Source organism: Streptococcus sp. DTU_2020_1000888_1_SI_GRL_NUU_041A, from assembly GCF_032387735.1.
Classification (GTDB): domain Bacteria; phylum Bacillota; class Bacilli; order Lactobacillales; family Streptococcaceae; genus Streptococcus; species Streptococcus sanguinis.
In genome coordinates this window covers 1,902,741-2,018,083 of record NZ_CP135591.1, presented here as the reverse complement: position 1 = coordinate 2,018,083, position 115,343 = coordinate 1,902,741, and the positions used below count along the sequence as shown (strand labels likewise).

The window sequence follows — 115,343 nt, the reverse complement described above, 5'->3', positions numbered from 1 at the left end:
GTGATTTGGTTTTTGCCAATGAACCAATCGTGCAGGTGGAAGGTCCACTGGCTCAGTGTCAGCTGGTTGAGACTGCTCTGCTCAATATCGTTAATTTTCAGACCCTGATTGCTACCAAGGCAGCCCGTATACGCTCTGTCATCGAAGATGAACCTCTGATGGAGTTCGGTACGCGCCGGGCCCAGGAAATGGATGCTGCTATTTGGGGGACTAGGGCAGCGGTGATTGGCGGAGCGAACGGTACCAGTAATGTCCGGGCTGGCAAGCTCTTTGATATTCCAGTCTTGGGAACGCATGCCCATGCTCTCGTTCAAGTCTATGGAAATGATTATGATGCCTTTAAAGCTTATGCTGAGACTCATCATAACTGTGTTTTCTTAGTAGATACCTATGATACATTGCGTTTGGGTGTTCCGGCAGCCATTCGGGTGGCGCGTGAGCTAGGAGACAAGATTAAGTTTCTGGGTGTCCGTATTGATTCGGGAGACCTTGCCTATATTTCTAAGAAAGTTCGGCAGCAATTAGATGAAGCTGGCTTCCCTGATGCTAAGATTTATGCGTCCAATGATCTGGACGAAAATACCATTCTCAACTTGAAAATGCAAAAAGCCAAGATTGATGTCTGGGGTGTGGGAACCAAGCTCATTACGGCCTATGACCAGCCGGCTTTAGGAGCAGTTTATAAGATTGTTGCTATTGAAGATGAGACTGGAGAATTACGCAATACCATCAAGTTGTCCAATAATGCTGAAAAGGTTTCGACCCCAGGCAAGAAACAGGTTTGGCGCATTACCAGTCGCGAAAAAGAGAAGTCTGAGGGAGACTACATTACCTATGACGGCCTTGATGTCAATGGCTTGGAAGAGCTGGAAATGTTCCATCCGACCTATACCTATATCAATAAAACGGTCAAAAATTTTGATGCCGTACCGCTTTTGGTGGAGATTTTCCAAGAAGGGAATTTGGTCTATGCTCAGCCGACCTTAACTGAAATTCAAGCCTATGCCCGTAAGGAATTTGATAAACTTTGGGACGAGTACAAGCGGGTTCTCAATCCACAAGATTATCCAGTTGACCTGGCTAGAGATATTTGGCAGGATAAGATGGACTTGATTGACCAGATGCGCAAGAAAGCCTACCAGACAGGAGCAGAAAAATGAGTCTACAAGAAGAAATCATCGCTCAATTGGGCGTCAAACCAGTGATTGATCCGGAGGAAGAAATCCGCAAGTCGGTGGATTTTCTCAAGGCCTATCTGAAGAAGCACCCTTTTTTGAAAAGTTATGTTCTGGGAATTTCTGGTGGTCAGGACTCAACCTTGGCTGGCCGCTTAGCTCAGCTGGCTGTAGAGGAAATGCGGGCTGAGACTGGGGATGATAGCTACCGCTTTATTGCCGTTCGTCTGCCTTACGGTGTTCAGGCAGATGAAGATGATGCGCAAAAGGCTCTGGCTTTTATCCAGCCTGATGTCAGTCTGACAGTCAATATCAAGGAATCAGCTGATGCCATGACAAGGGCTGTAGAGGCAACGGGTGCCAAAGTCACTGATTTTAACAAGGGTAATATCAAGGCCCGCAGCCGTATGATTGCCCAGTATGCTTTGGCTGGTTCATACAGTGGGGCTGTTATTGGGACCGATCACGCAGCAGAAAATGTCACGGCCTTTTTCACTAAGTTTGGGGATGGCGGAGCAGATATCTTACCGCTTTACCGTCTCAATAAACGTCAAGGCAAGCAGCTTTTGGCCGCCTTGGGAGCTGATCCGGCCCTCTATGAAAAGGTGCCGACGGCTGACTTGGAAGAAGAAAAGCCTGGGATTGCGGATGAAGTCGCTCTGGGCGTGACCTATAATGAAATTGACGACTACCTCGAAGGCAAGTCCGTCTCAGCCCAAGCTCAAGAAACTATCGAATCTTGGTGGCATAAAGGCCAGCATAAACGGCATTTGCCGATTACGATTTTTGACGAATTTTGGAAGTGAAAATCTCTATCGAAACTTTTTAGTTTGAGCTAAGAAACGAGGAAGCTATGAAAAAGATAGGTACAGAGTCCATTGAAACCAAACGTCTTTTACTAAGACCTTTTCTGGAATCGGATGCTCAAGCTATGTATGACAACTGGGCTTGTCGTCCGGATAATTTGCTGCACGTGACCTGGGATGCTCACGAGAGTCCTGAAGTCACCCGACAGTCTATTGCTCACTGGGTTGAGAATTATCAAAACATGAATTTTTACAAGTGGGCCATCTGCCTGAAAGAAAATCCTGAACATGTGCTTGGTGATATCAGTGTGGTGGACATGGATGAGGCAGTCAATGCTTGCGAAGTCGGTTATATTTTAAGTAAAGACTATTGGGGGCAGGGGCTGATGACAGAAGCTTTGAAAGCTGTTTTGAACTATCTCTTGCAAGACGCAGGATTCAATCGTGTCACAGCAAGATTTGTAACAGCCAATGCAGCTTCTGGGCGTGTCATGGCTAAAGCTGGAATGAGCTACGAAGGTACTTTCCGTCAGGCTGTATTTCATAAAGGACAAGTCAAAGATTTTTCCGTCTATGGAATCCTAACATCCGATTTAGAAAAAGGCTAGGACTCTTTTGCCCAGCCTTTTTACTTGCGCTCTTTTTTTAAAGTTCTATAATAGATGTATAATGACAAGGAGGATTCTATGAAGTCGTTAGAACAAGATTTTACAGATAAGTTGTATGCTGCTTATGAGGCCAATCCCAAGTTTGCAGCAATTGAAAATGCCATCAGCCACAATGGCCTTTTGGCTTCCTTAGAGAAGCGAAGCGCTGCTGTGGAAAACACACCTGTCTTTTCACTGGACCTCACTAAGGACAAGGTTAGCGACCAGAAAGCTTCTGGACGCTGTTGGATGTTTGCAGCTCTTAATACCTTCCGCCACAAGATGATTGCTGGTTTCCAACTGGAGGATTTTGAGCTATCTCAAGCCCATACCTTCTTTTGGGATAAATATGAAAAATCCAACTGGTTCTTGGAGCAGGTGATTGCGACAGCTGACCAAGAATTGACCAGCCGTAAGGTCAAGTTTCTCTTAGATACGCCACAGCAGGATGGCGGTCAATGGGATATGGTCGTGGCGCTTTTTGAGAAATACGGCGTCGTGCCTAAGTCGGTCTATCCGGAGTCAATTTCTTCCAGTAACAGCCGTGAGCTCAATCAAATTCTCAATAAGCTCTTGCGTCAAGATGCACAGATTTTGCGAGAATTAGCAGCGGACGGGGTAGAATCGTCAGAACTTCAGGCCAAGAAAGAAGAATTCTTACAGGAAGTCTTTAACTTCCTAGCTATGAACTTAGGCTTGCCGCCTCGCCAGTTTGACTTTTCTTATCGCGATAAGGACAATCATTTCCACAGCGAGAGCGGATTGACACCTCTGACTTTTTATCAAAAATATGTCGATCTCAAGCTAGCTGACTATGTCTCTATCATCAATGCACCGACTGCTGACAAGCCTTATGGATGGTCCTATACAGTTGAGATGTTGGGCAATGTCGTTGGAAGTAAGCCGGTTCGTTATTTGAATGTTGAAATGAACCGACTAAAAGAGCTGGCTATTGCTCAAATGCAGGCTGGTGAGACCGTTTGGTTTGGCTCGGATGTTGGTCAGTCTAGCAATCGTAAGGCTGGTGTTATGGCTGAGGGGATGCACGATTTCACTGCCAGCATGGATATTCGACTAACTCAGGATAAGGCTGGCCGCTTGGACTATAGCGAAAGCCTCATGACCCACGCTATGGTCTTGACAGGGGTGGACTTGGATGAAAATGGCAAGGCTAAGAAATGGAAGGTCGAAAACTCCTGGGGCGAAAAGGTTGGTAACAAGGGCTATTTCGTAGCCTCTGACGCTTGGATGGACGAGTATACCTATCAAATCGTCGTCCGTAAAGAGTTTCTGACAGCCGCAGAATTAGCAGCATATGAAGCAGAGCCACTTGTGCTAGCTCCCTGGGATCCCATGGGTGCTTTGGCAAAGTAAGCTTTGATGAGAGAATAAGAAAAGAGTAAGAATTTTTCATTCTTACTCTTTTAGTTTGTATTTTAATCTTCGTCACTCTAGACATCTCCACCATTACCGGAAGATGAGTCGCTGTGGTTAGAAGAGCTATTGTTTGAATCACCAGAATGCTCACTAGCAGCTGATGTGTCAGAGCTAGCTTCTGTACTGTAACTGCTATAGCTAGAAGAGTTATAGTATTGCTGGTTATTGTAGTAACGGTTATAGCCGGTACCACTGTTGAGATAGACATAAGAGCCACTGCGGTAGAGACCATCTGGCATTTCCCAATCCTCTGAAGCAGAGCCATCTTGAGCTAGGTAAAGCATCATTTCGCGGTAGACATCTGTTGCAACCTTAACCCCGTCATCAAGGATTGGTGTCAGACGGTTTGAGTAGCCAGTCCAAACGGCCATTGAATACTTAGGCGTGTAACCAACGAAGAGCTCGTCTGGTGTGACAATGCTAGAGTAGTAGTAAGGCTTGGTCAGCTTGGCTAATTCATCATCAGCATAGTTGGAGGTTCCGGTCTTACCGGCTTGATAAACACCTGAAATTGCAGCGTTTGTACCTGTACCAGACTGCAAGACTGTTTTCATCATGTCGGTCATCATGTAGGCTGTCGTTTCCTTCATAGCCTTGGAACCATTATTGGAGAAAGTCTTCTCCGTTCCGTCACTGAAGACGATGCGATTGACATACTGAGGCTTGTAGTAAGTACCACCATTGGCAAAGGCTGCATAGGCAGCAGCCATTTTTTCACTGCTGGCTCCGTATTCGTTGCCGGATTTGCTGGTATTACTTGAAATGGCATTAACATAGAACATTTCAGGATAGTTAATTCCAATACGATTTAGGAACTTGAGGGACTCGTCCAGACCAACGGCTTCCAGTGTTTTCACAGCAGGAACGTTACGGGATTCCTGAATCGCGTATTGAATCGTCATCCCGCCATAGTATTTCTTATCCCAGTTGTAAACTGGTGTGCTGGAATACGGGAAGTTATATGGAGCATCTGTGATAGGAGCAGCAGTTGAAGTATAGACTTCATTTTCAAGAGCTGGAGCATAATCAGTGATTGGTTTCATACTTGAACCGAAGTCACGATTGGTTTCAACAGCTTGGTTGGTACCAAAGGATACGTTGGTAGACTGGTGACGGGCACCGAGCTGGGCAATGACTTTACCAGTTTGGACATCCATAACTGTGGAGGCAACCTGCATTTCATCATCTGGATAAGCTACATAGTCTTCAGTATTGTAAATATCCCAGAGTTTCTGTTGAGCCTCTGTGTTGACGTTTGTATAGACTTCCATACCAGTTGTCAGGACATTGTAACCAGTTTCTTCTTCAACCTGTTCAATTGCTTCTTTGATATAGTTATCCATGTAAGCTGGGTAGCTAGTAGAAGCTTTCAAACTTTGAAGTCCGTCGGTTACAGGGGTATTCTTGGCTTGCTCATACTGTTCATCTGTGATGTACTTGAGATCATGCATCTCACGAAGTACCAGATTACGGCGGTTGGTTGCAGCCTCTGGATGGGTGTAAGGGTCGTATTGGTTAGGTGCTTGAGGCATACCTGCCAGCAGAGCCGTTTGGTGTAAGCTTAAATCTTTTAGGTCCTTGCCATAGTAGCTTCGGGCTGCTGTCTGCATACCGTAGTTACTGTTAGACATGTAGACTTTATTGACATAATAGGTCAAGATTTGCTGCTTGGTCGCTTTACGCTCAAGCTGAGCGGCCAGCCATGCTTCTTGGATTTTACGTGAAAGAGTCGCATCCGAAGAAGAGGTTGAGAAATAGGACAGCTTAATCAATTGCTGGGTTAGAGTTGATCCCCCTTGGCGACCCCCGCGGATGTTGCTAACAAGGGCACCTGCAATCCGAATAAAGTCTACCCCGCGGTGGTTGAAGAAGCGATGGTCTTCAATGGCGACAATGGCGTTGACCAAATCCGTAGGAATTTCACTTGTTTCAGCATTGACCCGCTTTTCAGCGCCTAGGTCCGCAATCAAATTGTTATTGCTGTCAAAAATCTTACTGGATGTGGTCGCGATGAGATCTTTTTCAGAAAGCTTAGGAGCCTTGACCGCATAGTAGGTAAATACCAAACAGCCAATCACGAATCCAATCATAAGCAGGGTTATAAGTGCACTTGCAAGATATTTCAAAGCCTGCATAAGAGTTTGTTTATTCATTTATAATACCACCTAGTAGTTTTTGTTCGATAATTTCAAGATAAGGGATGCTGGGAAGCTGTTGCATTTCAATCGGATAACCATGCTCTTGGATGTAAGTTAAGGGCATGGACTTCCCTCCCTTGTCGATCTTGTAAAACTCAATTAAATAAGAAGCGGGAAGTAGGTAAGTCTCCCTTAAGCTGGAAAAATGCAGTAAGACAAAACAGATGCCCTTTTGCTCAAGGACTGCCTCCATATGTTCAATCTGATGCGAATGAAAATTTTTCATGGGCATCGATTTTTTCTGTCGGGTTTCCTTGGCTTCAAAGTCAATATAATGGCCCTTGTAGACACCAGAATAGTCTGTTGTGGAAGCTTGCCGAAAGTAAGCCTCTACAATCTTGGCTCGGCTACGGTGCGGATAATCAACCTTGACAATCTGAATGGGGGTAGGCTTTTTATGGATGACAGCGAGTCCTCTGCTTAGATAGTAGTTGTTGGATTCGTTGATCATCTTTTCAAAAGACATCCCACGATTGGCAAAGTTAACAATGCCGGGAACAGGCCTGTTGATACTGCTTTTTGCCTTTAGCTTATGCGGATAGTTGACCATAAAACTCCTTATTGGTACAATAGCATCACTCTATTATACCACAAAAAACTTTTTTAAGGGAGAATAAATGACCAGTCTATTAATAACAGGCTACAAAGCCTTTGAAATCGGCATTTCGACGGAAAAAGATATGAGAATAAAAATTATAAAAGAAGCCGCTAAGAGGGACTTAATCCGTTTTTTGGAAGACGGAGTGGATTGGCTGGTTTTTATGGGAAATCTGGGCTTTGAATCTTGGGTTTTGGAGCTGGCCAACGACCTGAAAAAGGACTATGAATTTCAGACGGCAACCATCTTTCTCTTTGAGAATCAAGGTGAAAATTGGAACGAAGCTAATCAAGCAAAATTAGCTGCTTTTAAGCAAGCCGATTTCGTCAAGTATGCTTATCCGACCTATCAAAATCCTAGTCAGTTTCGTGATTACAATCAATTCGTCATTCAAAATACAGATGGAGCCTACTTGTTTTACGATGAAGAACAGGAGACAAAACTGAAATATCTTTACCAAGAAATGAAAAAACAAGAACAATATTTTATCAAAAAATTAACATTTGATGACCTGAATGAAGTGGCCGAAAATTTTTCGGGAAATTAGATGATAAATCTTGATTTTTATTAGGCATTTTGTTTATAATTGAATATGACAAACTAGATTGGAGAGAGAAGATGGCAAGTATTATTTTTACAGCAAAAGATATTTTTGATCAGGATTTTAAACGCGAAGTACGCGGTTATAGTAAGTCCGAAGTGGATGAGTTTTTGGATGATATTATCAAGGATTATGAGACTTATGCAGCCTTGGTAAAGGAGCTGCGTGAGGAAAATCGCCGTCTCAAGGAAGAGTTGGCTGCGAAGCCGGTTGAAAAAGCACCGGTTCAGCCGACTCAGCCTGTCCAATCAACACAAGCGACTCAGTCGACTGTGGAAAGCTTCCCTCAGATGACTTCTGCGACTAACTTTGATATCTTGAAACGCTTGAACCGCCTCGAAAAGGAAGTATTCGGGAAACAAATTCTGGATCGTGAATAATGGTTCTTTTTAGAACAGTGCAATTTTTGGATAATCGCGTGGAAATTTTAGATTTTCATGAGGAAAGTCCATGCTAGCACTGGCTGTGATGCCGGTAGTGTTTGTGCTAGGCGAAGAAATAAGCCTAGGGACGGATTTTTCCGTTACGGCGACTGAAAGGGCTAAGTCTTTGGATATGTCTGATTAGGTCTGAAAGTGCCACAGTGACGTAGTTCTTCTGGAAACAGAAGAAGTGGAACGCGGTAAACCCCTCAAGCTAGCAACCCAAACTTTGGTCGGGGCATGGAGTGCGTGGAATCGAACATAGCACTCTGACTGGAAACAGTAGACAGATGATTATCGAAGGAAATGGTACCTAGTCATTTCCGGAACAAAACATGGCTTACAGAAAATTGCATATAGGCTGAGGCTGGGACGTCAAGTCCTGTCCTCTTTAAATTTTATAATAGAATAGCAAGAGAGTGGCTGAGCGCTCTATTCTCTGCCAAGTTCAACTAACTGTTGCTTCATTTGTCTGATGGATATTTCAAGGAATGAGCTAGCTGATAAATGGCAGCGAAACCTTCTCAGCCCAAAATTTAAAAAGGGAGAGTGAGGAAAATCGATGTGACGAAATCACGATTTTTGTCTCACTCCCTTTGTTTGTATAGATTAGAATCCATTTAAAAAGCCAAGATGAAAGAAAAATTTAATTTAATTGCGACCGCAGCGGCAGGGCTAGAAGCTGTCGTCGGCCGTCAAATCAGAGAGTTGGGACTTGATTGTCAGGTCGAAAATGGCCGGGTTCGCTTCGAGGGTGATGTCAGTACTATTATTCAAACCAATCTCTGGCTGCGCGCGGCCGATCGGATTAAGATTGTAGTTGGCAGTTTTCCAGCTAAGACTTTTGAAGAGCTCTTTCAGGGAGTTTTTGCTCTGGATTGGGAGAATTATCTACCGCTGGGAGCTAAATTTCCTATTGCCAAGGCCAAATGTGTCAAGTCAAAACTTCACAATGAGCCTAGCGTTCAGGCTATTTCTAAAAAGGCAGTTGTCAAGAAGCTGCAGAAGCATTATGCACGTCCGGAAGGGGTGCCCCTGCAGGAAAATGGAGCTGAGTTTAGGATAGAGGTTTCTATTCTAAAAGATGTAGCGACGGTCATGATTGATACGACAGGATCCAGCCTCTTCAAACGTGGTTATCGGGCCGATAAAGGTGGTGCACCGATCAAGGAAAATATGGCAGCGGCCATTTTACTCCTGTCCAACTGGTATCCAGATAAGCCTTTGATAGACCCGACTTGCGGCTCTGGTACTTTTTGTATCGAGGCAGCCATGATTGGGATGAAGATAGCGCCGGGACTCCATCGTTCCTTTGCCTTTGAAGACTGGAATTGGGTGGATAAAGACCTGGTAGCTCAGGCTCGCTCGACTGCACTCAGTCAGATTGATCAGACCATCCAGCTGGATATTTCTGGATCGGATATCGATGGTCGCATGGTAGAGCTAGCTCGAAAAAACGCTGAGCAAGCAGGAGTAGCAGAGCAGATTCGCTTTAAGCAGATGCGTTTGCAGGATTTGCATACAGATAAGACCAATGGTGTTATTATCTCTAATCCGCCATACGGGGAACGCCTCCTAGATGATGAGGCTGTGACTCGGCTTTATCAGGAGATGGGAGAAACCTTTGCTCCGCTCAAAACCTGGAGCAAGTTTATCCTGACTAGCGATGAAGCTTTTGAAAGCAAATATGGCAGTCAGGCCGATAAAAAACGCAAACTTTATAATGGTACTTTAAAAGTTGATTTATATCAGTATTTTGGCCAGCGGGTCAAACGTCAGTTAGATTAGAAAGGATTTGCCGTGACGAAAGAAGAAAACTACTCACCGGAAGAAGAAAAGAAAGAGTCGGTCCTTGATTTTGAAGAGGCCAAGGAAATGACAGTCGGACAAGCTACTCGTAAGAAAGAGGAGCTGGAAGCCGGTGTGAATGAAAGCGACAATGTGCTGGATAAGTATATCAAGCAGCACCGTCAGGAAATCGAAGCAGGAAAATTTGAAACTCAGAAAATCAGAAAGCTGCAGGAGCAGGAAGCTGCTCAAGCTGAGCAAGCCTCTTCTGATTTGACCGACTTCATCAAAGAAAGACGGCAAGAGGTTGAAAGTGAACAGGAGATTCCAACAGCTCAGTTGACAGCCACTGAGACTGCAAGTGAGCCAGAAGCAGTTCCAACCCCCTTAACCCCCTTAGGATCTCGCAGTCAACGCTCAGAGCAGGAAGATGCGGTTCCTGCTGCTCCCGTTCAAAAGACATCTTACGGTCCTATTCCAGAACCACTTGATGAGAAGGAATTACAGGTTCCTAAGACACCTTTCTACAAGAAAAAAGCTTTCCTTTATCCAGTTTTAGGACTTTTAGGGATTGCTGTAGCGGGCACAGGGCTTTACTTTGCTCTGGGGCATAATTGGGGTCATAAGACCGTTACAAGCTCTAGCTCTTCAACATCGCAGTCCAGTAAAAAGAGCTCGTCTTCCTCTAGCTCTGATAATACTGCCAAGGATTTGAAGTCCTTTAATGATGAGTATGCTGCATTCTTCACAGATAGCAATCAGACAGCTGTCAAAAACAGTAAATTTGGCGACTTGGAAAAATTAAAAACCTTACTTGAAAAACTAAAAGGCAGCAAAGACTATGATGCAGCCAAGAGCAAGTATGATTCCCTAGTGAAACAAATTTCGGCTATCCAAAGTGTCAATTCGCAGTTTGACGGTGGAGCGATCACTGACGGTGTCTTGAACAAGGAAGCCAAGGCTAATACAAATGCGACTTTCTCAGATGTATCAAGTGGCAATGCTAAGCTAGATGAAGTTCTAAAGGCAGCAATTGCCCAAGGACGCGGCCAACAGGTTCCAACACCGGCTCCTGCTACTGATCAAGGAGGTACAGGTGCAGGTACAAGTGGCGGTTCAAGCTCGTCTGCTTCTGGTTCAGGAGCTTCCAGCTCTTACTCTGGCTATGGTCTTCCTAGCAACGGAGTAAATCTGCAGAGAGACCTCAGTCGTGTCCCTTATAACCAAGCGGCTATTGATGACGTCAACAATCCGGCTTGGACGTTCAATCCTGGCGTTCTGGAGAAGATTTTGCAAACTTCTCGTGAGCGCGGCTATATTTCTGGTGATAACTATATCCTGGAACGCGTCAATATTATTAAAGGAAACGGCTACTATAACCTCTTCAAGCCAGACGGTACCTACCTCTTCAGTATCAACTGTAAGACTGGCTACTTCGTCGGAAATGGACCAGGTCATGCTGACTCGCTTGATTTCTAGTCATCTTTGAACATTTCTTCAGCAGCTGACTTTCTAGTTTGTTGATGGATTTCATTATACATGCACAAAAAAAGTTCTCAATTTCGAGAACTTTTTATTGTTTTAAATCACATGGCGTTCAAAGGCATCATCTGAGATTCCTTGGCTGAGAATAAGTTTAGCCCATTCTTTGGCTGAGAAGAGGCTGTGATCCTTGTAGTTTCCGCAGGATTCAATGGTTGTTCCAGGGACATCTTCCCAACTAGTTGACTCAGCGATTTCTTCCAGACAGGATTTGATGACCTGAGCAATCTGGCTGGAGCTGTGTTGCCCCCACATAATCATATGAAAACCAGTGCGGCAGCCAAAAGGTGAGCAGTCAATCATACCATCAATGCGCTTGCGAATCAGCATGGCCAGCAAATGCTCAATGGTATGCAGGCCAGCAGTTGGGATTGAATCTTCATTAGGCTGAACCAGACGGATATCAAAATTGGAAATGATATCGCCTTTAGGGCCAGTTTCCTCTCCGATGAGGCGAACGTAAGGCGCTTTGACGATGGTGTGATCCAGCTCAAAGCTTTCAACGACAACTTCTTTAGACATGGTTTCTCCTTTACAATGTAGCGAGTGCGAGAAGGTTTTTCTAGTGATATCAAGCCATAGGTTTGTCTTGTTAGCGAAGAAAAAGCCTGTCTCATATGCATCTTTTCTTCTCTGATTATAGCATAAAAATTTTTTATTTGGGAATAAAGTTTGCATCTTAAAGGAATGAAAAATTTGAACAATCTTGCTTATCTCTTGAAAAAAGTTTTGGTGCTCAGGCTTCTACAAACTTTGAAGATTTAGTCGGTAAAAATTGGACAAAAGCTTTCTTGTTTTTCAAAAAATAGGTTTGTGAATTTTTTAGATTTGTGATAGAATAGTATGGAATTTTGAATTCAACAATTAAATAGATTTGGAGTAAAAACATGGACCTATTTCCTATAATTATGTCTGTTTTTGCTGCCATCATTGGTTTAGTGATTGGATATGTAAGTGTCTCGGCTAAGATGAAATCATCTAAAGAAGCTGCGGAGCTTACTCTTTTAAATGCTGAACAAGAAGCAACCAATTTACGCGGACAAGCTGAACGTGAAGCTGATTTGATTGTCAAAGAAGCTAAGCGGGAAACAAGTTCGCTTAAAAAAGAAGCACTTTTGGAGGCAAAAGAAGAAGCCAGAAAATATCGTGAACAAGTTGATGCAGAATTTAAGTCTGAACGTCAAGAGTTAAAACAAATCGAAAGCCGCTTGACAGAGCGCGCTTCTACTCTTGACCGCAAAGACGATAATTTAAGCAACAAAGAAAAGGCTTTGGAGCAAAAAGAACAAAGTCTCTCAGATAAATCTAAACACATTGATGCGCGTGAAGAACAAGTAGCGGAACTTGAAAAGCAGAAGGCAGCAGAGCTGGAGCGAGTTGCTTCGCTATCGCAGACAGAAGCGCGTGATATTATTTTGACGCAGACCGAAGACAAGCTTTCTAAAGAGATTGCGACTAGGATTCGGGATGCGGAGCAAGATATCAAAGAGCGGTCTGACAAGGTTGCGAAGAATATCTTGGTCCAAGCTATGCAGCGTATTGCCGGTGATTATGTCGCTGAGCAAACCAACTCAACGGTGCATCTGCCAGATGACAGTATGAAGGGCCGGATTATTGGCCGTGAAGGTCGTAATATCCGGACTTTTGAAAGTCTGACTGGTATTGATGTCATAATTGACGATACGCCTGAAGTAGTCACTCTCTCAGGTTTTGATCCGATTCGTCGCGAAATTGCTCGTATGACCATGGAAGCACTCTTGAAAGACGGTCGTATTCACCCAGCCCGCATCGAGGAGTTGGTTGAGAAGAACCGTCTGGAAATTGACAATCGCATCCGTGAGTACGGAGAGGCCGCAGCTTATGAAATCGGAGCTCCTAACCTGCATCCTGATTTGATGAAAATCATGGGGCGCTTGCAGTTCCGAACTTCTTATGGTCAGAACGTCCTTCGGCACTCTATTGAGGTTGCCAAGCTTTCCGGCATTATTGCTGCTGAGCTAGGTGAAAATGCTAATTTAGCTCGCCGTGCTGGATTCCTCCATGATATTGGCAAGTCTATTGACCGTGAGGTTGAGGGAAGCCACGTGGAAATCGGGACAGAACTGGCTCGGAAGTACAAGGAGCATCCAGTTGTTGTTAATACCATTGCCAGCCACCACGGAGATGTGGAAGCAGAAAGTGTCATTGCTGTTATCGTAGCTGCAGCAGACGCTCTCAGTGCTGCTCGTCCAGGTGCCCGCAGTGAATCTCTGGAAAGCTATATCAAGCGTCTCCAAGATTTGGAAGAAATCGCTAATAGCTTCAAGGGTGTCAAGAATAGCTTTGCTTTACAAGCTGGCCGTGAAATCCGGATTATGGTTCAGCCGGACAAGATTAAGGATGACAAGATTACGATTTTGGCTCACGATGTTCGTGAAAAGATCGAAAACAACTTGGAATATCCGGGCAATATCAAGGTAACGGTTATCCGTGAGATGCGGGCCGTTGACTACGCAAAATAAAGAAGAAATGCAGTCTGGTAACAGATTGCTTTTTTCTTGAATTTTCTGCTGGTCTATTTGGATTTCCGTATGATTGCTTGCTTATTTTTCTATTTTCTCAAAACTATAGACACATACATTTCTTCCTATCCTCTTGAAATATCAGTCTAATTTTGTTACACTAGATAGAAAGACTGTGAAGGAGACATGATGACGGAACGAGGCTTACTAATCGTCTTTTCTGGCCCCTCTGGTGTAGGAAAAGGGACTGTTAGACGAGAAATTTTTGAAAGCACTGATAACCAATTCCAGTACTCGGTATCCATGACGACTCGTCCTCAGCGTCCAGGTGAAGTGGATGGAGTTGACTATTTCTTCCGCACTCGCGAGGAGTTTGAAGAGCTGATTCGCCAGGGCCAGATGCTGGAGTATGCAGAGTATGTAGGAAACTACTACGGGACGCCTCTGACTTATGTCAATGAAACGCTGGATAAAGGTATTGATGTCTTCCTAGAGATTGAGGTTCAGGGGGCTTTACAAGTCAAGAAAAAAGTTCCAGATGCCGTCTTTATTTTTTTGACTCCTCCAGACTTAGAAGAACTTAAAGACCGCTTGGTCGGACGTGGGACAGACAGTGCGGAGATTATCGCCCAGCGCATTGAAAAGGCCAAAGAAGAAATTGCCCTCATGCGCGAGTATGATTATGCCATTGTCAATGATCAGGTGCCGCTAGCTGCCGACCGTGTCAAGCGCGTGATTGAAGCAGAGCATTTCCGAGTAGACCGTGTTATCGGCCGTTATCAAGACATGCTTCCAAAAAACGAAACGATTATTCGATAGAAAGTTAGAAATTAGGTAGAAAATTATGATGTTAAAACCGTCTATTGACACATTGCTGGACAAGGTTCCGTCAAAATATTCCTTGGTTATTTTAGAAGCTAAGCGCGCTCATGAGCTTGAAGCCGGGGCTCCCGCTACGCAGGAATTCAAGTCTGTCAAATCCACTCTTCGTGCTTTGGAAGAAATTGAATCCGGCAATGTCGTTATCCATCCAGATCCAGAAGGCAAGCGTGAGGCAGTTCGCCGTCGGGCAGAAGAAGAGCGCCTGCGTAAAGAAGAAGAAGAACGCAAGATTAAAGAGCAAATCGCTAAAGAAAAAGAAGAAGGTGAGAAGATTTAAGGTTGGGGATGCTCAATCTTATTTTTTCTGTAATGATGTTTAGGAAAGTGGGGTGAGAATATGAAGGTGGCAAAGATTATTGTGGATGTTCCTCTGATGCAGACGGACAAGCCCTATAGCTATGCTATTCCAGAAGAGTTTGCAGGGATGCTGGAGGCTGGCATGCGGGTCCATGTCCCTTTTGGGCAGGGAAATCGCCTGATTCAGGGAATTGTGGTCGGCTTTGATGAGACAGGAGACCAAGATGAGCTGAAGGAGATTGCGGAGGTCCTTGATTTCAGTCCCGTGCTGAATCAGGAACAGCTCTGGCTGGCGGATGAGCTGCGCAAGTCAGTCTTTTCCTATAAGATTAGCCTTTTAAAGGCCATGCTGCCTAGTCTTCTCAACTCCAGCTATGATAAACTACTCTATCCGACGGAGCTGCTGAATGATGAGGAACGCTCAGCTATCTTTGGTCAGGAGCTCAGTCTTCGCTTTTCTGATTTGGACAAGAAAAGTCAGGCCAAGCTGATGCGACTGACCCAGACTGGCCGCATTCGACTGGAGTATCAGGCGACGGACAAGAAGCATATTAAAACTGAGAAATGGTATCGGGTCAATCATACCGCTCTGCAAAATCATGACCTTCCCCGACAAGCAAAGAAAAAACAAGCATTAAAAGAAGTCTTGTTGGAGCAGCAGGACAGCCAGCTCTTGGCTGATTTACGAGAAAAGTTTTCGCGCGATATTATTAATTACTTTATCAAAGAAAATCTAATTAACATAGAAGATAGAGAAATCAGCCGTTCTGCTGCTTATTTCCAAAAGGAGCGGCAGCAGCAAAACCTGACCTTAAATGATGAACAAGCCGCAGCGGTTGCGGCAATCACTCAGAAAATTGGTCAGAGTCATTCTCAGCCAGTCCTCTTAGAAGGGGTTACTGGCAGCGGGAAGACCGAAGTTTACCTACAGGTCATCGCGGAGGCACTGGCCCAAGGCAAGACCGCTATCATGCTGGTTCCAGAAATTTCTCTGACTCCGCAGGTTACTGATCGCTTTATCTCTAGATTTGGCGACCAAGTTGCAATTTTGCATTCAGGCCTGTCTGACGGTGAGAAATATGATGAGTGGCGCAAAGTGGAGCGAGGAGCTGCCCAGGTCGTTGTCGGCGCGCGTTCAGCTATTTTTGCTCCGCTGACAAATATTGGAGCCATCATCATTGATGAAGAGCATGAGTCCTCCTACAAGCAGGATTCTAATCCTCGCTATCATGCTAGAGAGGTGGCTCTCCTGCGAGCTCAGTATAATCAAGCTGTCTTAGTGTTAGGTTCGGCAACTCCGAGCTTGGAGAGCCGTGCCCGAGCAAGCCGTGGAGTCTATGATTTTCAGCTGCTCAGCAAGCGTGCAAATCCGCTGGCGCAGATTCCTCAAGTGGAAGTGGTGGATTTTCGAGATTATATCGGGCAGCATGAGGCCAGTAATTTCACCCCAGTCCTGCTAGAGGCTATTCAAGATCGTCTGGATAAGGGAGAGCAGACGGTTCTCATGCTTAATAGGCGGGGGTATTCCAGCTTTGTCATGTGTCGGGAATGCGGGACCGTTGATAGCTGTCCTAACTGTGATATTTCTCTGACCCTGCATATGGACACCAAGACCATGAACTGTCACTACTGTGGTTTTGCTAAGAATATTCCTCAGAGTTGTCCTAACTGTGCCAGCCGCAGCATTCGCTATTATGGTACTGGGACGCAGAAAGCTTATGATGAGTTGATTCAGCTCTTTCCACAGGCTCGCATTTTGCGGATGGATGTAGATACGACCCGTAAGAAAGGCAGTCATGAAGCCATTTTAGAAAGCTTTGGTCAGGGGCAGGCAGATATTCTCTTAGGCACCCAGATGATTGCCAAGGGATTGGATTTTCCAAATGTGACGCTAGTTGGCGTTCTCAATGCGGATACTGCTCTTAATCTACCGGACTTTCGCTCTTCAGAGCGAACTTTCCAGCTGCTGACTCAGGTGGCGGGCCGTGCTGGTCGGGCTGAAAAGGCTGGTCAGGTCTTTATCCAGTCCTACAATCCTCATCATTATGCCATTGAGTTTGCTAAGCAACAGGATTACGAGGGCTTTTATGCTTATGAAATGGGAATCCGCCGGCAGCTAGGCTATCCGCCTTATTACTTTACAGTCGGTCTAACCCTGTCGCACAAGGATGAAGAGACAGCAGTGCGAAAAGCTTATGAAGTTATGGATATTCTGCGAAGCGGTCTGTCAGAAAAAGTGCAAATCCTGGGTCCAACGCCGAAGCCGATTGCCCGCACCCACAATCTCTATCATTATCAGATTTTGCTCAAATATCGCTTTGAGGACAAGCTACAGGCGACGCTAAATCAAGTCTTGGACTGGACACAGAATCGGGACAATAAAGATTTACGCCTGACAATTGATAATGAGCCACAAAATTTTATGTGAAGCATTTTAGTCGAGATTAAGGTTGTTGTAGGCGACTTCTGATATAATAAGGGAAGGAACAAAAAAGGAATCAATAGTTGAAAATGATGAAAATAATATTTATGGGAACTCCGGACTTCTCAGCGACTGTCCTAAAAGGCCTGCTGGACAGCGGTCAATACGAAGTGTTAGCAGTAGTAACGCAGCCGGACCGTGCCGTCGGCCGTAAAAGAGAGATTCGCATGACTCCAGTAAAAGAATTGGCCTTGGAATACGGGCTGCAAGTTTATCAACCGGAAAAGCTGGCTCAAAGCTCGGATTTAGAGGAGTTGATGAACTTAGAAGCAGATGGTATTGTCACAGCTGCTTTTGGGCAGTTTTTACCTAGCCGCTTACTGGACAGTGTTGACTTTGCGGTGAATGTTCATGCTTCTTTGCTGCCTAAATACCGAGGTGGTGCGCCCATTCACTATGCTCTGATCAATGGCGATGAGCAAGCGGGTGTTACGATTATGGAAATGGTCAAGGAGATGGATGCTGGAGACATGATAGCCAGCAAGGCGACGCCGATTGAAGAGACAGATAATGTCGGAACTCTCTTTGAAAAATTGGCGATTATTGGTCGAGATCTGTTATTGGATGTGCTGCCAGCTTATAGGGCAGGGCAGATTATTCCTCAGCCACAGGATCCTAGCCAGGTCACTTTCTCTCCGAATATCAGCCCAGAAGAAGAGCGGATAGACTGGAGCAAAACAAACCGACAAATTTTCAATCAAATTCGTGGCATGTATCCTTGGCCAGTAGCTCATACCTTGCTGCAGGGACAACGCTTTAAGATTTATGAAGCAGATATGGTAGCTGGCAGCGGTCAGCCGGGACAGATATTGTCTATTAGTAAAAAGGAACTGGTGGTCGCAGCTGGTCAGGGAGCTCTCTCGCTGAAGACAGTTCAGCCTGCTGGTAAGCCCAAGATGGCTATCGTTGATTTTTTGAATGGACTGGGACGCAGCCTGTCCCTAGGAGATACTTTTGGAAAGTAAGCAAAAAACGCCCCGGTGTCAGGCCTTGGAAATTTTGGAAGAAGTTTTTGAAGAAGGAGCCTATTCCAATATCGCCTTAAACCGAGCTCTGAGTCAAAGTCCGCTGAGTCAAGCAGATAAAGGTCTGGTAACAGAGCTGGTTTACGGCACAGTTGCTCGGAAAATCACTCTGGAATGGTATCTATCACATCTGATTGAGGATAGGAACAAATTAGATAACTGGCTCTACATTCTGCTTATGCTTAGTCTGTACCAGATGCTCTATCTAGATAAAATCCCTCAGCATGCAACTGTTCATGAGGCTGTTGAAATTGCGAAAATCCGTAAGCGTGGCAGCGAAAAATTTGTCAATGCCTTGTTACGTAGGATTGAGCGTGAGGGTGTGTCTGATTTTGAAACAATCAAGCGCAAAAACAAGCGCTATTCGATTCAGTATTCTCTGCCGGTCTGGCTGGTCAAAGACCTGATAGAAGAGTATGGCGAAGAAAGAGCTCTAGCTATCTTTGCCAGTCTCTTTGTTCGTAGTAAGGCCAGCATTCGCGTGACGGATATGTCGCGCAAGGCAGAGTTTCGTCAGCTTTTAGGGGCTGAGGACTCGCTCTTATCTCCGTCAGCCTTGGTTAAGAGACAGGGGCATTTTGCTGGGCATCAGCTCTTTGAAAGCGGAGCGATTACGATTCAGGATGAGTCTAGCCAGCTTGTGGCGCCAACTCTAGCCATAGAAGGAGAGGAGCAGATTCTGGATGCTTGCAGTGCACCAGGCGGCAAGACTGTTCACATGGCTTCCTATCTGACGAGCGGCCACATTACGGCCTTGGACCTCTACGATCATAAGTTAGAGCTCGTAGAAGAAAATGCAGAAAGACTGGGCTTGGCAGATAAAATCACCACTAAAAAGCTAGACGCGACCAAGGTGTTTGAGACTTTTGGATCAGATGCTTTCGATAAAATCCTGGTGGACGCTCCTTGCTCTGGTATTGGCTTAATTCGCCGCAAACCAGATATAAAATATAATAAAGAAAATGCAGATTTTGAGAATTTACAAAAAATTCAGCTGGATATACTAGACAGCGTTTGTCAAAGTCTACGTAAAGGTGGTATAATAGCTTATAGTACTTGCACGATTATGGCTAAAGAGAATTTTGAGGTTGTCGAGAAATTTCTGGCCAGTCATCCGAACTTTGAGCAAGTCTTATTAGACCATGAAAGAAAAGATATCGTTAAAGACGGCTGTATCTTGATTACGCCGGAATTATATGAAAGCGACGGATTTTTTATCAGTCAATTTAGGAAGATATCGGAATAAGAGGAGGAAACTGACAGTATGGAAATTTCATTATTAACAGATGTTGGTCAAAAGCGTACAAATAACCAAGATTATGCCAATCTTTTTGTGAACCGGGCGGGCAAGACCCTTATCATCTTGGCAGATGGTATGGGCGGTCACAGAGCTGGAAACATTGCCAGCGAAATGGCTGTGACAGACTTAGGAGCTGCCTGGGTTGATACACAGATTGATTCGGTGAATCAGGTGCGTGAATGGTTTGCGGAGCACTTGGAAGAGGAAAATCAGCGCATTCATCAATTTGGTCAAGATGAAGAATACAAGGGCATGGGCACGACTTTGGAAGCCTTGGCTATCATTGATAATCAAGCCATCTATGCCCATATCGGTGATTCTCGTATTGGCTTGATTCGCGGTGATGAATACCGCCAGCTGACCAATGACCACTCGCTTGTTAATGCTTTGTTGAAAGCTGGACAGATCACTCCAGAAGAAGCAGAGCGTCATCCGCAGAAGAATATCATTACCCAGTCTATTGGTCAAAAAGACGAAGTACAGCCTGACTATGGCATGATTACCTTGGAAGATGGTGACTACCTCCTGCTTAACAGTGACGGTCTGACCAATATGATTTCAGACAGTGAAATTTGTGACATTGTCACCAGCGACATCAGCCTGTCTGAAAAAACACAAACCTTAATTCGCTTTGCCAACAATGCTGGAGGACTGGATAACATCACAGTTGCTCTGGTTCGCTTTGACAAGGAGGATAAGGCATGATTCAAATCGGCAAAATCTTTGCCGGGCGATATAAAATCATCAAGCAGATTGGCCGTGGAGGCATGGCAGATGTCTATCTGGCCAAGGACTTGATTTTGGATGGTGAGGAAGTTGCGGTAAAGGTTCTTAGAACCAATTACCAGACAGATCCTATCGCTGTCGCGCGTTTCCAGCGGGAAGCTAAGGCGATGGCTGATTTGGACCATCCGCACATCGTTCGGATCACTGATATTGGAGAAGAAGACGGCCAGCAGTATCTGGCTATGGAATACGTGGCAGGTCTTGACCTCAAGCGCTATATCAAAGAGAATTCTCCGATTTCAAATGAAGAAGCAGTCAGAATCATGGGACAAATCTTGCTGGCGATGCGCTTGGCGCATACACGCGGTATTGTCCATCGTGACCTGAAACCACAAAATGTCCTCTTGACCCCAGATGGCAATGCAAAGGTAACAGACTTTGGGATTGCGGTGGCCTTTGCAGAGACAAGTTTGACTCAGACTAACTCTATGCTGGGCTCGGTTCATTATCTATCGCCTGAGCAGGCACGTGGCTCTAAAGCAACTGTTCAGAGTGATATTTATGCGATGGGGATTATTTTTTATGAAATGCTGACTGGTCATATCCCTTATGATGGGGATAGTGCCGTTACGATTGCCCTGCAGCATTTCCAAAAGCCGCTGCCATCCATCATTTCTGAAAATCCTAATGTGCCTCAGGCCTTGGAAAATGTGGTCATTAAGGCAACAGCCAAAAAACTGACGGATCGCTATCAGTCGGTTGCAGAGATGTATGTTGACTTGTCTAGCAGCTTATCCTACGAGCGCCGCAATGAAAAGAAATTAGTCTTTGATGATGTTGCGAAAGCAGACACCAAGACCTTGCCAAAAATCTCACCTGTACCTCAGCCAGCAGTTCCACCTGTTAAGCCAACTCCGGCTAAAACGGAAGTGGATGAAGTTAAGGAAGAGACAGCTGATGCGGTTAAGAAAGTTCCAAAGAAACGTCGTTTGAGAACGCGTTACAAAGTACTTTTCTTTGCAGTCTTATTGGTTTTGGCTGCCTTTGTCGTCCTTCTCTATAACAGCCCGTCTAATACTAGCGTGCCAGATGTTTCTGGTCAGACTGTGGCAGAGGCTCGCTCCGCTATTGAAGCTAAGAAGCTGGTTGTCGGAGAGGAAAAGGAAGAATACAGCGACAATGTCGAATCTGGTAAAGTCATTAAAACTGATCCACAGGCTAATAGTCAGCGCCGCGAAGGTAGCAAGATTGACCTGATTATTTCCAAGGGACCCAAGACCTTTGTAATGGAAGATTATGTCGGTCAAGCAAAATCAGCCGTGGTTGAAAATCTGAAAACAAACTATAATGTTTCTGAGAAATTGATTGAAATTGTTGAGGAGGAATCGGACGAGTACGAGCCAGGTCAGGTGATTCGTCAGTCACCGGCAGCTGGTTCGACCTATGATTTGACTTCTAATCATAAGATTAAGCTGACAGTGGCCAAAGAAGTAACTAGTGTGTCCATGCCTGACTTTGGCAGCATGCAGTACACCTACGCCAATGCTCGTTCTTACTTGATCCAAATGGGAATTTCTTCTTCTCGAATTGAGCGAGTTGTTGACCGTTCGGTCACTTCGACTCAGGCAGACTTGGTAACTTCCCAGTCACCAGCGGCAGGTCAGACAATTGACCTCAAATCTAATGAAAAAATCACTCTTTACGTGACAGAAGCAACGACACCATCATCATCTAGCTCGTCATCATCATCTAGCAGCTCAAAGAGCAGTTCATCGTCCGATGATGAAAGTCATTCTAGTAGCTCTAGTTCTTCCGACCATTGATGAAGCTAGGCCATCCTTTTAAGCTTTCTGCTTGAAAGGATGGTTTTTTCTTTGTTGCTGGACAAATTTCCCCATTTCATGCCTTGGACGGAGGTTTTTTGGTTTAATTTTGTTAAAATAGGAAGGTAGAGAAAGGAAAAGGCTATGTGGAAGGTTCAATTATTTGTCTTTGTTGAAACAGTCTTACTATCCATGGCATTGGTGACCATGTTGGCAGCTGATTTTTCACGTGTTGTCATTATTTTGGTCCTTTTTTTGCTGCTGCTCTATTATTACTTCGGCAAGCAAAAAGGGAATTTTCTGCTGGTCGCTTCCATGATTATGCTGTTTTTCATTATTATGCTCAATCCCTATGTCATTGCTGCCCTTTTATTCGCGCTGGTTTATGGGATGATTGTGGCCTACCCTTATATCTATAAGGAAAATCAAGAAACCCATCTCGTTTACGAAGAAGATGTGGAAATTCAGAGTGAAAAGAATCGCTGGTTGGGGGACCTGCAGCATTTTTCTAAGGACAGCTGTCAATTCCACGACATCAATCTCTTGCGCATTGTTGGGAAAGACACCATTCATTTGGAAGACGTGATTTTAGTCAACCATGATAACGTCATTGTCATTCGAAAAGGTTTTGGTGATACCAAGATTATTGTGCCGCTGGATGTGGAAATTCAGCTGCAAATCAATACTCTTTACGGGGAGCTGAATTTTCTACATCATCCATCCCGCAAGCTGCGCAATGAAACTATTTCGCTGACGACACCAGACTATAAACGGGCCAATAAGACAGTGAAGATTGTCCTCGTCAGCTTCCTAGGAAATGTGGAGGTTGTCAGAAAGTGAAGAAATCTAATTATTTTCTCATTCTCCTCTATACTTTCTTTGTCTTATTTATCATCTTCCATTATATTTTCAATATTTTTGATTTCACTTGGCAGGAGCTCTTTAATGATTTGGAGCTGTTGCAGTCTTTTGTGTTCTTTGTTGTAATTATCGGTTTATCACTGACTATTCTGATTGTGATAGCGGCTCGCTTGATACAGTATCTGTCGGTAGCCCATGTGCAAAAAAATCTTCGGCATTTGCTGGATGGACGGAGGCTGGAGCCGACAGACCAACCCGAGTTGGATAGCTCTCTGCATCAGCTCGAGAGAAGGCTGCACCGTCTGACAGAGAATCTCCAGAAGTCTGAAAATCAATCCCTGCAGACAGAAGAAAAAATTATCGAAAAAGAACGGCGGCGGATTGCGCGTGATTTGCACGATACTGTCAGTCAGGAATTATTTGCAGCTAATATGATTCTTTCAGGAGTAGCTGGAAATGTAGAACAGCTTGATGGAGAAAAACTGCAAAAGCAGCTCAAGGGGATTGCAGATATTCTGGACACAGCCCAGAAGGATTTGCGGATTCTCCTACTCCACCTGCGACCTACAGAGTTGGAAAATAAGACTCTGGTCGAAGGGATGGATGTGATTATCAAGGAGCTGACTGATAAAAGCGACATTGATGTTCACTTCAATCATCAGGTTGGGCATCTACCCAAACAGATGGAGGAGCATGTCTTCAGAATCATGCAGGAAATTATCAACAACACATTACGGCATGCCCAAGCCAGTCGGCTAGATATTTATCTCTATCAGGCGCCAAATGAGCTTAAAATCAAGGTATCTGATAATGGCGTCGGTTTTGATCCGCTGGCTCAGGATGAACTCAGCTACGGCTTGAAAAATATGGAAGACCGTGTTCGGGATATGGCGGGTACTTTTAAGCTTTTGACAGCCCCCAGAAAAGGTCTTTCTATTGAAATCACGATACCTTTACTAGAAGGAGAAAATCATGAAGATATTGTTAGTGGATGACCATCAGATGGTCAGATTGGGATTGAAAAGTTACCTGGAACTGCAAGATGATATAGCAGAAGTATCCGAAGCAGTTAATGGCAAAGAAGGAGTTGAGCAGGCTTTGGCAAGTCGTCCGGATGTGATTATCATGGATATTGTCATGCCTGAGATGAATGGGATTGAAGCGACACTGGCCATCTTAAAAGAGTGGCCGGAAGCAAAGATTCTGATTTTGACTTCTTATCTGGATAATGAAAAAATTTATCCTGTTTTGGATGCAGGCGCACATGGGTATATGCTTAAGACTTCTAGTGCTGAAGAAATTCTCCGTGCTGTTAAAAAAGTTGCCAAGGGAGAATTTGCTATTGAAACAGAAGTCAGCAAGAAAGTGGAATATCATCGTAACCATATTGAGCTTCACGAGGATTTGACAGCTCGTGAGCGTGATATTTTAGGGCTTTTAGCCAAGGGATATGAGAATCAACGAATTGCGGATGAGCTCTTCATTTCCCTCAAAACGGTCAAGACTCATGTCTCCAATATCCTGTCCAAATTGGAGGTGAGCGACCGCACTCAGGCAGTTGTTTATGCTTTTCAGCACCATCTTGTCCCACAAGAAGACTTTTAATGGTATAATAGAAAAGATTAAGATTGGACAAGGGGCGATATGGACGCAAAATTAAAGTATAAGGCAAAAAAGATAAAAATTGTCTTTTTCGATATAGATGATACCCTGCGAGTCAAGGATACAGGTTTTATCCCAGATTCTATCCAGACAGTTTTCAAGCAGTTGAAAACCAAAGGGATTTTGACGGGTATTGCGTCTGGTCGAGCAATGTTTGGTGTCGTGCCGGAATTGAGAGCTTTGCAACCAGACTTTTTCGTTACTCTGAACGGAGCCTATGTCGAAGACAGCAAAGGGAAGGTGATTTCTCAGACAGTTATCCCGTCCGAACGAGTGACGTCCTATATTGCTTGGGCTCAGGAAGTAGGGATTGATTATGGTCTGGTCGGCAGCCATGGAGCAGCCTTGTCCAATCGAAATTCTCTGATTTCAGAGGCCATTGATGTAGTTTATCCTGATTTGCCTGTTAATCCAGATTTTCATTTAGACAAGGATATTTATCAGCTTTGGACTTTTGAGGATAGAGGAGATGACCTGCAGCTTCCAGATACATTAGCAGAGCATCTGCGCTTGGTTCGCTGGCATCCTCATTCGTCAGACGTGGTACCGACAGAAGGTTCCAAGGCAGCCGGAGTTTCCAAGGTTGTCGAGCATCTGGGCTTCAAACCTGAAAATGTCATGGTTTTTGGCGACGGACTCAATGATCTGGAATTGTTTGACTATGCAGGAATTGGCATTGCCATGGGCGTTTCCCATGAAGAACTGCGAAAAAGAGCAGATTATATTACAAAAACAGTAGAAGAAGACGGTATTTTTGCCGCTTTAGAGGAGTTAGGTATGGTAGAAAAAGAATTACATTTTCCACAAGTAGAACTTGCAGCAGCAGAAGGTCCAAAAGCGACTATCAAGACTAATCATGGGGACATGAAAGTTCAGCTGTTTCCAGAACAGGCACCAAAAACAGTAGCCAACTTTATTGCCCTTGCTAAAGATGGTTATTATGACGGTGTGATTTTCCACCGCATTATTCAGGACTTTATGATTCAGGGTGGTGATCCTACTGGTACCGGTATGGGCGGTCAGTCTATCTATGGTGAGAAATTTGAAGATGAGTTTTCACCTGAGCTTTACAATATTCGTGGGGCTCTTTCCATGGCAAATGCTGGGCCAAATACTAACGGCAGTCAATTTTTCATTGTTCAAAATAAAAATCTTCCTTATTCAGCTAAGGAATTGAGCCGCGGCGGCTGGCCTGAAGCTATCGCTGAAGTCTATGCCAGTCAGGGAGGAACACCGCATTTGGATCGGCGCCACACAGTCTTTGGTCAGCTGGCTGATGAAGCATCCTACCAAGTTTTGGACAAGATTGCAGCTGTTGAGACGGGTGCGATGGACAAGCCGGTGGAAGATGTTGTGATTGAAACGATTGAGGTTGAAGACTGATGAAAATCGGTGATAAATTAAAAGGCAAAATCACTGGGATTCAGCCTTATGGAGCTTTTGTTGAACTGGAAAACGGAACGATTGGTCTGATCCATATCTCAGAAATTCGTCCGGGTTATATTGAAAATATCCATGATAGTGTAAAGATTAGCCAGCAAGTCTTGGTACAGGTTGTGGACTATGATGAATTTTCTGGGAAGTCCAGTCTGTCCATGCGAACCTTAGAAGAAGAAAAGCACCGCCTCCCTAGACGCCACCGCTTTTCAAACGACCGCTGTAAAATTGGTTTTGAGCCTTTAGGAAGACAGCTGCCTATCTGGATCAAAGAGGCAAAAAAATTCTTAAAAGAAGAAAAAGTTTAAAAAATATCCTGTTCGATAAGAGAACAGGATATTTTGCTTGGATAGAATTGCTATTCAATTCATAGTTGAGTACTAAGTTGAAATGGACATGTTTTCAAAAAATACTAAGCATCAAATTCGTAGAGAGCGGTAGACAGGTAACGTTCGCCGTTATCAGGAGCCAGAGCAAGGACTTTCTTGCCAGCTCCTAGTTTTTTCGCTACTTCAATAGCTGCGAAAATAGCAGCAGCAGATGAAATCCCCACTAAGAAGCCTTCCTGACCGCCAATATAGCGTCCGAATTCCAGTGCTTGATCAGAAGTTACGCGGACAATACCGTTGTAGGCTTCTGTATCTAAGGTCTCTGGAATGAATCCAGCTGAAAGTCCTTGGATTTTGTGAGGGCCTGGCTTCTCACCAGAAAGGATAGCAGATTCGTCTGCTTCGACTGCGTAGATTTGGATGTCCGGATTAACTTTTTTGAGAGCGTGAGATACACCGGAAATAGTTCCGCCAGTTCCGACACCGCCTACAAAGGCATCCAGTCCGGTTTCACCGAAAGCAGCGATAATTTCTGCTCCTGTAGTTCGTTCGTGAACCTCTGGATTGGCCGGATTATTAAATTGCAGTGGCAGCCAGCCATTTCGTTCTTGTGCGATTTCTTGTGCTTTTGCAATAGCGCCTTTCATTCCTTCGCTACCTGGAGTCAAGACTAACTCAGCACCATAAGCTTGGATAATCTTGCGGCGTTCCACACTCATGGTTTCTGGCATAACAATGACGACCTTGTAGCCTTTAGCTGCTCCAACCCATGAAAGGCCAATACCGGTATTTCCGCTGGTTGCTTCAACGATGGTATCGCCAGGCTTAATAAGGCCATCGCGCTCAGCCGCCTCAATCATGCTGAGGGCAATCCGGTCTTTGACAGAAGAGCCAGGATTGAAAGCCTCTAACTTCACATACACCTCAGCGGCTCCTTCTGGAACCAAGTTGTTCAATTTGACGATGGGGGTTTGCCCAATTAGTTCTGTAATGTTTTGATAAATACGTGACATAGGATACATACCTCAATATAATTTAATAGAATTAGTATAAAATGAAACAAGCGCTTTGTAAAATATAAAAAAGCTATGAGAGCCATAGCTTTTCTTTATGTCAAAACGTCAAGGGAACTTCTACTTGGCGCAGTCCTTGATCCATCATCTCCAATTTGCCCTTAAAAAACTCAGTCAGTTTATCTTTAAGCAGTTCTCTTTCACCTTTGTCAACGAAAAGAAGAGTGGAGACAGTATCTGTAAATTCAGTATCGTATTCAGCAAGATTTTCTGCCTTAAGAAAATTCGCAAAATCCTGATACTGGCTGTAAGACAGTTTTAGGCGTAGGCCAGCCTGTTCTTTTATCTCAACCAGTCCAATCTCCTTAATAGCCAGAGCAACACTGCTGGCATAAGCTCGAATCAGACCGCCGGCTCCGAGTTTAATACCGCCAAAATAGCGAGTAACCACAACGCAAAGATTGGTCAAATTGTGCTTTTCTAAGACTCCCAGCATAGGAACTCCGGCTGTTCCGCTGGGCTCCCCATCATCACTGGTCCGCTTAATATCGCTCTTTTCTCCAATGATAAAAGCAGAGCAGTTATGAGTGGCCTTGTAATGTTCTTTTTTTATAGCAGCTATAAAAGCGCGAGCCTCTTCCTCAGAGTAAATTCTTTTTACATGGCAGATAAAGCGGGATTTTTTAATTTCCTCTTGAACCATGCCATCTTCTTTAATTGTCTTAAATTCCATAACTATATTTTACAAAAAAAGATGAATTTTGCCAAAAAATTACGAATATATAAGTATGTTAGAGTTACAAGATTGTTTAGGACGGATATTTACAGAAAATCAGTTAGAGCCTAGCTTGCGAGCAAAAGCAAAAGAAATTCCCAGTATCCGAGAAGAAAAAGGCAAGCTCCGCTGCGGACGCTGCAACAGCTTGATTGAACGAGAAAATCAGCTACCTGTTGGAGCTTATTATTGTAGAGAATGCTTACTATTGGGTCGGGTACGGAGTGACCAAAAACACTACTATTTTCCTCAAGAGAATTTTCCTAAAAATAAAGTGCTTAAATGGCAGGGGCAACTGACAGAGTTTCAGGGGAAGGTCTCCAGAGGCTTACTTGATGCGCTAGAGAAAAGACAGAATACGTTAGTGCATGCTGTTACTGGCGCTGGAAAGACAGAAATGATTTACCAAGTGCTTGCAAGAGTTATTGATAGAGGAGGTTCTGTCTGTTTGGCCAGTCCGCGGATTGATGTTTGTTTAGAACTTTATCGGCGCCTTAAAGAAGATTTTTCTTGTGAAATAGCCCTTCTGCATGGGGAATCAGAAGCTTATTTTCGCAGCCCCTTGGTGATTGCCACCACCCATCAGCTCTTGAAATTTCATCAAGCATTTGATTTGCTGATTGTGGATGAGGTAGATGCTTTTCCTTATGTGGATAATCCCATGCTGTATCACGCTGTAGAGCGTTCTGTGAAAGAGGATGCTACAACTATTTTTCTGACAGCCACTTCCACAGATGAACTGGATAAAAGAGTTCAAAAAGGTGAGTTGAAACGCCTGAGTCTTCCCAGAAGATTTCATGGTAATCCCTTGACCATCCCTCAGAAAGTTTGGTTATCCGATTTTCAAAAACATCTTCAGAAGAAGAAAATAGCACCTAAACTTTTGAACTATATAGAAAAACAGAGGGAGACCCAATTTCCTCTCTTAATATTTGCTGCAGAAATTCAAAGAGGAGAGGATTTTGCTCAGGCTTTACAGATTGCTCTGCCGGATGAAAAGCTGGCTTTTGTCGCCTCCACAACAGAAAATCGTCTAGAGATTGTCGAGCAGTTTCGTCGCAAGGAGATCACTATTTTGGTGACAACGACTATCTTAGAGCGTGGAGTAACCTTTCCTGGCGTGGATGTTTTTGTCTTGGAAGCCAATCATCGTTTGTTCAGTCGTAGTGCTCTGGTTCAGATTTCAGGCCGAGTTGGCCGTAGTATGGATAGATCGACTGGACAGTTGCTATTTTTTCATGATGGGACTACCCTTGCTATGGAAAAAGCAATTCGAGAAATGAGAGATATGAATACGGAGGCGGGATTATGACGGGGTGTCTTTTATGCAAGGGGCAAATTGAGGAGAAAAGTAGTTTTTTGCAGCTTTTTCTATTAAAAGGAGAAGAACCAAGATGCTGCTCCATTTGTTATCAAAATTTTGAATGCATATCTGAAGAGCGTTGCCCACGCTGTTTCCGCAATGGAAAATCAGATTTATGTATAGATTGTAAAAAGTGGGAGGGAGAGGGGAATCAAGTTCAGCATCAGTCACTATTTACCTATAATGAAGCAATGAAGAATTATTTCAGTCAATACAAGTTTCAGGGAGACTATGCATTGCGTTTTGTATTTGCAAAAGCAACTAAAAAAGCAGTCAAAATGTTTAGAGAGCATACCATTGTTCCGATTCCAGTGAGTAACGAAAAATTTCAAGTAAGAGGATTTAATCAAGTGCAGGGGATTTTAGATGCTGCAAACTTGTCATATAGAAATATCTTAGAGAAAAAAGACACTCTAGCACAGTCGAGCAAGACACGTGAGGAGCGTCTGCTGACGCAGCAAGCTTTTGAAATTAGAAAAGGAGTTGATTTGCCAGACAAAATTTTGCTGGTTGATGATATCTATACGACTGGAAAAACCTTGCAATTGGCTAAGCAAATCTTGCTGGAAGCAGGAGTGAAAGAAATTTTGACATTTTCAATCGCAAGATGAGAAAAAATTTGCAAAAAAGGAATGAAAGCGTTATAATGATATTATAAATAAAACATTTATGTTTAGAAAGAAGGTACTTATATGCTTAAATATAGTATCCGTGGTGAAAACCTAGAAGTAACAGATGCTCTCCGTGACTACGTAGTTTCTAAACTTGAGAAGATTGAGAAGTATTTCCAAGCAGAGCAAGAACTTGATGCGCGTGTGAACCTCAAGGTTTACCGTGAAAAGACTGCGAAAGTTGAAGTGACAATTCCGCTAGGCTCCATCACTCTTCGTGCAGAAGATATCTCTCAGGACATGTATGGATCAATTGATTTGGTCACAGATAAGATTGAGCGCCAAATCCGCAAAAATAAAACCAAGATTGAAAGAAAGAATCGCAATAAAGTTGCTACAAGCCAGCTTTTCACAGATTCCTTTGCTGAAGAAGCAGAAGAAGTTCCGTCAAAAGTTGTCCGTTCAAAACACATAGATTTGAAACCAATGGACTTGGAAGAAGCGATTCTTCAGATGGATTTATTGGGACATGATTTCTTCATATATTCTGACGCTGAGGACAGCAGCACAAATGTTATATACCGTCGTGAGGATGGAGATATTGGTTTGTTAGAAGTTAAATAAATAAGAAATGAGGGTTGAGAGCAAGTTTCTCAACCTTTTTAGATTGTAGAAAGTCATACACTCAGGTGACAAAGAACAAGCACCCTATGCACTAGACAATAAAACATATTTTTAGGTTCAAAAAATGAACTTCAAAAATTTTAAAAAATATTAAAAAAGGTATTGACAGTTGGGTGGTATAGGTGATATACTAATATAGTTGTCGCGAAAGACAAAGCCCTTTGAAAACTGAACAAGACGAACCAAGTGCAGGGTGACATAGAGATATGTAACCTGTCAAAAAAACGAAAATAAATCTGTCAGTGGACAGTAATGAGTGCGAACTCAAACTTTTTAATGAGAGTTTGATCCTGGCTCAGGACGAACGCTGGCGGCGTGCCTAATACATGCAAGTAGAACGCTGAAGAGAGGAGCTTGCTCTTCTTGGATGAGTTGCGAACGGGTGAGTAACGCGTAGGTAACCTGCCTGGTAGCGGGGGATAACTATTGGAAACGATAGCTAATACCGCATGAAATTGCTTATCGCATGATAATTAATTGAAAGATGCAATTGCATCACTACCAGATGGACCTGCGTTGTATTAGCTAGTTGGTGAGGTAACGGCTCACCAAGGCGACGATACATAGCCGACCTGAGAGGGTGATCGGCCACACTGGGACTGAGACACGGCCCAGACTCCTACGGGAGGCAGCAGTAGGGAATCTTCGGCAATGGGGGGAACCCTGACCGAGCAACGCCGCGTGAGTGAAGAAGGTTTTCGGATCGTAAAGCTCTGTTGTAAGAGAAGAACGGGTGTGAGAGTGGAAAGTTCACACTGTGACGGTATCTTACCAGAAAGGGACGGCTAACTACGTGCCAGCAGCCGCGGTAATACGTAGGTCCCGAGCGTTGTCCGGATTTATTGGGCGTAAAGCGAGCGCAGGCGGTTAGATAAGTCTGAAGTTAAAGGCTGTGGCTTAACCATAGTATGCTTTGGAAACTGTTTAACTTGAGTGCAGAAGGGGAGAGTGGAATTCCATGTGTAGCGGTGAAATGCGTAGATATATGGAGGAACACCGGTGGCGAAAGCGGCTCTCTGGTCTGTAACTGACGCTGAGGCTCGAAAGCGTGGGGAGCAAACAGGATTAGATACCCTGGTAGTCCACGCCGTAAACGATGAGTGCTAGGTGTTAGGCCCTTTCCGGGGCTTAGTGCCGCAGCTAACGCATTAAGCACTCCGCCTGGGGAGTACGACCGCAAGGTTGAAACTCAAAGGAATTGACGGGGGCCCGCACAAGCGGTGGAGCATGTGGTTTAATTCGAAGCAACGCGAAGAACCTTACCAGGTCTTGACATCCCTCTGACCGCTCTAGAGATAGAGTTTTCCTTCGGGACAGAGGTGACAGGTGGTGCATGGTTGTCGTCAGCTCGTGTCGTGAGATGTTGGGTTAAGTCCCGCAACGAGCGCAACCCCTATTGTTAGTTGCCATCATTGAGTTGGGCACTCTAGCGAGACTGCCGGTAATAAACCGGAGGAAGGTGGGGATGACGTCAAATCATCATGCCCCTTATGACCTGGGCTACACACGTGCTACAATGGCTGGTACAACGAGTCGCAAGCCGGTGACGGCAAGCTAATCTCTGAAAGCCAGTCTCAGTTCGGATTGTAGGCTGCAACTCGCCTACATGAAGTCGGAATCGCTAGTAATCGCGGATCAGCACGCCGCGGTGAATACGTTCCCGGGCCTTGTACACACCGCCCGTCACACCACGAGAGTTTGTAACACCCGAAGTCGGTGAGGTAACCGCAAGGAGCCAGCCGCCTAAGGTGGGATAGATGATTGGGGTGAAGTCGTAACAAGGTAGCCGTATCGGAAGGTGCGGCTGGATCACCTCCTTTCTAAGGAGTCCGTAAGGACATACGGAATGCACTTGAGTCTTGTTTAGTTTTGAGAGGGCTATGTGGGGCCTTAGCTCAGCTGGGAGAGCGCCTGCTTTGCACGCAGGAGGTCAGCGGTTCGATCCCGCTAGGCTCCATTATCTAGTTTGACTAGATAAAGAACTTGTCCATTGAAAATTGAATACCGATATCAAATAGTAACAAGAAAATAAACCGAAAACGCTGTGAATATTAATGAGTTTAAGACTGAAAGGTCAAAATAAGGTTAAGTTAGTAAGGGCGCACGGTGGATGCCTTGGCACTAGGAGCCGATGAAGGACGTGACAAACGACGAAATGCCTCGGGGAGCTGTAAGTAAGCACTTGATCCGGGGATGTCCGAATGGGGGAACCCAACAGGTTGATGCCTGTTACCCATTTCTGTTAAGGGAATGAGGAGGAAGACGCAGTGAACTGAAACATCTAAGTAGCTGCAGGAAGAGAAAGCAAAAGCGATTGCCTTAGTAGCGGCGAGCGAAGAGGCAGGAGGGCAAACCGAAGAGTTTACTCTTCGGGGTTGTAGGACTGCAATGTGGACTCAGAATTTATAGAAGAATGACTTGGGAAAGTCAGCCAAAGAGAGTAAGAGCCTCGTATTTTAAATAGATTCTGTACCTAGCAGTATCCTGAGTACGGCGGGACACGTGAAATCCCGTCGGAATCTGGGAGGACCATCTCCCAACCCTAAATACTCCCTAGTGACCGATAGTGAACCAGTACCGTGAGGGAAAGGTGAAAAGCACCCCGGGAGGGGAGTGAAATAGAACCTGAAACCGTGTGCCTACAACAAGTTCGAGCCCGTTCATGGGTGAGAGCGTGCCTTTTGTAGAATGAACCGGCGAGTTACGTTATGATGCGAGGTTAAGTTGAAGAGACGGAGCCGTAGGGAAACCGAGTCTGAATAGGGCGCTTTAGTATCATGATGTAGACCCGAAACCATGTGACCTACCCATGAGCAGGTTGAAGGTGCGGTAAAACGCACTGGAGGACCGAACCAGGGCACGTTGAAAAGTGCTTGGATGACTTGTGGGTAGCGGAGAAATTCCAAACGAACTTGGAGATAGCTGGTTCTCTCCGAAATAGCTTTAGGGCTAGCGTCGACATCAAGATTCTTGGAGGTAGAGCACTGTTTGGGTGAGGGGTCCATCCCGGATTACCAATCTCAGATAAACTCCGAATGCCAATGAATTATGGTCGGCAGTCAGACTGCGAGTGCTAAGATCCGTAGTCGAAAGGGAAACAGCCCAGACCACCAGCTAAGGTCCCAAAATAATTGTTAAGTGGAAAAGGATGTGGGGTTGCACAGACAACTAGGATGTTAGCTTAGAAGCAGCTATTCATTCAAAGAGTGCGTAATAGCTCACTAGTCGAGTGACCCTGCGCCGAAAATGTACCGGGGCTAAAACAATTTACCGAAGCTGTGGATACCTTTTATAGGTATGGTAGGAGAGCGTTCTATGTGTGGAGAAGGTGTACCGTGAGGAGCGCTGGAACGCATAGAAGTGAGAATGCCGGTATGAGTAGCGCAAGACAGGTGAGAATCCTGTCCACCGTAAGACTAAGGTTTCCAGGGGAAGGCTCGTCCGCCCTGGGTTAGTCGGGACCTAAGGAGAGACCGAAAGGTGTATCCGATGGCCAACAGGTTGAGATTCCTGTACTAGAGTATGAAGTGATGGAGGGACGCAGTAGGCTAACTCGTGCGTACGAATGGATGTACGTCTAAGCAGTGAGGCGTGGTATGAGTCAAATGCTTATACCTATAACGTTGAGCTGTGATGGGGAGCGAAGTTTAGTAGCGAGTGAGTGATGTCACACTGCCAAGAAAAGCTTCTAGCGTTGTATCATACTCTACCCGTACCGCAAACCGACACAGGTAGTCGAGGCGAGTAGCCTCAGGTGAGCGAGAGAACTCTCGTTAAGGAACTCGGCAAAATGACCCCGTAACTTCGGGAGAAGGGGTGCTGACTTTTGTCAGCCGCAGTGAATAGGCCCAAGCAACTGTTTATCAAAAACACAGCTCTCTGCTAAATCGTAAGATGATGTATAGGGGGTGACGCCTGCCCGGTGCTGGAAGGTTAAGAGGAGTGCTTAGCGGTAACGCGAAGGTATGAATTGAAGCCCCAGTAAACGGCGGCCGTAACTATAACGGTCCTAAGGTAGCGAAATTCCTTGTCGGGTAAGTTCCGACCCGCACGAAAGGCGTAATGATTTGGGCACTGTCTCAACGAGAGACTCGGTGAAATTTTAGTACCTGTGAAGATGCAGGTTACCCGCGACAGGACGGAAAGACCCCATGGAGCTTTACTGCAGTTTGATATTGAGTGTCTGTGCCACATGTACAGGATAGGTAGGAGCCTATGAAATCGGGACGCCAGTTTCGATGGAGGCGTTGTTGGGATACTACCCTTGTGTTATGGCCACTCTAACCCGGTAGGTTTATCATCTACGGAGACAGTGTCTGACGGGCAGTTTGACTGGGGCGGTCGCCTCCTAAAAGGTAACGGAGGCGCCCAAAGGTTCCCTCAGACTGGTTGGAAATCAGTCGCAGAGTGTAAAGGTATAAGGGAGCTTGACTGCGAGAGCTACAACTCGAGCAGGGACGAAAGTCGGGCTTAGTGATCCGGTGGTTCCGCATGGAAGGGCCATCGCTCAACGGATAAAAGCTACCCTGGGGATAACAGGCTTATCTCCCCCAAGAGTTCACATCGACGGGGAGGTTTGGCACCTCGATGTCGGCTCGTCGCATCCTGGGGCTGTAGTCGGTCCCAAGGGTTGGGCTGTTCGCCCATTAAAGCGGCACGCGAGCTGGGTTCAGAACGTCGTGAGACAGTTCGGTCCCTATCCGTCGCGGGCGTAGGAAATTTGAGAGGATCTGCTCCTAGTACGAGAGGACCAGAGTGGACTTACCGCTGGTGTACCAGTTGTTCTGCCAAGAGCATCGCTGGGTAGCTATGTAGGGAAGGGATAAACGCTGAAAGCATCTAAGTGTGAAACCCACCTCAAGATGAGATTTCCCATAACGCAAGTTAGTAAGAGCCCTGAGAGAAGATCAGGTTGATAGGTTAGAAGTGGAAGTGTGGTGACACATGGAGCGGACTAATACTAATCGCTCGAGGACTTATCCTAGAATAAGAAATTCATCAGAGTGCAGCGAATGGTTTGAGTTTTTGTGAGATTTGATATTGTATTCAATTTTGAGTTGACAAGGCTTGTCTGAGAGGACAGGACAGTTAATTCAATAGTTAAGTGACGATAGCCTAGGAGATACACCTGTACCCATGCCGAACACAGCAGTTAAGCCCTAGAACGCCGGAAGTAGTTGGGGGTTGCCCCCTGTGAGATATGGTAGTCGCTTAGCGAAGGGAGTTTAGCTCAGCTGGGAGAGCATCTGCCTTACAAGCAGAGGGTCAGCGGTTCGATCCCGTTAACTCCCATATTCTGAAAAGAATAGGTCCCGTAGTGTAGCGGTTATCACGTCGCCCTGTCACGGCGAAGATCGCGGGTTCGATTCCCGTCGGGACCGTTGAAGTCGAGAAGATTTCAATAAAAGTAAGAGACTCGTTAGCTCAGTTGGTAGAGCATTTGACTTTTAATCAAAGGGTCACTGGTTCGAGCCCAGTACGGGTCATAAGAGCGGGTTTGGCGGAATTGGCAGACGCACCAGATTTAGGATCTGGCGCTTTAGGGCGTGGGGGTTCAAGTCCCTTAACCCGCATATAAGATAATAATGAGCCGGCTTAGCTCAGTTGGTAGAGCATCTGATTTGTAATCAGAGGGTCGCGTGTTCAAGTCATGTAGCCGGCATTTTTGAATAGGATGCGAACGTAGTTCAGTGGTAGAACATCACCTTGCCAAGGTGGGGGTCGCGGGTTCGAATCCCGTCGTTCGCTTGAAGCGGCCGGGGTGGCGGAACTGGCAGACGCACAGGACTTAAAATCCTGCGATTGGTAACGATCGTACCGGTTCGATTCCGGTCCTCGGCATAGACTTGTAAGAGGCAGTAGAAGAAGATGAGCACCCTTAGCTCAACTGGATAGAGTACCTGACTACGAATCAGGCGGTTAGAGGTTCGACTCCTCTAGGGTGCATTAAATTGTTTGATTTTTTCTTAAGTTTTGCTATAATGAATATAATATGAATAGTGAGCACCCTTAGCTCAACTGGATAGAGTACCTGACTACGAATCAGGCGGTTAGAGGTTCGACTCCTCTAGGGTGCATTTGGAAGCGAAGTCTTAGGGCTCCGTTTTTAGATTGTTTAAGCACCGGGAAGTAGCTCAGCTTGGTAGAGTACTTGGTTTGGGACCAAGGTGTCGCAGGTTCGAATCCTGTCTTCCCGACTAGATAACATAGAAGATAGATGTACTAATCTATCTTTTTGTTTTTAAGAAAACTGTATTTACAGTATTTATGACTTAGCTTACATAGGATTTAATTAGCGATAGAATCTTTTAGAACTTCTGGTCTTGTCTTCTTTATATAATCCTATTTGAAAGCAAGGGATTTGATTATTCAACTAGGTTTAGTTTGATTTTAAAGTCTAGTGTTCCAGAAGTTTAGTTTGTATCATGCTGCTGAAATGTACTTTCCATTTGAGATGAATAATAATAAAGATAAAAACCTCTGATAGCTGTGAATAGTTGCCTTCAGAGGTTTTTATATGTGCTGAGTTTGATTTTCTACATCAAAGAGTATTCGTCAGATAGCATAATGGTTTCTTTGCCCTTGTTATCAACGATGTAGACTTTTCTGGGAAAGAAAGGGTCAAATTGATAGTTTAAGTCAAATGAAATAATGGTGTTGAAGTTTTTTTGTGAGAAGCGAAGAGATACTCTTCCTTGGCTATTGATGATTTCGAATTTGAGGACTGGGCGAAGTTCAAAGACCCCTTTGAGATTGTTATCAATGATGTACCAGAATGAATCGACAATTTCTTCAGGGAGGCTCGTCATGATGCCAAAGCTGGCATATCGGCCGAGAGTATTTGTAAATGCCATGGGAGACTCCTTTCTTACAGTCTGGATTTTCTTATATGATACCCGAAAATGCTTGAGATTGCAAGAATTTGACCTCTGGCAGGTCTGAATTAGACAAAAGAAAAAGAGCTTGCGCTCTTTGACAACTTTATCGATTCTTTAGTTCAACATAACGTTTGTACCAAATATTGACATAAGCATCTGAAAATGGACCTCTTCCGTTGTTAATCCAATCAACTAGGATTTTGACATTTTCTTTGAGAATGAAATCCAAATCATCAGAATAGTGCATCTGTTTTTTGTGACGTTCATATTCTTCTACATCCAACAGGCGTTTTTCACCATCAGCAAAGACTTTGACGTCTAAATCATAGTCAATGTATTTTAGAGCTTCATTATCCAGATAGTAAGGACTGGCTAGGTTGCAGTAGTATGAAGTTCCATTGTCTCGAATCATGGCAATGATATTAAACCAATATTTTTTATGAAAATAGACAATGGCAGGTTCACGTGTTACCCAACGTCGACCATCACTTTCTGTTACCAGTGTGTGGTCATTAACGCCAATAATGGCGTTTTCTGTTGTCTTTAGTACCATGGTATCTCGCCAGGTGCGGTGAAGATTCCCATCATGCTTATAACTTTGAATTGTAATAAAGTCGCCTTCTTTTGGAAGTTTCATAACTTACCAACTTTCTACAATTTATAAGTTTATCTTCTTTATTGTAACATATTTTCATAGAAATGCATAAGTTTTCATAGAAAATCTTAAAGATATTCTCTCAGAGCGCTAGCGATGTCGGAGAAATCATAACCTTTGCGAGCTAGAGCTTGGGTCAGATGCTGTTTTAAGTCATAGCCGTCGTACTTTTTTGAGTACTTGCGGTATTGCTTGTCTAGCTCTTTATATAGAAGCTCTTGCTGATTTTCTTGGTCTTCTTCGATTTCCAAATGCTGATAGGCGGTTTTGGCTTGACTATAGGAAAAACCTTTGTTTATCAAGGATTGAAGAATTTTATCTTGTAAGGCCTTGCTGGGCAGTTTTCCCTGGTATTTTCTGAGCAGCTTTTCGGCAACCTTGTCTGTTAGTTCAGTAAAATCAAACTGGCTCAATTCGTCTTCTATGATAGTGCTAGAAATCCCTTTTTGACTGAGTTTTTGTTTGAGAACAAAAGCACCTTTATCACCAGTGAGAAGATTGGATTGGATAAAAGAGTTAGCATATTTTCTATCATTAATCCAATTATCCTTTTTTAGATTGTCCAAGACCTGACTGATGATTTCTGGTTGGATGTCGTGCTGCGTTAAGTAGTCTTTAACTTCCTTGGCAGTTCTTTGCTTGAAGGAGAGATGATAGAGGGCTAGATTTTTTCCGTAGGAGAATTGCGCATAGTCTTGAATTTCTGATAGCTCCTGCTCTGTGATTTCCATTCCTTTGGACAGCATGAAGCGAACAATGGTGTCTTCAGTAATATAGAGCTTTTCACTGTCGTCCAACTCCAAGAGGTAAAGTCTTTTTTTCTTTTCGATTTTTGTGATTTTCATAGGGGATTTTTGTAAAGTCCTTTCTCTTAGCCAAACGCTTCAAAGGCAGCTATCAAGCGCAGTTTGTCTGTATCAACATCCTTCCTGCCATAGTAGTCAAGAAAGAGTTCTGCGTATTGGGGGTCAGATAAATTATAAGTAAGAGACCAGATTGCCCAGTAAAGGTCAAGGTGGCGATCACTAAGGCCAGCGAGACCAACGTCAATAAAGCAGGAGAAGGTTGCTGCGTCTTTCAGAATGAAATTAGGCAAGCAGGCATCTCCGTGGATCAAGGCGTCCGCCGTCAGTAAGTGTCCCTGCTCTTGGATAAGCTGGTAGGCTTCCTCACGACTTGAGATGTGAAATTGAGGCAGCAAGGCTTTTTGATAAAAGCAACCTTTCCGATAATTTTCCTCTGCTTGTTCTTTATAGTGTTGAAGGTGATGCTTGACTGGAAAATACTGGGGTTGGAGGCTGTGAAGTTTTTTTAGTGCTGCAGCCATCGTTTGGCAAAGTTCTTCTGGCTGTTGGAGAAAGGCTAGGGCGTCCTTGCCCTCGGCTTCTTTAGTCAGCAGGTAGTCTTTATCTGCTGTCAGGTAGTGAATGACAGGCACACCAAGCCCTTGCTTCTCAAACCATTTGGCCAGTGTGGCTTCTTGGGCTAATTGGCCTTTTTGGTCGATTTTCAAATAATAGCCTGTATCTGCATAGAAAACATTGTCTCCGGAATGTGAGGAGCTGTCGTAAAAATTGGCTCCCTCTAGATAAGTTCGTATTTGCTCAGGGAATTGGGCTAGTGGAAGGGATATTTTTTCTGCTTTCATACTTTTATTGTAACATATTCTCAACGAATGCGAGGCAGCGTGGTATAATAGAAGCATGAATGTGAAAGTGAAACAAAGAATCCCTTTGAAAATTAAGAAAATGGGGATTAATGGTGAAGGGATTGGATTTTATAAGAAAACGCTGGTCTTTGTGCCAGGGGCTTTGAAGGGTGAAGAAGTCTACTGTCAGGTGACTAAGGTTCAGCGTAATTTCATCGAGGCCAAGCTCTTGACCATAAACAAGCGGTCGAAATTCCGGGTGGAAGCGCCTTGTGAGATTTATGATAGCTGCGGGGGCTGTCAAATTATGCACCTCCATTATGACAAGCAGTTGGAGTTTAAGGAGGATTTGCTGCGTCAGGCCTTGAAAAAATTTGCGCCAGCTGGCTACGAGAACTATGAGATTCGTCCGACCATCGGTATGCAGGAGCCACTCTATTATCGGGCTAAACTGCAGTTTCAGACTCGGAAATATAAGGATGAGGTCAAGGCGGGGCTCTATGCCCAGAATTCCCACTATCTGGTCTCGCTGAAAAACTGTCTGGTTCAGGACAAGGTAACGCAACAGATCATAAATAAGGTTGCTCGGCTTTTAGGTAAGTATAAGTTGCCCATATATGATGAGAGGAAGACTGCTGGAGTACGTACCGTTATGATTCGTAGATCCAGAAAGACGGGTCAGGTGCAGATGATTTTTGTGACGGGGCGTAAGCTGGACTTTTCTCCAGTCGTTCGAGATCTAGTGGCTGAATTTCCTGAGTTGGAAACAGTGGCGGTCAATTATCATACGAGCAAGTCCAGTGAGATTTACGGGGATAAGACAGAGATTATCTGGGGAGAGGAGGCTATCCAAGAAGGAGTGTTGGATTATGAGTTCTCCCTGTCGCCTCGGGCTTTCTATCAGCTCAATCCTGAGCAGACAGAGGTGCTCTATGGGGAGGCGGTTAAGGCGCTTGATGTGACGGCAGAAGATCATTTGATTGATGCCTACTGCGGGGTGGGGACCATTGGCTTTGCCTTTGCTAAAAAGGTCAAGTCTCTGCGGGGCATGGACATCATCCCTGAGGCCATTGAAGACGCCAAGCGCAATGCGAAAAGGATGGGCTTTGACAATACGCTCTACGAGGCTGGGACGGCAGAGGAGATCATTCCTCGCTGGTATGCTGAGGGCTATCGGGCGAATGCCTTGATTGTCGATCCGCCGCGAACTGGTCTTGACGATAAGCTGCTGGAAACGATTGTTCACTATGCACCTGAAAAGATGGTCTACGTTTCCTGTAATGTCTCAACTCTGGCTCGGGATTTGGTCAAGCTTTGTCAGGTATACGATGTCCACTACATCCAGTCGGTTGATATGTTTCCACATACTGCTCGAACCGAGGCAGTGGTGAAATTGTCCAAGCGAGATAGCTCTCGTTCGAATTAATCGGAAACGGATCGCTAGAGTTGACAAAATAGCTTTAAACAAGGACTTAGTTTTCTGTGATACAGGACTAAGTCTTTTCTTTTGTCAAAATTGCAATTATTTTATAGGGATTCAGTCTTAGCCTAATCAATTAGTCACAAAAAGAGAACACTCGTCAAGCGTTCTCTAATGATAATAGGTTATATTAGAATAATCCAAAGACTAGGACTGCAAGGACGGCACCAATAATTGGTCCGACAACTGGAATCCAAGCATAGCCCCAATCACCATTTCCTTTATTTGGAATTGGAAGAAGACTGTGCATGATGCGAGGTCCTAAGTCACGAGCTGGGTTGAGGGCATAGCCTGTTGTTCCACCAAGTGAAAGACCAATACCGACAATCAGTGTTCCAACTGCAAAAGTGCCAAGGCCTGCTTGGAACTTATAGAGTCCTAGAGCGAAGATAGTCAGCACAAGGACAAAGGTTCCAAGGATTTCGCTAATCAGGTTAGAGAAGGTATCTTTGATAGCTGGGCCTGTGCTGAATGTACCCAAAACGTTAGCCGGATTTTCTTCAGCTAAATAGTGAGGTTTGAACTGTAGGAAGACGAGGAACTGTCCGACCATAGCACCTGCAAACTGAGCAAGGATGTACGGAAGAACAGATGCCCAAGGCAAATCACCTTTCAGAGCTACTCCGATAGTTAGGGCAGGATTCAGATGGGCTGGGCCAAGGTTGCCGGATACAAAAGCAGCGATAGCAACGGCAATCCCCCATCCCATGGTAATCACAATCCAACCTGAATTGTGACTCTTTGTTTTGGGAAGAACCACGCCTGCAACTACACCATTACCCAGAAGGAGCAAGAGCAGTGTTCCTAAAAATTCGCCAAATATTTCTTTCATCATTTATGTTACTCCATTTAAAAGAAGGGGTGGCAGACAGTTGTTTTGCCTACCGCCTCTTCTCGTATTTTCTATTTTTTTAATTCTTCTAAATCGTTATTTGCAAGGGCAGCTTGAACATCTTTTCGATAAGCTGCTTTTTCTTCTTCTGTCCAGTCGTAGAATCGTCCCATTTCATCCAGAACAGGCTCTACAATAGCATCTAAGCTATCCCTCATAAAGAGCATGTGATTTGTCCGGCGAAGCAAGAAGTCAACTGGGCTTAGAGCCAACTCATTGCGCATTGCATAGTGCAGTGACAAGGTATCTGCCAGGCTGAGACCTGGTGCTTGCTCGATGCTGTGAGCGAGGGCAAAGACTTTAGGAGCATTTGAACCGTAAAGGTTTGCAAGATAGAAGGCTTCTTTGCTGTCTAAGCCACGTGATACACCGAGTTGCGCAAAAGCTTCGATTTCGGAATCCACATTTGCTGGATTGAGCTCTCCGCCTGAAACAGGGTAGGTCTTCGAGTTGATGAGCTTGAAGCTACGGTCGAATTCTGCTTTGAGGATGTCAACCACGCGCTCCATAGCACCTTCCGCCATCTTACGATAGTCTGTGATTTTACCGCCAGCAAGGGTCAAGAGGCCATTGTTATCACGTTCTAAGCTGGAACCGCGGGACACAGCAGATGGATCCAAGTGTTTTTCAGACGTGCTGCTTTCGAGTTGCGTAACAGCCGCTTCAACATCCTCACGGGATTTTTCTTTAGCCAGATAGCTCTCAACAGTCGCAATCAGTGCATTGAAACTTTCGTCGCTAATGGTACCGTTGTTTCCGCCATTGTAGTCAGAAGCGCTGTTTCCTGCAATCAAAGGACGCAGACCTGCCCAGCTGCTTTCGATGTCGTCAATCGTGATGTTGGCTTCTGGGAAGCGATTATTGACAATGCCTAAGAGGTAATCCACATCTTCTTGTGTTACTTTTGGATGCTCTAGGTCGCCAGTGTAGTCAGTGTCTGTCGTACCAAAGTAAGTTTTATTTTCACGTGGAAGGACAAAGACCATCCGGCCGTCTCCCAAGCCTGTATCAAAGTAGACTGGCTGAGAAACCTTGATCTTGCTAGAGTCAACAACCAAGTGAACACCCTTAGTTGGACGCATTTGAGAATATTGCTCACCGTCATTTGACAGATTACGCACCTTGTCGCTCCAAGGTCCAGTTGTGTTGATGACTAAGCGAGCCTTGATTTCAAAGACTTCATCTGTCAAGAGGTCACGCGCAACAACGCCTGTAATCTTTCCAGATTCATCAAAGAGGAAGCCTTCTGCCTTGACATGGTTGGCAATCAGGGCGCCGTCTTGGTTGGCGCGTTTGATATTTTCAATCACGAGGCGAGCGTCGTTGTTGCGGAAGTCAAGATAGACACCACCGCCGACTAAGCCTTCCTTCTTAAGTTCAGGTTCCCGTTCTAAGACTTCTTCCTTACTCAAGACCTTGTTGGCAGCAGGAGTGTTGTTGACACCAGCCAAGAGGTCGTAGAGGTCCATAGCTACTTTGAGACGGAAGAGGCTGAAGGTAGCGCCCTCTTCTTCATAGACAGGAAGCAACATAGGATCTGGTTTTGGAATATGAGGGGCAATTTGCTGGACCACAGCACGCTCAGAAACTGTATCTGAGACCACCTCTACGTCGAATTGTTTGAGGTAACGAAGGCCACCATGGACCAGTTTGGTAGAACGGCTAGAAGTGCCTTCTGCAAAGTCCTGCATTTCAATCAGACCAGTCTCCAGGCCACTAGCTGCTGCTTGCAAGGCTACTCCAGCACCGGTAATCCCACCACCAATAATCAGGAGGTCCAAGGTGCGTTCCTGCATTTTTTTTATCGATAATTCACGTGTTTTCTTTGAAAATTCCATATTTATACACTTTCTAACTTAGTCATTTCATGCTTCTACTGACTTGATTATAAAAATATGAATCAGTATCAGTCGTCGATTTCTGCAAAGACTTGAGTTGCCTTAACGGCTTTTTTCCATCCTTTGTAGAGTTGTTCCTTGCGGGATTCATTCATAGATGGTTCAAAGAGTTCTCCAGTTTCATTGAGAGTGCGGAGTTCGTCTAAGTCTTTCCAGTATCCTACTGACAGTCCTGCCAAGAAGGCTGCACCGAGAGCAGTTGTTTCTAAGTTTTTAGCACGGGCAATATCGATTCCCAAAATGTCAGCCTGGAACTGCATGAGGAAGTTGTTCATAGCAGCACCGCCGTCGACTTTGAGGACTTGAATAGCAGTCTTGGCATCCACCTGCATAGTATCAATGATATCGCGTACTTGGTAAGCGATGGATTGCAGGGTAGCCTTGATAAAGTCTTCCTTGCTGGTTCCTCGGGTCAAGCCAAAGACAGATCCACGGGCATTTTGATCCCAGTAGGGAGCGCCTAGACCTGTAAAGGCAGGTACGACATAGACTTCGTCATTGTTTTGAGAATTGAGGGCATATTTTTCAGATTCTGGTGAATTTTCAACCATCCGAAGACCGTCGCGCAGCCATTGAATGGCACTTCCGGCAATAAAGATAGAACCTTCTAAAGCATAGTAAACCTTGCCATTAATTCCATAGCCAATGGTTGTCAAGAGGTTGTTTTCAGACAGTTGCATCTCTTCACCGGTGTTCATGATGATGAAAGAACCAGTTCCGTAAGTATTCTTAACCATACCAGGCTCAAAAGCTAACTGTCCAAAGAGAGCTGCCTGCTGGTCACCAGCCATACCAGAGATTGGAACTTCTCCACCGTAGAAATGGAATGGAGCGGTTTTACCATAGATTTCTGAGTTAGAACGAACTTCAGGAAGCATAGCCTTTGGAATGTTAAGGATTTCCAAAATCTCATCATCCCATTTAAGATCCTTGATGTTATAGAGCATGGTACGGGCTGCATTTGAGTAGTCGGTCACGTGAGCCGCGCCGTCAGTCAATTTCCAAACCAGCCAGGTATCAATAGTACCAAAGAGCAATTCGCCCTTTTCAGCTCTTTCTTGCGCTCCCTCTACATGATCCAAAATCCAGCGAACCTTGGTAGCAGAGAAGTAAGCATCAATGATCAAACCAGTCTTTTCGTGGAATTTTTCCACATAGCCTTGGCTTTTTAGTTGCTCAGCCAAAGGTGCTGTCTGGCGTGATTGCCAAACGATAGCATTGTAGATAGGAAGTCCTGTATTCTTATCCCAGACGACAGTTGTTTCACGCTGGTTGGTGATTCCGATGGCTTCGATTTGGTTAGGTTTTACCCCACTTTCGATGAAGGCACCGGCTATAACGGACTGCACTGAGTTCCAAATCTCATTGGCATTATGCTCAACCCATCCAGCTTGAGGGAAAATCTGAGTAAATTCTTTTTGACTGGAGCTAACTTTTTCTCCTTTTTTGTTAAAGATGATGGCACGGGAACTAGTAGTTCCTTGGTCGATGGCCATGATGTATTTTTCTTGTGACATAAACTGTCCTCCTGGTAAAAATCTTGAGGATATTTCCTCTACAGTAACTAGTATATATAATAAAACGCTTTCTTTTTTATCAACTTTTTTTAAATTTTTAAAAAAATTGAGGAGATTGTGCGAAAATCACAAAGAAACCTGGATTTCTCCAAGTTTCTTAATGAAATATCATGTGACGGATTTGAGCCAAATCTTCCAAATCCAGGTCATTTTTTAAATAATAGATGGGAGCCTGCTGGGTTTGATGGATAGGATTGTTGGTGATGATGAGGTCATAATTTCTAGTAAGGTCGTAGGATTCAATCGTAATAAAGCGATTGTACTCTAAGTACCGCCTTAAAATGGCTGTCATCCTAGAAACAACGATAAAGCTATCTGTTAAGTCCATGCCTATCTTGATGACTTGACCGTCATTTTCAGCAATGTACTCCATCAGCTGGAGCCATTCCCACAACACCTTTTTATCCAGAGATGTTCCCTGCTGGAAAATAGGCAGTTTGCTAAAAATAGTGTCTGCCACTTGTCGATAATCGTATTCGCTCCATAAGTAAGGATGGCGCAATTCCAGATCATGCTTGTATTTATCTTGCAAGAGATAGCCTTTGAAAAGAAAGACGCGGGCGCAGAGCTGACTGAGTTCGTAGGTCACTTGATCTTCGATGTAGTCACCAAGCAAGTCCTGGCCCTTCATCTCTTGAATGAGTTGCGTAATCAGACCGGCAATTTCACCGCCAAAGCCCAGAATATACTCCATGGTGTGCAGAGGCAGAATCCGATGGGAAAGCAGAAATGAAAAGAAAATCATCATTTCGCCATCTTCCTGGCTCAGGGTGATGTGCTGTCCGGCAAAGAAATCATTTGTTCGGCGATGCAAGCGCTGGTAGAAGATATTTTCAAAATAGCCCTGCATTTTCTGCTCAATGTTTTGGAATTGACAGGCATTGACTCTTAGGCGCTGTTGGGTAATATGCGCCCAAAGGGCTAAGTCCAATCGCTGCCCTTGAGAGAGTTGGGCTCCGCAGAGTTCTTCTAAGACGGCAACTTCCTGCCTTCTTTCTGATTTTTGAAGTTCTTTTTCCCAATCTTGACTAGACCAAACCTTGCGAAAGAGGCAGAAATAAAAATAGCGGATCTGGTGTTCAGGCCCTTTCAGGCGGCCATTTTGGATAGATAGCTCAAACTCTGATAAAATCTGATTTAAACCGGATATATGACGGCCGAGTGTTGCTTCACTGATCATGAGCTCTTGGGCTAATTGATGGGCTAAAAACTGTTGATGATAGAGCAGGTAATTTAAAATCTGGTATTTGATAGCATTGCCCAAAAAGAGTCTGCGAATGTCGCGACCTTTGGTATTAGAACCAATGGACAGACTGAGCGTTTCGTCCTGAAGCTGGATGGATAGGGCTGCATGATGGTCGCTAGCCTTGTCGTTAATCAGGTTAATGTACTTGGTCAAGGTTGCTTTTGAGAAGCCAGTTTCTGACATGACGTCCTTCAAACTGGATGTAGAATGCTGCTGTAAATAGGACAGGACAATAAACTGCCCCGCTTCACTCTTTTCCATTAAGTCTGCAAGATACATACGAAAACCCTCTCAATTCACTAATCTTAGCTTATCACAAAAGGGAAAAAAGACGAAGCAATGTGCTTTATATTTTCTTATCATTGCCTGAGGCAATAATGGAAGGCAGAAGTCTGTTATCATGTCTATCTTAATTCGCTATTCCATTTCTTTTGAATAAGCATAAGAGGAGCAGAACCCAATTCTTCTTTGCTTTGGGTTTGATAGCTTTTTTATGGTATAATTGTAGAAAAATGACGATGAAGGAGCAGCTATGGATAATGTGATTGATTTGTCTATCCCAGTGGCAGAAGTGATTGAGAAGCAGCCAGAAGTTTTGGATGTTCTGGTTGAGTTGGGCTTTACGCCTCTGGCCAATCCCGTTATGCGCAATACAGTAGGGCGCGTGGTTTCTATCAAAAAAGGTGCTGGTATGAATGGCATTGACCTTAATAAAATCAAGCAAACTCTGGAATTAAATGGCTATGAAGTGGTGGGGATTTAGGCATGGCTACTGAACGCATTGAGGTCCTCAAGTCTATCTTGCTGGACCTACATAATGGAGCTTCAGCAGAATCTGTTCAGGAGCTTTTCAACGAGCATTTTGCAGGTGTGTCCGCTATTGAGATCAGCCTGATGGAGCATGAGCTAATGAACTCAGATACGGGAGTGACCTTTGAAGATGTCATGTCCCTCTGCAATGTCCATGCCAACCTCTTTAAAGGAGCCATTCAGAATGTGGAGGTGGCTGATACCGACCATCCAGGCCATCCGGTTCAAGTCTTCAAGCAGGAAAATCTAGCGCTGCGGGCTGCCCTCATGCGGGTTCGTAGACTCCTATCTACCTATGAAACCACAGAAGATGAGGATCTTCTTCCAGAAATCCGCAAGGGACTCCAGCGCCAGCTGAGTTTGGTGGGGCAGTTTGATATCCACTATCAGCGTAAGGAAGAGCTCATGTTTCCTATCATGGAGAACTACGGCCATGATTCGCCGCCCAAGGTCATGTGGGGGGTAGATGACCAGATTCGAGACCTTTTCCAAGAGGCTAAGATTGCTGCACAGCAGCTGCCTGACACTTCGATTCAAGAAGTCAAGGAAAAGTTTGAGACTTTTGCGGCTGAGTTTGAAGCTATGATTTTCAAGGAAGAGTCCATCCTTCTCATGATTCTCCTCGAGTCCTTTCATCAGGATGACTGGCTCAAGATTGCTGAGGAGAGCGATGCTTATGGCTATGCCATCATCAAGCCAACGGAGAAATGGATTCCTGCGCGGCACTCATTCTCGGAGGAGGAAGCTGGGGATGCTGCTGATGAAGGAAGCGAAGCGCCAGCCAGCACAGAACAGACTAGTGATGGCAGGTTTCAGCAGGTCATTGATACGCCGGATGGTCAGGTCACCATTTCCTTTAAGCCCAAGGAAAAGAAGGAGCAAACCTTTAATCGGGACTCCCAGCAGCCTTTTGGTCATGGCTATCTGTCAGTGGCGGAAGCCAATCTGATTTTGGACCATCTGCCCATGGAGATTACCTTTGTCAATAAGGACGATATTTTCCAGTATTATAATGACAGTGTGCCGGCGGACGAGATGATTTTCAAGCGGACGCCGTCCCAGATAGGACGCAATGTCGAGCTCTGTCACCCGCCCAAGTTTTTGGACAAGGTGCGGCGGATTTTCAAGGCTTTGCGCGAGGGAGAGCGGGACAAGTTTGAGATGTGGTTCAAGTCGGAATCGCGGGGCAAGTTTGTCCATGTGACCTATGCGGCAGTGCGAGATGAGGCTGGTGAATTTCAGGGGGTGCTGGAATATGTGCAGGACATTCAGCCCTTCCGTGACATTGACAGTGATTTTTACCGAGATTTGGACTAGGTATTTACAGTTAGAAAGTGAGAGAAATGAGTTACGAACAAGAATTTTTACAGGAGTTTGAAGCTTGGGTTAAGACCCAGGTCATGATTAACGAGATGGCCCTCAAGGAGAGTCAGGCAGTCTACGAGGCGGACCAGGACGAGCGGGCCAAGGAAGCGGCCATTCGCTATGAGAGCCGTCTAGATGCCTACCAGTTCCTTTTAGGGAAATTCGCTAACTATCAGTCGGGCAAAGGCTTCCACGACCTGCCAGACGGACTTTTGGGGGAGAGAAATTATTGATTTTTCACTGGAAAGGTGATAGAATAGGTTCATCAGAGGTGTTTTGAGTCAAGCATTTTACAGAAAGTGGCGGTGCTGAGAAGTCCACAAATGCGTCAAAGCTGGTTGCTGATGAGATGATAAATTGAAATAAAAGTGTCTTTTTGTTTCCTTTTAGGACTAGGCAAGGAGCTGCAGGTTATACTAGCATATGTCAAAGCGAGCTAATGACGTCATAAAAGAGAAAGAAGAAGAGAAAAGTTGCGGGCATCTGCCCGAAATTGGGTGGTACCGCGGATAAACACATTCGTCCCTGTCATAGTTATGACAGGGGCGATTTTTTGTAGAAAGCGAGGTAGAAGGATGACAAGAGCAGAGTTACCAGAAAGAATCGAAACAGAACGTCTCATTTTACGAGTCCGAACAGTGGCTGATGCAGTGGATATCTTTGACTATGCCAGTCGGCCAGAAGTCTCCTATCCAGCAGGCTTTCCGCCCGTCCAGACCTTGGAAGACGAGATTTATTATCTGGAGCATATTCTTCCTGAGCGCAATCAAAAGGAAAATCTCCCAGCGGGCTACGGGATTGTCGTCAAAGGAACTTATAAGGTCATCGGTTCTGTTGATTTCAACCATCGACACGAAGACGATGTGCTTGAGATTGGCTATATCTTGCACCCAGACTACTGGGGGCGAGGCTATGTTCCAGAAGCAGCGCGTGTTTTGATTGACCTGGCTTTTAAAGAATTGAATCTACATAAAATTGAATTGTCTTGCTTTGGCTATAATCTTCAAAGTCAACGAGTCGCTGAGAAACTTGGCTTTACCCTCGAAGCTCGCATAAGGGACCGCAAAGATGCCCAAGGCAATCGCTGTGATGATTTGAGGTATGGCTTGCTGAGGAGTGAGTGGGAGGTGGAAACTGTTAGTTGAACCATTCGAAATTTTCGAACAGTTGGGATTTATTGATTTTCGAAAGTGAGGTGAGAAAAATTGGAAACAAGCCAGATTATTACTCTGCTTAGTGGTGCAGGCTTAGGGGCGATATTAAGTGCGATTTTAGTGTTTATTAATAATAGTAAAAGAAATCAGCTCGATTATATTACTGGAGAACGATCTGAGTGGAGGAAGAAGATTGAAAATATTATTGAAGAGCTTGAAGGTTCCTCGAGCCATGAGGGTGTTCTGGCAAGATTAAAGAGTCAGATCAATCCCTATGGTTACAATCTAGAAATAAAAAACACAAAATCATATTTTATGAAAGATGGTCATATTTGGGATAGTATTGCAGATGGTAAATATGAGGACACTATTTATTTTTTAGAATTACTATTAAAATATGATTGGGAAAGGAGAAAACAAGAGTCTAAGTTTCAATATTCCACAGTTTTGTTGAGAATATTCCAAATATTTTTAGGTGTCTTTACTCTCTATTTGTCCTATTTAGTAGCTCAGGATTTGACACATAATTTGTGGTCTCAGGTGGCACTGGGGCTATTAACTTTGTCAATATTAGCTATTATGTTACAAGGTTTTGTTATTGATGTTCTAAGAATAAATCCATCTAGAAATGATAAAGAAAAGATGTGGTTCTTTATTATCTTTTTTGTCACTCCATACTTTGTTAATTTGTCAATAGGGATTATCTATATGGATTTGCTAAAAAATACTTCAATTGCTTCTATATCTTTTCTCCCAATTTGTATTTATGAATTCTTTTACCTTTTATTGATATCAAATCGAATAGAAGATGATTATATAAGAGCAATAGAACGATTTCTAAAAAAACCTTCGGTAAATAATAGTAAAGCTAGTAGGCTTAATAATGATATAATACGCTTAGAATCTAAAGTTTATAGTTTTGATAACAGAAAAATGAATTTAGAATCACTAGAAAAGAAACGTAGAAAGTTAAAAAAGAAATTAGTTAATAAAAATCAACCCAATAAATTCCAACACCCAATACAATTTTATTGCTTTTTGAAGAATAAAAAACGGATTTCAAAACTAGTTTTAAGAATGCTAAATTAAAGGAGAACACACATGTCTAAAGAACTTTCACCTAAATACAATCCAGCCGAGGTTGAGGCTGGTCGTTATCAAAAATGGCTTGATGCTGATGTTTTCAAGCCTTCTGGAGATCAAAAGGCCAAGCCTTATTCGATTGTGATTCCACCACCAAACGTTACCGGGAAACTCCACCTTGGTCACGCTTGGGATACGACTTTGCAGGATATCATCATCCGTCAAAAACGCATGCAAGGTTTTGATACGCTTTGGCTGCCAGGGATGGACCACGCTGGGATTGCGACTCAGGCTAAGGTCGAGGAGCGCTTGCGGGAGCAAGGCATTTCCCGCTATGACCTCGGTCGTGAAAAATTCCTAGATAAAGTCTGGGAATGGAAAGACGAATACGCGACGACCATCAAGGAGCAGTGGGGCAAGATGGGGCTCTCTGTAGACTACTCTCGTGAGCGTTTCACTCTTGATGAAGGTTTGTCAAAAGCGGTTCGTAAAGTCTTTGTGGAGCTTTACAAGAAAGGCTGGATCTACCGTGGTGAGTTTATCATCAACTGGGACCCAGCAGCTCGCACTGCCCTTTCTGATATCGAGGTTATCCATAAGGACGTGGAAGGTGCATTCTACCACATGAACTACATGCTGGAAGACGGTTCGCGCGCCCTTGAAGTTGCGACCACTCGTCCTGAGACGATGTTTGGGGATGTTGCCGTTGCGGTCAATCCAGAAGACCCACGCTACAAGGACTTGATTGGGCAAAACGTTATCCTGCCAATCGCTAATAAACTAATCCCAATCGTTGCCGACGAACACGCAGATCCTGAGTTTGGTACAGGTGTCGTGAAAATCACGCCGGCCCACGATCCAAACGACTTCTTGGTTGGTCAACGTCATAACTTGCCACAAGTCAACGTTATGAACGACGACGGAACTATGAATGACTTGGCCTTTGAATTTGCAGGCATGGACCGTTTTGAAGCTCGTAAGGCTGTTGTCAAGAAACTGGAAGAAATCGGTGCTCTGGTTAAAATCGAAAAACGTGTCCACAGTGTTGGTCACTCAGAGCGGACTGGCGTTATGGTTGAGCCGCGTCTGTCTACCCAGTGGTTCGTCAAGATGGATCAATTGGCTAAGAATGCCATTGCCAACCAAGACACAGAAGACAAGGTTGAGTTCTACCCGCCACGCTTCAATGATACCTTCCTCCAATGGATGGAAAATGTCCACGACTGGGTAATCTCTCGTCAGCTCTGGTGGGGTCACCAAATCCCAGCCTGGTATAATGCAGACGGCGAAATCTATGTGGGCGAAGAAGCGCCGGAAGGCGATGGTTGGACTCAGGACGAAGATGTACTTGATACTTGGTTCAGTTCTGCCCTTTGGCCCTTCTCAACCATGGGCTGGCCTGATGTCGACTCTGCAGACTTCAAGCGTTATTATCCAACATCGACCTTGGTGACTGGTTATGATATTATCCCGTTCTGGGTGTCTCGAATGATTTTCCAAGGTTTGGAATTTACTGGCAAGTCGCCATTCAAAAATGCCTTGATTCATGGCCTCATTCGGGATGAGGAAGGACGTAAGATGTCCAAGTCACTGGGAAATGGGATTGATCCAATGGATGTTATTGATAAGTACGGAACAGATAGCTTGCGTTGGTTCCTATCAAACGGCTCTGCCCCTGGCCAAGATGTCCGCTTCAGCTATGAAAAGATGGATGCTTCTTGGAACTTCATCAACAAAATTTGGAACATTTCCCGCTATATCCTCATGAACAATGAAGGCTTGACGCTGGATGTGGCGCGTGAGAATGTCGCTCAGGTGGCGGCTGGTCAGGCAGGTAATGTCACCGACCGCTGGATTCTCCACAACCTCAACGAAACTATTGGCAAGGTGACTGAGAACTTCGACAGGTTTGAGTTTGGTGTGGCTGGCCACATCCTCTACAACTTTATTTGGGATGAATTTGCCGACTGGTATGTGGAGCTGACGAAGGAAGTGCTTTACAGCGATAATGAAGACGAGAAAGTCATCACTCGCTCTGTCCTCCTTTACACTCTGGACCAAATCCTGCGCCTGCTTCACCCAATCATGCCTTTCGTGACCGAGGAAATCTTTGGTCAAATCTCAGAAGGCACCATTGTGACAGCGGCTTATCCAGTGGTTCGTCCAGAGTTTGAAAATGCCGAGGCAGCAGCTGGCGTGGAAGCCCTCAAGGACCTGATCCGTTCGGTGCGCAATAGCAGAGCTGAGGTCAATGTGGCGCCAAGCAAGCCGATCACCATCTTAATTAAGACGACTGATAGTGCGCTGGAAACCTTCTTCAAGGATAATGTCAACTACATCAAGCGCTTTACCAATCCTGAGCATTTGGAAATCGCAGCAGACCTTGCCGTGCCAGAGCTGGTCATGTCTAGCATCATCACAGGAGCAGAAATCTACCTGCCGCTGGCAGACCTCCTCAATATCGAGGAAGAGCTGGCTCGTCTCGAAAAAGAACTAGCCAAGTGGCAGAAAGAACTGGATATGGTCGGCAAGAAGCTCTCAAACGAACGCTTCGTAGCCAACGCCAAACCAGAAGTCGTCCAAAAAGAACGCGACAAACAAGCCGACTACCAAGCTAAATACGATGCGACAGTGGCGCGGATTGATGAGATGAAGAAGTTGGTGAAATAAACACAGAATAAGCAGATTCTGATAATTAAATCTAATATCAGAACTGCTTTTTTTATTGATTTATGGTAGAATCAAAGAAAAAAATTGATAGGAGACTGATATGATAAAAATTTCTCGCTTAAAAATTAGTAATTTTAGATCATTTACCAATGAAGAAAATACTATTGATGAACTTGATGTTTTAAATATTTTTGCGGGTCGAAATAATGTTGGAAAAACAAATGTCTTAAGAGCAATTAATTTGTTCTTCAATCCAAAATCCTACAATCCAAGTATTGATAGAAATGCTATTAAGGAAATTACTAAAGGAGCAAGCAAAGATCCTGTTATTACAGTAGACTTTATTGATGATGAATTGGAAAGTGGTAAAGAAAGTAAGTATCAAATTTATTGTAACCTAAATAAAGAAGATTCTGAGATCTACAAGACGAATTCAAAACATGCAAAACTAAACTCAAGTAGCAAAATAAAAAAATATCTAAATGCTAAATTCAAATGTGTGTATCTAAGTACCACAGACCAAGACTTATCTAGTCAAGCATTTTCTTTGCTCAATGATATGGTACTGGAGTATTTCAAAAAAAAGCATAAAAAAATTAAACAGACTGTAGAAGAGTTTGAAAAACAATATGGTTTGTTATTGGGAATTTTTAAAGAACACATTAATGATATTGAGTCAGATTTAGATAACGAGTTCAAATTATTTAGAGAAAATCATATTGAAATAAAACCAAAGTTAGTAATTGATGATAAAGCAAAAATTACGGAATTTTTATTGAAAAATATTTCTTTGAAGTTGGATGATGATTATGCTCAGATTATTGATGCTAAGGGAGCGGGAGTACAACGGACATCTGTTATTTTATTAACATTCTTTTTATTAAACGAGATTTTTCAAAAACATAATAGAATAATTCTATTAGATGAACCAGAGGCTTTTCTATATCCGCTTTTAACAACTGGCTTAAAAGATTCGATTTTAGAACTAGTGAATAATGAAGACAATAAATCACAGTTATTCATAACCACTCATTCAAGAGAGTTTTTAAAGGAAGTGAATAATTCTATCTTTAGTTTTTATAACATTAGTCAGAGTAAAAGAGAACAATCTTATCAACGAAGTAAGAATGAATTTGATATTGTGAAAAATTCTGTAGTTAGTAAGTTCACTAATGAGATAAAAAATCAAGTGTTAAAAAATTATGGTTTATTAGATGAAGTCGATGATCATAACGAAATTATAATATGTGAAGGGAAGACAGATAAAAATTATATTGAATATATTTTAGATTCAAAACCGTATAGACCCCAAATAAGATATGAAAAATATCAGAATAATGAAAATGATTTAAATTATAATTTTATTGGGAAAGGAACCCAATCAGTACTACCAATTTTAGTATACTTAGATAAAGTAAGTCAGGTTCATAGAAAAATATTTATTTTATTAGATGGCGATAAATCTGGGAAAGAAGCAAAAGCAAAGATTAATAGTGAAAAAAGTAAATTTCGAAATTTCGAAATTGAAGTTTATAGTCTTGATAATGATAAAGAAATTGAAGATATGGTATTTGATGAAAGTTTACTGATTGAAACATTAAAAAAGACTTCTAAAGATTTTCTTGAAAGAGAACAAGGATTTGTTGATTTTTTATATCGTAAACGTGAACAGGGAAATCTTATAGATTTAACTAAAAAATTTATCGAATATCACGATATAGATTATCCAGAGGGGAGAATGAAAAGTGAACTGTCTCAAAATATAGATAGAGATAGAATGAATAAAGAATGGCTTTTAGACAAACTTAACTCATTTTTTTATTCTGATGAGGTGGTTTAATTATGGAAAAAGTCCGATTAAAACCGATTTTAAAATGGGCAGGAGGGAAAAGACAGTTACTTGATGTCATCAGAGAGCATTTACCCACTGATATTACTGTGTATGTTGAGCCTTTTTTGGGTGGAGGTGCTCTACTATTTGACTTACAGCCTGAGCGTGCGATTATCAATGATTACAATTCAGAATTAATGAATGTTTATAAAGTTGTGAAAGAAGCTCCTCAGGCTCTCATTGATGCTCTTTATAATCACAAAATTAATAATTCGAAAGACTATTTTTACAATATTCGAGAATTAGATAGATTGGATTCTTTTAGTGAATTAACAGATGTCGAAAGAGCTTCTCGAATTATTTACTTAAATAAGACATGTTATAATGGTCTGTTTAGAGTAAATCAGTTGGGTCAATTTAATACTCCATATGGCCGATATAAGAATCCTCAGATAATTAATGAGGGAATGATTAATGGTATCTCTTGTTATTTTAATACAGTTAATTTGAAAATGATGACAGGTGATTACAAGTTGGCATTAAAGCATTTAAGAAAGGGAAGTTTTGTTTATTTCGATCCTCCTTATTTGCCGTTAAACTCTTCATCATTCACAGGATACACAGAACTTGGCTTTCCCATTGAAAAGCAAAGAGAGTTAAGAGATATTTGCATTAAACTTCATAAAAGAGGTATTAAATTTTTAGTATCTAATTCATTTACTGATGATATATTAGATTTATATAGTGATAATAGTATATTTAAAATAAAGCAAATTAATGTTCCTAGAAAGATAAATAGAAATAGTTCAGGTCGAATTCCAACAAGCGAATTAATTATTTATAATTACGATGTGTAATTGTTATATTAACAGCAAATTGAAGTATTAGGAACTAATCTGATCCTATCTAAATATTTATTCTTCATGCGTTATCATTTGAGCATGTTAACTCAAAACATTTTCTTATAATTCTACACAAATTCTGCAAGCTAAAAAACTATAAAATTGCAGCTTTCTCCAGGTGGACAGGGGTAATTAAGCTGGGGGTTGAATAAACCAACGAGTTCAGAGTATTGTAGGCCAATGAGTTTGATAAGTATAAGTGCCAAACTTATCAATTAAACCATCCAGATACCTATTTGATGGTCACGATATTCACGATGTTCAGCAAGAAGGCATTTCCAACTAGGTATTTGGAGATTATTATGAAAGTCTCTATTTTACTGTAAATTCTCACAACCAAGTTCAGTTTCATCTGAGCTTGGTTTTTCTATTCATCCACCCTCACAATCCGTCACCGACTTAATACTTTCTTTTAAGCCTTAAAAATGATAAAATAAGACAAACAAACTATAGGAGAACATAATGACTAAAGCAAATTTTGGTGTTGTTGGTATGGCTGTTATGGGCCGTAACCTTGCTCTAAATATCGAATCTCGTGGCTATACAGTTGCCATCTATAACCGCTCAGCAAACAAGACAGAGGACGTCATTGCCTCTCATCCTGAGAAAAACTTTGTGCCAAGCTATGATGTAGAGTCTTTTGTCAACTCTATTGAAAAACCGCGTCGGATTATGCTGATGGTTCAAGCTGGTCCTGGTACAGATGCGACTATTCAGGCCTTGCTTCCTCACTTGGATAAGGGTGATATCCTGATTGACGGTGGGAATACTTTCTACAAAGATACCATTCGCCGTAATGAAGAGTTAGCTAACTCTGGTATCAACTTCATCGGTACAGGTGTTTCCGGTGGTGAAAAGGGCGCATTGGAAGGGCCATCTATCATGCCAGGTGGTCAAAAAGAAGCATATGAGTTGGTAGCCGATGTCTTGGAAGAAATCTCTGCTAAAGCTCCTGAAGACGGCGCACCATGTGTGACTTATATCGGTCCTGATGGCGCCGGTCACTATGTAAAAATGGTCCATAACGGGATTGAATATGGAGATATGCAGCTGATCGCTGAGAGTTATGACCTGATGCAGCACTTGCTAGGCCTTTCAGCTAGTGAAATGGCAGACATCTTCACAGAGTGGAACAAAGGCGAGCTGGACAGCTATCTGATTGAGATTACAGCGGATATCTTGACCCGTAAGGACGATGAAGGTCAAGCTGGCCCGATCGTTGACTATATTCTGGATGCGGCTGGCAATAAGGGAACTGGTAAGTGGACCAGTCAATCTTCACTGGATTTAGGTGTGCCACTGCCATTGATTACTGAGTCAGTCTTTGCGCGTTACATTTCTACCTACAAAGATGAGCGTGTAGCTGCCAGCAAGGTATTGCCAAAACCAGCTACTTTCACCTTTGAAGGAGACAAGGCAGAGCTGATTGAAAAGATCCGCCAGGCTCTTTACTTCTCAAAAATCATGTCTTATGCTCAAGGTTTTGCTCAATTGCGTGTAGCTTCTAAGGAAAACAACTGGAATCTGCCGTTTGGAGAGATTGCTTCTATCTGGCGTGCTGGCTGTATCATCCGTGCCCGCTTCCTTCAGAAAATTACAGACGCTTACGGCCGTGATGCTGACCTTGCAAACCTACTCTTAGATGAATACTTCATGGATATTACGGCTAAGTACCAGCAGGCAGTCCGTGATGTTGTCAGCTTGGCTGTGCAAGCGGGAGTACCAGTACCAACCTTCTCCAGTGCCATTGCTTACTTTGATAGCTACCGTGCGGAAAATCTTCCAGCGAACCTGATTCAGGCGCAGCGTGATTACTTTGGTGCTCATACATACAACCGTAAAGACAAAGAAGGTACCTACCACTATTCTTGGTACGACGAAAAATAGGATAGGCCTATGGCAAAGCGAATTTTACTAGTAGAAAATGAAAAAAATCTTGCCCGATTTGTGAGTTTGGAACTGCAAAAGGAAAGCTTTCTTGTAGATTTGGCTGAGACTGGTCAAGAGGGACTGGCTCTGGCTAAAGATGTGGATTATGACTTGCTCTTGATCAACTACGATCTTCAAGATATGACTGCCAGCGGTTTTGCTAAGCAGTTGAGCTTGATTAAGCCAGCGTCCGTCATTATCGTTCTGGCTAGTCGCGAAGAGATTGCAGAGCAGCAGGAAGCAATCCAGCATTTTGCCGTTTCCTACGTAGTCAAGCCTTTCATTATCAGTGATTTAGTGGAGCGTGTCTCTATCATTTTCCGCGGGCGCGACTTTATCGACCAGCACTGCAGCCTCTTGAAAATTCCGACCTCTTACAGGAATCTGCGAGTAGATATTAAAAATCATACGGTTTACCGCGGTGAGGAAGTTATTGCACTGACGCGACGGGAGTACGATCTGCTGGTAACCCTGATGGGCAGCAATAAGGTCATGAGCCGTGAGCAGCTGCTGGAGCGTGTCTGGAAGTACGAGAGTGCAACGGAGACCAACGTTGTAGATGTTTATATTCGTTATCTGCGCAGTAAAATTGATGTGGAAGGGCAGCCAAGCTATATCAAAACCGTTCGCGGTGTTGGTTATGCCATGCAGGAATAGAAAATTCAAAACTCTGTTCTCCTTAGGAGACGGAGTTTTTTGGCGCTTGTTACAGTATAGATAGGATAAATAATGCGGACTTTCTGGCTGTTCTATGCAATCGTTTTCGTTGAAATATAGCAAAAAGATGTCTCGTAAAAAGAGATTTTAGCCTTTGGAATGCAAAAAAAGAGAAAATATTTTTATAAAAGCCTTTACAAAATAAAAAATCGTGCTATAATAGATGTATCGACATGCAAACGATTTCACAAAAAGGAGTGGTTTGCAAAAAATATAAGGAGGTCTGAATGATGAAAGATTCATTCAAGAACATTTTTAGCTTTGAATTTTGGCAAAAATTCGGTAAAGCTTTGATGGTGGTCGTTGCTGTTATGCCAGCAGCAGGACTGATGATTAGTATCGGTAAATCGATTCCGATGATTAATCCAAATCTAGGTGTTTTAGTCACTACCGGCGGTGTCTTAGAGCAGATTGGTTGGGGGGTTATCGGTAACCTGCATATCCTCTTTGCTTTGGCTATTGGTGGAAGCTGGGCAAAAGAACGCGCAGGCGGTGCCTTCGCAGCAGGTCTTTCCTTTATCCTGATTAACCGTATCACTGGTGTTATGTTTGGTGTTACCAGCGATATGCTCTCAGATAAGGCTGCTGTAGTTAAAACAATGTTTGGCGCATCTATTAAGGTTTCAGATTATTTCATCAGCGTTCTGGAGTCGCCAGCTCTGAACATGGGTGTCTTTGTCGGAATTATCGCTGGTTTTGTCGGAGCGACAGCTTATAACAAATACTACAATTTCCGTAAATTGCCAGATGCCTTGTCATTCTTCAATGGTAAGCGTTTTGTACCTTTCGTTGTTATCTTGCGCTCAGTAATCGTAGCAATTGTTTTGTCATTCGTATGGCCAGTTGTTCAATCAGGTATCAACAGCTTTGGTATTTGGATTGCTAACTCACAAGATACTGCACCAGTTTTGGCACCATTCATCTATGGTACTTTGGAACGTCTCTTGCTTCCATTTGGTTTGCACCACATGTTGACCATTCCAATGAACTACACAGAATTAGGTGGTGTTTACCACGTTATTACTGGTTCTGGTGCGGGAACAACTGTAGCTGGTCAAGACCCTCTATGGTTGGCTTGGGTAACTGACTTGGTTGGTACGAAATCAGCTGATCCTTCTACTTACCAACACTTGCTTGATACAGTTCATCCAGCTCGATTCAAGGTTGGTCAGATGATTGGTTCATTCGGTATCCTTATGGGGGTAGCGGCGGCTATCTATCACAATGTGGATGCTGACAAGAAGCACAAATACAAAGGTATGATGATTGCGACTGCTTTGGCAACCTTCTTGACAGGGGTTACTGAGCCAATCGAGTACATGTTCATGTTCGTTGCAACACCGCTGTATATCATTTATGCATTTGTACAAGGTGCTGCGTTTGCAATGGCTGACATCGTTAATCTTCGTGTGCACTCATTCGGTTCTATCGAATTCTTGACCCGTACTCCTATGGCCATCAATGCTGGCTTAGGAATGGATATCATCAACTTCATCTGGGTAACGATCCTCTTTGGTGTTGTGATGTACCTCATTTCTAACTTCATGATCAAGAAGTTCAACTATGCAACTCCAGGACGTAACGGTAACTATGAAACAGCAGATGGTTCAGATGAAGCTTCTTCATCAGAGTCAACTGGTGGTAAAGTTGCTGAAGCTTCTCAAGCAGTAAATGTTATCAACCTTCTGGGTGGTCGCGCTAACATTGTAGATGTAGATGCATGTATGACTCGTCTGCGTGTGACTGTCAAAGATGCTGAAAAAGTTGGAACAGAAGAACAGTGGAAAGCTGAAGGCGCTATGGGCTTGGTTATGAAAGGTCAAGGCGTTCAAGCTATCTACGGACCAAAAGCTGACGTTCTCAAATCTGATATTCAAGACTTGTTGGATTCTGGTGAAGTGATTCCTGAAACACTTCCTAGCCAAAAAGCAGAATCAGCAGCTGCCGAAGTTACTTACAAAGGTGTGACTGAGGAAGTTGAAACTGTTGCGGACGGTCAAGTCATTGACTTGGCAGATGTTAAAGATCCAGTCTTCTCACAAAAAATGATGGGTGATGGATTTGCAGTTGAGCCAGAAAATGGTAAGATTTATTCACCAGTTGCTGGTACAGTAACTAGCGTCTTCCCTAGCAAGCACGCTATCGGTCTTGTGACAGATAATGGTCTAGAAGTCTTGGTACATATTGGTTTGGAAACTGTTAGCCTTGAAGGTAAACCATTCGAAGTTCATGTTTCAGAAGGTCAAAAAGTTGCAGCTGGAGATCTTCTAGTCACGGCTGACTTGGAAGCAATCAAGGAAGCAGGACGTGAAACTTCAACAATCGTAGTCTTCACAAATGCAGCAGCTATCAAGTCTGTAACAGTAGAAAAACTTGGTCAAGCATCTGCTAAGACAGTTGTTGCTAAGGTTGAATTGTAAAATAGAAAAGAGAAATCATGGCAAAATTCCTGACATTAAATACTCATAGTTGGATGGAAGAAGAGCAAGAAACCAAGCTTAATGAGCTTGCAGAACGCATTCTTCAAGAAAAATATGATGTCATTTGCCTGCAGGAAGTCAATCAATTAACGGAGTCTGAACAGGTTGTTCAGGCTCCTTTCTATCAGGCGGTTGAGGGCGCAATTGAGATCCATCAAGACCATTTTGCCCTTTGTTTGGTAGAAAAATTGGCTGAGGCAGGACTGGACTATCATTGGTCCTGGGCCTATAATCATATTGGGTTTGATATTTATAACGAAGGAGTGGCAATCCTATCTAGAAATCCTATGGCTCCTAGAGAAGTTCTGGTATCAGAGGCTAATGATCCTAGAGATTACCATACCCGTAAGGTCTTGCTAGCCGAGACTGAGGTAGATGGTCAATTGTTGACAATTGCCTCCTGCCATCTGTCTTGGTGGGACAAAGGTTTCCAAGGGGAATGGGCTAAGCTTGAAGAAGAGCTGCTAAAAGCAGAAAGTTCTCTGGTCCTTATGGGCGATTTCAACAATCCAGTCGGCCAACAAGGCTACCAAACCATCTTAGCCAGTCCACTGAAGCTGCAGGATAGTCATACTGTTGCAAAAGAAGCTATCGGAGAGGCGACAGTAGAAGGGACTATTGCAGGCTGGGATGACAATAAGCACGCTCTGAAGATAGATTATGTTTTCACTAGCCAAGGGATGGACGTTGAGCGTTCCGCTGTCGTCTTTGACGGGAAAGAAACCCCTGTTGTCAGTGACCACTTTGGTTTAGAAGTGCAAGTGACTTTATAATGGTAAAAAGATGAGGCAAGACTGTGAATACAACAGATTGCCTCTCTTTTTCTTTTTGATAAACATATTTTTAGGGCAAAATGGTGAAATATTACCCTCCAAACGGCTGTCTTTTGTTATTCTTGAAAACGTGTTATAATGAAGTATTAGGATTCTAGGAGGAAATGGTATGCGTTGTCCGAAATGTGGTGGGAATAAATCAAGTGTAGTTGATAGCAGACAGGCAGAAGATGGAAATACAATCCGTCGCCGTCGTGAGTGTGAGGAATGTCAACACCGCTTTACGACCTACGAGCGTGTTGAAGAGAGAACCCTAGTGGTTGTCAAGAAGGACGGGACACGCGAGCAATTTTCTCGGGATAAGATTTTTAACGGTATTATTCGCTCCGCTCAAAAGCGGCCAGTATCTAGTGACGAAATAGAGGAGATTGTCAACCGAATCGAGCAAAAGGTTCGCAGTCAGAGCGATAATGAAATCAATAGTGAATATATTGGATCCTTAGTCATGGATGAACTGGCAGAGCTGGATGAAATCACCTACGTTCGTTTCGCCAGTGTTTATCGGAGTTTCAAGGACGTGGGCGAGCTGGAAAGCCTGCTCAAGCAGATTACCAAGGGGTCCAAGAAGAAAAAGGACAAATAAATGAAACCAAACCATCAGTTTTCTTTCTTGCGCAATAATGCAGTCAGCCCAGATATTGCTGTCTTGACCAAGCTCTATCTGCCGATTTTGGGGAGAGAAGCGGTAGCACTTTATCTTTATCTGCTGTCTTTTGAGGATAATGGGCAAAAGCAGCACCTCTTCAGTCAGATTCTTAATCATTTAGATTTTGGACTTAATATTTTAGAAGAAAGTTTTGAGCGTTTAGCGGCGATTAAGCTAGTAGATCTTTATCAAACAGATGACCATTATCTGATTCAACTCCACCCGACCTTAACGGCGGAGGAATTTTTCAGCCATAATGTGTACAGTCGGCTCTTGGAAAAGAAAATCGGCGAAGCTGCTGCAGAAGCCCTGCGACCAGAAAATCCTAGCGGAGAGAAATTGGTCAAGCCTTTTATGCAGGTGTTTGGTATGGAAGCTGAGCAAGCAAGGACAGTGCGAAAGGCCAATGATTTTGACTTGGAGTATTTCAAGCAACGGATGGCTCAGGACAATCTTCGCTTTGCCAATGAAAAGGAAGATTTGTTAGAATTGTTTGCAATTGCTGAGCAGAAAAAGTGGACTTGGTATGAGACCTATGTCTTGGCTAGAGAAACTGCTGTTTCTCAGGTCATTTCTACCAAGCGGATGAAGCAAAAGCTAGCTCAGAAGCCAGTAGAAGGTCAATTTTCTAAGCAGGAGCAGTCTATCATCCAAGAAGCGAAGCGAACATCGCCAATGGTCTTTCTGGCAGAAATTAAGAAAACTCGTCAGGCTGCTATTACGCGGACGGAGAGAAAGCTTTTGCTAGATTTAGCTGAATTAGGCCTTTTGGACGAGGTTATCAACGTAGTCTTACTCTTGACCTTTAATAAGGTGGATTCAGCCAATCTCAATGAAAAGTATGCCCTCAAGGTAGCTAATGATTTTTCTTATCAAAAGGTGACGACAGCTGAGGAAGCAGTCTTGAAAATCCGTGAGCGCAACCAGCAGCCCCAGAACCGTCCAGCTAAATCTGGACAAGGCTCTACCAAGAGCAACGTACCTGACTGGAGTCAGCCGGATTATAAAAATGAAACGAGCGCAGAGAGGCAGGCCGAGCTAGAAGAGCAGAAACGTCGGCTCTTAGCCAAACTTGAAGGAGGAGGCGAATAAATGGAGAAAATAGGACAGAATATGCCTCATATGAATAGGGTGTGGCAGTTTGACTATCAGGAGCTGGTCAAGCAGATTATGGCCGATCCAGATGTGGCAGCCTTTATCCAGCAGGAAAAGCTGACCCAAGCTGAGATTCAGCGTAGTGTCTCCAAGTTTAACCAGTATATTACGGAGCGCAACCGCTTTTTGCTGGGGGATGAGACCTATATTGCTAAGGGCTATAAGCCAATCTTGGTAAAAAATGAAGGCTATGCGGATGTTGCCTATGAAGAGACGCCAGAGTTGATTGAGCAGGAGAGGCAGGAGGCCATTAGAAGCCGTCTCAATCTTATTAGCCTACCAGCCAGTCTCAAGGAGGCTAGTCTGGCACAGGTGGATCTGGACGATGTTGGTCGCTACAAGGCTTTTGAACTGTTGACCAACTTCGTTGCTGAGTTTCCGAATTATCAGAAGGCTGTTTATCTCTACGGCGATTTTGGTGTCGGAAAAAGCTACATGATGGCTGCTCTGGCGCATGATTTGTCAGAAAAACGCAGTGTTTCAACGACACTGCTTCACTATCCAAGCTTTGTTTTGGATGTTAAGAATGCGATCAGTTCCGGCTTGGTCAAGGAGAAGATTGACCAGGTCAAGACGGCTCAAGTGCTGATTTTGGACGATATCGGTGCAGAGCAGTCTAGCCCCTGGATGCGCGATGAGATTTTGCAGGTCATTCTCCAGCACCGTATGCAGGAAAATCTGCCAACTTTCTTTACTTCTAACTTTAGTTTTGCGGATTTAGAGCGTCACTTTGCCAGCTCTAAGAATGGCGATGAGACTTGGCAGGCCAAGCGGGTTATGGAGCGAATTAAGTTTTTGGCTCAGGAGGTACGCCTAGAAGGAGAGAACCGCCGATGAATGAAACAATTAACTTGATGAATGCTCACACGTCTGTTCGCCGCTTTACGGAGGAGCAGATTTCGGATAAGGAATTACGTGCCATCATTGATGCTGGGCGGGCTGCGTCCAGCTGGAAGAATTTCCAGTCCTATTCGATCATTGTGGTGCGAAGCAAAGAGAAAAAAGAAGCCCTCTTTGACTTGGTGCCCCAAGAAGCCATTCGGCAGTCTTCGGCCTTCCTGCTTTTTGTCGGTGACCTCAATCGAGCTCAAAAGGGCGTTCACATGCATACGGAAGACTTTTATCCTGAGGGGTCGGAGAATCTCCTGATCAGCTCAGTAGATGCTGCTTTAGCTGGACAAAATACCCTGTTAGCAGCTGAAAGTTTGGGTTATGGTGGAGTAATCATTAGACTGGTTCGTTATGCTGCCAGTCAAATAGCAGAGCTTTTCAAGCTACCAGACTACACTTATCCGGTCTTTGGGATTGCTCTGGGAATTCCCAACCAGAACCATGCAGTCAAGCCACGTCTGCCTTATGAAGCAGTGGTCTTTGAGGAAGAATATCGTGAACAGGATCGTTCAACTATCCAAGCCTATGACCGCGTACAGACTGAATATGCAGGCGAGCGAGCTAAGGAAACCTGGAGTCAGCGCCTAGCTGCCCAATTTGGTCAGGAGCCAAATCAAGCTATCAACCAACTGTTCAAAGAAAAGAAATTAGAAAAATAGGGTGGAGTTTGGCTCTGTCCTAAAGAATGAAAGAGGAAAAACATGGCCTTACCAACTATTGCCATTGTCGGCCGTCCCAATGTCGGCAAATCAACGCTCTTCAATCGGATTGCCGGTGAGCGAATTTCTATTGTGGAAGATGTTGAAGGGGTGACCCGCGACCGAATCTATGCGACAGCAAGCTGGCTCAACCGTAAGTTTAGTATTATTGACACGGGCGGAATTGACGATGTTGACGCGCCTTTTATGGAGCAAATCAAACACCAGGCTGAGATTGCTATGGACGAAGCAGATGTTATCGTTTTTGTCGTGTCTGGCAAGGAAGGTATCACGGATGCGGACGAGTATGTGGCTCGCATGCTCTACAAGACCCATAAGCCGATTATTTTAGCGGTCAATAAGGTGGATAATCCTGAAATGCGCAATGAGATTTTTGATTTCTATGCGCTGGGCTTGGGTGATCCATTCCCAGTTTCCTCAGTCCATGGGATTGGTACAGGAGATGTTCTTGATGCAATCGTTGAAAATCTGCCAAATGAAGAAGTGGTCGAAAATCCTGATATGATTAAGTTTAGTTTGATTGGCCGTCCTAATGTCGGTAAGTCTAGCTTGATCAATGCCATCTTGGGTGAGGAGCGGGTTATTGCCAGTCCTGTTGCCGGTACTACGCGTGACGCTATTGATACGGTCTTTACGGACAGTGAAGGTCAGGAATTTACCATGATCGACACGGCTGGTATGCGCAAGTCAGGCAAGGTCTATGAAAATACGGAGAAATACTCTGTCATGCGGGCTATGCGGGCCATTGACCGCTCAGATGTCGTTCTGATGGTGCTGAATGCTGAAGAAGGAATTCGTGAGTACGACAAGCGAATCGCTGGCTTTGCCCATGAAGCAGGAAAAGGTATTGTTATCGTTGTTAATAAGTGGGACACACTGGAAAAAGACAACCATACCATGAAAGACTGGGAAGAAGATATCCGAGACCAGTTCCAGTATTTGTCTTATGCGCCAATTATCTTTGTCTCTGCCCTGACCAAGCAGCGTCTCCATAAGCTGCCGGACATGATTAAGCAAATCAGTCAGAGTCAGAATACCCGTATTCCGTCAGCGGTGCTCAATGATGTTATCATGGATGCTATTGCGATTAATCCGACGCCGACTGACAAGGGCAAACGCCTCAAGATTTTCTATGCGACTCAGGTAGCGACCAAACCACCGACCTTTGTCATCTTTGTCAACGAAGAAGAGCTTATGCACTTCTCTTACCTGCGTTTCTTGGAAAATCAAATCCGCAAGGCTTTTGTCTTTGAAGGGACCCCGATTCACTTGATTGCAAGGAAGCGGAAGTAGAGTTTGAAAACAGCAATTTGATAAACATACGTTTATATGTAAAAATGAAAGTAAGCATAAGAGCTTGCTTTTCTTTTTTTATGTCGAAAGTATGGTATAATGGTGAGATAAATGTAAGGTGGTAATTATGGCAAAATTAATTCCTGGTAAGATTCGGACAGAAGGAATTGCCCTGGTTGAAAACAATAAGGTAGTAATCCTTGAGGTCAGTGATTCTCTTTTATATGCTCGTGTGGACGAGTGTAATCTGCGCTATAGCTTGGATGATGATGTCATCTTTTGTTATTGCGACTTTTTCCAGAAGAAAAAATATTGTGCCCATCTGGCGGCCTTGGAGTATTATCTGAAAAATGCTCCATCTGGAAAAGATGTGCTAAAGAGTATGGAAGAAGAGGAGTTGACCAGTCAGGAGACCCAAGAGCTGGTTTCTTTTGGAAGCTTGTTCTTGGATAAAGTCTTGCCGGATAAATCTAATCAACAGGTTCGTTATGAGCTTTCGGCTACTGGTAAAGAGGATTCTTATACAGGACAGTTTCTCTGGAGTCTCCGAATCAGTCGCTTGCCGGACGAGCGCTCCTATGTTGTCCGAGACGTTCTTTCCTTCCTTCGGACCTTGGAAAAGGGAGGGCATTATCAGATTGGTAAGAGTTACTATGAGGCTATTCATTTGGAGGATTTTGATGAAGCCAGTCAAGATTTGCTCGTTTTTCTGCAAGGACTAGTGTCTGACTATCAGGGGCAAGATTCTTCTTTGATTTTCCCAAATGCTGGGCGCAATCTTTTCTTCCCGGCTAGTATCTTTGAAGAGGGAGTTATCTTCCTGATGAATCTATCTTCTTTCCGCTTAGAGTACAGCCTTTATGACTACAGTGAAGTCTTTTTCCAAGATTTACATGAAGAGGCAGAAGTTTATACTTTCCAAGTGGAAGAGTATGAAGAGCATTTTGAGCTAGTCATTGCTGAGAAGAATTATAAGATGCTTTATGATGGGCAGTTTATCTTTTATGGAGATACCTTCTACCAGCTAAATCCTCAGCAGATTAGACTGATGAAGGCTTTACGGGAGTTGCCTATAGAGCATGATCGGTTGAAGCGCCTGCAATTCGACTTGTCAGAAAGGACTAAGCTGGCTTCCAGTTTGTCTGAGTTTAAAAAGGTTGGTCGGGTAGACGCACCTGAAAGTATGATGATTCATGACTTTACAGCCAAGTTTGACTTTGACATCGGTCCTGACAAGCGTCTGATTTTGGACACTGTCTTTGACTATGGAGACAGGAAGGTGACGACTCGCAAAGATTTGGAACGTCTGCCTTTTGCGGGTAATTTTGAGCATGAGCAGCAAGTCTTTAAGCAAATGCTGCAGGCAGGTTTTGTGGCAGACTTTTACAGTCAGCGACCGCCTCTGAAGCCGGAAGAAATTTACCATTTCTTCTCAGAAGTCATTCCCAACTTTGAGGCTTTGGGCCGTGTCAGTATGACAGAAGAGTTAGAGGCGTTGGCACAGACAGAAAGTCCAAGGATCACTGTCAAGATGAAGGGAGGCCTCTTAGATGTAGGTTTCGATTTTGCCGGCATTGCGCAGTCAGAGATAGACGCTGTGCTTGATTCGCTCTTTAAGGAGCAGGACTTCTTTATCAGTAAGTCTGGGCAAGTCTTGATTTTCGATGAAGAGACCAAGGAGATGAGTCGGACTTTGCAGCAGCTGCGGAGTAAGCGGACTAAAAATGGCTTCATTCAGACCAGCAGTCTGGCGGCCTATCAACTGGCAGAGTTTTTCAAGGGCAAGGATAGGGTACAGTTTTCAAAAGATGTGCAGCAGCTGGCCTTTGACCTGACTCACCCTGAGGAATTTCCTCTTCCCAAGCTGCAAGTCAAGGCTGACCTTCGGGATTACCAAGAGACGGGAGTCAAGTGGCTATCCATGCTGGATAAGTATGGCTTTGGTGGCATCCTGGCAGACGATATGGGGCTAGGAAAGACTCTGCAGACGATTTCTTTTCTGAGTTCGCGTATAGATGATTCTAAGAAAGTCTTAATCTTGGCACCATCCAGCCTGATTTACAACTGGAGCGATGAGTTCGCTAAATTTGCTCCGCATTTGGATGTGGCGGTGGTGTATGGTCTGAAAAATGTTCGTGATGAGCTGATTGCGGAGAAGCATCAGATTACCATTACCAGCTATGCTTCTTTCAGACAGGATGTGGAAGAATACCGGGATAACCACTTCCAGTATCTGATTTTGGATGAGGCTCAGGTGATGAAGAATGACCAGACTAAGATTGCCCAGTATTTGCGGGATTTTGAGGTGGAGCATACCTATGCCCTTTCTGGAACGCCGATTGAAAATAATCTGGGAGAACTTTGGTCTATCTTCCAGATTGTCATGCCAGGACTTTTGCCAAGCAAAAAGGAATTTTTAAAACTGCCGGCTGAGAAAGTCGCTCGCTATATCAAGCCATTTGTCATGCGGCGCAAGAAAGAAGATGTGCTGCAGGAATTGCCTGATTTGATTGAAGTTGCCTATCGCAATGAATTGGCAGATAGTCAGAAGACCATTTATCTGGCTCTGCTCAAGCAGATGCAGGACAGAATCATCCATGCGACAGAAGATGAAATCAACCGCAGCAAGATAGAGATTCTGTCAGGTCTTATGCGTCTCCGTCAGATCTGTGATACTCCGAAGCTGTTTATGGAAGATTACGAGGGCGAGAGCGGTAAGCTAGAAAGTTTGCGGGAATTACTTGAACAGATACAAGATGGTAATCATCGTGTCCTCATATTTTCACAATTTCGTGGTATGCTGGATATTATCGAGAATGAGCTAGACAAGCTAGGCATGGAGTCCTTTAAGATTACAGGCTCTACTCCGGCCAAGGAGCGTCAGGACATGACAACAGCCTTCAATGACGGCCAGCGATCAGCCTTTTTGATTTCCCTTAAGGCTGGAGGTGTCGGTCTCAATCTGACCGGTGCAGACACAGTTATCTTGGTCGACCTCTGGTGGAATCCAGCAGTTGAGGCCCAGGCCATCGGCCGTGCCCACCGTATCGGACAGGAGCGCAATGTCGAAGTCTATCGGATGATTACACGGGGTACGATTGAGGAGAAGATACAGGAGTTGCAGGAGAGCAAGCGCAATCTGGTTTCGACTATTCTCGACGGAGCAGAAGCCAAATCCAGTCTCTCTGTGGAGGAAATTCGAGAAATTCTGGGAATTTCGGCAGAATAGCTTGAAAAATAGCCTGAATAGTTTATAATAATGAAGGGTTGAAAGGAAAAAGATATGACTGATAAACAATTTCCTCTGGTGTCAGATGATGAAATCATGCTGACGGAAATGCCGCATATGAATCTTTATGATGAACTGGATCTCATTAGCAACATTACCGGAGACTATACAGACCGTAATTATTTGGAATGGATGCCGATTGTGGACTCCGACAGGCATGCTCCCATCGCTGCCGGTCAGGCTATCAGAAGACCGCTGCAAAAGCAGTCTGCTTTCAAGGATTTTAAAAAGCCGATTGATAAGAAAGATCCGGCCATTCGTTATGCTGAGCAGGCACGCGAGGAAGCTCGGGCAGATTTGAAAAAGAAGCGTTCAGCGTCTTATCTGACCAGCGACCTTCCGACTAAGGTCCGCAATAGAAAGCTTCCGACAGCTTCTAATGCGGAAAGACCTAAGCCAACAGCCCCTTTTCAAAAGAATACATCGGGCGAATTTACGAAGTTTGGCGACAGGCTTCAGCAGGATAACTATATTTTGGCAGATATTCAGCCTGAGTATAGCCCTCAGCAGCAGGAGCCGGAAGAAAAGCCTAAGAAGAACAATTATGATTTTTTAAAAACCAGTCAGATCTATAATCAGGATAGGGCTAAGGAGGAGCAGTTGAAGCATTCCAAGGCTCAAGAGCTGAATTTGACAGGCTTGGACAGCGAATAAAGCTGGCTTGCTCGAGTCTTTTCTGCCTACAGTTTTCTGATGTATAAAGGAAATTGCTAGTTGATTATGTAAATGTAAAATCTATCTGTATATAACATCCGTCATCGGTTGAAGAGGATCGATGCTAGAAGCTGGGACTTACTGATTGGTCCGGCTTCTTTGGTGTTTTGGCGGTGCCTAAAAGCTTGTAAAGAAAGAAAGTCCCTGTGGGCTGATGAGGGTCTGCGGAGATTTTCCTCTTTTGACTTGCTTTTATGGCCTTGTATCTTAAGGAGTAATCATGACGAAAACCTATCATTTTATCGGGATTAAGGGCTCTGGTATGAGCGCTTTGGCTTTGATGCTGCACCAGATGGGCCATAAGGTTCAGGGCAGTGATGTTGATAAATATTATTTCACTCAGCGCGGTCTGGAGCAGGCTGGCATTTCCATCCTGCCTTTTGATGAAAAGAATATCCAGCCGGACTATGAAATCATTGCCGGCAATGCCTTTCGTCCAGATAACAATGTAGAAATTGCCTATGCAGACGCAAACGGTATTGGCTATAAACGCTACCATGAGTTTTTAGGTGGCTTCATGCGTGACTTTGTCAGCTTGGGAGTGGCTGGTGCCCACGGGAAGACCTCTACAACGGGTATTCTCTCCCATGTTCTCTCCAATATCACGGATACTAGCTATCTGATTGGGGATGGCACAGGCCGCGGTTCTGTCAATGCCAAGTACTTTGTCTTTGAGTCGGACGAGTACGAGCGTCATTTCATGCCTTATCATCCGGAATATTCGATCATTACCAATATCGACTTTGACCATCCGGATTATTTCACGTGCCTGGAAGATGTCTTTAACGCTTTCAATGACTATGCCAAGCAGATTACCAAAGGACTCTTCATTTATGGAGAAGATGAGCAGCTGCGCCGGATTACGTCCAAGGCTCCGATTTACTACTATGGATTCAAGGAAGAAGGCAATGACTTTGTCGCTCACGACCTCTTGCGCTCCACCAGCGGTTCAGGATTTAAAGTTTCTTTCCGCGGTCAGGAACTGGGTGAGTTCCAAATTCCAAGCTTTGGCCGCCACAACATTATGAATGCGACAGCAGTAATCGGCCTCTTGTATACAGCAGGTCTTGATCTGAATCTAGTTCGGGAGCATCTCAAGACCTTTGGCGGAGTTAAGCGCCGCTTTACAGAGAAAATTGTCAACGAAACAGTTATCATTGATGACTTTGCTCACCATCCGACGGAAATTATTGCGACCCTGGATGCAGCCCGTCAGAAGTATCCAAGCAAGGAAATCGTGGCAATCTTCCAACCACATACCTTCACTCGGACCATTGCTCTCTTGGACGAATTTGCGGAAGCCCTCAATCAGGCTGACTCAGTTTATTTAGCTCAGATTTACGGATCTGCGCGTGAGGTGGACAAGGGTGATGTTAAGGTAGAAGATCTGGCTGAAAAGATTGTGAAGCGGGCCAAGGTTATTGACGTGGATAATGTTTCTCCGCTTCTTGACCACGATAATGCCGTCTACGTCTTTATGGGAGCTGGTGACATCCAGACCTATGAATATTCCTTTGAACGTCTCCTGTCCAATCTGACCAGCAACGTTCAGTAGGAGGAGACTTGATGGAAGCACCAATTCGAATCAGACAGGCTGACTTGAGCGACTGGGAGGAAATTCTTGCAATTGAGCAGCTGAATTTTCCAGCAGCAGAAGCAGCCAGTTCAGAAGTTCTCAAAGAGCGGATTGAGCAGATTCCAGATACTTTTTTGCTAGCAGAGCTGCATGGTCAGCTAGCGGGCTATATTGTTGGACCAGCTGTTCAGGCGCGATATCTGACAGATGACCTCTTTGGCAAGGTGGGTGCTAATCCTCCAGAAGGTGGCTTCATTGCCGTCCAAAGTCTGTCCGTCCATCCTGATTTTCAGAGGCAGGGAGTCGGAACCTTGTTGCTTGCAGCTCTCAAGGAGACAGCTGTTCAGCAAAATCGACAGGGCATTAGCCTAACTTGTCATGATGAGCTGATACCTTATTATGAGATGAATGGTTTCGTCCATGAAGGGATTTCTGATTCAACTCATGGTGGAGCTGTCTGGTCTGATATGGTGTGGGAAAATCCCAATTTTAAGGAGAAGTGATGATTATCCGTCAAGCTCAAATGGCTGACTTAGATGCCATTTATGCTATCGAATTGGAAAATTTCAGTCCAGAAGAGGCTGTTAGCCGAGAAAGTCTAGCAGCTCATATCCAAACCCTATCTTCGACTTTTTTGGTGGCGGAAAAGGATGGTAAGATTCTAGGCTATCTGGAGGGACCTGTCTGTCCAGAACGTTATTTAAAGGATATTTCCTTTACAGAGGAGATTGAAGATTATGGTCATCTGGACGGCGGCTTTATCTCATTGACCAGCCTTTCTATCTCGAAGGATGCTCAGGGGATGGGGGTCGGTCGCAAGCTATTGGTAGCTATGAAAGAGATTGCTATAGCAGATGAACGCCATGGCATCAATTTGACCTGTCATGATTACCTAATCGCTTACTACGAGAAGCATGCTTTTGTAAATGAAGGTTTGTCACAATCAACTTACGCAGGTGCTACTTGGTTTGATATGGTCTGGGAAAACCCTAGTCTCAAACTGCAAAAAAACCAATAATAAGCTAGAAAATCCTACTCTTATTGCATTTATCTGACTTTTAAGATATAATGTTAGGGATTATGATGAAGGAGGTCAAATTTTTGACTGAAAAATCACAAGACAAAGAGAAGAATCTGAGCTTTAAAGAGCAGATTTTGAAAGACTTAGCTGGAGAAAAGGAAGAACAAACTCCCTCTTCAACTAGCCAATCAGAAGCGGACGCTGCTTCTGCAAAAGAAACAGCAGCTGCGGAGGACTTTGAAGCTAGACCAGCTTCGGTAGATGTTTCCTACAAGGTTGCAGAGAATGAAAAGGCTCACCCTCAGGTCTATGGCCGAGTGGATGAGGAAGATAAGAAGCCCAATGAGGTTCTATCTCGGGCTAATCGGGCCAACAACACGGTCAAGAAAAAACGTCAAAACACCTTAGCCCGCAGGATTATGACAACGGTTTTGCTGATTGTCCTGCTGGGACTTGTGGTCACAGGAGTTGTCGGCTATACTTATGTATCTTCAGCTCTTAAACCTGTTGATGCAAACGCAACAGAGTATGTGACGGTTGAAGTACCAGAAGGTTCAAGCTCTAAGCAAATTGGGGAAATCCTCGAGAAAAAGGGGCTGATTAAAAATGCCCAAGTTTTTAGTCTCTATTCTAAGATTAAAAGCTTTAACAATTACCAGTCCGGCTATTACAATCTCCAGAAGAGTATGGATCTAGATACCATTGCTCGTCAGCTTCAGGAAGGTGGAACGGATACGCCGCAACCACCAGTTGTTGGTAAGGTTACTATTCCTGAAGGCTATACACTGGAGCAGATTGCAGAGGCTGTGACGGTTAATGCAGCTGCAACTTCTAAGAAGACTAGTAAGACACCTTTTAGTAAGGACGATTTCCTAGCTAAGGTACAGGATGAAGCTTTCATTTCCAAGATGGCGGCTAAATATCCACAGCTGCTGGGCACTTTGCCAAGTAAGGACAGTGGAGTCAAGTATCGCTTAGAAGGTTACCTCTTCCCTGCCACTTATAACTATGGTGAGGATGCGGATTTGGAAAGCTTGATTGGCCAGATGTTGGGCGCAATGAATACCAATCTGTCTTCTTACTACTCTACTATTGAAGCGAAGAACCTAACGGTTAATGAAGTTCTGACACTTGCTTCTCTGGTAGAAAAAGAAGGTTCAACAGACCAAGATCGCAAAGATATTGCCAGCGTCTTTTACAATCGTCTCAATCAAGCGATGCCGCTTCAGAGTAATATCGCTATCCTTTATGCTCAAGGCAAGCTAGGAAAGAAAACGACTCTGAAAGAGGACGCTGAGATTGATACCAATATCGACTCGCCTTTCAATGTCTATAAAAAAGAAGGGCTTATGCCTGGACCAGTTGATAGTCCGAGCCTGTCAGCTCTGGAAGCTACCATTAACCCAAGTAAGACGGACTACCTCTACTTTGTGGCAAATGTTGAAACAGGCGCTGTTTACTTCGCCAATACTTATGAGGAACACGCCAAAAATGTTGAGGAGCATGTCAACAGCAAGCTCACTCAATCCAGCAGCAGTTCTAATTAGACTGTTGTCATTGCAGATAAGAGAAAGCTAGTGCATTTAGTTCTAGCTTTCTCAGTCCTGCTATATAAAAAAGGGACTGATACAGACTTGTCTCAGCCTCTTGTTTTAGTTTTAAAATAAAAGAAAATAAAAGAAAAGAGAAAAAATGGCTGAAAAAACTTATCCTATGACCCTAGAGGAAAAGGAAAAACTAGAAAAAGAATTAGAAGAATTGAAATTGGTGCGTCGTCCAGAAGTGGTAGAACGTATTAAGATTGCCCGCTCATACGGCGATTTGTCAGAAAACAGTGAATACGAAGCTGCTAAGGACGAGCAGGCTTTTGTGGAAGGACAGATTTCTAGTCTGGAAACCAAGATCCGCTACGCTGAGATTGTAAACAGTGACGCTGTAGCCAAGGACGAGGTAGCTATCGGCAAAACAGTTACCATCCAAGAAGTAGGCGAAAGCGAAGAGGAAGTTTACATTATCGTTGGTTCTGCTGGTGCAGATGCTTTCGCAGGCAAGGTATCCAATGAAAGCCCGATTGGACAAGCTTTGATTGGCAAGAAAACAGGTGATACTGCAACAGTCGAAACACCAGTTGGCAGCTACGACGTTAAAATTCTCAAGGTTGAAAAAACCGTTTAATCGATACCAAAAGGAACTGGCTAGAAGACTGGTTCTTTTTTCGTTTCTTTTAAGACAGAGAGTGTAGGCTAGATAAGAAGAGCAGGGGAAAAATAGAGAAAAGACAGATGGTTATGCTATAATGAGAATAAGCTAGAAAAGTAGGAGAACTGTATGCAAGAGCAAGATATTTATGGGAAATACGGCGTCTATCTGCCCAAGATTTTAGATGATCTTAGTCAGCGTATTCAAGAGGCTAATGATCGAGTCAAGCAGGAAACAGGGCAGAAGCTTTTTGAGCATTTTAATGCACGGGTCAAGCAGGCAGCCAGTATGGAAGAGAAATGTCAACGCAAGAATCTGCCTAGGACGCCAGAGTCAGCCCTAAAAGAAATTCGTGATGCGATTGGGATTCGGATTGTTTGCGGTTTTATCGAGGACATCTATCAGACTATTGAGGTGCTTCGTCAGCTGGAGGGCTGTGAGATTGTTCTGGAAAAGGACTATATCCGAGCTGCCAAGCCTAATGGGTATCGCTCCTACCACTTGATATTAGAGGTGGAGACTCCTTACGAGGACTGTCATGGTCAAAATCCCGGCCGCTATTTTGTAGAAATCCAGCTTCGAACCATTGCTATGGATTCTTGGGCCAGCTTAGAGCATCAGATGAAGTACAAGCATGAGATTAAAGACAGCAAGCGGATTGTCCGCGAGCTGAAACGCTGTGCAGATGAGCTGGCTTCCTGTGATGTGACCATGCAGACCATCCGCAATTTGATTCGAGAAAGTGAGTAAGATGATGAAGATTTTATTAGCTGAAGATGAGCAACAGCTGTCCCGTGTCTTGGAAACGGCGATGACCCATGAAGGTTATCAAGTTGATACAGCCTTTGATGGGCAAGAAGCTGTGGACTTGGCCAAGGAAAATGCCTATGATTTGATGATTCTGGATATCATGATGCCTGTCAAGACAGGCATTGAAGCGTTGAAAGAAATCCGCCAAACCGGCAATACGACCCACGTCATCATGCTGACAGCTATGTCAGAGGTAGATGACAAGGTCACAGGGCTGGATGCCGGTGCAGATGATTATCTGACCAAGCCCTTCTCTCTGAAAGAGCTTCTGGCTCGCCTGCGGTCCATGTCCAGACGGGTAGCGACGTTCACCCCCAATTTGCTGCAGATTGGCCAAACGAGCCTCAATGTCGGAGAGCATGAGCTCATTAGCTCCAACTCTATTCGACTAGCCGGTAAGGAATCTAAAATGATGGAATTTCTCATGCTTAATGCCCAGAAGAGTCTTTCTACTCAGGAAATCTTTCGTCATGTTTGGGCTAATGACGAGGATGAGGATTTAGATGAGGGCTTCGTCTGGATTTATATATCCTATTTGCGTCAGAAGCTGAAGGCTATTCATGCTGACCTTGCTATCTTGGGTGAGGAAGGCGGCAATTTCACTCTGGTGCCGCTGGAAGGAGATAGCCATGTTTCGGAAGCTTAAAATTCGGTTCATTCTGCTTGCTTCGGCGGCTATTGTCTGTATTTTGCTGACCATGATTGCTGTCTTAAACTCCGTTCGCTTTCTGCAGACCAACGGAGAAATCCAAGCCGTTCTCAATATTCTATCTGCCAATAATGGAGATTTTCCCAGCGTAGAAGAAACGGCAGAGAGCTTGCAAAACGACCGTATCACCATTGATACCATCTACCAATATCGCTATTTCAGCGTGGTTTATAAGGAAGACAAAACACTTTACTCCACCAACTTGGATCATCTTTCCAATCTATCTAAGGAGCAGGCGCTCAGCTACGCTAACAAAGTGATTAAGGACAGCCGCAGCAGTGGGGTTTTTAAGGTAGGCAGTCAATTTTATTCCTACCAGATAACGCAGGATTCCAAGACCAAGCGCTATTTACTGGTGGTCTTAGATTCGACCAATTATCTCGAAAGCCGCAATGACTTTTTCTGGCTGTCTATCCAGTTATGCTTCTATAGCTTTATTTTCTTTGTTTTAGTCGTGTCTGGATTTTCCAACTTTGCCATCCGTCCCTATATCAAAAACTACGAAAACCAAAAGCGTTTCATTACCAATGCTGGACATGAACTGAAGACGCCATTGGCAATCATTTCAGCCAATACGGAGCTGCAAGAGCTGATGACTGGCGAAAATGAATGGACAGAAAGCACCAAGGACCAGGTCAAGCGCCTCAGTAATCTAATCAATCAAATGGTCGTTCTGGCCCGTCTGGAAGAGCAGCCAGATGTTACTTTGGTAGATGTGAATTTTTCAGAAGTTGTTAAAAAAGTAGCAGGAAACTTCAAGTCTGTCATTGAGAAGGCAGGCAAGAAGTACGAGATCAAGCTGCAGGAAGACATCCATGTCAAGGCAACTGAAGATGAACTTTATGAATTGGTTAGTATCCTGATTGACAATGCTTGCAAGTATTGTGACGAAGATGGGCAAATTTTTGTCACCTTGACCAAGGCCAAGCGCGGGAAACGAGCCCGTTTGACGGTAGCCAATAGTTATGCTGACGGTAAGAATGTTGATTACAGTCGTTTCTTTGACCGTTTCTATCGTGAAGACGAATCGCACAATCAGAAGCAGCCTGGCTACGGGATTGGCCTATCCATGGCAGAAAGTCTGGTGCGGATTTTCAAGGGCAGGATTTGGGTTTCATATAAGAAAGGATTGATTGGCTTTACTGTTCTACTGTGATAGAGTCACCTTGTTAATCAGTTATTGCTTTGTTTGCTGAGTTTTTTGTATCGGTTACGCTGATTCTTACTCGAGATTAAAAAATTCTTCTAGTATTAGCTAGAAGAATTTTTCTTTATCTTGACCGTTGTTTACCAGCATTGCGGTTCTTTTTCTTTTTGTTCTTTTGCTCAATAGCCGGCTGAGCTTTTGGAGTAACATCTTTAGCCCGACTCGCTTTTTTCAAGCCTTTAGGAGGATTTTTTTCAAATTCCTCTGCTACCTGTTTTCTCAAGCGAGGTCGGATGATGTAGTTGATGATAAATTGCTGGATGATTTGGATAAATCCACCGACTACCCAGTAGAGAGTGACTGCGGCAGGGGAGAAGAAAGAGAAACCAACAATCATGATAGGGCTCATATAAGAAGCCTGTTTCATGCTGTTTCTTTGAGTTTCATCTTCAATACCATGCAGAGAGAGCACCGACTGGATATAGTAGAGGATACCGACAATGGCAGTCAAAGCCAAGTCGCTTTTGGCCAGGTCTTTAATCCAGAGGAAGGAACTGCCTGCAACTCCTTGAGTATACTGAGCGGCAAAGAAGAGGGCTGAGAAGAAAGGCATTTGGATAAGCAGAGGCAGACAGCCTATACCGCCAAACATGCTGAGTCCATTCTCTTTTTGAGCAGCCATCAGTTCTTGCTGAGCCTGCATTTTCTCTTCCTGAGTCTCAGCATTTTTGATTCGCTCTTGGATTGGGGCAAAAATCGGCTTGAAGTAGTTCATCTTTTCAGACTGAAGCGTTGCCTTCCAAGACTGATAGATTCCCAGCGGCAGAATGATAATCCGCACAATGAGCGTAACGATAATAATCGCCAGACCATAACCTAGACCTGAATTCTTGGCAAAGAATTGGATACCATCCGCCATAGGCTGACCAATCACGTCCCAGATCAGACCAGAAGGATTGCCAGCCTTGTCGCGGCCCACACAGCCGGACAGGAAAATAAGCGCAGCCAGTCCCATACCGGAGAATAAAAAGCGTTTGAAATGTTTCACGAGTTCATATCCTTTTTTTCTAAAAAATAATACCTATCTATTCTACTGTTTTTTTGCAAAATATACAATAGTTCTGCAGACCTAATTTGAAATTTTAAAGTCAGGATAGGAGTCAAAATTAGCCATAGTCACATCCAAATAGCTGACCTTAGAAAAAGGTGTCGGTCCCTTGCGGATTTCTTGGATAAATTTGGCCATCAGAGCTGGGTCATCAGCCTGAGCCAGAATGCCAACAGTACCGTCGTCGTTGTTCCAGACCCGGCCGGTAATACCTCCGATTTCCAGCGCTAGAGAATAAACTCCCCAGCGGAATCCAACCCCTTGTACTCGTCCTTGGGCTATCATTTTTACCTTCTGCATGGCATCCTCCTTTAGTGAGCGGACCGAGGGGATTTAAGCCCTCAGTATGAGTGCAAGTCTGCTAAATTGTGGTATAATGTTCTTATGAATATTATAACCTCAAAAGCCAATAATGTGGTAAAAAAAGCTAAAAAACTTCATCACAAAAAATACCGCAAGGATTCTTATTTGATTGAGGGCTGGCATCTATTTGAGGAAGCTGTCAGCAGCGGGGAAGAGCTGATTCGGATTTTTGCTTTAGCAGAATACGCAGAGCGATTAGCTGATTTTTCTCAGGTAATCTTTGTCAGTCCAGAGATTTTAGCAGATTTAGCTGATAGTAAGACGCCACAGGGGATTGTCGCGGAAGTGGCTTTTGAAAGGGAAGAGATACCAGCGGAGTTAAGCGGACGTTATCTTTTCTTGGAGGACGTTCAGGATCCAGGTAATGTCGGTACCATCATTCGGACAGCTGATGCAGCTGGCTTTGATGGAGTCTTCATCTCTAGCGCGTCAGCAGATATCTATAACCTAAAAACGCTGCGCTCTATGCAGGGAAGTCATTTTCATCTGCCAGTTTATCGGTTGGATACAGCTGATTTTATTAGGCTGGCTCAATCTTCCCGTCTGACGATTTTGGCATCGACCTTGTCGTCTGCGTCTATTGACTATAGAGAGGTGGGTAGCAAAGAGAGCTTTGCTCTAGTTATGGGCAATGAAGGGCAGGGAATTAGTCCAGAAATGACGGAAGCAGCTGATATTCTGGTCCATATTTCCATGAAGGGGCAGGCAGAAAGTCTCAATGTTGCTGTCGCTGCTGGTATTTTAATCTTTCATTTAAGCTAAAAATCAGAAAAAGAGATATAATAGTTGGCAAGGGAGGTGATTCTATGCCTTACAAAAAGGACGAGGAGTTTATGGCCTATGTTGGGCACTTGATTGAAAAGCCCAGTGTGCAGCGCCTGAAAGAAATTCCCCATCATATTCATTCCAATAGACTTGAACATTCCATCAATGTAAGTTATACTAGTTACAGAATTGCCAAAAAATTTGGCTGGAATGCCCGCAGCACGGCACGCGGTGCCCTACTTCATGACTTATTCTACTATGATTGGCGTGTAACCAAGTTTAAGAAGAGTCATGCTTGGGTTCATCCGAGGCTGGCAGTTCGCAATGCTCGTAAGATTACCAAGCTTAATAAAGTCGAAGAGGACATTATCGTCAAGCATATGTGGGGCCTGACTTTGGCACCGCCTCGCTACAAAGAATCATTCGTTGTGACGATGGTGGACAAGTATTGGGCCGTCAAAGAAGCGACGGCACCTTGGAGACGCAAGGGCAGTAATCGCAAGCTCTTTCATCGAAAGATGCTGAAACCGTAAATGTTTTATTATAAAAGGAGTAACTATGAACCATTCTATTATTCAAGATCAATCAGATATTAATTCTTTCTATGCCAAGATTTATTCTATCGTTGGTGTCGGTATTGGAATCTCAGCAATCGTGTCTCTCTTGATGCTATTTGTCTTTCAAGATGCTATTTATACTATTTTGACAAGATCTGTCTGGATCTATTATGCAGCTATTGCAGTTGAGTTTATCCTTGTGTTGGTAGCATCTGGAACTGCTCGGAGCAATAGCCCAGCGGCGTTGCCTATGTTTTTAGCTTATTCAGCCATCAATGGTTTTACCTTAAGTATTATTATGGCGCTGTATCTTCAGTCAGAGGTTCTCTTAGCCTTTCTGACAACGACCGTTATGTTCTTTGCTATGGGCTTCATCGGCAAGGTGACCAAGAAGGATCTTTCTGGAATGGGCAGAGCTTGTATGGCTGGTTTGATTGGTATTATTGCTGCTAGCTTCCTTAATATCTTCTTGAGAAGCAGTGGCTTGGACTTTATTGTAAGTATCGTTGGTGTCATTATTTTCTCAGGACTTATCGCTTGGGACAATCAGAAGATCCGCTATGTTTATGAGCAGACCAATGGCAATCCAGGGAATGGCTGGGCAATTTCTCTGGCTCTGCATCTATATCTGGACTTCATTAATCTCTTCCTCAGCTTGCTGCGTATTTTTGGAAGAAACAAATAATTAGGCTAAATAAGACTAAAGCATTGGGCGCTTGCCCAGTGCTTTTTGTTTCTCCTATGGATTTATGGTATAATAAAGCCAGCAAATAGAAAGCGAGAATAGTATGAAAACTCCTTTTGTCAGTCGTGAAAAGTTAGCTGAGATTACGGATCAGTTTCCAACACCTTTCCATCTTTATGATGAGAAGGGGATTCGGGAAAGAGCGCGTGCCCTGCATGAGGCCTTTTCTTGGAATCCAGGTTTTAAAGAATATTTTGCCGTCAAGGCCACTCCCAATCCTGCTATTTTAAAAATCCTCAAAGAAGAAGGCTGTGGGGTGGATTGTGCCAGCTATGTTGAGCTGCTCATGAGCCAAAAGCTGGGCTTTGCTGGACAGGATATTATGTTTTCGTCCAATAACACACCAGCTGAGGAATTTCAGTTTGCGCGTGACCTTGGAGCGACTATCAATCTGGATGCCTATGAAGATGTTGCTTTTTTGAAGGAGTCAGCGGGTATTCCAAAGATTATTTCCTGCCGTTACAACCCTGGCGGTGTCTTTGAGCTGGGAACCAGCATCATGGATAATCCAGAAGAAGCCAAGTTTGGTATGACCAAGGACCAGCTGATTCAAGCTTTCAAAGAGCTCAAGGAGTTGGGAGCTGAGAAATTTGGGATTCATGCCTTCTTGGCCTCAAATACTGTCATCAATGACTACTATCCTGAACTGGCCCGTCAGCTTTTTGAACTGGCTGTGGAAGTAGTTGCTGAGACAGGAGTTGAGCTGGACTTTATCAATCTATCTGGCGGTGTCGGCATTAATTATCAGCCTGAAGGTGAGGAAAATGACATTGCGGTCATCGGTCAAGGAGTTCGTCAGGCCTATGAAGCTATTCTAACTCCGGCTGGCCTAGGACAGGTCAAGATTTATACGGAGCTGGGCCGCTTTATGCTGGCGCCTTATGGCCTTCTGGTCACCAAGGTTACCCATAAGAAGCAGACATACAGAACCTATCTGGGAGTGGACGCCTCAGCGGTCAATCTGCTGCGTCCGGCTATGTATGGCTCTTATCACCACATTACCAATATGGTTCGACCTGAGGGTGAGACAGAGATTGTGGATGTTGTCGGCAGCCTCTGTGAGAATAACGACAAATTTGCTATTAATCGCGCGCTGCCCGTCAGCCAAATTGGGGATACACTAGTGATTCACGATACAGGTGCGCATGGTTTCTCTATGGGTTATCAGTACAATGCCAAGCTCCGTTCCAGCGAAATTCTCTTGGAGCAAGATGGCAATGTTCGCATGATTCGCAGAGCCGAAAAACCAGAAGATTATTTTGCGACACTGTATGGCTTTGATTTTGAAAAATAGAGAAAATTTGATATAATGAAGAGCAATGTAAAAATGGAAATAGAGGAGTTCTCGATATGAATTTAGTTTTAGCAATTTTCTTGATTATGGCAGCATTTGCTGGAGGCGTGATTTTGGGTATGTATCTGCTTCGTCGGCAAGTGGAGAAGGAATTTGCAGAAAATCCGCGTTTGAATGTAGAAGCAGTTCGGACCTTGCTTAGCGCTAGCGGTCAACGGCCAAATGAAGCGAAAGTACAGCAAGTTTATCGTCAAATTATCAGCCAGCAGAAAGCTGCACTTGCTAAGAGCAAAAAGAAAAAATAATTTTCTAGAGGCTGGCTTTTAATACCAGTAGAGAAAATCTATAAAAAAATGGGGATTTGGAATCGGCTTCCAGTCCCTTGTTTTAGAAAGAAGACCTTATGGATAATCGACCAATCGGTTTTTTAGACTCAGGAGTGGGCGGTTTGACTGTAGTCCGTGAGCTCATGCGGCAGCTCCCCCACGAAGAGGTCATTTATATCGGAGATTCGGCGCGGGCTCCTTACGGTCCTAGGCCTGCTGAGCAGATTCGCGCTTATACCTGGCAGCTGGTCAACTTCCTCTTAACCAAGGATGTTAAGATGATAGTCATTGCCTGCAATACAGCGACTGCTGTTGTCTGGGAAGAAGTGAAGGAAAAACTGGATATTCCAGTACTGGGCGTGATTCTGCCGGGGGCTAGTGCAGCTATTAAGTCAACTGCCAGCGGCCGCATCGGTGTTATTGGAACGCCAATGACAGTTTCTTCTGATATCTATCGTCAGAAAATTGAAGCGTTCTCGCCGGAGATGCAGGTGGAAAGTTTGGCCTGCCCTAAGTTTGTACCTTTGGTAGAGTCCAATGAACTTCATTCCAGTCTTACCAAAAAAGTGGTCTATGAAACCCTGCAGCCTCTGGCTGGACGAGTAGATACTCTGGTCTTGGGCTGTACTCACTATCCCTTGCTCCGGCCTATCATTCAAAACAGGATGGGACCAGATGTGAAACTGATTGACAGCGGGGCAGAGTGCGTACGGGATATTTCTGTCCTGCTCAATTACTTTGAAATCAACCGCAGTCGGGAAAAGCAGGAGCTCAACCACCAATTTTACACAACTGCCAATGCCAAGAGCTTTTCGGAAATTGCAGAAAGCTGGCTGGGCCTGAAAGTGAATGTGGAGCATGTAAGCTTATGACAAATAAAATTTATGAATACATTGACGAGAACAATTGGTATATTGGAGAATGGACCCGCTTTCGCAAGGCTGGCTATCATTTCAACGACATCCCTTACAGGCTCTTAGAGCATATTGATGCAGAGTTGAGTGAGCTGATTGAGCGTGATTTGGATGAAGAATACAACGCTTTTACCACAGTTGTGGTCAAATACGGCTCACCCATGTCCTATATCCAGTTTGTCCTCAATATGATTAACGACCGCCAGGAGCGGGATTTTAAGGCGACCAGTCATAAGGGGGCTATTCTGATTACAGAAAAGGACTTGCTGCGCAAGGTCTTCTTCCTGTCTAAGGATGGAGTTAAGATGACCGACTTTTTTGGTCAGGGGCAGGAGTCAGAGATGGCTGTCGGAGATACCATCTTGATTGCGACTCGCAACGAAGGAAAGACAGCAGAGTTTCGCAAACTCTTTGATAAGCTGGGCTATAAGGTTGAAAATCTCAATGATTATCCTGATTTGCCAGAAGTGCAAGAGACTGGAACTACCTTTGAGGAAAATGCGCGGCTCAAGGCGGAGACAATCAGTAAACTGACCGGTAAAATGGTGCTAGCTGACGACTCAGGTCTGCAGGTCGATGTTTTAGGCGGCTTGCCTGGAGTCTGGTCGGCTCGCTTTGCTGGAGTAGGCGCGACAGACGATGAAAACAACATCAAGCTCCTGCATGAGTTGGCTATGGTTTTTGAAATCAAGGACCGCTCGGCCCATTTTCATACGACCTTAGTGGTGGCCAGCCCTGACAGGGAGTCTCTGGTAGTTGAAGCGGATTGGCCGGGCTACATTGCCCATGAGCCAAAAGGGGAAAATGGCTTTGGCTACGATCCCTTGTTCTTAGTGGGAGAAACAGGAAAAACGTCTGCAGAGCTGACGATGGAAGAAAAAAATGCCCAATCCCATCGGGCTCAGGCAGTTAAGAAATTAGTGGAGGTATTTCCAGCATGGCAAAGCAAACCATTATAGTCATGAGTGATTCTCATGGCGACCGTGCTATTGTAGAAGAAATTAGGAATCATTATATTGGAAAGGTAGATGCGATTTTCCATAACGGAGACTCTGAGCTTCCTTCTGATGATGAGGTATGGCAAGGGATTCAGGTTGTTGCAGGGAATATGGACTTTTACGACGGCTATCCAGAACGCTTGGTGACGGATTTGGCGGGGACCATTATTGCCCAGACTCACGGGCATCTCTTCCATATCAACTTTTCTTTTCAAAAGCTGGATTTGTGGGCACAAGAGGTTAATGCAGACATCTGCCTCTATGGTCACCTGCATATTCCAGATGCTCGAATGGAGGGCAAAACGCTCTTTCTGAATCCGGGATCCATCAGCCAGCCACGCGGCCTGATCAACGAACGCCTCTACGCTAAGGTAGAGATTGATGATGACCGCTTTAAAGTTGATTACTATACGCGAAATCATGAACTTTATCCAAGCTTGTCCAAGGAGTTTAGCCGATGATTGCTAAGGAATTTGAAGACTATCTGCTGGAACATGAAGAAACTTTTTTGACGCCTGGGGAAAATTTGGCGGTTATGATTGACACCCATAATGTGGATCATGCTATCCTATTGCTGAGTCAGATGACATACTCACGTGTACCAGTCGTGACGGCAGATAAAAAGTTTGTTGGCACGATTTCCTTGACAGACATCATGTCCTATCGTATGCGTCATGATCTGCCAGAAGAGGAATTCATGATGACAGACATCGTCCACATGACCAAAATGGACGACTTGACAGTTGGGCCAGATTATACTGTATCAGATGTGCTTCATAAGCTGGTCGACGAGTCATTCCTGCCGGTTGTGGGCGAGGATCAGCATTTTTACGGAATTATTACTAGAAAGTCCATTTTGAAAGCTGTCAATTCTTTATTGCACGGCTTTAGCAAGCAGTACGAAATTCGCAAAAAATGAAAGAATACATTAGACCGTTTTTAAATCAAAAAAACATCTCAGAAAATTCTAAAATTGCCTATTCTTATGATTTGGAGCAGTTTATCGAAGAAGTGCATGGTCGGATTACCGAGACCAATCTGCGGATTTATCAGGCCTCTATCAAGGATTTTAAGGCGGCTGTTCAGAAGCGGAAACTCTCAGCAGTCAATCAATTTCTCTACTTCCTTTATCAGCAGCAGCTTATTGAGGAGTTTCACCGCTTGGTCTTGCCCAAGGTTTCCGTATCGAAGGAGCAGGAAAATGAACTGCTGGATCTGTCTGCTTTTTGGCAGGAATCAAGCGTTCCCAGGGGGCGGCTGATGGCTCTTCTTATCTTGGAAATGGGCTTACTGCCCAGCGAGATTCTGCAGGTCAGAGTGGCAGATGTTAATCTGGACTTTCAGGTTTTGAAGATTGAAAAGGCCGGTCAGAAGCGGGTCATCAAGATTCCTGAGAGCCTGACGGGTGAGCTGGAGGACTATCTGACGGGGACGTATTTATTTGAGAAAAACGGCAAATCCTATTCTCGTCAATGGGGCTTCCGTCAGCTAGAGGCCTTCTTGATTGAGCAGGGACAAGCCAGTCTATCTGCCCAAAGCCTGCGTGAGCAGTTTATTTTGCGCCAGCGGGAGAAGGGGATTGGCCTCTATGATATTGCCCAAGATTTGGGCTTGAAAACCATGATTACACTAGAAAAATATAGATAAAAATGGATATCAAACTAAAAGATTTTGAAGGCCCGCTGGACCTGCTGCTCCACCTTGTATCTAAGTACCAGGTGGATATTTATGATGTGCCCATTACGGAGGTCATCGAGCAGTATCTGGCTTATGTGGCCACCTTGCAGGCCATGAAGCTGGAAGTGACGGGCGAGTACATGGTCATGGCAAGTCAGCTCATGCTGATTAAGAGCCGCAAGCTTCTGCCTAAGGTGGCGGATAATGCTGAGCTGGAAGATGATTTGGAGCAAGACCTTTTGAGCCAGATTGAGGAATACCGCAGGTTCAAGATTTTGGGTGAGAAAATGTCGCTCCAGCATGATGACCGAGCGCTTTATTATTCTAAGCCCAAGCTGGAGCTGGTTTATGAGGATGCTGAGCTCCTGCATGACAAGTCAATGATAGATCTTTTCTTAGCTTTTTCCAAGGTTATAGCCAAAAAGCAAGAGGAGTTTTCTAAGAGTCATACAACCATTGTGCGAGATGAGTACAAGATCGAGGACATGATGGAAGTGGTGCGCCAGCGCTGTGCTGGTAAGAGCCGTCTGGCTTTGCAGGAGATTTTTGCAGAGACCAAGGACATGAATGAAGTTATTACTCTCTTTCTGGCGACATTGGAATTGGTCAAGGTGCAGGAAGTGCAAGTCATTCAGGAAGAAAATTTTGGAAATATTTATTTAGTAGGAAGAGGAAATGAGTAAGTTAGCAGAGATTGAAGCCCTGCTTTTTGTGGCGGGAGAAGATGGACTCAAGGTTCATCAATTGGCAGAAATCCTTTCTTTGCCGCCGACCGGGGTTATTCAGAGTTTGGAGAAGTTGGCTGAGCAATATGAAGCCAATCCAGACTCTAGCCTGACCCTGCTGGAAACCTCAAAGACATACAAGCTGGTCACTAAACCAGAGTTTGCTGAGATTCTGCGAGCCTATTCACGGGCGCCAATCAATCAAAGTCTGTCGCGGGCAGCGCTGGAGACCTTGTCTATCATCGCCTATAAGCAGCCGATTACAAGGGTAGAAATAGATGACATCCGCGGGGTTAATTCCAGCGGTGCTTTGGCTAAGCTCTTGGCTTTTGAACTGGTTCGAGAGGATGGTAAAAAGGAAGTCATTGGCCGGCCAAATCTCTATGTGACAACGGATTATTTCTTAGACTATATGGGGATCAATCACCTAGATGAGCTGCCGATTGTCGAAGAAACAGAACTAGTTGCTGAAGAAAGCCAGCTCTTTATTGAAAGGACAGATATCGATGAGAATCAATAAATACATCGCTCATGCTGGGATAGCCAGCCGCCGCAAAGCAGAAGAGCTAATCAAGCAGGGGAAGGTCAGTATAAACGGCCAAGTGGTACGTGAGCTGGCGATAAACGTTAAGTCTGGCGACCGTGTGGAAGTAGAAGGCCAACCTATCTACAATGAGGAGAAGGTTTATTACCTCCTCAATAAGCCGCGCGGGGTTATCTCCTCTGTCAGTGATGACAAGGGACGTAAGACGGTCGTGGATCTTTTGCCTCAGGTCAAGGAGCGGATTTATCCAGTTGGTCGTTTGGACTGGGATACTTCTGGTATCCTCATTCTGACCAATGACGGGGACTTTACGGACGAGATGATTCATCCCCGCAATGAGATTGACAAGGTCTATGTGGCTCGTGTCAAAGGATTGGCCAATAAAGAAGTTCTTCGTCCTCTGACTCGCGGTATTGAGATAGAGGGGCGCAAAACCCAGCCAGCAGTTTATGAGATTATTAAGGTTGATCCGGCGAAAAATCGCTCGGTCGTTCAGCTGACCATCCACGAAGGGCGTAACCATCAGGTCAAGAAGATGTTCCAAGCAGTCGGACTGCAAGTGGATAAGCTGTCACGGACTCGCTTTGGTCATTTGGACCTGACTGGCCTCAAGCCTGGTGAGTATCGTAAGCTCAGTAAAAAAGAAGTCAGCCAGCTGCATACACTGGCTGTAACCAAGACCAAGAAATGATAAAGAAACTGCTTATTGCTCCTGTCCGCTTTTATCAACGCTTCATCTCCCCTGCTTTTCCTCCATCTTGCCGCTTTCGGCCAACCTGCTCTAACTATATGATAGAAGCTATCCAGAAGCATGGTGCTAAAGGAGTTTTGATGGGCTTGGCGCGCATTCTCCGATGTCATCCTTGGTCTCAGCCAGGAGAGGATCCTGTACCAGACCGTTTCAGTCTGAGAAGAAATAATACAAGAAAAAAGTCTCACTAGCGATTTAGCTAGTGAGACTTTTATATATATTCTCCGAATATTTCCTATCTTCTAGACCAGGTCTTAGGCAGGAAGAGCAGGAGAATCGGGTAGATTTCTAAGCGACCACCAATCATAGCAAAGGCTAGCAGAAGTTTAGAAAAAGGACTAAAGATAGAAAAATTATCTGTCGTCCCAATCATAGGACCGATATTGTTGAAGCAGGATAGAACACCACTGACAACTGTCATGAGATTGTTGTTATCCAGACTGACGATGAAAACCAGCGCCAGCACGATCAAAACATAGATTGCTAAATATTTGAGAACTTTGTGCTGGGTATCCTTGTCTAAGACTGCACCATTGACATGCATGGTTAGGACACGATTAGGTGACAGGGTAGAGAGGATTTGATTTTTGGCAATTCGCGAAATAATAATCCCCCGAATAACCTTGAATCCCCCAGCGGTTGATCCAGCCGAGCCCCCGATACACATGAGTAGGAGCAGGATGACCTGAGAAAAGAGGGGCCACTTGACCGTATCACCATAGCCGAATCCAGTCGTTGTGATGATATTGGAGACCTGGAAGAAGGAAATCTCCACGCTCTTAGCAAAGCCTTGGTAGAGATGGAAGACATTAAAGGCAATCAAGGCAGTGGAAAGAAAGACAATCCAGAGATAGCCCTTAAGCTCCTCATCGCCAAAGCAGGCCTTAAACTTGCGAATCAGCAAGTAATAGTAGAGATTAAAGTTGACCCCGAAAGCCAAGACCCCAAAGCTGACCAGATAAGTAATTAGTGAGCTGTTGTAGTGAGCAATGCCGTCATTGTATACGGTGAATCCTCCCGTACCAGCTGTTCCCATAGCAATCACAAGGCTGTCAAAGAGCGGCATACCCGCTAGGAAATAAAGCAGAGCAAAGATAGCAAAGAGAGCCAGATAAATGATGTAAAGGATCTGGGCCGTACTCTTGAGCTTGGAAACCACCTTGCCAAAGACTGGTCCCGGAACTTCCGCTTTCATGACCTCCAAGTGACCATTTTTGGCATTGTCCATAATAGCTAGGGCAAAGACCAGCACTCCCATCCCTCCGATCAAGTGGGTAAAACTGCGCCAGAAGAGCAGCGAATGAGAGAGAACACCGACATCGTTAAGAATAGTCGCTCCCGTGGTGGTAAAGCCGGAGCTGACCTCAAAGAAGGCATCGATGATGTCCGGTATCTGACCAGAGAAGACAAAGGGCAGGGCTCCGAAGAAGGACCAGAGAATCCAGCAAAGGGCTACAATCAGTACACCTTCCTTGGCGTAGATATGCAGGTCCTTGGGCTTGAAATAAGAACCTATGCCACCTAAAACTAGCAGGATAGCCATGGTAGCCCCGATAGAGAGAAAGACTTTTAAAGGCTCACCGTAGATTAGAGCTACGATAATGGGCACAATCAGCAGTGCCGCCTCAATCAGCAGTAATTTTGCCAGCAGGTAGCGAATCATAGATCTATTCATGGGTCTACCTCGCTAACAGATCGTAAATCTGCGTGATATTTTGCAGCAGAGTGGTCACGACAATTTTATCTCCAACTTGCAGATTGTCATCGCCTGTAGGAAAGATAGCTTTACCTTGGCGGATAATGGCTGCAATCAGGACATCTTTCTTCAGATGAAGCTGAGATAGAGGAATACCAGTCATCTTATTTTCTTCCTTGATTTGGAACTGCAGGGTCTCGATTTGGCCGTTGGCTACATGGTGCAGAGCTTCTAGGTTAGAGAACTGAGCATTGTAGCGACCGCGGATAAAGTGCATAACCGTATCAACGGCGATACCTTTAGGAGTCACGATGCTGGCAAAGTCTTGGTTATCAATGATTTCCAACAAACTAGTACGGTTGACCTTAGTGATGTTTTTCTGTACACCCAGATTATTAAGGAACATAGAAGTAATGATATTTTCTTCGTCTACACCAGTCAGGGTAGCGATGGCATCAAAGTTATTGGCGCGTTCCTCCAGTAGGATATCCTTGGCAGTACCATCTCCATGGACGACATAGAGATCAGGAAATTCCTGACTGAAAAAGGTTGCCCGTTCATGGTTAGATTCAATGACTTTGAGCTCGATTTTACTATTCTTGAGAATATTGAGCAGGTAGTAGGCAATCTTTCCTGCTCCGATAATCATCAGGCTCTTAACCACTCTAGGTCGTACCATATTATGGAATTGAACGATGTCCAGGCGGTTACCTGTGACATAAATCTTGTCGCCGGCCTCCAAAGTGAAGTCGCCGTCAGGAATTTCCAAGTGCCCTTTTCTCTCAATGGCACAGACAATGATATTTCCAAATTTCTTGCGGAATTGGGAAATACTCATCTGGCAGAGATTGCTGTCTTCCTTGAGTTTGAACTCCATCAGTGCCACTCGGCCATTGGCAAAGTGTTCTACTGACAGGGCGTTAGGGAAGTCAATGATATTAGCGATATAGCGAGCAGTTAGGAGCTCAGGATTGACCACCAGCGAGAAGCCTAGGATGTTCTTCTCCTTAAAGTAAGGGTTGGAATATTCAGGATTACGCACCCGAACGACGGTTTCCTTAGCCCCCATCCGTTTGGCCAGAACAGCTGAAACCATGTTGACCTCATCATGCTCGGTCATAGAGATGAAGATGTCACAGTGACTAACATCCGCCTGTTCTAAGATTTTGAAGTTAGCTCCATTGCCAGCAATACCGATAATGTCATAGCGCTTGGTAATCTGGTTTAGAACAGCCTCATCCTGCTCAATCAGGATAACATCATGTTTTTCAGCCACTAAGGAGCGACAGAGGGCCGTTCCGACCTTCCCGCCACCAACAACGATAATTTTCATAAGTTTAGATTCCTCCAAAGTATGTATCTATCATACTCTTTTTTCATTTAAATTTCATCTATAAAATACAGAATAGCTTGCTTATTTATAGAATTGCCAATATTTTTTTACCAAAATGGTATCTTCCTGTGATATTTTTAAAAAAAGTACAACTTTTTGAGCATTTTTTATTGACTTGTAGGCTGAAAGTGTTATACTAAATGAGTACCTTCATTGGTTTACCTCAAACCTGTTGTGATGTAAGTTAATGAAGCCTTAACCACGCTGTTTGCTGAGCTTGACTCCGGGCAGTGTGGCTATTTTTTTATCTAAAGAAAAATACTAGGAAAAATATTCTTATTATGAAAAATCATATCGTTCTTTTTGAGCCTCAGATTCCGCAGAATACCGGAAATATTGCCCGTACTTGCGCCGCGACTAATTCACCGCTTCACATCATCAAGCCCATGGGCTTTCCCATTGATGATCGCAAGATGAAGCGGGCTGGGCTGGACTATTGGGATAAGCTGAACATCACCTATTATGAGAGTTTAGACAATTTTATGGAGCAGATGGATGGCCGTCTTTATCTGATTTCTAAGTTTGCAGAGAAGGTCTATTCTGAGGAAAATTTTGAAGCAGAAGGTTCGCACTATTTTATGTTTGGACGAGAGGACAAGGGATTGCCAGAGGAATTTATGCGTCGTCATCCAGAAAAGGCTTTGCGTATTCCCATGAATGACCAGCATGTCCGCAGCCTCAATGTTTCAAATACAGTCTGCATGATTGTTTATGAAGCCCTGCGCCAGCAGAATTTTGCTGGCTTAGATTTGGTACACGAGTATGAAGCGGACAAGCTGAAGTAGCGGAATGAATGTATCTAAGCAGTTAATTTTCCTAATAGATAGAATACTATTGTTGAAACATTTTTAATTACATCAATCAAATCGCTTGCTCTGGCAGGCTTTTTTTGTTATGATAATGATGTCTTCAGGGCAGGGTGAGATTCCCGACCGGCGGTAATTTTTGGATTGGAAAATGTTTTTTCTCAATGCCAAATCAAGTCCGCGAGCGCAAGCTGATGTGGTGAGATTCCACAACCGACAGTATAGTCTGGATGGGAGAAGACGAGAGGCAGTGAAGCATTCTTGCCGTTTAATCTTTATTTAAGGGCTGAGCCTTATACTAAATAATCATTAGCTGACAAGCTTTTTTCAGTGGCCTTTCCGGCTTCTCTAATTTTTATAAATTGGAGGAACCTGTGATGACAAATACTCGTAAGTTGGCGATTGTAGCAGTTTTATCTGCTCTATCATTTCTACTCATGCTTTATGAGATTCCCTTGATAACCGAGTTTCTAAAGTTGGATTTTTCAATTATTCCGATTTTACTTGCTTTGGTAGTCTTGGATCTAAAAAGCTCTCTAGCAGTGCTCTTGATTCGCTCTGTCTTAAAGCTAGCTTTGAATAATAATGGTGTAGGTACTCTAATCGGTTTACCCATGAATATACTAGCGGTAGCTGTCTTTGTTTGTGCTTTTTCCCTCTTGTGGAAAAAAAGAAAGAGCTTATCTAGCTATGTGAAGGCTTCCTTGGCAGCAACACTTGGTCTAACGATTACTATGATCATTCTAAATGTCATTTATGCTGTGCCTCTCTATGCGAGGTTTGCTGGTTTTGATATTAATAAGGCATTTGGTCTTTCCAAGTATCTGCTGACCATGATTGTCCCTTTTAACCTATTAGAAGGAGTGATCTGGGCTGTCGTCTTTTGGCTAATTTACAAACTCTTACAGCCCGTTCTAAAACGATATGAAAAATAAACAATTTTATCTAACAAAGGGCTCTTTCGCCCTTTTACTTTTCGTCATGCTAGGCTACATGGTCAAGTTTTATCCTGAGCAGCTGACCAGCTTTGACACCCCGATTCAGACCTGGCTTCGGGGAGACTTACCTGCAGCTTTGACGACTTTTTTCAAACTTGTAACCAGTGTGATTGATCCGATGGGGATTATCATCTGGGTTTCAGCTCTTGTCCTTTTTTTTCTTTACAAAAAATGGAAGCTGGAGGCTGCCTTGCTAGCGGGAAATCTGGTCTTACATGGGATTTTGATTAAGCTGATTAAACTCGTTTACCACAGAAGTCGGCCCAGTATTTCGCATTTGGTCGAAGAGGGTGGTTACTCTTTCCCGAGCGGACATTCCATGGCCACAGCCATTGTTCTTGGTACCTTGATTATAATTGTTCAGCAACGGGTTCAGAACCAGCATATTAAGCGCTTGGTACAAGCTTTGCTCCTGCTCTTTATCTTAACGATTATGGCCTCCAGAGTCTATCTGGGCGTGCACTACCCGACAGATGTAATCGGAGGAGCCTTGATGGGCTTTGCCATTCTCAATATCGAATTTCCCTTTTATGATAAATTACGCTTTCAATGGCGTTTCAAGGGAAAGCAGAAATAGCGTTTACTTTGATAAGAATAATCAATAGGAACAGAGTTACAGAGTCGAAAAATCATTTATGGCATAATTCTTGAGTTTTAGAATTCAAACTTAGTTTTGGATTTACAGTTATCATACACTGGCCGTTAAAAAATGAGTTATAATTGAATTATTGAAAAACACCAAATGGACATGGTAAGTAGTTCATTTGGTGTTTTTTTAGTTTTAAGCATTTTGCATAATATCTTGAATAGATAGCTTGCAAAGTGATTTGAATTTTTTAGAAAAGACTTCAGGAGATTCTGGAATTGCTTGTGTAATCCATGACTTTATAATTGATAGAGTATAATTAACAAGTAATTCTTCAGTAAACTCTTTAGATAAACCCATTTTACTAGACAGTTGAATGTTTTGGCTAATCCAAGTCTTATATTGGTTCTTTAAAAAAAGTTCCCAATTAGGATCAGCTGCAGTTGAATAAAGATATTTTAGCCAGATTCTATTCTCATAAATTAATGGTATTATTTCAGAAGCAAGGAAGTCAATAAGAAGAGCATTATCGGATCCATTTGAACCTGGTACAAAATCTAGCATTTTTGACATTATTCGTTCGTCAATGTCATGATGAATGGCTTCAATTATTTCGTTAGGAGAGTTGAAATGATTTTTATAGATTGTTTGTCTCGCTATGCCTGCTTCTTCTGCAATCTCAGAAAAAGAAAAGTTAGATTTATCAGGATATTTTTCAGAAAGTCGAAAGAAAGCAGTGATAATATTTTCTCGCGTATCTTTGGTCATCGCTGTTATTCTCCTTGTCAGTCTATATGTAGCCTAGTACTTCTATTGTTATTATTAAAAAATAATTTTAATCTAAGTATAATTAATTAGATTCAATACTAACAAAAAAATTACAGTTTGTAAAAAATTTTCTAAATTGCTTTTGATTATTCTGTAAAAGCAAGATATTTTGGCTACATTTTGTAAATTTTTGGTACTGGAAGTAGTATAATGAAAATGTTATTATGTAATTTATATTGTGTCTATGCTCTTTATCAAAATGGAAAATGTTGTCTAAAAGAGTATATGACTGGAAAAATCTTTAGGAATAGAAAGAGCTTTGAACAAATGAGACATAGTCATGAATAAATTAGAAAATATATCTGTAAAAAAACTGTTAGTTCAACTAATTATTCCCTCATTAGTTACAGCAATAGTAAGTGGATCTTATAATTTAGTTGATGGCATATTCATTGGACAGACCTTAGGGCTTGAGGGGAATTCCGCTAATACATATACATTTATGATATATGCCTTGGTCTATGCTTTTTCAGCTCTAGCAAGCGAAGGAACAGCATCCTTGTTGACAATCTCACTTGGCAAAAAGGATTACAAAAATGCCCGATTAATTTTAGATTCCTCTATCCAAGTTTCTTTAATTTTATCAATTCTACAGTCGATACTTTTATGGTTTTCCTTAGAAGGTTTATTGATTATTTTTGGGGCACCACAAGAACTGTATCATTATGTTAAGGAATTTTGCCTTACATTTCTTATTGGGTCACCTATATATTTTGTCTCACACACTCTTTTGTACTGTTTGCGGGCTCAAGGTAAGATTAAAGAAGTTTTACATATCAATGCTATTTCATTTCTTGTGAATGCAGGGACTGGTGCAGTTCTAATTCTTGTATTTCATACTGGTTTTTTTGGATCAGCTTTATCTACAGTTCTGGCTAATCTTGCTGCACTTATCTTGACATTCAGAGAGTACACTGGAAAATCTAACGATTTAAAAATAGATTTGAAGAGCTTATTATTTATTGATAAAAAGCTTATCAATAAAATTATTGCAATGGGCTTGCCATTCTTTCTTACAACGGTCATATCTGTGATATTACTGATATTATATAATAGGGTTGCTTTTGATTATGCAGATACTTATGGTATTGCTGCTTTATCTATAACTTCTTCAATCTATCGCTATATTATTTCTTTGATGAATGCTATTACAAATGGAGTTCAGCCTGTAATTAGTTTTAATTATGGTGCAAAAAATTATAGTAGAATAAAGCAATCACTTAGTATTTCACTAATAATCAGCACAATTTTTTCTCTGTGCTTGTTCCTTGTAATTCAAATTTTTGCAGTGCAAATAGCTACACTTTTTAATTCAAGCGATCCGAAATTTATAAAGTTTTCTAGTACAGCCTTAAGACTTGTTATGATTTCGTTACCTGTACAAGGAATCATCAATATCGGAACTAACTATTTTCAATATATTTCTTTCTCGCGAATATCTACTTTTTTAGTTATTCTGAGACAGATCATTTTTCAAATACCTTTAGCATTATTTTTACCAATTTTGTTTGGAATAACTGGCCTGTGGTCCTCTTATTTTATTTCGGATTTTTTGATACTTGTGATTATAATGTTTTGGCTAAAATTTATGATGACTAAATTAAGAAAAATTATGGAGGCATAAAATGACCTATATAGAGATGTGTAATTCTTTTAAACGATATAAATCAGGAGACAGCGAGATTGTCGCTAATAATAATATCAATTTCAAAATAGATAAAGGGGAGCTCGTTATTATTTTAGGAGCATCAGGAGCTGGTAAATCAACTGTTTTAAATATTTTAGGTGGCATGGATAGTAATGATGAAGGAAAGGTCATTATCGATGGAAATGATATTTCTGATTATAGTGCGAAAGAATTGACGAATTATCGAAGAAAGGATGTTGGCTTTGTTTTTCAGTTTTACAATCTAGTTCCTAATTTGACAGCTAAGGAAAACGTTGAACTTGCTTCAGAGATTGTTGAAGATTCTATGGATGCTGAAGAAGCTTTGAGGAGTGTGGGGTTAGAAAAAAGAATGAATAATTTTCCAGCTCAGTTATCAGGAGGAGAGCAACAAAGGGTTTCAATAGCTAGAGCAGTTGCAAAAAATCCTAAATTATTGTTATGTGATGAGCCAACAGGAGCATTAGATTACAAGACAGGTAAACAAGTGCTAAAAATTTTACAGGATATGTCTCGATATAAGAATTCAACCGTGATCATTGTCACTCATAATTCTGCACTTACTCCTATTGCGGATAAAGTAATTTACATGCATGATGCAAAAATTAGTTCAGTAGAAATTAATGACAATCCTAAGGATATTGAATCAATAGAATATTAAGGAGTATGAAAAGTGAAAAAAACGACATTTTGGAAAGATATAAGGAAATCTTTTGCCTTATCCAAGGGACGATTCATTTCGATTATGTTGTTAATGTTTCTTGGTTCATTTGCATTAACCGGTTTAAAAGCTACACCGCCAGATATGGAAAGAACGGCTAGGGCATATTTGGATAAACAAAAAACGATGGATTTAGCAGTCATATCAAATGCTGGTTTAGATAAGAAAGATAAAGCTGAATTGGACAGTATAAAGGATGTAAGTATTGAATACGGGTATATGGTTGATACTTCCATAAAAGATAGTAACAAGTCAATGAGAGTTTTTTCAGATAGTAAGGATATCTCTTTATATGACTTAGTTTCTGGGAAATTCCCTCAAAATAGTAAGGAAATTGCTTTATCATCGAATTTAAAAGATCGTTATAAAGTGGGAGACAAAATTGAATTTAAAGAGGAAAAAAATTCAATTTTAAAGGGGGATGAATATGAAATTGTCGGTTTTGTTAATTCTGCAGAAATCTGGTCAACAACTAACTTAGGGAACACAACTGCTGGTGATGGGACTTTATCGGCTTATGGAGTTGTCAGTTCAGATTCATTTTCAAGTGATGTATATACAATTGCACGATTAAAGTATGATGAAACTGATAGAGTAAATCCTTATTCAGACAAATATTCAGAAATCATTCAGAAAAAACAGGAACAACTAGATGACTTGCTTTCTGATAATGGAGAGCAGAGATTAGTTGATATAAAAAAGACTCAGCAATCGTCAATTAATTCAAAAAAAGCTCAACTTGAAGAAGCAAAATCGAATTTAGCTAAAAAAAGAGAAGCAGTTGCGAATTTGCCAGAAACCCAGTTAAACGGGATTAATAAGGAATTTTCTGAGGCACAGGATAAAATTAATGAAGCTGAAGAAGATATAAAGAATGGTCAAAATAAAATTGATTCTTTAGAGGCACCTAGTTATAACACATATACGCGTACAACTTTTCCAGGGGGAGAAGGCTATAGAACTTATGAGTCAATAAAAAACAATATTGGTAATATAGGCAACCTTTTTCCTGTAGTTTTATACCTTGTTGCTGCACTAGTCACTTTTACTACGATGACTCGCTTCGTCAACGAAGAACGGATCAATTCAGGGATATTGAAGGCACTCGGTTATTCAGATTTTGATGTTTTGAAAAAGTTTATTTGTTATGGAACAGTAGCTGGTTTTACCGGAACACTATTAGGAATCGCTTTAGGTCAGTATGTTTTACCTAGCATCGTGACCCGAACTGTTTCAAATACGATGATTATAGGTGGTCCAAAGCTTTATTTCTATTGCTCCTTTTCACTCTTGTCATTGATTTTTACTCTAATAAGCGCTGTTATGCCTACTTTTCTGGTGGCTAGAAAAGAGTTGAATGAAAATACTGCTCAATTATTGTTGCCCAAGCCTCCAGTGAGTGGTTCAAAGATTCTTTTGGAGAGGATTGGCTTTATTTGGAATGGTTTGAATTTTACTCAAAAGGTAACAGCTAGAAATATTTTTAGATATAAGCAAAGAATGATGATGACGGTGCTGGGTGTTACTGGTTCTGTTGCCTTACTTTTTGCAGGATTAGGGATTCAGTCTTCTATTGGTAAGGTTGTAAATAATCAATTCAAAGAAATAACTCGTTTTGATATATTAGCTGTTAAAAAAAATAATATTAGTCAAGATGAGCAAAAAGAAATTGATAATCTTTTGAAGTCTGAGAGAGTGAATGAATTTAAAGAAATACATTATAAAAGTATTAGCGAGAAAATTTCAGGTCAGATTGATAAGAAGTCAATCTCTGTTATAAGTAGTGATGGAAAGCTAGATTCTTTCATTACATTAAGAAATACTGAATCAGGTAAAGAGTTAAAACTTTCTAATAAGGGAGCTTTGATTTCCCAAAAGCTGGCTGATTATTATAATGTAAAGAAAGGAGAATATTTTAATTTTAAAGATAATGACGGGAAAAATTACAAAATAAAAGTGGCTGATATTGTTGAGATGAATGTTGGACATTATATTTTTATGAGTAATGATTACTATCATAAAACTTTTGGTGAAATCGCAGAAAACAATGCATACTTGATTAACTTAAAAAATAAGTCTGCTTCAAATATTTCAAATAGTTCTAAAATTTTCTTGGATAAATCAGGAATATCCGCGCTATCTCAAAACTCTGCTTTAGTTAAAACTGTTAGAACAGCAGTAAATTCTTTGGGGACTTCAATGACGGTCTTGGTAGTTGTTTCTGTATTGTTAGCCATTGTAATATTATATAATTTAACGAATATAAATGTGGCTGAACGAATTAGAGAATTATCTACTATAAAAGTCCTTGGGTTCTTTGATAAGGAAGTAACGATGTATATCTACAGAGAGACAATGATACTTTCTGCCATAGGAATCTTATTGGGAATAGTAGGAGGTTATTACTTACATAATGCGATTATTACGATGATGAGCAAAGATACTGTATATCCCAAAGTAGTTGAGTTAACTGTATACTTTATACCAGTGACGACTATAATCTTGATTTTATCTATTCTAGGTTTTGTGGTAAATTTTCGTTTAAAAAATGTAAACATGTTAGAAGCATTAAAATCTGTAGATTGATTATATTTTGTTTTATATATATTATTTGAGTATAATTATATCCCTTTTTTCTTTATGGAAGAAGGGATTTTTCGAGTCACTGCCGGATTTTGTGGTAGAATGGAATTTATAAAAACTTATAACCTCTTAAACTTTTATTATTGGAAGTTTTTAGAGGGTTAGCTAATCAATAAAGCTGTAGAAGTAAGTTTCGATTGCTTCTATCTTAGGAACAATCTTGCCATGAACTGGAGGGTAAGAAAGCTTTATATCTATAAGTGGAATGGAAGTTGCTCGGAAATGATATGAGTACATCATCAATGAAAGAGGCTTTATAATATAGCTTCTAAAACGAAGGATAGTGTTCCGGCCTTTCTGATCCACTTTGTAAAAAGGAGGGTCATTTCCGTTTTGAATCAAGAACTCATCGATGCTGTTTTGGCATTAGTAGATAGCATTCCCTCTGGGCGCGTGGCGACCTATGGTCAGATTGCTCGTTTGATTGGTCGGCCAAAAAATGCCCGCTTGGTGGGAAAGATACTCAGTCAGTCTGAGCTTTATGGCGGCAAGCATCCTTGCCATCGGGTAGTCAATGCGGCAGGACGCCTCGCACCAGGCTGGGAAGACCAGAAACACTTGCTTTGGGCAGAGGGAGTAGACTTGAAGGCCAATGGCTGTGTGGATTTGAAAGTCTATTTGTGGGAGCGGTGATTTCCTTCTTTCCTTGTGAAAGAGGGAATTTTTGTTTCTAAACTCTTTTTTGTGGTAGAATGAAAGGTATGAAATCTTACAATTCTTTGAATGATTATTATCGAAAACTTTTTGGTGAAAAAACTTTTAAGGTGCCCATTGATGCGGGTTTTGACTGTCCCAATCGGGATGGTACCGTGGCGCATGGAGGCTGTACGTTCTGTACCGTTTCGGGTTCAGGTGATGCCATTGTGGCGCCGGATGCGCCCATTCGCGAGCAGTTCTATAAGGAAATTGACTTTATGCACCGCAAGTGGCCTGATGTTCGTAAGTATCTGGTCTATTTCCAGAACTTCACCAATACCCATGAGAAGCTTGAAGTGATTCGTGAGCGCTATGAGCAAGCCATTAACGAGCCAGGTGTCGTTGGACTTAACATCGGAACTCGGCCGGACTGTTTGCCTGATGAGACCATCGCCTACTTGGCTGACTTGTCCGAGCGTATGCATGTGACTGTGGAGCTGGGCCTTCAGACTACCTATGAGGAGACCTCGGACCTCATCAATCGTGCCCATTCTTATGAGCTCTATGTGGAGACGGTCCAGCGAGTTCGTAAGCTGGCTCCCAAGGCGGAGATTGTCTCTCACTTGATCAATGGCCTGCCGGGCGAAACCCATGAGATGATGCTGGAGAATGTCCGTCGCTGTGTGACGGACAATGACATTCAGGGAATTAAACTTCACTTGCTTCACTTGATGACTAATACCCGCATGCAGCGGGATTATCATGAGGGGCGACTGCAGCTGCTCAGTCAGGAGGAGTATGTCTCCATCGTCTGCGACCAACTGGAGATTATCCCCGAGCATATCGTCATCCACCGTATCACAGGCGATGCCCCGCGAGATATGTTGATTGGCCCCATGTGGAGCCTCAATAAATGGGAAGTTCTCAATGCCATTGAGGCAGAAATGCGTCGTCGTGGCAGCAAGCAGGGCTGTAAAGCAAAGGAGCAGAGATTCGTATGTTAAGACCATTGCAGATGGCCCATGCCTTTTTGGCAGAAGTCGTGACCAAGGAAGATGTCGTAGTGGATGCTACTATGGGCAACGGGCATGATACCCTCTTTCTAGCTCAGTTGGCTAAGCAAGTCTATGCCTTTGACATTCAGGAGCAGGCTGTGGAAAAGACCCGCCAGCGCTTGGCAGAAGCAGGCTTGGACAATGCTCAGCTAATCTTGGATGGTCATGAGACTATGGACCAATACACGGAACATTTCAAGGCTGCTATTTTTAATCTTGGCTACCTGCCTTCGGCGGACAAGTCAGTCATTACCCGACCTGATACGACGCTGGAAGCTCTGGAAAAGGTCTGTCGAGGCTTGGAAAAAGGTGGCCGTGCAGCGATCATGATTTATTACGGGCATGAAGGTGGTGAAGTTGAAAAAGATGCGGTGCTAGACTTCGTCAGTCAGCTGCCTCAGCAGGACTTTACCGTTGCCCTCTATAAGACTATCAATCAGATTAACAACCCGCCTTTCTTGGTCATGATTGAGAAATTGAGAGAAGGAACTTGAGATACAATAAGGATACAGAGAGAAAAGCCAGACAATAGGAGCTTTCAGTACTGTATCCTTATTTTTTAAATTGTGACACTCAAATAAATAGGTCTAAAAGAAGAGAATTATGATGTGTGTAAATTTAAAGTCTTATATTTTCTTACAAAGAAGATATAAGACTTTTGACATCTTTTAGTTTATATGATAAGCTATGACTGTAAAACCAAAAAACGTCACAGAGTTTTCAGGAGGAAGTTATGGCTACTGCTTTTACTACTGAAGAAAAGGAAGTAATTAGAAAGAAATTACATAAAGTTGCAAAGGAATGCCTTCAAAGATATGGGGTTAAGAAAACCACAGTTGACCAAATGGCAGCAATGGTAGATATTTCCAAAGGTTCTTTTTATAATTTTTATTCCTCAAAAGAAATGTTATTTTTTACGGTCTTAGAAGAATATCAAATAGATGTTATGAATCGCCTGACAGAACAATTAGATATGGAAACCAAGATAGATACAAATCGTCTGGTAGAGTTACTTTATGATTTTTATCAAGATTTTCGCTATTCATTTATGTATACTATATTTAAAAATCATGAAATGGAATTACTCGTAAGAAAATTGCCAAAAGAGGCGATAACAAATCATCATCTGATAGATGATAGGATGGTTAAAAAAATTGTATCCCGAATCAACATTAGAGAAAATGTATCAGTAGAAATCGTCTCTGCTTTATTTAGAACGATTGCTATGACTATATTACACATCGAGGAAATCGGTGAAGAACAATTTGATACTACATTGAAGTTAGTCATACAAGGAGTTGTGGAACAAATTACTAAGGAGGATAGGTAATGGTGAAAGAAGCAATTAGAACCGCAAAGCTTTCTAAAAGATATGGAACAAAAAATGTTGTCAACAACTTGAATCTATCGATAAAACCTGGTGAAATAGTAGGGTTTTTAGGACTGAATGGTGCAGGGAAAACAACGACGATGAGAATGATGCTAGGATTGATAAAATCTACATCAGGAGAATGCTATATTCAAGGAAAAAAGTTAGATCTGAATAATTTAGAACTTCGAAACGAAATAGGTTATATTATTGAGACGCCTTATTCTTATCCGGATTTAACGGTGAGAGAAAATTTAGAAATCGTTAGTAAATTAAGAGGGGTTAATAGAGATAATATTGACTGGGTAATTGAAAAATTAAAACTAAAGCAATATGAACATAAACAGGAGAAGCATCTTTCTTTAGGAAATGTTGCGCGTTTAGGAATTGCAAAAGCGATTATTCATAAACCCAAAATTCTAATTCTTGATGAGCCGACAAATGGATTAGATCCTTTTGGAGTTCTTGAAGTGAGAGAGCTGTTAAAGGAATTGGCAAATAATCTAGGTACAACTGTTCTTATTTCCAGTCATAATCTGGAAGAAATATCTAAAATTGCTACTAGGATAGTTATTGTACATGAGGGCAGACTTATAAGAGAAGTTGAAAGCAATGAATTAGAACAGTACTTAGAAAAGAAGTTACTAGTAAGTGGATCTAATAATAAGGCCATGAAAGAAGTATTGTCTAACCATGGCTATCAGGCAAACATTCAATCAGACAAAGAAAATAATATCAATTTCTTGGAATTAACTGATAGAAAATCTGTGGAATATCCGGAAAAAATTGCTACATTGCTAGTTAATGCAGGTTATCCACCCAAATCGCTGGCTGTTGAAAAAGAAGATTTGGAGCATTATTTTTTAAGAGTACTGAATGACTATAGTGGAGGTATTTCGAATGAAAAAGCTTAGTTCCTGTATTTTAATTGAATGGAGAAAGTTAATAAAATCAAAACTTTCCATCGTAACTGCTTGTTCTATCTGTTTAGTTCCTTTTATTGTTGGGTTGTTTGCAACTATGATGAAATATCCAGAGAATTTCAAAAATCTTGGTTTGATTTCTGCAAAAATGGAAATGATGAGGATAACAGACTGGTCGTCATACTTAATGACCATATCACAAGTCATTTCTGTTGGGGGATTGCTCATTTTTGGATTTACAGCATCTTGGGTTTTTGGTAGAGAATATTCTGATAAAACTATGATAGACCTATTAGCACTCCCGATAAAAAGAGATACAATCGTATTATCCAAGTTTATCGTTATCGCTCTATGGAGCTATATTCTATCAATTTTTGCACTTTTATTAGGATTGTTGGCTGCCAATTTGATTGGACTTGATGGTGGGAACTTAATGGTGATTTTCAAAGGTATACTTACTTTTGGTTTTTGTACTACTCTTACGATCATACTCTCTACTCCAGTGGCTTTTTTTGCTTGTTTAGGCCGGGGCTATTTGTCTCCATTGGCATTTATCATTTTTACTATTATTTTTTCTCAGCTTGGTTCTGCTCTTAACTTTGGGAAGTATATTCCATGGGCGATTCCTGCACTCGCAAGTGGTATTGCAGGAAAAGCACTATTGAATTTTGGGAGCATTGTCAGTTTATTTGGGATGAGTATTCTAGGTCTTATCGCAACAATAGCTTTGTGGAGATATGCTGATTACGATTAAAATGAAGTGATGAAAATGATAATAACACAAAGATGAGCCTTATTCATTTCAATTCAAAACAACCCCTCCTGTTCAGATTGAAAAACAAGAGGGGTTATATTATGACAATCGAAAGTTTTGGGGGAGAGGGGACTATGTGAATATCGTTGGCCTAAATGAAAAGATAGTTTCTAATATACGTGATTGGGAAAAAATGACCTTGTCTTTGATAAGTTAAGTGTCAAACCGTTCTCAGATGGCAGTTTTAGAACAAGGTATAATCCCGTTGTTATGGGCATTAGTCAAACGAACATAGCATTGCCCCGAACAATGTTCAGCGAACTTCTTTAGACGTCGCTGGAGGGAAATTGCATATAGCTGGTGTACAAGTTACCTGTTTTCACGGGTGGTTATGACTTCTCAAAATGAGCAAAAAAACAGTAAACCTTTGTGATTTACTGTTTTAAAAATTCTTTTATTCAATTAGACAAACTGAGATTTAGATTTTAACCCTTACGGAAAATAAAACGGTCTATTCTCCTGAAGTATGTTCTATAACTTTATAGTTTAATGCAAAGTGTAGCTATATAGTCGTTTCCATAACGTGATAATCTATTTCTTTTATCACATGATTCATAAAAATCTATCATAGCGAGACCATTTTTAAGTTGTCCTCTAATCTGAGTTTCTAAGGTATGGCTAAATTCATATCCATATTCTGGATTTATGGTTATCTTGCCTTCCTCTTCAAGCTCTTTTGAATTAAAAGGTATTGAAAACTTTAAAAGTAATTCCTCATCAGGTTTGTCCCATACGGTGTCAGCATCATACATGTATATCCAAGGGTTCATAAATCCGACCATTAATAGTCCACCCTTTTTCAATACTCGAGAAGCTTCTTTATACATGTTTTTTAAATCTTCTATATATACATTTGAAACTGGATTAAAAATAATATCAAAGGTTTCATTTTCAAATGGAAATGATTTTGTCATATCGCCTTGAACTGTGTTGATTTTTAAGCCTTCTCTTTTAGCAACCAACTCATCTCTTTGTAATTGTGATTTAGAAAAATCCATTATGGTGACATCATAACCTTTTATAGCAAAAACTGGCCCCTGCTGTCCACCACCACAAGCTAAACCTAATATCTTTTTTCCGTTTGCTTTTTCAAACCATTCTTTTGGAACTTTTTTCCCAACAGTTAATGCAACAGAAATTGGATGTTTTCTAACTTCTTCTAATTCTTCATGTGTCAATGGCTCAGTATAGTCATTTTTTACATTATTCCATCTATCTTCATTTAATTTTATATAATTGTTCATCTTATAATCTCCTCGTAATTTTATACTATTTCGATTTAAGGTGAATAGGTTGCCATTACATTTTTCTCACCTCTACAAATTCCAATTTAACGCACTGTAGATGATCCTCATTTCACATGCTACATCTGAAATGCTGTTATCCAAAAACATATTCCGGCTATAAGTGAAATCGGAGTCATAACATATTTTTCTTTCTTACTTTTTGAAATCATGTTCATAATCGTATTCAAGGATAGGTAAGCGGCAAAGAAGAAACAAATATATTTAGTAACCTTGAAAGACAGCCACAGGGGAATAAAACCTCCGGATTGCAAAATAATGATCACGGCAAAAATTTGAATAGCTACCGAAATGACTGCCGCAAGTCTAAATTTCTTAGGTAAGATTTTATGTTGTCCACCCATTGTAAATTCGCCCAAAGGCAGACCGCAAGCAACAAGAACTGTCATAATTGCTATAATTCCAAATAATACTGCACCTAATATTGAAAACATAAATCACTATTCTCCTTTCGTAAAATACAAAATATTTCAGTTACAAATTCAACTTTCTTTCACTTAATATTCCTATAAAATTATAAGGAATTCTTGTCAAGTGTTCAAGTTTTATAGGTCTTTCTCAAGTTGGTCTTTTGGCTCACCTTTTCCTTTGTTCTTCCACCAATCGCTCAGGTCGACTAAGGATTGAGCGGCGGAAGGGATGAGAAGGAGGACATAGATATAGACATACTGGCTCTTGGTTTCCCAGAAGAAGTGGAAGAGGCCGCCCCCTAATAGAAAGATGAAGGGATAGAGGTCAAAAGGCGTCAGTTTTTCCTCGGCGACGAAAAATTTATGCAGGATAAAGAAACAGGAGAGCAGATAGATACTAGCTAGCAGGGTCAAGAGCAGGAAATTAATAATCTGATAACCTTTTCTTTCCTCATAAATGCTGCGCAGGACAGCTGGCTTCATATATTGCTGGCGCTCAATCTGAGGTCCAGTCCAAATAGACTGAAAAGTCGGCTCAGTCCAGGTCGACTTGACCTTTTCGTAGAAGAATTTCAGCGCATAAGCAGGATGCTTACTGAAGTGAATCAAAATATCCTTCAAATCCCGAGTGGCCATTTCTGTAGCCAATTTTTCATCGTATTTGTTGCGCTTGAGAATCTTGGTATTGTAGGCATCGTACCAGCCTCCCAAGGTCTGCCGATTGGGATCATCCCGCAGGCCCATAGTGATGTAGGCGATTTTTGGAGTACCGACACCAATCTTGCCCCCAATCAGCTGCTCATAGTAGGCAGTCAGTCCCTTGTTTGAAAGGACGATACCGGCTAAAATTAGGATGATAGCTAAGGGTTTCTTCCAAGACCATTTATAAAAGATGGACAGGAAGCAGACTCCAATCAGCATGATGGCAAAGATGATGTAGTTGTTGCGCAGGAGGCAGGCCAGACTGATACTGGCCGCTCCCAGCAAGGCATAGAGCAGGTTCCCTTTCTGATCCAGCTTGATAAAAGCATAGAGACTGAGCAGACAGAAGAAGAGCCCGGGAATGGTACCGTAGACAAAGAGGATGAAAAAGAGTTGTGGTAGAAAGAGAAAGGTCAGCAGAATCGTGTATTTCTGAATCATTTCTCTGGCATTGAGCAGGGCAGTAATCTTGTAAATCAAGAAATGACTGAGTAAAGTCCAGACGACATTCATGCTAAAGGCAAACTGAGTCGTTGGAGAAATAAAAGCATAAAGTCGCTCCAGAGTCATCAGTCCTAGCTGATGGGGATTACGATACATGTAGCTTCCGACGGTTGTCAGCGAGCTGTAATCTCCTCGGTTAAAGGCCAACGCTGCATTGAAAACATGCTTGGCGTCAGCTCGGATGCGGCCATCGTAGGCCGTTATCAGAAAAATCGCTGCTGCTATAAAGATGAGGGACAGAAACCAAAAAAGATGCTTGGCCTGAACCTTTTCCAACAGGGGCCGGATTAAAAAGAGGCTGAGGAGAAAGAGCAGGAGGATAGGGTAGAAATACCAAGGATTACTGACGAATTGGACCCCTTCTGCAATCCTCAAAGGGATGTAAGTATGGGACAGCAGAATCTGCCCAGACAGGAAAAGCAAGGCAATCGCAGTCATGGTCAGAATCAGGAAGTAGCCCAGGTTGAAGATGGTATTAGAAAATTGCTTCATGAGGACCTGACCTCCACCTTGACGAAATAGCGGTCTTCTCCCAGTTCAATCAGCTCGACTGGCTGGGGATAAAATCGATCCATGACCTCTTTTTGAAGTATGTCTACTTTAGGACCTTGGGCAATAATCTCTCCTTCTTTTAGGAGCAGGACATGATCCATAGCAGCAGTGATTTCCTCTACATGGTGGGTGACATAGAGGATGGTTGGAGCCTGGTCCATCTGCGTAATCTTACCAATCTGTTCCAGCAGGCGCTCGCGGGCAAAGAGGTCCAGACCGCTGGTCGCTTCGTCTAAAATAAGCAATTCTGGCTTTTCCATGAGACTGCGCGCAATTAGCAAGAGCTGTTTTTCCCCTTGAGACAGACTGATGTAGCTTCGGCCAATCAATTCTTGCCCGCCAATGGAGGCCAGCATTTCCCTAGCTTGCTCCAGTTCTGCTTGTCCGTAAGGAGCGTAGAGAATACTGCTTTTATACTTTCCTGTCAGGACGATTTCTTCAGATGTGAGGCGGCTGGGCAGACGCTCAGCAATGAAGGAGCCGACTACTCCAATCCTAGTTCGCAGCTGAGGAATGTCGCCGGCGCCAAATTCCGTACCCAGAACCGTCACCTTGCCCTGAGTCTTCCAATGCTCAGCCATGAGCAAGCGCAGGAGAGTAGACTTTCCAGAACCGTTGAGACCGAGGATGGCCCAATGTTCTCCCTTTTTCACTTGCCAGTTGAGATCTTTTAAGATAGTTCGGCCTTGTTTAGCCAAGCTTACATTTTCCAGTTTGATAATCTTTTCCATTTTTACTCTTTCTTTCGTTAAATCTCCTTTATTATAACAAAATTTATGGTAAAATAACTGATAGGAGGAGTCAAATGTTTCATAAAAGTAAGCTGATGTTTTGGACCAGTGAGGTCCTTTTGCTAACGATTATTTTCTTTATCTGGCGTCAGATGGGGGATATGGTAACCCCGATTGTTAGCGTTGTGAATACAATCTTGATTCCCTTTCTTGTGGGAGGATTTCTTTACTATATTACGAATCCGCTGGTGAAATTTCTCCAGGATAAGCTCAAAATCAACCGAATGATTGGGATTCTGATTACGCTCAGCCTTTTATTTGGTTTGATTGCTCTGGGTATTATTTATCTCTTGCCGATTTTGATTAATCAGCTGAGCAGCTTGATTAATTCAACGCAAGGCCTTTATTGGGAAATTCAAAGTTTTGTTAATCAATTATCTAAAAATCCGCTCTTTCGAAATCTGAATATCCAGTCCACCATCCAGCAGCTCAACCTGTCTTATGTGGATATTCTGCAGAATATTCTCAACAGTGTGACCAACAGTCTGGGCAGTGTTCTGTCAGCAGTCGTCAATACACTGATGATTTTGATTATGACGCCGATTTTCTTGGTTTACTTCCTCATGGACGGCCATAAGCTTTTGCCCATGCTGGAGCGAACTGTCCTCAAGCGCGATAAGCTCAATATCTCCAGCTTGCTGACCAATCTCAATGCTACTGTTGCCCGCTATATCAGTGGGATTTCAATCGATGCCCTGATTATAGGTGCTCTGGCCTATATTGGCTATAGCGTCATTGGACTCAAGTACGCTTTGGTCTTTGCTATTTTCTCCAGTCTGGCTAATCTGATTCCTTATGTTGGACCGAGTATCGGCTTGATTCCCATGGTCATTACGTATGCTTTTACCGATCCTCAGAAGATGGTGGCGGCCTTGATTTACATGCTGATTATCCAGCAGGTCGATGGTAATATCCTCTATCCCCGTATCGTTGGTGGTGTGATGAAGGTTCATCCTATTACCATCATGGTGCTCTTGCTCTTATCCAGCAATATCTATGGTGTGCTGGGGATGATTGTGGCAATCCCGACCTATTCTATCCTCAAAGAAATCGCCAAATTCTTGGCTAATCTCTATGATAATCACAAGGAAGCCCAGCAGCAGAAGAAGAACGAAGAGTTTGGGATTATTAATAAATAAGGATGAGTTTGGAATTCGATTGATTCCAGAGTCTCGATACCAGAAAATAAGACGGAAGGAAGGCCTTCCGTCTTATTTTCATTTCCTGTGCACTAAATTTAAAAATATGATATAATCAGATTTACTTATACATTTCGAGGAGAAAGAATCAATGGAAGACCCTGGCAGTCAGAATATTTTATGGCAAGCCTTACTACTGTTTATATTGACTTTGTTAAATGCCTTTTTCTCAGCCGCTGAGATGGCAATGGTATCGCTCAATCGGGCGCGTGTAGAGCAAAAGGCTGAAGAGGGCGACCTCAAATATAGTCGTCTCTTGGCGGTCTTAGAAAGCCCTAATAATTTCTTATCAACCATTCAGGTTGGGATTACAGTTATCAATATCCTGTCTGGAGCCAGCTTTGCGGATAATCTGGGGAAACTGTTCTCTTCTTGGATGGGAAATTCCGAAACCGCACGTGCTATCGGAACTTTCTTAGCTTTGGTCCTATTGACCTATATTTCTATTGTTTTGGGTGAGCTTTATCCTAAGCGCATTGCCATGAACCTGAAAGACAATCTAGCTGTGCGGGCTGCTCCGGTTATTATTTTTCTTGGCAAGATTGTCAGTCCCTTCGTTTGGTTGCTGTCAGCGTCGACTAATCTACTGAGTCGGATAACCCCGATGAAGTTTGATGATGCAGACGAAAAGATGACTCGGGATGAGATTGAATATATGCTGACTAATAGTGAGGAGACCTTGGATGCAGATGAGATTGAGATGCTGCAGGGGATTTTCTCTCTGGATGAGCTGATGGCGCGTGAACTGATGGTGCCGCGGACGGATGCCTTTATGGTGGACATCCAGGACGATACCAAAGAAATTATCGAAAGCATTCTCAAACAGAGCTTCTCGCGGATTCCTGTCTATGATGGAGACAAGGACAATGTCATCGGTCTGATTCATACAAAGCGACTGCTCAATGAAGGATTCGTCAATGGTTTTGACAATATCGTTCTGCGCAAGATCCTTCAGGAGCCGCTCTTTGTACCGGAAACCATGTTTGTTGATGATTTGCTTAAGGAGCTACGCAATACGCAAAATCAAATGGCGATTCTTTTGGATGAGTATGGTGGTATGGCTGGTCTGGTCACACTGGAAGACCTCTTGGAGGAGATTGTCGGTGAGATCGACGATGAGACTGACAAGGCTGAAATCGAAGTCCATGAAATCGGCGAGAATACCTACATCGTATTAGGAACCATGACCCTCAATGACTTTAATGAATATTTTGAAGTTGAAATTGAAAGCGACGATGTGGATACGATAGCTGGTTATTACTTGACTTGTGTAGGGACTATTCCAGATCCGAAGGAACGCATTAGCTATGAAGTCGAAAGTCAGAATAAGCAACTCATTTTAACCAATGACAAGGTAAAAAATGGCCGTGTTACGAAGGTTAAGGTTGAAATTTCAGAAATTGTTGAAGAAGCAGAAAAGGCTGAGAAATAAACTCAGCCTTTTAAGTTTCCTTCAAGTTTTTTATAAGTCTGTCTTAAGTTTCTGGGATTATACTAATACCATCAAAATAGAAATGAGGACAGTCCAATGACATCTAAAGTTAGCCTATATGATAAGCAAGTATTGACATTCTCTCAGGCGCAAAAGTAAGAAAGGAAGTAATAAGAATCAGTAACGTTTAAAAAGCAGCAGAAGCCCTTAACTAATTTTTTCATATAAATCTCCTAAAACAAGTAAAAAGAAATTTTGAGGCTCTTTGTCGCTCCAAAACAAAGCAGCCTTAGACTACTCATAAAAGAAACCACCTCTGCCAACTGGAAGGCAGAGGTGGTTTTGTGGTCTGGATGGAACTCAAGGTTATTCTTTCTGACGCTTAGCGAAATCCACAAAGCGAAATTTGTCTAGCTTGTGACGGCTCTCGGTATATTGAAACTGGCGGCCGTCTGCCAGATAGACCTGGGATTTGACAGAGACGACCTGCTGATCCTTGCCTAGGTCCATGAGAATCTTGTCTCGGTCATTGGCGTGGTCAATGGTAAATTCCTTTTTGGCATAGGCAATGTTAAGTTTTAAGTCATTTTCCAAATAAGCATAAATGGACTGCTCAGCGATTTCCCTTGTCAAGTCAGGGACGATTCCCTTGTCTAAATAGTCAATATCTAAGACAGAGGCGACTTGGTCTACAACGCGCTGACGGACGATTCGCCAAACCAGTCGGTAGGGAGGGAAACCAGTGATGTCGGACAGTTTCTGATCTACGGTAATCTTTTCCAAGCTGACAACATTGGTTTTGGACTGCATATTATTCTGCTTGACTACTTCTTGATAGCTGGTCAGCTTAGACACAGGAAAGTCAAACTGTTCATGCTTGATGACTTTGGAACCCTGTCCGCGGACTTTTTCAATCAATCCTTCTTCCTGCAGCAGGGCCAGAGCCTTGCGCACCGTGTCGCGGCTAACCTGGTAGTCTTCTGTCAGCTGATGTTCACTGGGCAAGAAGTCTCCGACTGCATAACGTTCCTCTAAAATATCTTTCTCAATCTGTTTGAATAATTGTTTGTATTTCTTCATCATAAACTCCACTTGTTTTCTTATTTGCATACAACATAGAAAATTTTATCAAAAATGAGGGATATTTTCAACAAACAACTTGCATACATCTTTGGAATCGATTACAATAATTTGTAGAGATGTGTTGAAAAACCGACTCGTAAAAAATATAAGGAGAGTGCTGGATTCTCATTCAGCCAGTAGTCAAATGGGAAAATTTGAGAAGGAAGCTAAAGATCTGCTAGATGCAATCGGCGGCAAAGAGAATGTCACAGCAGTTAGCCATTGCGCAACGCGGATGCGCTTTGTACTTGGCGACGATCAAAAGGCAAATGTCAAGGCCATTGAGGCAATCCCAGTGGTCAAGGGGACTTTCACAAATGCTGGGCAATTCCAAGTCATCATTGGAAATGATGTGCCAATCTTTTACAATGACTTCACTGCTGTATCAGGTATTGAGGGAGTATCAAAAGAAGCAGCCAAGTCTGCTGCCAAGAGCAAGCAAAATCCCCTTCAGCGGGTTATGGCCACTCTGGCGGAAATTTTTACACCCTTGATTCCAGCCTTGATTGTCGGAGGGTTAATCCTTGGCTTCCGCAATGTCCTTGAGGGCGTGCATATTGAAGCTTTGGGTAGAAAGATTGTTGACGGAGTTGCACAAGTAAAAAATGGACAACCGGTTTATAATACAATTGTGGATGTGTCCAAATTCTGGAGCAATGTTAATGACTTTCTTTGGCTGCCGGCACAAGCAGTCTTCCACTTCTTACCAGTGGGGATTACTTGGTCTATCTCCCGTAAGATGGGAACCAGTCAGATTCTTGGGATTGTCTTAGGGATTTGTTTGGTTTCTCCACATTTGCTGAATGCTTATGATGTAGCCAATACCTCTAAAGCTGTGATTGCTAAAGACTACACTTGGTATTTTGGGATACTTGAGTTTCACAAATATGGTTACCAAGGTCAGGTCATTCCGGCTCTCTTGTCTGGTCTGTCTCTCTCTTACTTAGAAATTTTCTGGCGTAAACGGATTCCGGAAGTGATTTCTATGATTTTTGTTCCTTTGCTTTCTCTGCTTCCAGCTTTGATTTTGGCCCACACGGTTTTAGGTCCTTTTGGCTGGTGGGTTGGACAAGGCATGTCTAAGTTCGTATTTCTTGGTTTGACAGGTCCATTCAAATGGTTGTTTGGTGCAGTATTTGGTGCCCTTTATGCTCCGTTTGTGATTACAGGTCTTCACCATATGACCAATGCCATTGATACACAGTTAGCCAATGATTATGGTGG

Annotated in this window: 104 protein-coding genes, 11 tRNA genes, 3 rRNA genes, 1 other RNA gene, 1 pseudogene and 1 riboswitch (2 of these 121 cut by a window edge); of the genes and pseudogenes, 97 read left to right on the top strand and 23 right to left on the bottom strand. The window is 43.1% G+C overall.

Annotated elements, in window-relative coordinates:
• The 4 genes from RSK81_RS09985 to pepC form a co-directional block, all read left to right on the top strand.
• A protein-coding gene (locus RSK81_RS09985) for a nicotinate phosphoribosyltransferase (RefSeq protein ID WP_315686681.1) crosses the window boundary here: on the top strand, window positions 1-1,160 show its 3' portion. It extends 301 nt beyond the left edge of the window; 1,160 of the gene's 1,461 nt are visible here — the last part of the coding sequence; the start codon falls outside the window, past its left edge; its stop codon occupies window positions 1,158-1,160.
• On the top strand, window positions 1,157-1,981 hold the full coding sequence (gene nadE, locus RSK81_RS09980; RefSeq protein ID WP_315686679.1) for an ammonia-dependent NAD(+) synthetase: 825 nt from the start codon (window positions 1,157-1,159) through the stop codon (window positions 1,979-1,981). Before RSK81_RS09985 ends, nadE begins: the two co-directional genes overlap by 4 nt.
• A 47-nt stretch (window positions 1,982-2,028) precedes the next feature.
• Complete coding sequence (locus tag RSK81_RS09975; RefSeq protein ID WP_315686677.1) at window positions 2,029-2,589, top strand: GNAT family protein; 561 nt, start codon at window positions 2,029-2,031, stop codon at window positions 2,587-2,589.
• 78 nt (window positions 2,590-2,667) lie between these two features.
• Window positions 2,668-4,002, top strand: a complete 1,335-nt coding sequence (gene pepC, locus RSK81_RS09970) for an aminopeptidase C (RefSeq protein WP_315686675.1) — start codon at window positions 2,668-2,670, stop codon at window positions 4,000-4,002.
• A gap of 77 nt (window positions 4,003-4,079) precedes the next feature.
• On the opposite strand, the gene pbp1a is transcribed toward pepC, so the two are convergent.
• Window positions 4,080-6,218: a penicillin-binding protein PBP1A gene (gene pbp1a / locus RSK81_RS09965; RefSeq protein WP_315686672.1), complete on the bottom strand. Its 2,139-nt coding sequence runs from the start codon at window positions 6,216-6,218 to the stop codon at window positions 4,080-4,082.
• Entirely contained in the window at window positions 6,211-6,813 is a 603-nt protein-coding gene (recU, locus tag RSK81_RS09960) for a Holliday junction resolvase RecU (protein ID WP_125342647.1), read from the bottom strand. The genes pbp1a and recU overlap by 8 nt, the downstream gene beginning before the upstream one ends.
• A gap of 67 nt (window positions 6,814-6,880) precedes the next feature.
• On the opposite strand from recU, the gene RSK81_RS09955 reads away from it, so the two are divergent.
• The 5 genes from RSK81_RS09955 (at window position 6,881) to RSK81_RS09935 (ending at window position 11,151) form a co-directional block, all read left to right on the top strand.
• Entirely contained in the window at window positions 6,881-7,408 is a 528-nt protein-coding gene (locus tag RSK81_RS09955; RefSeq protein ID WP_004185623.1) for a DUF1273 domain-containing protein, read from the top strand.
• A 71-nt stretch (window positions 7,409-7,479) separates the two neighbouring features.
• Window positions 7,480-7,842: a cell division regulator GpsB gene (gene gpsB, locus RSK81_RS09950; protein WP_050540601.1), complete on the top strand. Its 363-nt coding sequence runs from the start codon at window positions 7,480-7,482 to the stop codon at window positions 7,840-7,842.
• 22 nt (window positions 7,843-7,864) lie between these two features.
• Window positions 7,865-8,232: RNase P RNA component class B (rnpB, locus tag RSK81_RS09945), an RNA gene on the top strand.
• 285 nt (window positions 8,233-8,517) lie between these two features.
• On the top strand, window positions 8,518-9,672 hold the full coding sequence (locus RSK81_RS09940) for a class I SAM-dependent RNA methyltransferase (protein ID WP_268682440.1): 1,155 nt from the start codon (window positions 8,518-8,520) through the stop codon (window positions 9,670-9,672).
• Between the two features lie 12 nt (window positions 9,673-9,684).
• Entirely contained in the window at window positions 9,685-11,151 is a 1,467-nt protein-coding gene (locus RSK81_RS09935; protein ID WP_293826144.1) for a cell division site-positioning protein MapZ family protein, read from the top strand.
• Window positions 11,152-11,253: 102 nt separating this feature from the next.
• Here RSK81_RS09935 and RSK81_RS09930 read toward each other — a convergent pair whose 3' ends face one another.
• Window positions 11,254-11,736, bottom strand: coding sequence for an S-ribosylhomocysteine lyase (locus RSK81_RS09930; RefSeq protein WP_002905191.1), 483 nt, complete (start codon window positions 11,734-11,736; stop codon window positions 11,254-11,256).
• Window positions 11,737-12,101: 365 nt separating this feature from the next.
• Here RSK81_RS09930 and RSK81_RS09925 point away from each other — a divergent pair, with 365 nt between their 5' ends.
• The 13 genes from RSK81_RS09925 (at window position 12,102) to RSK81_RS09865 (ending at window position 26,518) form a co-directional block, all read left to right on the top strand.
• The gene (locus RSK81_RS09925) at window positions 12,102-13,715 is read left to right on the top strand and encodes a ribonuclease Y (RefSeq protein ID WP_002893506.1); all 1,614 of its coding nucleotides are present in this window, start codon (window positions 12,102-12,104) and stop codon (window positions 13,713-13,715) included.
• 186 nt (window positions 13,716-13,901) lie between these two features.
• On the top strand, window positions 13,902-14,534 hold the full coding sequence (gene gmk / locus RSK81_RS09920; protein ID WP_002893505.1) for a guanylate kinase: 633 nt from the start codon (window positions 13,902-13,904) through the stop codon (window positions 14,532-14,534).
• Window positions 14,535-14,559: 25 nt separating this feature from the next.
• The gene (rpoZ, locus tag RSK81_RS09915; RefSeq protein ID WP_002893503.1) at window positions 14,560-14,874 is read left to right on the top strand and encodes a DNA-directed RNA polymerase subunit omega; all 315 of its coding nucleotides are present in this window, start codon (window positions 14,560-14,562) and stop codon (window positions 14,872-14,874) included.
• 60 nt (window positions 14,875-14,934) lie between these two features.
• Window positions 14,935-17,322, top strand: coding sequence for a primosomal protein N' (locus RSK81_RS09910; protein WP_125402740.1), 2,388 nt, complete (start codon window positions 14,935-14,937; stop codon window positions 17,320-17,322).
• A gap of 83 nt (window positions 17,323-17,405) precedes the next feature.
• Window positions 17,406-18,341 (top strand): methionyl-tRNA formyltransferase, encoded by a 936-nt coding sequence (gene fmt / locus RSK81_RS09905; protein ID WP_002903270.1) that lies wholly within the window; start codon window positions 17,406-17,408, stop codon window positions 18,339-18,341.
• Window positions 18,331-19,647 carry a 16S rRNA (cytosine(967)-C(5))-methyltransferase RsmB gene (rsmB, locus tag RSK81_RS09900; protein WP_125330294.1) on the top strand — a complete coding sequence of 439 codons (1,317 nt, stop codon included), beginning with the start codon at window positions 18,331-18,333 and terminating at the stop codon, window positions 19,645-19,647. Before fmt ends, rsmB begins: the two co-directional genes overlap by 11 nt.
• Before the next feature lie 18 nt (window positions 19,648-19,665).
• Entirely contained in the window at window positions 19,666-20,406 is a 741-nt protein-coding gene (locus RSK81_RS09895) for a Stp1/IreP family PP2C-type Ser/Thr phosphatase (protein WP_002903268.1), read from the top strand.
• A complete protein-coding gene (gene pknB / locus RSK81_RS09890; protein WP_315686667.1) occupies window positions 20,403-22,250 on the top strand; it encodes a Stk1 family PASTA domain-containing Ser/Thr kinase in 1,848 nt (615 codons plus the stop codon). The genes RSK81_RS09895 and pknB overlap by 4 nt, the downstream gene beginning before the upstream one ends.
• 144 nt (window positions 22,251-22,394) lie before the next feature.
• Entirely contained in the window at window positions 22,395-23,090 is a 696-nt protein-coding gene (gene liaF, locus RSK81_RS09885) for a cell wall-active antibiotics response protein LiaF (protein ID WP_002893496.1), read from the top strand.
• Window positions 23,087-24,106 carry a sensor histidine kinase gene (locus RSK81_RS09880; protein ID WP_002926513.1) on the top strand — a complete coding sequence of 340 codons (1,020 nt, stop codon included), beginning with the start codon at window positions 23,087-23,089 and terminating at the stop codon, window positions 24,104-24,106. The genes liaF and RSK81_RS09880 overlap by 4 nt, the downstream gene beginning before the upstream one ends.
• Window positions 24,084-24,716 (top strand): response regulator transcription factor, encoded by a 633-nt coding sequence (locus tag RSK81_RS09875; RefSeq protein ID WP_002926512.1) that lies wholly within the window; start codon window positions 24,084-24,086, stop codon window positions 24,714-24,716. The genes RSK81_RS09880 and RSK81_RS09875 overlap by 23 nt, the downstream gene beginning before the upstream one ends.
• Before the next feature lie 39 nt (window positions 24,717-24,755).
• Complete coding sequence (locus tag RSK81_RS09870) at window positions 24,756-26,156, top strand: bifunctional Cof-type HAD-IIB family hydrolase/peptidylprolyl isomerase (protein WP_002934595.1); 1,401 nt, start codon at window positions 24,756-24,758, stop codon at window positions 26,154-26,156.
• Complete coding sequence (locus tag RSK81_RS09865; RefSeq protein WP_002926507.1) at window positions 26,156-26,518, top strand: S1 RNA-binding domain-containing protein; 363 nt, start codon at window positions 26,156-26,158, stop codon at window positions 26,516-26,518. Before RSK81_RS09870 ends, RSK81_RS09865 begins: the two co-directional genes overlap by 1 nt.
• 104 nt (window positions 26,519-26,622) lie before the next feature.
• On the opposite strand, the gene cysK is transcribed toward RSK81_RS09865, so the two are convergent.
• Together cysK and RSK81_RS09855 are read right to left on the bottom strand one after the other, a co-directional pair.
• Entirely contained in the window at window positions 26,623-27,552 is a 930-nt protein-coding gene (gene cysK, locus RSK81_RS09860; protein ID WP_002893488.1) for a cysteine synthase A, read from the bottom strand.
• A 100-nt stretch (window positions 27,553-27,652) separates the two neighbouring features.
• Window positions 27,653-28,285: a YigZ family protein gene (locus RSK81_RS09855; protein WP_315686665.1), complete on the bottom strand. Its 633-nt coding sequence runs from the start codon at window positions 28,283-28,285 to the stop codon at window positions 27,653-27,655.
• Between the two features lie 55 nt (window positions 28,286-28,340).
• On the opposite strand from RSK81_RS09855, the gene RSK81_RS09850 reads away from it, so the two are divergent.
• From RSK81_RS09850 to RSK81_RS09770, 17 genes are all read left to right on the top strand, one after another.
• Window positions 28,341-29,639 carry a DEAD/DEAH box helicase gene (locus tag RSK81_RS09850; protein ID WP_315686663.1) on the top strand — a complete coding sequence of 433 codons (1,299 nt, stop codon included), beginning with the start codon at window positions 28,341-28,343 and terminating at the stop codon, window positions 29,637-29,639.
• Window positions 29,636-30,301 (top strand): ComF family protein, encoded by a 666-nt coding sequence (locus RSK81_RS09845; protein WP_125378630.1) that lies wholly within the window; start codon window positions 29,636-29,638, stop codon window positions 30,299-30,301. The genes RSK81_RS09850 and RSK81_RS09845 overlap by 4 nt, the downstream gene beginning before the upstream one ends.
• Window positions 30,302-30,382: 81 nt before the next feature.
• Window positions 30,383-30,925: a ribosome hibernation-promoting factor, HPF/YfiA family gene (hpf, locus tag RSK81_RS09840; RefSeq protein WP_002903257.1), complete on the top strand. Its 543-nt coding sequence runs from the start codon at window positions 30,383-30,385 to the stop codon at window positions 30,923-30,925.
• A gap of 332 nt (window positions 30,926-31,257) precedes the next feature.
• Window positions 31,258-32,805, top strand: a 16S ribosomal RNA gene (locus RSK81_RS09835).
• 64 nt (window positions 32,806-32,869) lie between these two features.
• Window positions 32,870-32,942: transfer RNA gene (locus RSK81_RS09830), tRNA-Ala, on the top strand.
• Window positions 32,943-33,068: 126 nt separating this feature from the next.
• Window positions 33,069-35,969, top strand: a 23S ribosomal RNA gene (locus RSK81_RS09825).
• A 116-nt stretch (window positions 35,970-36,085) separates the two neighbouring features.
• Window positions 36,086-36,201: ribosomal RNA gene (gene rrf, locus RSK81_RS09820) — 5S ribosomal RNA — on the top strand.
• The 16S, 23S and 5S rRNA genes sit together here with 11 tRNA genes alongside, the layout of an rRNA operon.
• 3 nt (window positions 36,202-36,204) lie before the next feature.
• Window positions 36,205-36,277 (top strand) — tRNA-Val (locus RSK81_RS09815).
• 16 nt (window positions 36,278-36,293) lie between these two features.
• Window positions 36,294-36,366: transfer RNA gene (locus tag RSK81_RS09810), tRNA-Asp, on the top strand.
• Between the two features lie 32 nt (window positions 36,367-36,398).
• Window positions 36,399-36,471, top strand: a tRNA-Lys gene (locus RSK81_RS09805).
• 5 nt (window positions 36,472-36,476) lie between these two features.
• Window positions 36,477-36,558: transfer RNA gene (locus tag RSK81_RS09800), tRNA-Leu, on the top strand.
• Window positions 36,559-36,574: 16 nt separating this feature from the next.
• A tRNA-Thr gene (locus RSK81_RS09795) sits at window positions 36,575-36,647 on the top strand.
• A 14-nt stretch (window positions 36,648-36,661) separates the two neighbouring features.
• Window positions 36,662-36,733, top strand: a tRNA-Gly gene (locus tag RSK81_RS09790).
• Between the two features lie 7 nt (window positions 36,734-36,740).
• A tRNA-Leu gene (locus RSK81_RS09785) sits at window positions 36,741-36,826 on the top strand.
• A 31-nt stretch (window positions 36,827-36,857) separates the two neighbouring features.
• A tRNA-Arg gene (locus RSK81_RS09780) sits at window positions 36,858-36,931 on the top strand.
• Between the two features lie 57 nt (window positions 36,932-36,988).
• A tRNA-Arg gene (locus tag RSK81_RS09775) sits at window positions 36,989-37,062 on the top strand.
• A gap of 46 nt (window positions 37,063-37,108) precedes the next feature.
• Window positions 37,109-37,182: transfer RNA gene (locus RSK81_RS09770), tRNA-Pro, on the top strand.
• A 339-nt stretch (window positions 37,183-37,521) separates the two neighbouring features.
• Here RSK81_RS09770 and RSK81_RS09765 read toward each other — a convergent pair.
• The 4 genes from RSK81_RS09765 to RSK81_RS09750 all read right to left on the bottom strand — a co-directional run bounded on the left by RSK81_RS09765 (window position 37,522) and on the right by RSK81_RS09750 (window position 40,166).
• Window positions 37,522-37,839, bottom strand: a complete 318-nt coding sequence (locus RSK81_RS09765; RefSeq protein ID WP_002896977.1) for a DUF960 domain-containing protein — start codon at window positions 37,837-37,839, stop codon at window positions 37,522-37,524.
• 127 nt (window positions 37,840-37,966) lie between these two features.
• Window positions 37,967-38,500, bottom strand: coding sequence for a DUF402 domain-containing protein (locus RSK81_RS09760; RefSeq protein ID WP_002896978.1), 534 nt, complete (start codon window positions 38,498-38,500; stop codon window positions 37,967-37,969).
• Window positions 38,501-38,586: 86 nt separating this feature from the next.
• Window positions 38,587-39,363: a recombination regulator RecX gene (gene recX, locus RSK81_RS09755; RefSeq protein ID WP_002916881.1), complete on the bottom strand. Its 777-nt coding sequence runs from the start codon at window positions 39,361-39,363 to the stop codon at window positions 38,587-38,589.
• Window positions 39,364-39,389: 26 nt separating this feature from the next.
• Window positions 39,390-40,166 carry an aminoglycoside 3'-phosphotransferase gene (locus tag RSK81_RS09750; RefSeq protein WP_002916882.1) on the bottom strand — a complete coding sequence of 259 codons (777 nt, stop codon included), beginning with the start codon at window positions 40,164-40,166 and terminating at the stop codon, window positions 39,390-39,392.
• 55 nt (window positions 40,167-40,221) lie between these two features.
• On the opposite strand from RSK81_RS09750, the gene rlmD reads away from it, so the two are divergent.
• Window positions 40,222-41,592: a 23S rRNA (uracil(1939)-C(5))-methyltransferase RlmD gene (gene rlmD, locus RSK81_RS09745; protein ID WP_002916883.1), complete on the top strand. Its 1,371-nt coding sequence runs from the start codon at window positions 40,222-40,224 to the stop codon at window positions 41,590-41,592.
• Window positions 41,593-41,776: 184 nt separating this feature from the next.
• On the opposite strand, the gene RSK81_RS09740 is transcribed toward rlmD, so the two are convergent.
• The 4 genes from RSK81_RS09740 to RSK81_RS09725 form a co-directional block, all read right to left on the bottom strand.
• The gene (locus RSK81_RS09740; protein ID WP_002916884.1) at window positions 41,777-42,481 is read right to left on the bottom strand and encodes an MIP/aquaporin family protein; all 705 of its coding nucleotides are present in this window, start codon (window positions 42,479-42,481) and stop codon (window positions 41,777-41,779) included.
• 68 nt (window positions 42,482-42,549) lie between these two features.
• The gene (glpO, locus tag RSK81_RS09735; protein ID WP_002916885.1) at window positions 42,550-44,376 is read right to left on the bottom strand and encodes a type 1 glycerol-3-phosphate oxidase; all 1,827 of its coding nucleotides are present in this window, start codon (window positions 44,374-44,376) and stop codon (window positions 42,550-42,552) included.
• Between the two features lie 68 nt (window positions 44,377-44,444).
• Window positions 44,445-45,953: a glycerol kinase GlpK gene (glpK, locus tag RSK81_RS09730; RefSeq protein WP_002916886.1), complete on the bottom strand. Its 1,509-nt coding sequence runs from the start codon at window positions 45,951-45,953 to the stop codon at window positions 44,445-44,447.
• A gap of 157 nt (window positions 45,954-46,110) precedes the next feature.
• Window positions 46,111-47,538 (bottom strand): helix-turn-helix domain-containing protein, encoded by a 1,428-nt coding sequence (locus tag RSK81_RS09725; RefSeq protein WP_002916888.1) that lies wholly within the window; start codon window positions 47,536-47,538, stop codon window positions 46,111-46,113.
• Window positions 47,539-47,791: 253 nt separating this feature from the next.
• On the opposite strand from RSK81_RS09725, the gene RSK81_RS09720 reads away from it, so the two are divergent.
• The 28 genes and pseudogenes from RSK81_RS09720 (at window position 47,792) to RSK81_RS09585 (ending at window position 79,211) form a co-directional block, all read left to right on the top strand.
• Window positions 47,792-48,022, top strand: a complete 231-nt coding sequence (locus tag RSK81_RS09720; RefSeq protein WP_002894544.1) for a DUF1858 domain-containing protein — start codon at window positions 47,792-47,794, stop codon at window positions 48,020-48,022.
• Between the two features lie 2 nt (window positions 48,023-48,024).
• Window positions 48,025-49,386 carry a DUF438 domain-containing protein gene (locus tag RSK81_RS09715; RefSeq protein ID WP_315686658.1) on the top strand — a complete coding sequence of 454 codons (1,362 nt, stop codon included), beginning with the start codon at window positions 48,025-48,027 and terminating at the stop codon, window positions 49,384-49,386.
• 26 nt (window positions 49,387-49,412) lie between these two features.
• Window positions 49,413-49,667, top strand: a complete 255-nt coding sequence (locus tag RSK81_RS09710; RefSeq protein ID WP_002905173.1) for a DUF1912 family protein — start codon at window positions 49,413-49,415, stop codon at window positions 49,665-49,667.
• Window positions 49,668-50,009: 342 nt separating this feature from the next.
• Window positions 50,010-50,579: a GNAT family N-acetyltransferase gene (locus RSK81_RS09705; RefSeq protein WP_002916891.1), complete on the top strand. Its 570-nt coding sequence runs from the start codon at window positions 50,010-50,012 to the stop codon at window positions 50,577-50,579.
• 60 nt (window positions 50,580-50,639) lie between these two features.
• Window positions 50,640-51,677 (top strand): phospholipid carrier-dependent glycosyltransferase, encoded by a 1,038-nt coding sequence (locus tag RSK81_RS09700; protein WP_002916894.1) that lies wholly within the window; start codon window positions 50,640-50,642, stop codon window positions 51,675-51,677.
• 12 nt (window positions 51,678-51,689) lie between these two features.
• The gene (locus RSK81_RS09695; RefSeq protein WP_315686654.1) at window positions 51,690-54,341 is read left to right on the top strand and encodes a valine--tRNA ligase; all 2,652 of its coding nucleotides are present in this window, start codon (window positions 51,690-51,692) and stop codon (window positions 54,339-54,341) included.
• 100 nt (window positions 54,342-54,441) lie between these two features.
• Window positions 54,442-56,181: an ATP-dependent nuclease gene (locus tag RSK81_RS09690; RefSeq protein ID WP_315686653.1), complete on the top strand. Its 1,740-nt coding sequence runs from the start codon at window positions 54,442-54,444 to the stop codon at window positions 56,179-56,181.
• Window positions 56,182-56,183: 2 nt separating this feature from the next.
• A complete protein-coding gene (locus RSK81_RS09685; RefSeq protein WP_002916898.1) occupies window positions 56,184-57,029 on the top strand; it encodes a DNA adenine methylase in 846 nt (281 codons plus the stop codon).
• Window positions 57,030-57,136: 107 nt separating this feature from the next.
• A pseudogene (locus RSK81_RS09680) lies at window positions 57,137-57,351 on the top strand (DNA cytosine methyltransferase); the annotation flags it as partial.
• 185 nt (window positions 57,352-57,536) lie between these two features.
• The gene (gene gndA, locus RSK81_RS09675; RefSeq protein ID WP_002916901.1) at window positions 57,537-58,961 is read left to right on the top strand and encodes an NADP-dependent phosphogluconate dehydrogenase; all 1,425 of its coding nucleotides are present in this window, start codon (window positions 57,537-57,539) and stop codon (window positions 58,959-58,961) included.
• Window positions 58,962-58,970: 9 nt separating this feature from the next.
• A complete protein-coding gene (locus tag RSK81_RS09670; RefSeq protein ID WP_002913166.1) occupies window positions 58,971-59,660 on the top strand; it encodes a DNA-binding response regulator in 690 nt (229 codons plus the stop codon).
• Between the two features lie 287 nt (window positions 59,661-59,947).
• The gene (locus tag RSK81_RS09665; RefSeq protein WP_002916902.1) at window positions 59,948-62,140 is read left to right on the top strand and encodes a PTS transporter subunit IIBC; all 2,193 of its coding nucleotides are present in this window, start codon (window positions 59,948-59,950) and stop codon (window positions 62,138-62,140) included.
• A gap of 17 nt (window positions 62,141-62,157) precedes the next feature.
• On the top strand, window positions 62,158-62,973 hold the full coding sequence (locus RSK81_RS09660) for an endonuclease/exonuclease/phosphatase family protein (protein ID WP_002916904.1): 816 nt from the start codon (window positions 62,158-62,160) through the stop codon (window positions 62,971-62,973).
• A gap of 169 nt (window positions 62,974-63,142) precedes the next feature.
• Window positions 63,143-63,616: a transcriptional regulator NrdR gene (nrdR, locus tag RSK81_RS09655; RefSeq protein ID WP_002894570.1), complete on the top strand. Its 474-nt coding sequence runs from the start codon at window positions 63,143-63,145 to the stop codon at window positions 63,614-63,616.
• A complete protein-coding gene (locus tag RSK81_RS09650; protein ID WP_002916905.1) occupies window positions 63,617-64,771 on the top strand; it encodes a DnaD domain protein in 1,155 nt (384 codons plus the stop codon).
• The gene (dnaI, locus tag RSK81_RS09645; RefSeq protein WP_002916908.1) at window positions 64,772-65,671 is read left to right on the top strand and encodes a primosomal protein DnaI; all 900 of its coding nucleotides are present in this window, start codon (window positions 64,772-64,774) and stop codon (window positions 65,669-65,671) included.
• Window positions 65,668-66,384, top strand: a complete 717-nt coding sequence (locus RSK81_RS09640) for a nitroreductase family protein (RefSeq protein WP_315686649.1) — start codon at window positions 65,668-65,670, stop codon at window positions 66,382-66,384. Before dnaI ends, RSK81_RS09640 begins: the two co-directional genes overlap by 4 nt.
• 42 nt (window positions 66,385-66,426) lie before the next feature.
• Window positions 66,427-67,737 carry a ribosome biogenesis GTPase Der gene (der, locus tag RSK81_RS09635; RefSeq protein ID WP_002916910.1) on the top strand — a complete coding sequence of 437 codons (1,311 nt, stop codon included), beginning with the start codon at window positions 66,427-66,429 and terminating at the stop codon, window positions 67,735-67,737.
• Window positions 67,738-67,864: 127 nt separating this feature from the next.
• Window positions 67,865-70,966 carry a DEAD/DEAH box helicase gene (locus RSK81_RS09630; RefSeq protein ID WP_315686648.1) on the top strand — a complete coding sequence of 1,034 codons (3,102 nt, stop codon included), beginning with the start codon at window positions 67,865-67,867 and terminating at the stop codon, window positions 70,964-70,966.
• Window positions 70,967-71,020: 54 nt separating this feature from the next.
• Entirely contained in the window at window positions 71,021-71,680 is a 660-nt protein-coding gene (locus RSK81_RS09625) for a cystathionine gamma-synthase (RefSeq protein ID WP_315686647.1), read from the top strand.
• A gap of 280 nt (window positions 71,681-71,960) precedes the next feature.
• Complete coding sequence (gene murC / locus RSK81_RS09620) at window positions 71,961-73,295, top strand: UDP-N-acetylmuramate--L-alanine ligase (protein WP_315686646.1); 1,335 nt, start codon at window positions 71,961-71,963, stop codon at window positions 73,293-73,295.
• An 11-nt stretch (window positions 73,296-73,306) separates the two neighbouring features.
• Entirely contained in the window at window positions 73,307-73,819 is a 513-nt protein-coding gene (locus RSK81_RS09615) for a GNAT family N-acetyltransferase (protein ID WP_315686644.1), read from the top strand.
• Window positions 73,819-74,334 (top strand): GNAT family N-acetyltransferase, encoded by a 516-nt coding sequence (locus RSK81_RS09610; RefSeq protein ID WP_002918440.1) that lies wholly within the window; start codon window positions 73,819-73,821, stop codon window positions 74,332-74,334. The genes RSK81_RS09615 and RSK81_RS09610 overlap by 1 nt, the downstream gene beginning before the upstream one ends.
• A gap of 50 nt (window positions 74,335-74,384) precedes the next feature.
• Window positions 74,385-75,884, top strand: coding sequence for an endolytic transglycosylase MltG (gene mltG, locus RSK81_RS09605; protein WP_315686642.1), 1,500 nt, complete (start codon window positions 74,385-74,387; stop codon window positions 75,882-75,884).
• A gap of 145 nt (window positions 75,885-76,029) precedes the next feature.
• Window positions 76,030-76,512 (top strand): transcription elongation factor GreA, encoded by a 483-nt coding sequence (greA, locus tag RSK81_RS09600; RefSeq protein ID WP_002894584.1) that lies wholly within the window; start codon window positions 76,030-76,032, stop codon window positions 76,510-76,512.
• A gap of 153 nt (window positions 76,513-76,665) precedes the next feature.
• Window positions 76,666-77,286, top strand: coding sequence for a GTP pyrophosphokinase family protein (locus RSK81_RS09595; RefSeq protein ID WP_002909074.1), 621 nt, complete (start codon window positions 76,666-76,668; stop codon window positions 77,284-77,286).
• Window positions 77,287-77,290: 4 nt separating this feature from the next.
• Window positions 77,291-77,992 (top strand): response regulator transcription factor, encoded by a 702-nt coding sequence (locus tag RSK81_RS09590; protein ID WP_315687776.1) that lies wholly within the window; start codon window positions 77,291-77,293, stop codon window positions 77,990-77,992.
• Window positions 77,976-79,211, top strand: a complete 1,236-nt coding sequence (locus tag RSK81_RS09585) for a sensor histidine kinase (protein ID WP_002913140.1) — start codon at window positions 77,976-77,978, stop codon at window positions 79,209-79,211. The genes RSK81_RS09590 and RSK81_RS09585 overlap by 17 nt, the downstream gene beginning before the upstream one ends.
• Before the next feature lie 115 nt (window positions 79,212-79,326).
• Here RSK81_RS09585 and yidC read toward each other — a convergent pair whose 3' ends face one another.
• Both yidC and RSK81_RS09575 read right to left on the bottom strand, forming a co-directional pair.
• Entirely contained in the window at window positions 79,327-80,250 is a 924-nt protein-coding gene (yidC, locus tag RSK81_RS09580) for a membrane protein insertase YidC (RefSeq protein ID WP_004190558.1), read from the bottom strand.
• An 81-nt stretch (window positions 80,251-80,331) separates the two neighbouring features.
• Complete coding sequence (locus tag RSK81_RS09575) at window positions 80,332-80,610, bottom strand: acylphosphatase (RefSeq protein ID WP_002897016.1); 279 nt, start codon at window positions 80,608-80,610, stop codon at window positions 80,332-80,334.
• 84 nt (window positions 80,611-80,694) lie between these two features.
• Between RSK81_RS09575 and RSK81_RS09570 the strand changes: the two genes are divergently transcribed.
• The 14 genes from RSK81_RS09570 to yidD all read left to right on the top strand — a co-directional run bounded on the left by RSK81_RS09570 (window position 80,695) and on the right by yidD (window position 90,160).
• Window positions 80,695-81,435 (top strand): TrmH family RNA methyltransferase, encoded by a 741-nt coding sequence (locus RSK81_RS09570; protein ID WP_061595073.1) that lies wholly within the window; start codon window positions 80,695-80,697, stop codon window positions 81,433-81,435.
• Window positions 81,436-81,479: 44 nt separating this feature from the next.
• Entirely contained in the window at window positions 81,480-81,971 is a 492-nt protein-coding gene (locus tag RSK81_RS09565) for an HD domain-containing protein (RefSeq protein ID WP_002899728.1), read from the top strand.
• Window positions 81,972-81,996: 25 nt separating this feature from the next.
• On the top strand, window positions 81,997-82,680 hold the full coding sequence (locus tag RSK81_RS09560) for a Bax inhibitor-1/YccA family protein (protein ID WP_004190568.1): 684 nt from the start codon (window positions 81,997-81,999) through the stop codon (window positions 82,678-82,680).
• Window positions 82,681-82,783: 103 nt separating this feature from the next.
• A complete protein-coding gene (locus RSK81_RS09555; protein WP_048772955.1) occupies window positions 82,784-84,034 on the top strand; it encodes a diaminopimelate decarboxylase in 1,251 nt (416 codons plus the stop codon).
• A gap of 56 nt (window positions 84,035-84,090) precedes the next feature.
• Window positions 84,091-84,339, top strand: a complete 249-nt coding sequence (locus RSK81_RS09550) for a YneF family protein (protein WP_002894600.1) — start codon at window positions 84,091-84,093, stop codon at window positions 84,337-84,339.
• A gap of 98 nt (window positions 84,340-84,437) precedes the next feature.
• The gene (gene racE / locus RSK81_RS09545; RefSeq protein ID WP_315686640.1) at window positions 84,438-85,232 is read left to right on the top strand and encodes a glutamate racemase; all 795 of its coding nucleotides are present in this window, start codon (window positions 84,438-84,440) and stop codon (window positions 85,230-85,232) included.
• Window positions 85,229-86,233, top strand: coding sequence for a nucleoside-triphosphate diphosphatase (locus RSK81_RS09540; protein ID WP_002909090.1), 1,005 nt, complete (start codon window positions 85,229-85,231; stop codon window positions 86,231-86,233). Before racE ends, RSK81_RS09540 begins: the two co-directional genes overlap by 4 nt.
• Window positions 86,212-86,733: a metallophosphoesterase gene (locus RSK81_RS09535; RefSeq protein ID WP_002905880.1), complete on the top strand. Its 522-nt coding sequence runs from the start codon at window positions 86,212-86,214 to the stop codon at window positions 86,731-86,733. The genes RSK81_RS09540 and RSK81_RS09535 overlap by 22 nt, the downstream gene beginning before the upstream one ends.
• Window positions 86,730-87,191 carry a cyclic-di-AMP-binding protein CbpB gene (gene cbpB / locus RSK81_RS09530; protein ID WP_002905145.1) on the top strand — a complete coding sequence of 154 codons (462 nt, stop codon included), beginning with the start codon at window positions 86,730-86,732 and terminating at the stop codon, window positions 87,189-87,191. The genes RSK81_RS09535 and cbpB overlap by 4 nt, the downstream gene beginning before the upstream one ends.
• Window positions 87,188-87,919 (top strand): site-specific tyrosine recombinase XerD, encoded by a 732-nt coding sequence (xerD, locus tag RSK81_RS09525; RefSeq protein WP_002905881.1) that lies wholly within the window; start codon window positions 87,188-87,190, stop codon window positions 87,917-87,919. The genes cbpB and xerD overlap by 4 nt, the downstream gene beginning before the upstream one ends.
• A gap of 2 nt (window positions 87,920-87,921) precedes the next feature.
• Entirely contained in the window at window positions 87,922-88,632 is a 711-nt protein-coding gene (locus RSK81_RS09520) for a segregation/condensation protein A (protein WP_004190584.1), read from the top strand.
• On the top strand, window positions 88,625-89,194 hold the full coding sequence (gene scpB / locus RSK81_RS09515; RefSeq protein ID WP_002894610.1) for an SMC-Scp complex subunit ScpB: 570 nt from the start codon (window positions 88,625-88,627) through the stop codon (window positions 89,192-89,194). Before RSK81_RS09520 ends, scpB begins: the two co-directional genes overlap by 8 nt.
• A complete protein-coding gene (locus RSK81_RS09510) occupies window positions 89,181-89,909 on the top strand; it encodes a pseudouridine synthase (protein WP_004190587.1) in 729 nt (242 codons plus the stop codon). Before scpB ends, RSK81_RS09510 begins: the two co-directional genes overlap by 14 nt.
• Window positions 89,906-90,160: a membrane protein insertion efficiency factor YidD gene (gene yidD / locus RSK81_RS09505; protein ID WP_125434934.1), complete on the top strand. Its 255-nt coding sequence runs from the start codon at window positions 89,906-89,908 to the stop codon at window positions 90,158-90,160. Before RSK81_RS09510 ends, yidD begins: the two co-directional genes overlap by 4 nt.
• A gap of 44 nt (window positions 90,161-90,204) precedes the next feature.
• Here the strand turns inward: yidD and RSK81_RS09500 are convergent, their stop codons facing one another.
• On the bottom strand, window positions 90,205-91,644 hold the full coding sequence (locus RSK81_RS09500; protein WP_315686639.1) for a TrkH family potassium uptake protein: 1,440 nt from the start codon (window positions 91,642-91,644) through the stop codon (window positions 90,205-90,207).
• Window positions 91,645-91,648: 4 nt separating this feature from the next.
• A complete protein-coding gene (trkA, locus tag RSK81_RS09495) occupies window positions 91,649-92,998 on the bottom strand; it encodes a Trk system potassium transporter TrkA (protein ID WP_002905887.1) in 1,350 nt (449 codons plus the stop codon).
• A 341-nt stretch (window positions 92,999-93,339) separates the two neighbouring features.
• Between trkA and RSK81_RS09490 the strand changes: the two genes are divergently transcribed.
• From RSK81_RS09490 to RSK81_RS09480, 3 genes are all read left to right on the top strand, one after another.
• Window positions 93,340-93,843, top strand: a complete 504-nt coding sequence (locus RSK81_RS09490; RefSeq protein ID WP_032915422.1) for a tRNA (cytidine(34)-2'-O)-methyltransferase — start codon at window positions 93,340-93,342, stop codon at window positions 93,841-93,843.
• A 116-nt stretch (window positions 93,844-93,959) separates the two neighbouring features.
• Window positions 93,960-94,110, top strand: a riboswitch (FMN riboswitch).
• Between the two features lie 131 nt (window positions 94,111-94,241).
• The gene (locus tag RSK81_RS09485) at window positions 94,242-94,799 is read left to right on the top strand and encodes an ECF transporter S component (protein ID WP_004190597.1); all 558 of its coding nucleotides are present in this window, start codon (window positions 94,242-94,244) and stop codon (window positions 94,797-94,799) included.
• Entirely contained in the window at window positions 94,789-95,439 is a 651-nt protein-coding gene (locus RSK81_RS09480) for a phosphatase PAP2 family protein (protein ID WP_023916595.1), read from the top strand. Before RSK81_RS09485 ends, RSK81_RS09480 begins: the two co-directional genes overlap by 11 nt.
• 204 nt (window positions 95,440-95,643) lie before the next feature.
• Here RSK81_RS09480 and RSK81_RS09475 read toward each other — a convergent pair whose 3' ends face one another.
• On the bottom strand, window positions 95,644-96,216 hold the full coding sequence (locus RSK81_RS09475; protein WP_002909109.1) for a TetR/AcrR family transcriptional regulator: 573 nt from the start codon (window positions 96,214-96,216) through the stop codon (window positions 95,644-95,646).
• A 340-nt stretch (window positions 96,217-96,556) separates the two neighbouring features.
• Here RSK81_RS09475 and RSK81_RS09470 point away from each other — a divergent pair, with 340 nt between their 5' ends.
• From RSK81_RS09470 to RSK81_RS09430, 9 genes are all read left to right on the top strand, one after another.
• Complete coding sequence (locus RSK81_RS09470) at window positions 96,557-97,900, top strand: MATE family efflux transporter (RefSeq protein WP_002923563.1); 1,344 nt, start codon at window positions 96,557-96,559, stop codon at window positions 97,898-97,900.
• A gap of 1 nt (window position 97,901) precedes the next feature.
• On the top strand, window positions 97,902-98,603 hold the full coding sequence (locus RSK81_RS09465) for an ABC transporter ATP-binding protein (protein WP_002905129.1): 702 nt from the start codon (window positions 97,902-97,904) through the stop codon (window positions 98,601-98,603).
• Window positions 98,604-98,615: 12 nt separating this feature from the next.
• A complete protein-coding gene (locus tag RSK81_RS09460) occupies window positions 98,616-101,249 on the top strand; it encodes an FtsX-like permease family protein (RefSeq protein WP_002934225.1) in 2,634 nt (877 codons plus the stop codon).
• Between the two features lie 390 nt (window positions 101,250-101,639).
• On the top strand, window positions 101,640-101,939 hold the full coding sequence (locus RSK81_RS09455) for an MGMT family protein (protein WP_002923567.1): 300 nt from the start codon (window positions 101,640-101,642) through the stop codon (window positions 101,937-101,939).
• A gap of 59 nt (window positions 101,940-101,998) precedes the next feature.
• The gene (locus RSK81_RS09450; RefSeq protein WP_002913245.1) at window positions 101,999-102,946 is read left to right on the top strand and encodes a TIGR01212 family radical SAM protein; all 948 of its coding nucleotides are present in this window, start codon (window positions 101,999-102,001) and stop codon (window positions 102,944-102,946) included.
• Window positions 102,940-103,491 carry a class I SAM-dependent methyltransferase gene (locus RSK81_RS09445; protein ID WP_048772988.1) on the top strand — a complete coding sequence of 184 codons (552 nt, stop codon included), beginning with the start codon at window positions 102,940-102,942 and terminating at the stop codon, window positions 103,489-103,491. The genes RSK81_RS09450 and RSK81_RS09445 overlap by 7 nt, the downstream gene beginning before the upstream one ends.
• A 239-nt stretch (window positions 103,492-103,730) precedes the next feature.
• Window positions 103,731-104,327, top strand: a complete 597-nt coding sequence (locus RSK81_RS09440; RefSeq protein WP_048772992.1) for a TetR/AcrR family transcriptional regulator — start codon at window positions 103,731-103,733, stop codon at window positions 104,325-104,327.
• Window positions 104,327-105,280, top strand: a complete 954-nt coding sequence (locus tag RSK81_RS09435) for an ABC transporter ATP-binding protein (RefSeq protein ID WP_125347159.1) — start codon at window positions 104,327-104,329, stop codon at window positions 105,278-105,280. The genes RSK81_RS09440 and RSK81_RS09435 overlap by 1 nt, the downstream gene beginning before the upstream one ends.
• Window positions 105,267-106,043, top strand: coding sequence for an ABC transporter permease (locus tag RSK81_RS09430; RefSeq protein ID WP_161542815.1), 777 nt, complete (start codon window positions 105,267-105,269; stop codon window positions 106,041-106,043). Before RSK81_RS09435 ends, RSK81_RS09430 begins: the two co-directional genes overlap by 14 nt.
• Window positions 106,044-106,582: 539 nt before the next feature.
• Here RSK81_RS09430 and RSK81_RS09425 read toward each other — a convergent pair.
• The 4 genes from RSK81_RS09425 to RSK81_RS09410 form a co-directional block, all read right to left on the bottom strand.
• Window positions 106,583-107,347 carry a class I SAM-dependent methyltransferase gene (locus RSK81_RS09425; RefSeq protein ID WP_315686635.1) on the bottom strand — a complete coding sequence of 255 codons (765 nt, stop codon included), beginning with the start codon at window positions 107,345-107,347 and terminating at the stop codon, window positions 106,583-106,585.
• 119 nt (window positions 107,348-107,466) lie between these two features.
• A complete protein-coding gene (locus RSK81_RS09420; RefSeq protein ID WP_002909121.1) occupies window positions 107,467-107,841 on the bottom strand; it encodes a hypothetical protein in 375 nt (124 codons plus the stop codon).
• A gap of 111 nt (window positions 107,842-107,952) precedes the next feature.
• Window positions 107,953-109,515: a hypothetical protein gene (locus RSK81_RS09415; protein WP_004190620.1), complete on the bottom strand. Its 1,563-nt coding sequence runs from the start codon at window positions 109,513-109,515 to the stop codon at window positions 107,953-107,955.
• Window positions 109,512-110,306 carry an ABC transporter ATP-binding protein gene (locus RSK81_RS09410; RefSeq protein WP_004190623.1) on the bottom strand — a complete coding sequence of 265 codons (795 nt, stop codon included), beginning with the start codon at window positions 110,304-110,306 and terminating at the stop codon, window positions 109,512-109,514. The genes RSK81_RS09415 and RSK81_RS09410 overlap by 4 nt, the downstream gene beginning before the upstream one ends.
• 74 nt (window positions 110,307-110,380) lie before the next feature.
• On the opposite strand from RSK81_RS09410, the gene RSK81_RS09405 reads away from it, so the two are divergent.
• Both RSK81_RS09405 and RSK81_RS09400 read left to right on the top strand, forming a co-directional pair.
• On the top strand, window positions 110,381-111,505 hold the full coding sequence (locus RSK81_RS09405; RefSeq protein WP_004190625.1) for an AI-2E family transporter: 1,125 nt from the start codon (window positions 110,381-110,383) through the stop codon (window positions 111,503-111,505).
• A gap of 151 nt (window positions 111,506-111,656) precedes the next feature.
• Entirely contained in the window at window positions 111,657-112,997 is a 1,341-nt protein-coding gene (locus RSK81_RS09400; protein WP_004190628.1) for a hemolysin family protein, read from the top strand.
• Window positions 112,998-113,363: 366 nt separating this feature from the next.
• Here RSK81_RS09400 and treR read toward each other — a convergent pair whose 3' ends face one another.
• Window positions 113,364-114,077 carry a trehalose operon repressor gene (gene treR / locus RSK81_RS09395; protein WP_023916584.1) on the bottom strand — a complete coding sequence of 238 codons (714 nt, stop codon included), beginning with the start codon at window positions 114,075-114,077 and terminating at the stop codon, window positions 113,364-113,366.
• Between the two features lie 187 nt (window positions 114,078-114,264).
• Between treR and treP the strand changes: the two genes are divergently transcribed.
• On the top strand, window positions 114,265-115,343 hold the 5' portion of the coding sequence (treP, locus tag RSK81_RS09390) for a PTS system trehalose-specific EIIBC component (protein WP_032915425.1). The gene runs 967 nt beyond the window's last position; 1,079 of the gene's 2,046 nt are visible here — the first part of the coding sequence; its start codon is at window positions 114,265-114,267; the stop codon falls past the right edge of the window.

Coding starts and splice junctions, on each gene's coding strand:
- treR (WP_023916584.1), bottom strand. CDS start 114,077: ATGAAGAAATACAAACAATTATTCAAACAGATTGAGAAAGATATTTTA.
- RSK81_RS09725 (WP_002916888.1), bottom strand. CDS start 47,538: ATGTATCTTGCAGACTTAATGGAAAAGAGTGAAGCGGGGCAGTTTATT.
- RSK81_RS09630 (WP_315686648.1), top strand. CDS start 67,865: ATGGCAAAATTAATTCCTGGTAAGATTCGGACAGAAGGAATTGCCCTG.
- scpB (WP_002894610.1), top strand. CDS start 88,625: ATGAGTAAGTTAGCAGAGATTGAAGCCCTGCTTTTTGTGGCGGGAGAA.
- RSK81_RS09765 (WP_002896977.1), bottom strand. CDS start 37,839: ATGGCATTTACAAATACTCTCGGCCGATATGCCAGCTTTGGCATCATG.
- RSK81_RS09895 (WP_002903268.1), top strand. CDS start 19,666: ATGGAAATTTCATTATTAACAGATGTTGGTCAAAAGCGTACAAATAAC.
- RSK81_RS09705 (WP_002916891.1), top strand. CDS start 50,010: ATGACAAGAGCAGAGTTACCAGAAAGAATCGAAACAGAACGTCTCATT.
- RSK81_RS09660 (WP_002916904.1), top strand. CDS start 62,158: ATGGCAAAATTCCTGACATTAAATACTCATAGTTGGATGGAAGAAGAG.
- RSK81_RS09865 (WP_002926507.1), top strand. CDS start 26,156: ATGAAAATCGGTGATAAATTAAAAGGCAAAATCACTGGGATTCAGCCT.
- rpoZ (WP_002893503.1), top strand. CDS start 14,560: ATGATGTTAAAACCGTCTATTGACACATTGCTGGACAAGGTTCCGTCA.
- RSK81_RS09435 (WP_125347159.1), top strand. CDS start 104,327: ATGGTGAAAGAAGCAATTAGAACCGCAAAGCTTTCTAAAAGATATGGA.
- RSK81_RS09470 (WP_002923563.1), top strand. CDS start 96,557: ATGAATAAATTAGAAAATATATCTGTAAAAAAACTGTTAGTTCAACTA.
- RSK81_RS09590 (WP_315687776.1), top strand. CDS start 77,291: ATGAAGATTTTATTAGCTGAAGATGAGCAACAGCTGTCCCGTGTCTTG.
- RSK81_RS09740 (WP_002916884.1), bottom strand. CDS start 42,481: ATGATGAAAGAAATATTTGGCGAATTTTTAGGAACACTGCTCTTGCTC.
- nadE (WP_315686679.1), top strand. CDS start 1,157: ATGAGTCTACAAGAAGAAATCATCGCTCAATTGGGCGTCAAACCAGTG.
- RSK81_RS09550 (WP_002894600.1), top strand. CDS start 84,091: ATGAATTTAGTTTTAGCAATTTTCTTGATTATGGCAGCATTTGCTGGA.
- RSK81_RS09555 (WP_048772955.1), top strand. CDS start 82,784: ATGAAAACTCCTTTTGTCAGTCGTGAAAAGTTAGCTGAGATTACGGAT.
- RSK81_RS09665 (WP_002916902.1), top strand. CDS start 59,948: ATGATGAAAGATTCATTCAAGAACATTTTTAGCTTTGAATTTTGGCAA.
- RSK81_RS09975 (WP_315686677.1), top strand. CDS start 2,029: ATGAAAAAGATAGGTACAGAGTCCATTGAAACCAAACGTCTTTTACTA.
- RSK81_RS09650 (WP_002916905.1), top strand. CDS start 63,617: ATGAAACCAAACCATCAGTTTTCTTTCTTGCGCAATAATGCAGTCAGC.
- RSK81_RS09445 (WP_048772988.1), top strand. CDS start 102,940: ATGTTAAGACCATTGCAGATGGCCCATGCCTTTTTGGCAGAAGTCGTG.
- RSK81_RS09575 (WP_002897016.1), bottom strand. CDS start 80,610: ATGCAGAAGGTAAAAATGATAGCCCAAGGACGAGTACAAGGGGTTGGA.
- RSK81_RS09415 (WP_004190620.1), bottom strand. CDS start 109,515: ATGAAGCAATTTTCTAATACCATCTTCAACCTGGGCTACTTCCTGATT.
- recX (WP_002916881.1), bottom strand. CDS start 39,363: ATGAAAATCACAAAAATCGAAAAGAAAAAAAGACTTTACCTCTTGGAG.
- RSK81_RS09450 (WP_002913245.1), top strand. CDS start 101,999: ATGAAAGGTATGAAATCTTACAATTCTTTGAATGATTATTATCGAAAA.
- RSK81_RS09850 (WP_315686663.1), top strand. CDS start 28,341: ATGTTAGAGTTACAAGATTGTTTAGGACGGATATTTACAGAAAATCAG.
- racE (WP_315686640.1), top strand. CDS start 84,438: ATGGATAATCGACCAATCGGTTTTTTAGACTCAGGAGTGGGCGGTTTG.
- trkA (WP_002905887.1), bottom strand. CDS start 92,998: ATGAAAATTATCGTTGTTGGTGGCGGGAAGGTCGGAACGGCCCTCTGT.
- RSK81_RS09410 (WP_004190623.1), bottom strand. CDS start 110,306: ATGGAAAAGATTATCAAACTGGAAAATGTAAGCTTGGCTAAACAAGGC.
- RSK81_RS09615 (WP_315686644.1), top strand. CDS start 73,307: ATGGAAGCACCAATTCGAATCAGACAGGCTGACTTGAGCGACTGGGAG.
- RSK81_RS09710 (WP_002905173.1), top strand. CDS start 49,413: ATGAGTTACGAACAAGAATTTTTACAGGAGTTTGAAGCTTGGGTTAAG.
- RSK81_RS09500 (WP_315686639.1), bottom strand. CDS start 91,644: ATGAATAGATCTATGATTCGCTACCTGCTGGCAAAATTACTGCTGATT.
- RSK81_RS09485 (WP_004190597.1), top strand. CDS start 94,242: ATGACAAATACTCGTAAGTTGGCGATTGTAGCAGTTTTATCTGCTCTA.
- RSK81_RS09870 (WP_002934595.1), top strand. CDS start 24,756: ATGGACGCAAAATTAAAGTATAAGGCAAAAAAGATAAAAATTGTCTTT.
- RSK81_RS09760 (WP_002896978.1), bottom strand. CDS start 38,500: ATGAAACTTCCAAAAGAAGGCGACTTTATTACAATTCAAAGTTATAAG.
- RSK81_RS09425 (WP_315686635.1), bottom strand. CDS start 107,347: ATGAACAATTATATAAAATTAAATGAAGATAGATGGAATAATGTAAAA.
- pknB (WP_315686667.1), top strand. CDS start 20,403: ATGATTCAAATCGGCAAAATCTTTGCCGGGCGATATAAAATCATCAAG.
- RSK81_RS09595 (WP_002909074.1), top strand. CDS start 76,666: ATGCAAGAGCAAGATATTTATGGGAAATACGGCGTCTATCTGCCCAAG.
- RSK81_RS09610 (WP_002918440.1), top strand. CDS start 73,819: ATGATTATCCGTCAAGCTCAAATGGCTGACTTAGATGCCATTTATGCT.
- RSK81_RS09695 (WP_315686654.1), top strand. CDS start 51,690: ATGTCTAAAGAACTTTCACCTAAATACAATCCAGCCGAGGTTGAGGCT.
- dnaI (WP_002916908.1), top strand. CDS start 64,772: ATGGAGAAAATAGGACAGAATATGCCTCATATGAATAGGGTGTGGCAG.
- RSK81_RS09925 (WP_002893506.1), top strand. CDS start 12,102: ATGGACCTATTTCCTATAATTATGTCTGTTTTTGCTGCCATCATTGGT.
- RSK81_RS09855 (WP_315686665.1), bottom strand. CDS start 28,285: ATGGAATTTAAGACAATTAAAGAAGATGGCATGGTTCAAGAGGAAATT.
- RSK81_RS09490 (WP_032915422.1), top strand. CDS start 93,340: ATGAAAAATCATATCGTTCTTTTTGAGCCTCAGATTCCGCAGAATACC.
- RSK81_RS09640 (WP_315686649.1), top strand. CDS start 65,668: ATGAATGAAACAATTAACTTGATGAATGCTCACACGTCTGTTCGCCGC.
- pbp1a (WP_315686672.1), bottom strand. CDS start 6,218: ATGAATAAACAAACTCTTATGCAGGCTTTGAAATATCTTGCAAGTGCA.
- RSK81_RS09510 (WP_004190587.1), top strand. CDS start 89,181: ATGAGAATCAATAAATACATCGCTCATGCTGGGATAGCCAGCCGCCGC.
- gndA (WP_002916901.1), top strand. CDS start 57,537: ATGACTAAAGCAAATTTTGGTGTTGTTGGTATGGCTGTTATGGGCCGT.
- gmk (WP_002893505.1), top strand. CDS start 13,902: ATGATGACGGAACGAGGCTTACTAATCGTCTTTTCTGGCCCCTCTGGT.
- RSK81_RS09535 (WP_002905880.1), top strand. CDS start 86,212: ATGGCAAAGCAAACCATTATAGTCATGAGTGATTCTCATGGCGACCGT.
- cbpB (WP_002905145.1), top strand. CDS start 86,730: ATGATTGCTAAGGAATTTGAAGACTATCTGCTGGAACATGAAGAAACT.
- RSK81_RS09625 (WP_315686647.1), top strand. CDS start 71,021: ATGACTGATAAACAATTTCCTCTGGTGTCAGATGATGAAATCATGCTG.
- RSK81_RS09910 (WP_125402740.1), top strand. CDS start 14,935: ATGAAGGTGGCAAAGATTATTGTGGATGTTCCTCTGATGCAGACGGAC.
- RSK81_RS09540 (WP_002909090.1), top strand. CDS start 85,229: ATGACAAATAAAATTTATGAATACATTGACGAGAACAATTGGTATATT.
- mltG (WP_315686642.1), top strand. CDS start 74,385: ATGTTAGGGATTATGATGAAGGAGGTCAAATTTTTGACTGAAAAATCA.
- RSK81_RS09750 (WP_002916882.1), bottom strand. CDS start 40,166: ATGAAAGCAGAAAAAATATCCCTTCCACTAGCCCAATTCCCTGAGCAA.
- RSK81_RS09405 (WP_004190625.1), top strand. CDS start 110,381: ATGTTTCATAAAAGTAAGCTGATGTTTTGGACCAGTGAGGTCCTTTTG.
- RSK81_RS09560 (WP_004190568.1), top strand. CDS start 81,997: ATGAACCATTCTATTATTCAAGATCAATCAGATATTAATTCTTTCTAT.
- RSK81_RS09670 (WP_002913166.1), top strand. CDS start 58,971: ATGGCAAAGCGAATTTTACTAGTAGAAAATGAAAAAAATCTTGCCCGA.
- RSK81_RS09930 (WP_002905191.1), bottom strand. CDS start 11,736: ATGTCTAAAGAAGTTGTCGTTGAAAGCTTTGAGCTGGATCACACCATC.
- glpK (WP_002916886.1), bottom strand. CDS start 45,953: ATGTCACAAGAAAAATACATCATGGCCATCGACCAAGGAACTACTAGT.
- der (WP_002916910.1), top strand. CDS start 66,427: ATGGCCTTACCAACTATTGCCATTGTCGGCCGTCCCAATGTCGGCAAA.
- fmt (WP_002903270.1), top strand. CDS start 17,406: ATGATGAAAATAATATTTATGGGAACTCCGGACTTCTCAGCGACTGTC.
- RSK81_RS09400 (WP_004190628.1), top strand. CDS start 111,657: ATGGAAGACCCTGGCAGTCAGAATATTTTATGGCAAGCCTTACTACTG.
- yidD (WP_125434934.1), top strand. CDS start 89,906: ATGATAAAGAAACTGCTTATTGCTCCTGTCCGCTTTTATCAACGCTTC.
- RSK81_RS09475 (WP_002909109.1), bottom strand. CDS start 96,216: ATGACCAAAGATACGCGAGAAAATATTATCACTGCTTTCTTTCGACTT.
- RSK81_RS09570 (WP_061595073.1), top strand. CDS start 80,695: ATGAATATTATAACCTCAAAAGCCAATAATGTGGTAAAAAAAGCTAAA.
- RSK81_RS09420 (WP_002909121.1), bottom strand. CDS start 107,841: ATGTTTTCAATATTAGGTGCAGTATTATTTGGAATTATAGCAATTATG.
- RSK81_RS09845 (WP_125378630.1), top strand. CDS start 29,636: ATGACGGGGTGTCTTTTATGCAAGGGGCAAATTGAGGAGAAAAGTAGT.
- RSK81_RS09585 (WP_002913140.1), top strand. CDS start 77,976: ATGTTTCGGAAGCTTAAAATTCGGTTCATTCTGCTTGCTTCGGCGGCT.
- recU (WP_125342647.1), bottom strand. CDS start 6,813: ATGGTCAACTATCCGCATAAGCTAAAGGCAAAAAGCAGTATCAACAGG.
- RSK81_RS09480 (WP_023916595.1), top strand. CDS start 94,789: ATGAAAAATAAACAATTTTATCTAACAAAGGGCTCTTTCGCCCTTTTA.
- pepC (WP_315686675.1), top strand. CDS start 2,668: ATGAAGTCGTTAGAACAAGATTTTACAGATAAGTTGTATGCTGCTTAT.
- RSK81_RS09685 (WP_002916898.1), top strand. CDS start 56,184: ATGGAAAAAGTCCGATTAAAACCGATTTTAAAATGGGCAGGAGGGAAA.
- rlmD (WP_002916883.1), top strand. CDS start 40,222: ATGAATGTGAAAGTGAAACAAAGAATCCCTTTGAAAATTAAGAAAATG.
- hpf (WP_002903257.1), top strand. CDS start 30,383: ATGCTTAAATATAGTATCCGTGGTGAAAACCTAGAAGTAACAGATGCT.
- RSK81_RS09875 (WP_002926512.1), top strand. CDS start 24,084: ATGAAGATATTGTTAGTGGATGACCATCAGATGGTCAGATTGGGATTG.
- murC (WP_315686646.1), top strand. CDS start 71,961: ATGACGAAAACCTATCATTTTATCGGGATTAAGGGCTCTGGTATGAGC.
- RSK81_RS09940 (WP_268682440.1), top strand. CDS start 8,518: ATGAAAGAAAAATTTAATTTAATTGCGACCGCAGCGGCAGGGCTAGAA.
- RSK81_RS09440 (WP_048772992.1), top strand. CDS start 103,731: ATGGCTACTGCTTTTACTACTGAAGAAAAGGAAGTAATTAGAAAGAAA.
- liaF (WP_002893496.1), top strand. CDS start 22,395: ATGTGGAAGGTTCAATTATTTGTCTTTGTTGAAACAGTCTTACTATCC.
- RSK81_RS09955 (WP_004185623.1), top strand. CDS start 6,881: ATGACCAGTCTATTAATAACAGGCTACAAAGCCTTTGAAATCGGCATT.
- RSK81_RS09565 (WP_002899728.1), top strand. CDS start 81,480: ATGCCTTACAAAAAGGACGAGGAGTTTATGGCCTATGTTGGGCACTTG.
- RSK81_RS09430 (WP_161542815.1), top strand. CDS start 105,267: ATGAAAAAGCTTAGTTCCTGTATTTTAATTGAATGGAGAAAGTTAATA.
- glpO (WP_002916885.1), bottom strand. CDS start 44,376: ATGGAATTTTCAAAGAAAACACGTGAATTATCGATAAAAAAAATGCAG.
- RSK81_RS09720 (WP_002894544.1), top strand. CDS start 47,792: ATGGATAATGTGATTGATTTGTCTATCCCAGTGGCAGAAGTGATTGAG.
- RSK81_RS09465 (WP_002905129.1), top strand. CDS start 97,902: ATGACCTATATAGAGATGTGTAATTCTTTTAAACGATATAAATCAGGA.
- cysK (WP_002893488.1), bottom strand. CDS start 27,552: ATGTCACGTATTTATCAAAACATTACAGAACTAATTGGGCAAACCCCC.
- RSK81_RS09520 (WP_004190584.1), top strand. CDS start 87,922: ATGGATATCAAACTAAAAGATTTTGAAGGCCCGCTGGACCTGCTGCTC.
- RSK81_RS09690 (WP_315686653.1), top strand. CDS start 54,442: ATGATAAAAATTTCTCGCTTAAAAATTAGTAATTTTAGATCATTTACC.
- gpsB (WP_050540601.1), top strand. CDS start 7,480: ATGGCAAGTATTATTTTTACAGCAAAAGATATTTTTGATCAGGATTTT.
- nrdR (WP_002894570.1), top strand. CDS start 63,143: ATGCGTTGTCCGAAATGTGGTGGGAATAAATCAAGTGTAGTTGATAGC.
- greA (WP_002894584.1), top strand. CDS start 76,030: ATGGCTGAAAAAACTTATCCTATGACCCTAGAGGAAAAGGAAAAACTA.
- RSK81_RS09715 (WP_315686658.1), top strand. CDS start 48,025: ATGGCTACTGAACGCATTGAGGTCCTCAAGTCTATCTTGCTGGACCTA.
- xerD (WP_002905881.1), top strand. CDS start 87,188: ATGAAAGAATACATTAGACCGTTTTTAAATCAAAAAAACATCTCAGAA.